The organism is Alteromonas sp. (assembly GCF_984505615.1).
Map to the genome: position 1 here is coordinate 1 of NZ_CFHOXV010000009.1, position 111,344 is coordinate 111,344.

General features: G+C 50.2%; 92 protein-coding genes. 36 read left to right on the forward strand and 56 right to left on the reverse strand.

What is annotated here, in order from left to right; genetic code table 11:
• Positions 1-534, forward strand: a 534-nt coding sequence (locus AC4PME_RS07820; RefSeq protein ID WP_491529548.1) for a glutathione S-transferase family protein, incomplete at its 5' end; no start/stop codon positions are given.
• 65 nt (positions 535-599) lie between these two features.
• Here AC4PME_RS07820 and AC4PME_RS07825 read toward each other — a convergent pair.
• The 8 genes from AC4PME_RS07825 to azu all read right to left on the reverse strand — a co-directional run bounded on the left by AC4PME_RS07825 (position 600) and on the right by azu (position 8,086).
• Positions 600-1,466, reverse strand: coding sequence for an alpha/beta hydrolase (locus AC4PME_RS07825; RefSeq protein WP_491044706.1), 867 nt, complete (start codon positions 1,464-1,466; stop codon positions 600-602).
• 29 nt (positions 1,467-1,495) lie between these two features.
• The gene (locus AC4PME_RS07830) at positions 1,496-2,320 is read right to left on the reverse strand and encodes a fumarylacetoacetate hydrolase family protein (RefSeq protein WP_474843888.1); all 825 of its coding nucleotides are present in this window, start codon (positions 2,318-2,320) and stop codon (positions 1,496-1,498) included.
• A 20-nt stretch (positions 2,321-2,340) separates the two neighbouring features.
• Complete coding sequence (locus AC4PME_RS07835) at positions 2,341-3,228, reverse strand: VOC family protein (RefSeq protein ID WP_491044705.1); 888 nt, start codon at positions 3,226-3,228, stop codon at positions 2,341-2,343.
• Positions 3,225-3,656 carry a GlcG/HbpS family heme-binding protein gene (locus AC4PME_RS07840; protein ID WP_474880872.1) on the reverse strand — a complete coding sequence of 144 codons (432 nt, stop codon included), beginning with the start codon at positions 3,654-3,656 and terminating at the stop codon, positions 3,225-3,227. The genes AC4PME_RS07835 and AC4PME_RS07840 overlap by 4 nt, the downstream gene beginning before the upstream one ends.
• Positions 3,653-5,245 carry a bifunctional 3-(3-hydroxy-phenyl)propionate/3-hydroxycinnamic acid hydroxylase MhpA gene (gene mhpA, locus AC4PME_RS07845; RefSeq protein ID WP_491044704.1) on the reverse strand — a complete coding sequence of 531 codons (1,593 nt, stop codon included), beginning with the start codon at positions 5,243-5,245 and terminating at the stop codon, positions 3,653-3,655. The genes AC4PME_RS07840 and mhpA overlap by 4 nt, the downstream gene beginning before the upstream one ends.
• Positions 5,246-5,266: 21 nt before the next feature.
• Positions 5,267-6,496 (reverse strand): amidohydrolase family protein, encoded by a 1,230-nt coding sequence (locus AC4PME_RS07850; protein WP_491044703.1) that lies wholly within the window; start codon positions 6,494-6,496, stop codon positions 5,267-5,269.
• Between the two features lie 91 nt (positions 6,497-6,587).
• A complete protein-coding gene (locus AC4PME_RS07855) occupies positions 6,588-7,487 on the reverse strand; it encodes a LysR family transcriptional regulator (RefSeq protein ID WP_119499655.1) in 900 nt (299 codons plus the stop codon).
• A gap of 155 nt (positions 7,488-7,642) precedes the next feature.
• Positions 7,643-8,086, reverse strand: coding sequence for an azurin (gene azu / locus AC4PME_RS07860; RefSeq protein ID WP_491044702.1), 444 nt, complete (start codon positions 8,084-8,086; stop codon positions 7,643-7,645).
• A 141-nt stretch (positions 8,087-8,227) separates the two neighbouring features.
• On the opposite strand from azu, the gene AC4PME_RS07865 reads away from it, so the two are divergent.
• Positions 8,228-8,563 (forward strand): hypothetical protein, encoded by a 336-nt coding sequence (locus AC4PME_RS07865; protein WP_491044701.1) that lies wholly within the window; start codon positions 8,228-8,230, stop codon positions 8,561-8,563.
• A gap of 10 nt (positions 8,564-8,573) precedes the next feature.
• Positions 8,574-9,956 (forward strand): class II fumarate hydratase, encoded by a 1,383-nt coding sequence (locus AC4PME_RS07870; protein ID WP_491044700.1) that lies wholly within the window; start codon positions 8,574-8,576, stop codon positions 9,954-9,956.
• Positions 9,957-10,019: 63 nt separating this feature from the next.
• On the opposite strand, the gene AC4PME_RS07875 is transcribed toward AC4PME_RS07870, so the two are convergent.
• The 7 genes from AC4PME_RS07875 to AC4PME_RS07905 all read right to left on the reverse strand — a co-directional run bounded on the left by AC4PME_RS07875 (position 10,020) and on the right by AC4PME_RS07905 (position 15,213).
• The gene (locus AC4PME_RS07875) at positions 10,020-11,957 is read right to left on the reverse strand and encodes a PAS domain-containing hybrid sensor histidine kinase/response regulator (protein ID WP_491044699.1); all 1,938 of its coding nucleotides are present in this window, start codon (positions 11,955-11,957) and stop codon (positions 10,020-10,022) included.
• Positions 11,958-12,061: 104 nt separating this feature from the next.
• On the reverse strand, positions 12,062-12,346 hold the full coding sequence (locus AC4PME_RS07880) for a S26 family signal peptidase (RefSeq protein WP_119499650.1): 285 nt from the start codon (positions 12,344-12,346) through the stop codon (positions 12,062-12,064).
• The gene (sodN, locus tag AC4PME_RS07885) at positions 12,346-12,828 is read right to left on the reverse strand and encodes a superoxide dismutase, Ni (RefSeq protein WP_490709310.1); all 483 of its coding nucleotides are present in this window, start codon (positions 12,826-12,828) and stop codon (positions 12,346-12,348) included. The genes AC4PME_RS07880 and sodN overlap by 1 nt, the downstream gene beginning before the upstream one ends.
• Before the next feature lie 2 nt (positions 12,829-12,830).
• Positions 12,831-13,043: a hypothetical protein gene (locus AC4PME_RS07890; protein WP_490709309.1), complete on the reverse strand. Its 213-nt coding sequence runs from the start codon at positions 13,041-13,043 to the stop codon at positions 12,831-12,833.
• Between the two features lie 18 nt (positions 13,044-13,061).
• Positions 13,062-13,508, reverse strand: coding sequence for a DUF2753 family protein (locus tag AC4PME_RS07895; RefSeq protein WP_491044698.1), 447 nt, complete (start codon positions 13,506-13,508; stop codon positions 13,062-13,064).
• A 10-nt stretch (positions 13,509-13,518) separates the two neighbouring features.
• The gene (locus AC4PME_RS07900) at positions 13,519-13,872 is read right to left on the reverse strand and encodes a hypothetical protein (protein ID WP_119499646.1); all 354 of its coding nucleotides are present in this window, start codon (positions 13,870-13,872) and stop codon (positions 13,519-13,521) included.
• Between the two features lie 138 nt (positions 13,873-14,010).
• Complete coding sequence (locus AC4PME_RS07905; RefSeq protein ID WP_491044697.1) at positions 14,011-15,213, reverse strand: putative manganese transporter; 1,203 nt, start codon at positions 15,211-15,213, stop codon at positions 14,011-14,013.
• A gap of 202 nt (positions 15,214-15,415) precedes the next feature.
• Between AC4PME_RS07905 and AC4PME_RS07910 the strand changes: the two genes are divergently transcribed.
• The 5 genes from AC4PME_RS07910 to AC4PME_RS07930 all read left to right on the forward strand — a co-directional run bounded on the left by AC4PME_RS07910 (position 15,416) and on the right by AC4PME_RS07930 (position 19,802).
• Positions 15,416-15,679 carry a hypothetical protein gene (locus AC4PME_RS07910; protein WP_119499644.1) on the forward strand — a complete coding sequence of 88 codons (264 nt, stop codon included), beginning with the start codon at positions 15,416-15,418 and terminating at the stop codon, positions 15,677-15,679.
• Position 15,680: 1 nt separating this feature from the next.
• Positions 15,681-15,980 (forward strand): hypothetical protein, encoded by a 300-nt coding sequence (locus AC4PME_RS07915; protein WP_119499643.1) that lies wholly within the window; start codon positions 15,681-15,683, stop codon positions 15,978-15,980.
• Positions 15,977-17,590, forward strand: a complete 1,614-nt coding sequence (locus AC4PME_RS07920) for a PepSY-associated TM helix domain-containing protein (RefSeq protein ID WP_491044696.1) — start codon at positions 15,977-15,979, stop codon at positions 17,588-17,590. The genes AC4PME_RS07915 and AC4PME_RS07920 overlap by 4 nt, the downstream gene beginning before the upstream one ends.
• A 172-nt stretch (positions 17,591-17,762) precedes the next feature.
• Positions 17,763-18,749: a DUF1852 domain-containing protein gene (locus AC4PME_RS07925; RefSeq protein WP_491044695.1), complete on the forward strand. Its 987-nt coding sequence runs from the start codon at positions 17,763-17,765 to the stop codon at positions 18,747-18,749.
• A gap of 24 nt (positions 18,750-18,773) precedes the next feature.
• Positions 18,774-19,802 (forward strand): methionine synthase, encoded by a 1,029-nt coding sequence (locus AC4PME_RS07930; RefSeq protein ID WP_119499640.1) that lies wholly within the window; start codon positions 18,774-18,776, stop codon positions 19,800-19,802.
• Between the two features lie 85 nt (positions 19,803-19,887).
• Here the strand turns inward: AC4PME_RS07930 and AC4PME_RS07935 are convergent, their stop codons facing one another.
• The 4 genes from AC4PME_RS07935 to AC4PME_RS07950 are packed head-to-tail and all read right to left on the reverse strand — an operon-like array spanning position 19,888 to position 24,274.
• Positions 19,888-20,898 (reverse strand): ABC transporter ATP-binding protein, encoded by a 1,011-nt coding sequence (locus AC4PME_RS07935; protein WP_491044694.1) that lies wholly within the window; start codon positions 20,896-20,898, stop codon positions 19,888-19,890.
• Entirely contained in the window at positions 20,898-22,418 is a 1,521-nt protein-coding gene (locus AC4PME_RS07940; RefSeq protein ID WP_491044693.1) for an ABC transporter permease, read from the reverse strand. The genes AC4PME_RS07935 and AC4PME_RS07940 overlap by 1 nt, the downstream gene beginning before the upstream one ends.
• Positions 22,415-23,452 carry an extracellular solute-binding protein gene (locus AC4PME_RS07945; RefSeq protein ID WP_491223562.1) on the reverse strand — a complete coding sequence of 346 codons (1,038 nt, stop codon included), beginning with the start codon at positions 23,450-23,452 and terminating at the stop codon, positions 22,415-22,417. The genes AC4PME_RS07940 and AC4PME_RS07945 overlap by 4 nt, the downstream gene beginning before the upstream one ends.
• A 9-nt stretch (positions 23,453-23,461) precedes the next feature.
• The gene (locus AC4PME_RS07950) at positions 23,462-24,274 is read right to left on the reverse strand and encodes a hypothetical protein (RefSeq protein WP_119499636.1); all 813 of its coding nucleotides are present in this window, start codon (positions 24,272-24,274) and stop codon (positions 23,462-23,464) included.
• 117 nt (positions 24,275-24,391) lie between these two features.
• Here AC4PME_RS07950 and AC4PME_RS07955 point away from each other — a divergent pair, with 117 nt between their 5' ends.
• The 6 genes from AC4PME_RS07955 to AC4PME_RS07980 all read left to right on the forward strand — a co-directional run bounded on the left by AC4PME_RS07955 (position 24,392) and on the right by AC4PME_RS07980 (position 30,794).
• Positions 24,392-25,345 carry a cation diffusion facilitator family transporter gene (locus AC4PME_RS07955; RefSeq protein ID WP_491044691.1) on the forward strand — a complete coding sequence of 318 codons (954 nt, stop codon included), beginning with the start codon at positions 24,392-24,394 and terminating at the stop codon, positions 25,343-25,345.
• Positions 25,346-25,497: 152 nt separating this feature from the next.
• The gene (locus tag AC4PME_RS07960; RefSeq protein WP_491044690.1) at positions 25,498-27,000 is read left to right on the forward strand and encodes a PepSY-associated TM helix domain-containing protein; all 1,503 of its coding nucleotides are present in this window, start codon (positions 25,498-25,500) and stop codon (positions 26,998-27,000) included.
• Complete coding sequence (locus AC4PME_RS07965) at positions 26,990-27,268, forward strand: hypothetical protein (RefSeq protein ID WP_491044689.1); 279 nt, start codon at positions 26,990-26,992, stop codon at positions 27,266-27,268. The genes AC4PME_RS07960 and AC4PME_RS07965 overlap by 11 nt, the downstream gene beginning before the upstream one ends.
• Positions 27,265-27,546, forward strand: coding sequence for a DUF3325 family protein (locus tag AC4PME_RS07970; RefSeq protein WP_491044688.1), 282 nt, complete (start codon positions 27,265-27,267; stop codon positions 27,544-27,546). Before AC4PME_RS07965 ends, AC4PME_RS07970 begins: the two co-directional genes overlap by 4 nt.
• A gap of 21 nt (positions 27,547-27,567) precedes the next feature.
• Positions 27,568-29,709, forward strand: a complete 2,142-nt coding sequence (locus AC4PME_RS07975) for a TonB-dependent siderophore receptor (RefSeq protein ID WP_491044687.1) — start codon at positions 27,568-27,570, stop codon at positions 29,707-29,709.
• A 200-nt stretch (positions 29,710-29,909) separates the two neighbouring features.
• Positions 29,910-30,794 (forward strand): dienelactone hydrolase family protein, encoded by an 885-nt coding sequence (locus tag AC4PME_RS07980; RefSeq protein ID WP_491044686.1) that lies wholly within the window; start codon positions 29,910-29,912, stop codon positions 30,792-30,794.
• 86 nt (positions 30,795-30,880) lie between these two features.
• Here the strand turns inward: AC4PME_RS07980 and AC4PME_RS07985 are convergent, their stop codons facing one another.
• Both AC4PME_RS07985 and AC4PME_RS07990 read right to left on the reverse strand, forming a co-directional pair.
• Positions 30,881-33,178 carry a FepA family TonB-dependent siderophore receptor gene (locus AC4PME_RS07985; RefSeq protein WP_491044685.1) on the reverse strand — a complete coding sequence of 766 codons (2,298 nt, stop codon included), beginning with the start codon at positions 33,176-33,178 and terminating at the stop codon, positions 30,881-30,883.
• Between the two features lie 199 nt (positions 33,179-33,377).
• Complete coding sequence (locus tag AC4PME_RS07990; RefSeq protein ID WP_491044684.1) at positions 33,378-33,965, reverse strand: hypothetical protein; 588 nt, start codon at positions 33,963-33,965, stop codon at positions 33,378-33,380.
• 624 nt (positions 33,966-34,589) lie between these two features.
• On the opposite strand from AC4PME_RS07990, the gene AC4PME_RS07995 reads away from it, so the two are divergent.
• Together AC4PME_RS07995 and AC4PME_RS08000 are read left to right on the forward strand one after the other, a co-directional pair.
• Positions 34,590-36,575, forward strand: a complete 1,986-nt coding sequence (locus tag AC4PME_RS07995) for a methyl-accepting chemotaxis protein (RefSeq protein WP_491044683.1) — start codon at positions 34,590-34,592, stop codon at positions 36,573-36,575.
• Positions 36,576-36,654: 79 nt separating this feature from the next.
• Entirely contained in the window at positions 36,655-37,359 is a 705-nt protein-coding gene (locus AC4PME_RS08000; RefSeq protein WP_491044682.1) for a FadR/GntR family transcriptional regulator, read from the forward strand.
• On the opposite strand, the gene AC4PME_RS08005 is transcribed toward AC4PME_RS08000, so the two are convergent.
• The 8 genes from AC4PME_RS08005 to AC4PME_RS08040 all read right to left on the reverse strand — a co-directional run bounded on the left by AC4PME_RS08005 (position 37,356) and on the right by AC4PME_RS08040 (position 45,402).
• Positions 37,356-39,020, reverse strand: a complete 1,665-nt coding sequence (locus AC4PME_RS08005; protein WP_491044681.1) for a sulfatase family protein — start codon at positions 39,018-39,020, stop codon at positions 37,356-37,358. The two genes, AC4PME_RS08000 and AC4PME_RS08005, sit on opposite strands and share 4 nt — an antisense overlap.
• Before the next feature lie 176 nt (positions 39,021-39,196).
• Complete coding sequence (locus AC4PME_RS08010) at positions 39,197-40,120, reverse strand: sugar phosphate isomerase/epimerase family protein (RefSeq protein ID WP_119499623.1); 924 nt, start codon at positions 40,118-40,120, stop codon at positions 39,197-39,199.
• Between the two features lie 3 nt (positions 40,121-40,123).
• Positions 40,124-41,104: a sugar phosphate isomerase/epimerase family protein gene (locus tag AC4PME_RS08015; RefSeq protein WP_491044680.1), complete on the reverse strand. Its 981-nt coding sequence runs from the start codon at positions 41,102-41,104 to the stop codon at positions 40,124-40,126.
• A complete protein-coding gene (locus AC4PME_RS08020) occupies positions 41,101-41,889 on the reverse strand; it encodes a TIM barrel protein (protein ID WP_491044679.1) in 789 nt (262 codons plus the stop codon). Before AC4PME_RS08020 ends, AC4PME_RS08015 begins: the two co-directional genes overlap by 4 nt.
• A gap of 6 nt (positions 41,890-41,895) precedes the next feature.
• Positions 41,896-42,669, reverse strand: a complete 774-nt coding sequence (locus AC4PME_RS08025; protein WP_491044678.1) for a TIM barrel protein — start codon at positions 42,667-42,669, stop codon at positions 41,896-41,898.
• 38 nt (positions 42,670-42,707) lie between these two features.
• Positions 42,708-44,057, reverse strand: coding sequence for an MFS transporter (locus AC4PME_RS08030; RefSeq protein WP_491044677.1), 1,350 nt, complete (start codon positions 44,055-44,057; stop codon positions 42,708-42,710).
• 134 nt (positions 44,058-44,191) lie between these two features.
• Positions 44,192-44,323 carry a hypothetical protein gene (locus tag AC4PME_RS08035; protein ID WP_269748657.1) on the reverse strand — a complete coding sequence of 44 codons (132 nt, stop codon included), beginning with the start codon at positions 44,321-44,323 and terminating at the stop codon, positions 44,192-44,194.
• A gap of 146 nt (positions 44,324-44,469) precedes the next feature.
• Positions 44,470-45,402 carry a LysR family transcriptional regulator gene (locus AC4PME_RS08040; RefSeq protein ID WP_491044676.1) on the reverse strand — a complete coding sequence of 311 codons (933 nt, stop codon included), beginning with the start codon at positions 45,400-45,402 and terminating at the stop codon, positions 44,470-44,472.
• A gap of 94 nt (positions 45,403-45,496) precedes the next feature.
• On the opposite strand from AC4PME_RS08040, the gene AC4PME_RS08045 reads away from it, so the two are divergent.
• The 3 genes from AC4PME_RS08045 to AC4PME_RS08055 all read left to right on the forward strand — a co-directional run bounded on the left by AC4PME_RS08045 (position 45,497) and on the right by AC4PME_RS08055 (position 49,962).
• Positions 45,497-46,801 carry an MFS transporter gene (locus AC4PME_RS08045; RefSeq protein ID WP_491044675.1) on the forward strand — a complete coding sequence of 435 codons (1,305 nt, stop codon included), beginning with the start codon at positions 45,497-45,499 and terminating at the stop codon, positions 46,799-46,801.
• Positions 46,802-46,804: 3 nt separating this feature from the next.
• Positions 46,805-48,061 (forward strand): gallate dioxygenase, encoded by a 1,257-nt coding sequence (locus AC4PME_RS08050; protein WP_491044674.1) that lies wholly within the window; start codon positions 46,805-46,807, stop codon positions 48,059-48,061.
• Positions 48,062-48,129: 68 nt separating this feature from the next.
• Positions 48,130-49,962 carry a tannase/feruloyl esterase family alpha/beta hydrolase gene (locus AC4PME_RS08055; RefSeq protein WP_491044673.1) on the forward strand — a complete coding sequence of 611 codons (1,833 nt, stop codon included), beginning with the start codon at positions 48,130-48,132 and terminating at the stop codon, positions 49,960-49,962.
• A gap of 56 nt (positions 49,963-50,018) precedes the next feature.
• Here the strand turns inward: AC4PME_RS08055 and AC4PME_RS08060 are convergent, their stop codons facing one another.
• Positions 50,019-52,316 carry a TonB-dependent receptor gene (locus AC4PME_RS08060; RefSeq protein ID WP_491044672.1) on the reverse strand — a complete coding sequence of 766 codons (2,298 nt, stop codon included), beginning with the start codon at positions 52,314-52,316 and terminating at the stop codon, positions 50,019-50,021.
• 257 nt (positions 52,317-52,573) lie between these two features.
• Here AC4PME_RS08060 and AC4PME_RS08065 point away from each other — a divergent pair, with 257 nt between their 5' ends.
• Positions 52,574-55,054, forward strand: coding sequence for a TonB-dependent receptor (locus AC4PME_RS08065; RefSeq protein ID WP_491044671.1), 2,481 nt, complete (start codon positions 52,574-52,576; stop codon positions 55,052-55,054).
• Between the two features lie 73 nt (positions 55,055-55,127).
• Here AC4PME_RS08065 and AC4PME_RS08070 read toward each other — a convergent pair whose 3' ends face one another.
• From AC4PME_RS08070 to AC4PME_RS08095, 6 genes are read right to left on the reverse strand one after another with little or no spacing between them, the layout of a single operon-like run.
• A complete protein-coding gene (locus AC4PME_RS08070; RefSeq protein ID WP_491044670.1) occupies positions 55,128-56,258 on the reverse strand; it encodes an FAD-dependent oxidoreductase in 1,131 nt (376 codons plus the stop codon).
• Entirely contained in the window at positions 56,255-56,617 is a 363-nt protein-coding gene (locus AC4PME_RS08075) for a Rieske (2Fe-2S) protein (protein ID WP_119499611.1), read from the reverse strand. The genes AC4PME_RS08070 and AC4PME_RS08075 overlap by 4 nt, the downstream gene beginning before the upstream one ends.
• 5 nt (positions 56,618-56,622) lie before the next feature.
• Positions 56,623-57,552, reverse strand: coding sequence for a VOC family protein (locus tag AC4PME_RS08080; RefSeq protein WP_491044669.1), 930 nt, complete (start codon positions 57,550-57,552; stop codon positions 56,623-56,625).
• 4 nt (positions 57,553-57,556) lie between these two features.
• On the reverse strand, positions 57,557-58,723 hold the full coding sequence (locus AC4PME_RS08085) for an alpha/beta hydrolase family protein (protein ID WP_303573374.1): 1,167 nt from the start codon (positions 58,721-58,723) through the stop codon (positions 57,557-57,559).
• A gap of 11 nt (positions 58,724-58,734) precedes the next feature.
• Positions 58,735-59,535 carry a cyclase family protein gene (locus AC4PME_RS08090; RefSeq protein ID WP_070125966.1) on the reverse strand — a complete coding sequence of 267 codons (801 nt, stop codon included), beginning with the start codon at positions 59,533-59,535 and terminating at the stop codon, positions 58,735-58,737.
• A 1-nt stretch (position 59,536) separates the two neighbouring features.
• Entirely contained in the window at positions 59,537-60,514 is a 978-nt protein-coding gene (locus AC4PME_RS08095) for a fumarylacetoacetate hydrolase family protein (RefSeq protein ID WP_491044668.1), read from the reverse strand.
• Between the two features lie 159 nt (positions 60,515-60,673).
• Here AC4PME_RS08095 and AC4PME_RS08100 point away from each other — a divergent pair, with 159 nt between their 5' ends.
• Complete coding sequence (locus tag AC4PME_RS08100; protein WP_491044667.1) at positions 60,674-61,585, forward strand: LysR substrate-binding domain-containing protein; 912 nt, start codon at positions 60,674-60,676, stop codon at positions 61,583-61,585.
• Positions 61,586-61,616: 31 nt separating this feature from the next.
• On the opposite strand, the gene AC4PME_RS08105 is transcribed toward AC4PME_RS08100, so the two are convergent.
• Positions 61,617-61,931: a DMT family transporter gene (locus AC4PME_RS08105; RefSeq protein ID WP_070125969.1), complete on the reverse strand. Its 315-nt coding sequence runs from the start codon at positions 61,929-61,931 to the stop codon at positions 61,617-61,619.
• 88 nt (positions 61,932-62,019) lie between these two features.
• On the opposite strand from AC4PME_RS08105, the gene AC4PME_RS08110 reads away from it, so the two are divergent.
• The 3 genes from AC4PME_RS08110 (at position 62,020) to AC4PME_RS08120 (ending at position 66,378) form a co-directional block, all read left to right on the forward strand.
• A complete protein-coding gene (locus AC4PME_RS08110; RefSeq protein WP_491044666.1) occupies positions 62,020-62,907 on the forward strand; it encodes a LysR family transcriptional regulator in 888 nt (295 codons plus the stop codon).
• A 188-nt stretch (positions 62,908-63,095) separates the two neighbouring features.
• Entirely contained in the window at positions 63,096-65,390 is a 2,295-nt protein-coding gene (locus tag AC4PME_RS08115) for a TonB-dependent receptor (RefSeq protein WP_491044665.1), read from the forward strand.
• Between the two features lie 16 nt (positions 65,391-65,406).
• Positions 65,407-66,378 carry a ThuA domain-containing protein gene (locus tag AC4PME_RS08120; protein ID WP_491044664.1) on the forward strand — a complete coding sequence of 324 codons (972 nt, stop codon included), beginning with the start codon at positions 65,407-65,409 and terminating at the stop codon, positions 66,376-66,378.
• Between the two features lie 123 nt (positions 66,379-66,501).
• On the opposite strand, the gene AC4PME_RS08125 is transcribed toward AC4PME_RS08120, so the two are convergent.
• The 3 genes from AC4PME_RS08125 to AC4PME_RS08135 form a co-directional block, all read right to left on the reverse strand.
• The gene (locus tag AC4PME_RS08125; protein ID WP_491044663.1) at positions 66,502-68,796 is read right to left on the reverse strand and encodes a glycoside hydrolase family 3 N-terminal domain-containing protein; all 2,295 of its coding nucleotides are present in this window, start codon (positions 68,794-68,796) and stop codon (positions 66,502-66,504) included.
• A gap of 15 nt (positions 68,797-68,811) precedes the next feature.
• On the reverse strand, positions 68,812-72,075 hold the full coding sequence (locus AC4PME_RS08130; RefSeq protein WP_491044662.1) for a glycosyl hydrolase: 3,264 nt from the start codon (positions 72,073-72,075) through the stop codon (positions 68,812-68,814).
• Between the two features lie 184 nt (positions 72,076-72,259).
• Positions 72,260-73,870 (reverse strand): family 43 glycosylhydrolase, encoded by a 1,611-nt coding sequence (locus tag AC4PME_RS08135; protein ID WP_119499602.1) that lies wholly within the window; start codon positions 73,868-73,870, stop codon positions 72,260-72,262.
• A 263-nt stretch (positions 73,871-74,133) separates the two neighbouring features.
• On the opposite strand from AC4PME_RS08135, the gene AC4PME_RS08140 reads away from it, so the two are divergent.
• Positions 74,134-74,781, forward strand: coding sequence for a TetR/AcrR family transcriptional regulator (locus tag AC4PME_RS08140; protein ID WP_119499600.1), 648 nt, complete (start codon positions 74,134-74,136; stop codon positions 74,779-74,781).
• Between the two features lie 68 nt (positions 74,782-74,849).
• Here the strand turns inward: AC4PME_RS08140 and AC4PME_RS08145 are convergent, their stop codons facing one another.
• From AC4PME_RS08145 to AC4PME_RS08170, 6 genes are all read right to left on the reverse strand, one after another.
• Positions 74,850-76,538 carry a GMC oxidoreductase gene (locus AC4PME_RS08145; protein WP_491044661.1) on the reverse strand — a complete coding sequence of 563 codons (1,689 nt, stop codon included), beginning with the start codon at positions 76,536-76,538 and terminating at the stop codon, positions 74,850-74,852.
• A complete protein-coding gene (locus AC4PME_RS08150; protein WP_491044660.1) occupies positions 76,535-77,107 on the reverse strand; it encodes a gluconate 2-dehydrogenase subunit 3 family protein in 573 nt (190 codons plus the stop codon). Before AC4PME_RS08150 ends, AC4PME_RS08145 begins: the two co-directional genes overlap by 4 nt.
• A complete protein-coding gene (locus AC4PME_RS08155; protein ID WP_491044659.1) occupies positions 77,100-78,347 on the reverse strand; it encodes an MFS transporter in 1,248 nt (415 codons plus the stop codon). The genes AC4PME_RS08150 and AC4PME_RS08155 overlap by 8 nt, the downstream gene beginning before the upstream one ends.
• A gap of 72 nt (positions 78,348-78,419) precedes the next feature.
• Complete coding sequence (locus tag AC4PME_RS08160; RefSeq protein ID WP_491044658.1) at positions 78,420-80,765, reverse strand: TonB-dependent receptor; 2,346 nt, start codon at positions 80,763-80,765, stop codon at positions 78,420-78,422.
• Positions 80,766-81,053: 288 nt separating this feature from the next.
• Entirely contained in the window at positions 81,054-82,448 is a 1,395-nt protein-coding gene (locus tag AC4PME_RS08165; RefSeq protein ID WP_491044657.1) for a C-glycoside deglycosidase beta subunit domain-containing protein, read from the reverse strand.
• 19 nt (positions 82,449-82,467) lie between these two features.
• The gene (locus tag AC4PME_RS08170) at positions 82,468-82,629 is read right to left on the reverse strand and encodes a hypothetical protein (protein ID WP_161599063.1); all 162 of its coding nucleotides are present in this window, start codon (positions 82,627-82,629) and stop codon (positions 82,468-82,470) included.
• Between the two features lie 183 nt (positions 82,630-82,812).
• Here AC4PME_RS08170 and AC4PME_RS08175 point away from each other — a divergent pair, with 183 nt between their 5' ends.
• Positions 82,813-84,252 carry an aminotransferase-like domain-containing protein gene (locus AC4PME_RS08175; RefSeq protein WP_491044656.1) on the forward strand — a complete coding sequence of 480 codons (1,440 nt, stop codon included), beginning with the start codon at positions 82,813-82,815 and terminating at the stop codon, positions 84,250-84,252.
• On the opposite strand, the gene AC4PME_RS08180 is transcribed toward AC4PME_RS08175, so the two are convergent.
• The 6 genes from AC4PME_RS08180 to AC4PME_RS08205 all read right to left on the reverse strand — a co-directional run bounded on the left by AC4PME_RS08180 (position 84,246) and on the right by AC4PME_RS08205 (position 94,904).
• Positions 84,246-85,841, reverse strand: coding sequence for a carboxylesterase/lipase family protein (locus tag AC4PME_RS08180; protein WP_491044655.1), 1,596 nt, complete (start codon positions 85,839-85,841; stop codon positions 84,246-84,248). The two genes, AC4PME_RS08175 and AC4PME_RS08180, sit on opposite strands and share 7 nt — an antisense overlap.
• A 71-nt stretch (positions 85,842-85,912) precedes the next feature.
• Positions 85,913-88,237, reverse strand: a complete 2,325-nt coding sequence (locus tag AC4PME_RS08185) for a TonB-dependent receptor (RefSeq protein ID WP_491044654.1) — start codon at positions 88,235-88,237, stop codon at positions 85,913-85,915.
• Between the two features lie 320 nt (positions 88,238-88,557).
• Positions 88,558-89,205 (reverse strand): Qnr family pentapeptide repeat protein, encoded by a 648-nt coding sequence (locus AC4PME_RS08190; RefSeq protein WP_119499575.1) that lies wholly within the window; start codon positions 89,203-89,205, stop codon positions 88,558-88,560.
• Positions 89,206-89,304: 99 nt separating this feature from the next.
• Complete coding sequence (locus AC4PME_RS08195) at positions 89,305-91,638, reverse strand: TonB-dependent receptor (protein ID WP_491044653.1); 2,334 nt, start codon at positions 91,636-91,638, stop codon at positions 89,305-89,307.
• Positions 91,639-91,997: 359 nt separating this feature from the next.
• On the reverse strand, positions 91,998-93,206 hold the full coding sequence (locus AC4PME_RS08200) for an MFS transporter (protein ID WP_491044652.1): 1,209 nt from the start codon (positions 93,204-93,206) through the stop codon (positions 91,998-92,000).
• Positions 93,207-93,215: 9 nt separating this feature from the next.
• Positions 93,216-94,904 carry a GMC oxidoreductase gene (locus tag AC4PME_RS08205; protein WP_491044651.1) on the reverse strand — a complete coding sequence of 563 codons (1,689 nt, stop codon included), beginning with the start codon at positions 94,902-94,904 and terminating at the stop codon, positions 93,216-93,218.
• Positions 94,905-95,121: 217 nt separating this feature from the next.
• On the opposite strand from AC4PME_RS08205, the gene AC4PME_RS08210 reads away from it, so the two are divergent.
• Together AC4PME_RS08210 and AC4PME_RS08215 are read left to right on the forward strand one after the other, a co-directional pair.
• On the forward strand, positions 95,122-95,520 hold the full coding sequence (locus AC4PME_RS08210) for a C-glycoside deglycosidase beta subunit domain-containing protein (RefSeq protein ID WP_491044650.1): 399 nt from the start codon (positions 95,122-95,124) through the stop codon (positions 95,518-95,520).
• Complete coding sequence (locus tag AC4PME_RS08215; protein ID WP_119499570.1) at positions 95,517-96,515, forward strand: sugar phosphate isomerase/epimerase family protein; 999 nt, start codon at positions 95,517-95,519, stop codon at positions 96,513-96,515. Before AC4PME_RS08210 ends, AC4PME_RS08215 begins: the two co-directional genes overlap by 4 nt.
• Before the next feature lie 141 nt (positions 96,516-96,656).
• On the opposite strand, the gene AC4PME_RS08220 is transcribed toward AC4PME_RS08215, so the two are convergent.
• The gene (locus tag AC4PME_RS08220) at positions 96,657-99,722 is read right to left on the reverse strand and encodes a TonB-dependent receptor (RefSeq protein WP_119499569.1); all 3,066 of its coding nucleotides are present in this window, start codon (positions 99,720-99,722) and stop codon (positions 96,657-96,659) included.
• Positions 99,723-100,222: 500 nt separating this feature from the next.
• Between AC4PME_RS08220 and AC4PME_RS08225 the strand changes: the two genes are divergently transcribed.
• The 8 genes from AC4PME_RS08225 to AC4PME_RS08260 all read left to right on the forward strand — a co-directional run bounded on the left by AC4PME_RS08225 (position 100,223) and on the right by AC4PME_RS08260 (position 107,613).
• Positions 100,223-101,374 (forward strand): alpha/beta hydrolase family protein, encoded by a 1,152-nt coding sequence (locus AC4PME_RS08225; RefSeq protein WP_119499568.1) that lies wholly within the window; start codon positions 100,223-100,225, stop codon positions 101,372-101,374.
• Positions 101,375-101,558: 184 nt separating this feature from the next.
• Positions 101,559-102,491 (forward strand): VOC family protein, encoded by a 933-nt coding sequence (locus AC4PME_RS08230; protein ID WP_119499567.1) that lies wholly within the window; start codon positions 101,559-101,561, stop codon positions 102,489-102,491.
• Positions 102,475-102,855, forward strand: coding sequence for a Rieske (2Fe-2S) protein (locus AC4PME_RS08235; RefSeq protein ID WP_119499566.1), 381 nt, complete (start codon positions 102,475-102,477; stop codon positions 102,853-102,855). The genes AC4PME_RS08230 and AC4PME_RS08235 overlap by 17 nt, the downstream gene beginning before the upstream one ends.
• Before the next feature lie 2 nt (positions 102,856-102,857).
• Positions 102,858-103,985: an FAD-dependent oxidoreductase gene (locus AC4PME_RS08240; protein ID WP_161599061.1), complete on the forward strand. Its 1,128-nt coding sequence runs from the start codon at positions 102,858-102,860 to the stop codon at positions 103,983-103,985.
• A 111-nt stretch (positions 103,986-104,096) separates the two neighbouring features.
• Positions 104,097-105,011 (forward strand): LysR family transcriptional regulator, encoded by a 915-nt coding sequence (locus AC4PME_RS08245; RefSeq protein ID WP_119499564.1) that lies wholly within the window; start codon positions 104,097-104,099, stop codon positions 105,009-105,011.
• 121 nt (positions 105,012-105,132) lie between these two features.
• A complete protein-coding gene (locus AC4PME_RS08250) occupies positions 105,133-105,876 on the forward strand; it encodes an SDR family NAD(P)-dependent oxidoreductase (protein ID WP_119499563.1) in 744 nt (247 codons plus the stop codon).
• Positions 105,877-105,886: 10 nt separating this feature from the next.
• Entirely contained in the window at positions 105,887-106,864 is a 978-nt protein-coding gene (locus AC4PME_RS08255) for a fumarylacetoacetate hydrolase family protein (RefSeq protein ID WP_119499562.1), read from the forward strand.
• Positions 106,861-107,613 (forward strand): SDR family NAD(P)-dependent oxidoreductase, encoded by a 753-nt coding sequence (locus AC4PME_RS08260; RefSeq protein WP_119499561.1) that lies wholly within the window; start codon positions 106,861-106,863, stop codon positions 107,611-107,613. The genes AC4PME_RS08255 and AC4PME_RS08260 overlap by 4 nt, the downstream gene beginning before the upstream one ends.
• A gap of 149 nt (positions 107,614-107,762) precedes the next feature.
• On the opposite strand, the gene AC4PME_RS08265 is transcribed toward AC4PME_RS08260, so the two are convergent.
• The 3 genes from AC4PME_RS08265 to AC4PME_RS08275 all read right to left on the reverse strand — a co-directional run.
• Positions 107,763-108,986: an MFS transporter gene (locus AC4PME_RS08265; RefSeq protein ID WP_491044649.1), complete on the reverse strand. Its 1,224-nt coding sequence runs from the start codon at positions 108,984-108,986 to the stop codon at positions 107,763-107,765.
• Positions 108,987-109,029: 43 nt separating this feature from the next.
• Positions 109,030-110,883, reverse strand: coding sequence for a phytoene desaturase family protein (locus AC4PME_RS08270; RefSeq protein WP_119499559.1), 1,854 nt, complete (start codon positions 110,881-110,883; stop codon positions 109,030-109,032).
• A 13-nt stretch (positions 110,884-110,896) separates the two neighbouring features.
• A partial coding sequence (locus AC4PME_RS08275) for a cupin domain-containing protein (protein WP_491529557.1) occupies positions 110,897-111,344 on the reverse strand: 448 nt, incomplete at its 5' end.

Consider the following 111,344-nt stretch of genomic DNA (forward strand, 5'->3'; position numbering starts at 1 on the left):
TTGCGCGCCGTACACCTTGCTAAAGGCGAGCACAAAACGGCGGAATATTTAGCTGTAAATCCTAAGGGAAAAGTACCGGCTCTGCTGACAGTTACAGGCGTGATTACAGAAACCCCGGCCATATTGCTGTTTCTGCACGCACACTATCCGGATGCAGGGATTCTGCCCGCTAACGTCAGCAACGTAGAAGCTGTGAGCGATCTGGCCTGGTTTGCCAGCTTCGTTCACCCGCTGATCACGCGATATTGCAAGCCGGACTTACTGGGCGTAACTACTGATGTTGACGCAGTGAAAGATGTAGCAGCATCGCAGTTAAAATCGGCGTATCAAGCCGCAGAGAAGCGGTTGAAAGCCAGCCCTTACTGGTATGGCGACGATTGGAGTGCTACAGACGCTTATCTGTTCTGGACGGTAAACCGGCTGAAACGTGCAGGCTTTGATTTTTCAGAGTTTGAATACGTTATTCAGCACTATCAGCAAATGCTGGCAAGCCCGGTGATTAAACGGGCACTGCTGAAGGAAAAAGCGCTTTAGCTTAACGTATAGCGCAAATAAAAACGGGACGCCTGATTAGCGTCCCGTTTTCGTTCTATACGATATCAGTAACCTGTCACTGAGGAGACAAACGAACGGATTTCATCCCGTAAACGGGTATCGGACGTACCCAGATGACCGGCCACTGAATAGTGATTATGGCCTGACAGGATCATACTTCTGTCGAGAATATGATTTACCTGCAACCGCTCTTGTAATAAACCGATGCACTCCTTCTGGAAGCGTTCGGGGTCAAGCTCTGTACAGGCAATAAATAAGGGCACAGTCGTTGAAATGAGTGCAGGTAAAGGCTTACGGGAGTCATATCCGGCTGCATCACCATAGTACAGGGTGTCACGCTCATCCAGCGGAGTAATGCCGTACAAACCGGACAATAACACCGCACCGGTGATGTCTGCTTTACCCGGGTTCAGTTGAAGATACGTCGCCACATGACACGCGCCGGCGGAGGTACCGCACAGGATGATGTTATCAGCATCACCGCCATACTGAGCCACATTGGACTTAAGCCAGCTGACCACGCGGGTCACATCTTCACCACCGGCAGGCCAGGTAAAATCAGGGGCAAGGCGATAGTTTATCACTACACCCAGCCAGCCCTGCTCTGCTGCCATACGACCCACGCAGGCGTTATACCAGCGCTCGCTATCGCCCTTATCGCCTTTCAGAAAACCGCCACCGTGAACAAAAACGAATACCGGCTTTGACTCACCGTTTTGGCTGCCGGCGCCATAAATATCCAGCACATGACGCTCGTGGTCGCCATATGCCACATCAACAGCACTGGCGGGCTGTTTGGCCACCAACAGACGTTGCTCGTCACCCAGAATGGCCAGCAAGCCTTCCATCACGGGCGGGCCGAGTTCACGGCCCAGACGGCGGATTTGTTCACTTACCGCGGTGTTTTCCATGGTTTATTTTCCTGCCTGATGCTTAACAACTATTCAGCGGTGATAGTATTCACCAGCTTGCCCATAGGACCAATTTCCACCGACACCGTGTCGCCCGGCTTCATCCACAGTGGCGGATTGCGCTTCGCACCAACACCGCCCGGTGTACCGCTGGCAATCACGTCACCGGGTTTAAGCGGTGTGAAGCTGGAGATATATGCAATCACCGTTGCGATTGGGAAAATCATATCGCCGATAGGCTGTTGTTGCACGATGTCGTCGTTCAGACGCGTAGTGACCTGCACCTCTGAAAGGTCACCGGCTTCGTCCGGCGTTACCATGTAAGGACCGAACGGGCCGGTAGTCGGGAAATTTTTGCCAGGTGTGAACTGGCGGGTGTGCCACTGCCAGTCACGTACGGACGCATCATTGAAACAGGCATAACCGGCAACATGAGACATGGCATCCTGCTCAGAAATATAACGGCCACCTTTGCCGATGATCACAGCCAGTTCACCTTCGAAATCCAGCTGCGTTGACACCTTTGGCATCACAATGGGCTGATTGTGACCAGACAGGGAATCTGCAAAGCGCACGAAAATTGAAGGATGATCCGTGGCAGCGCGGCCTGTTTCCTGTCTGTGAGTCTCGTAGTTATGCCCCACACAGAATACTTTATCAGGATTCGGCACAACCGGACCTAATGTGACATCAGCCAGGCTGAGTGTCGTTTCGCTGTTCAGCGATGACAGGGTGCCTTCAGTAATGGCCGTTTTTAAATCAGCTGCCTGTGCAGATAAATCGGTGATCACATCACCGTCAAGACGGCCAAAGCCCTGTTGACCACTGGCGGTAGTAAAGCTTACGTATTTCATAAAATAAATTCCTGAGTCGTTTAATTCAGCGGCGCGGGTTGCCATGTGCGGTGAAAGCGGAATGTTTCTTCAGCGACTTTCAGCCCGGCGAAATCTTTGTCAGACATGCCCCATTGATCGATGCGGTTTTCCGGCCACGTCCAGTCTTCCGGCGCACCCACTTTGTAATCTTCCGGCACTTTCTCAACGGCGGTAGAAAACTCTACAACTGCACCAAAAGGCGCGATGTAATAGGCAAACACGTTGTCACCCGGTCCGTGACGGCCCGGGCCCCAGGCTGGAGTGCGTTCATCGTCGCGCAACCGGCCGACACCGCGCATCACCGCGTCCATATCCTGCATCTCAAAGGCAATATGGTTCAGAGAGCTGAACCCTGCGCGGGCAAAAGCCGTGCTGTGATGGGAATCGTTGCAGCGTACGAATACCATGCCTTTGGTGCGGTCTGACACGCGGAAGTTAAGCACTTCTTCCACAATATCAGCCGTGCGTTCTGCATCGGTGGCATTGAATACCACATGTGTCAGTTTTACCGGCAAATCGTCATCGTCCAGCGCATCGACTTCTTCTGCATTCACCAGAAAACGTAATAATTCACCTTCAGGCAATTCAACAACAATGCCTTCGCCACCGCCCAAATCGGTACACACTTCAGGCCGGCAAGGGAAACCGGACTGAGTGACTCGTTCTTTCAGGGCAGTCAGTTCATCGTTGTCACACACAAAGGTGACGCTGCGTACATACTTGCTGTCGCCTTCTTCCAGCGCAACCAGATAAGGGAATGTGCCGGAGCCGCGAATGTAATGTGTGTTGTTTTGCACAGCCGCAAGTCTGGTGCCCCACACATTCACAAGGAAATCGGCGGCTTTATCTGCTTCCGGCAACACCATTTCTATACTGCGTAGTTTCATGCTTTACTCTCCAGTTCTCCGGCAACGGCATCTATGCCGGCAAGGGCGCAGTGCTCATCGACTTCACCGGTGTCACCGCTTATTCCCACAGCACCAAGGATGTTGCCCTGACTGTCTTTAATCAGATTGCCGCCCGGTGATAACGCCAGCTCAACCCCGCTGATGGCGGTGACACTGGCAAAAAATACCGGATTATTCTTCGCTTTCTCTGCAATGCCACGGGTATTGAAGCCCATGCCAAGAGCACCTTTTGCTTTCGCCATGGCGATATCGAAGCGATACAAGCTGGCCTTATCTTCCCGCTTGAAAGCGACCGGATGCGCACCGGCATCAAGTACAACAACCGCCAGCGGATTCACGTTATTTTCTCTGGCATAACGCAGGGTGCCATCAATGATCTTATCAGCGAGGGCTAATGTTAATGTCATGCTATGGATTCCTGTTGTGGAGTGGCAGCACAAGCACCATCAAGCTGGTGTCTCAGCTGCTGTAAAAGAGAGGCACAGCATTCACTGGCTGTACCGTAAACGTAGTAGTCAGGGCGCAGCAGTACCGCTCCCACACCGGCATCTTCAAACCAGGCGGTCAGTTGCGGGTCACGCCACTGGCTTAAGTCGACCACTTCGATGTTCAGGTCCGGCAGGGTACTTTTAACCTGAGTTAACGCTTTGCCCGCCACATCCAGTCCCGATACCAGTAGTCGCCAGTCGCCATGGGTTAAATCATCAAACAATTGTTCCGAGCCGTTAATATTCAAACGGGGCTGAATGAAGCGGCGGCCGGCCTGCGAAGTCTCTGCTGCGATAATGCCGTCTGTAACTGGCGGGATCAGGTCGGCGGCCGTGGTGGGCAACTCACCTTTTTTCACCTTTTCCCGTATGTCGATATCGCGCTGCGCGGCCTTCTCCCGGTCCAGCATGCAGATATAACGACCTGCACCGACTGCGGCGGAGATAACAGCCCGCACATGAGGGTCACGCTCAGGCTGATAGGTTTTAAGCAGGGATTCATTTGCCAGGCCTTTAGATACCAGGTCCAGTTTCCACGCCAGATTGGCGACATCACGGAAACCATGGCACATACCTTGTCCGAAAAACGGTGGAGTCTGATGGGCTGCATCACCGGCTAAAAAGACATTACCGCATTTCCATTGTTCCGCCACGAGACCGTGGAAACGGTAGGTCGCAGCCCGCACAATGTTATGCGGAACGCCTTTAAGATAAGGCGCAAGCAACTCTGCGACTTTTTCCGGCTGCATCATTTCCTGATCATCTTCACCGGGCAGCAGCATTAATTCCCAGCGGCGGTGGTTCCCCCTGCCGGGCACAACAGTCGCCGGACGTTCGGGGTCGCACATCATCACAGACAACTGCTGAATATTGGCATCGTCAGGTAAACCGGTCAGCGGCGGGAACTGAATCTCCCCTTCCACTTCGGCATCCACCACCAGCCAGGGCTCTTCAAACTGCAAATCGTCCAGCTTTATTCCCAGCGATTTTCTGACCACGCTGCGGGCACCGTCACAGGCAATGACCCAGCGGGCCTGAACAGTTTCCGCTTTATCGCCGGTGCGGGTTTCCAGCGTTACACTGCGTTTACCGGCGGTATCAGTCTCCTGACTGATGGAAACACATTCCGTGCCCAGACGCAGCGATACGTTGCTGAACCGGGACAGCGCATTTCGCAAGTGATCTTCCAGCTCAGGCTGATAAAAGAAGTAATCATTCGACCAGCCGTAAGGACGGGGCTTGCCCACTGTGCCCATATACCGGATGACACCGTGATCGGCGCCGATATGCAGATGACCGTCGGTGTCGCGCATATCTTTTAAAATGGTGTCGTGTAAGCCGACAGACTGGAATAAACGCACCATCTCATGGTCGAGGTGAACGGCGCGGGGTAACGGATACGGGTTCGCTTCTTTCTCCAGAACGACGACATCAAGCCCCCGTTTTCCCAGAAAATTGGCCGCAAGAGCCCCTACCGGCCCGCAGCCAATAATTGCTACATCATACATTGTAAATTTCCTTATGGCGGGCTAGCTGTCGCGGGCTGGCGTTTTGTACAAACGGCCTTCTTGCATAATCATCGCGATATTTTGCTTGTTCTGCATAATGGTGACGTCTTTGGTGGGGTCGCCGTCAATCAGCAGCAAGTCAGCCAGGTATCCTTCTTTTACCAGACCAAGCTCGTCACCCATACCCATCAGTTGTCCACCTAATTGTGTGGCTGCGTGCAGGGTTTCGGCAGGGGTATATCCGAAGTGCTCAACCCATAATTCCAGGTCGCGGGCATTGCGGCCGTTAGGGTTGAAAGGGAATCCGTAATCGCCGCCGGGCAGAATTCTTACACCTTTCGCTTTCAGTTTCGGTACCAATGCTTTGAGCTTAGACAGCACAATGGCAGCGTCTTCCTTCATATGGGTCATGTCCATATGCGGCGGCGGGTTTGCATCCAGCGTGGCCTGAATAATACCGATAGTAGGCGCAACGAACATTTCATCTTTCTTCGCCACCAGCATATCAATGGCTTCATCATCAGCGTAGGTGCAGTGATACAGAATGCGGAAGCCGGCTTTAATTCCGAATTTCACCGCATCGCAGGCATGAGCATGACCGGTAAGCCACACATTGCTTTCTTTTGCCTGCTCACCGGCTGCCATTAACTCTTCTTCGGTATACAGCAGTTCCAGCGATGCGCCGGGTTTCAGTGCGCTTTCACCGCTAATAAGAAACTTAATGGCTTTCGCACCAATATCCGCACAGTCTTTGACGAACTCTTTGACACCTTCCGGACCACGGGAATGCAGTTCAACATGACCGGGATCGAGATCAGAATCGTTGGGCGGCTCGCGCTCTACAGAGGACGGAATTAAACGGGGACCGGGCAGTCCACCGGTTACCAGGTGTTCATTTAATGAGATTTCCAGGGTTTTGCTTAACGCGCCTGCGGAATAAGCACTGGTAAACCCGTGGTCGAGAAGAATACGGGCATTACGGGCCGCTGTCAGCGCCAGTTCCTCCGGGGGAAGGAACATGCCCGGTACAAATTTTTCCACCGACGTTGGCCAGGTAAGGTGAGCATGGGCTTCAACCATACCGGGCATAAGCGTTTTGCTCTTTGCGTCGATAACAATGTCGCCTTCCTGTGCAGGAATGGCTGCGTCACTGATTTGAACAATACGTTTGTCTTCAATGGCAACAGAGCCGGAAACCAGGTCACTACCGCTGCCGTCGAAGATATTGGCGTTATTAATTATTGTACGCATAAGCGTCACCTATTCTTCTGGATATACGCTTATGTTGGCACTCTCAGATATTTGTTCAAATATTTATTTTTTTGTTAAATATAGGTAAAGACTATACATCCAGGCACTGCACGGTATGGTCGATGAATGCCTGTGCAATTGCCGGTAACTTTCGTTCTGCCAGCCATAACAGACCCACCTTGCGCTGGAAGGCAATACCTTCAATTTTAATGGCCCTTAAAGAGCCGTTTTCCAGCTCAGATTTCACCACTTCATTTGGCAATATGGTGATGTAATCTGACGAGCGCACGATGGATTTTGTAGTAAGCAGTGAGTCACAGGATATCGCGTTGCCGGGCAGCGCCGCATCACTGTTGATAAACAAGGCATCAATTTGCCTGCGGAATCCGCCAACCTTGTCTGGTAACACCCAGCGCGCTGCAGCCAGTTGCTTCAGATTCATCATATCGGGAAGATCTTTATTCGCCTGCCCGACAATAATGGAAAATGGATCGGTCATCACCGGCAGTTCACAGAAATCTTCCGGCGAGTCCGTCATGCCTGAGGTCAGAATGGCCACATCCAGTTCGTAACTTTTCAGCAAACGCTGAGCTTTGGCGTCGTGACACTCAATAATTCGCAGATTAAATTTCGGATATTGCTCGCTGAAACTGTTAATGACCTTTCCCATCACAGACGCCAGTGCGCCGGGTGTTCCGCCAATATTCAGGGGACCGCCGATATCTTCCGCCAGCAGTTTGATTTCTTCCTGCGCAGAGATCAGCAGGCTGTCCACCGCCTGCGCTTTGATCTTCAAGGCTTCCCCTGCCGGGGTTAGCAGAATACCCTGCCGGTTACGTTCAAAAAGCTTGGTAGCAAGAACACGTTCCAGTTGATTAATCGCTACGGAAACGGATGGTTGGGAAAGGTGCTCTGCCCGGGCAGCACCACTGATGGTGCCCTCCCGGCAAACCGCCAGAAAAAGACGCAATGTGCGGGGATCGATACGCATGACTCACTCCTATGCATTAACTGCACTTATACTTTTTTATATTCAGGCAATAAAAAACAATAGATGTAGTGTCGGCGATCACGCTTAAAAAAACAACGGTAATAAAAAAGGCCACGGTGCTGCCACCGTGGCCTTCCTCTCAACAATCAGGGCGATTACTTAACAGTAAGCGTGCCTTTCATTACGCCGATGTGGCCGGGGAACGAGCAGAAGAACGTGTAGTCTTCGCCTGCTGCCAGAGCCTTAACATCAAAAGTAACGGCTGTTTCTTCGCCACCACCGATTACATCGGTCATTGCGATAACACGCTCGTCACCTGCTTTAACGTAGTTGTTTGCCAGACCAGCAGCAACGCCGTCTCCGGCAATTGCCTGGGCATCTGCAGTTTTAGATAAAACCCAGTTGTGGCCCATGACTTCTTTAGGCAATGTACCTGTGTGCTTCAGCGTAACTGTGTAGCTGTCACAAGAAGCAGGTACTGTCATTTCAGATTTATTGAATTGCATCATATCAGTGCTGTCGATAGTGGTCGCACATTCTTCGCCAAAAGCGAAGCCACTAAACAAAACTGAGATCGCAACAATCGTTTTTTTCATCATTTATTTCCCATTGTATTAATCAATTACGTTTTACCAGACATTAACTTTTTTGTATAGATCTGGCATCACAACAAAATGATAATGAAAACAATTATCATTTATGGTTTAATGAAATTGTTTGGTTATGTGTACGGTTTTGTTATGCAAAAAGGTTTACTGGAACTGGAGAGTCATATCCGCAAAGGCGACCAGCCGGACAGCCCCCTGCTTGTCGATACCTACTTGCGCCGCATTGAACATGCATCTTCTTTATTACTTTCCACGTATGAGAAAGTGAGTTTGTACATCCACGCAGCCAGGTTGTTACTCGACACCGTATGCGACTGTTTTGTGGTGACGCACTGGCGGCACCACTGCCTTAACCAGATATACCGGCCGTTGTTAGCAGCACAACGTATGGTGACCTGCGACGACGAAGACCAGATAATCCGTCAGTTCCAGCGGGAACTGAACATCCTGGCTCAATATTTTTTGTGAAGGACACAACATGTCAGAATATCGTATCGAAAAAGACAGTATGGGTGAACTTGAGGTACCTGCAAAAGCACTTTACGGCGCGCAGACTCAACGGGCAGTTAATAATTTTCCGGTGAGCGGCCAGCCAATGCCCCGCCCTTTTATTGAAGCGCTGGTGACCATTAAAAAAGCCGCCGCGAAAGCAAACTTATCATTAGACTGTATAAACGCATCCACCAGCCACAACATCGTTAAAGCCTGTGATACTTTGCTGAGCGATGAGCAGATGATGCAGCATTTCCCGGTGGATGTGTTTCAGACCGGTTCCGGCACCAGCTCTAACATGAACGCCAACGAAGTGATTGCCACTCTGGCGAATAAGGCCGGCAGTGTTAATGTACACCCCAACGACCACGTTAACTATGGTCAGAGCAGCAACGATGTGATCCCTACCTCTATCCACGTCAGCGCAGCAATTCAGGTACACCGCGTATTGCTTCCGGCACTGACACATCTGTCAGAAACTATCGGTGAAAAAGCGCAAACCCTGAAGGATTATTGTAAAACCGGCAGAACTCACTTGATGGATGCCATGCCGGTTCGTATGGATCAGAGCCTGGGTGGCTGGAAAGCGCAGATTGACGCGCAAATTAATGCAATTCAGAACCTGCAGCCTGCCCTGCAAACCCTTGCTCTGGGCGGAACTGCGGTAGGTACCGGTGTGAATGCCCATCCAGATTTTTCTTTTGCATTTAACCGTGAATTGTCTGCTCTTACGGATATCGACTTTCAACCCGGCGACAACTTCTTCGCCCTGATTGGCTCCCAGGATACCGCCGTTTCGCTTTCAGGCCAATTGAAGGCCACCGCCGTGACAATGATGAAAATAGCCAACGATCTGCGCTGGATGAACTCAGGCCCGCTGGCCGGACTGGGTGAAATCGCGTTGCCTGCTCTGCAACCGGGCTCATCTATCATGCCTGGCAAAGTTAACCCGGTTATTCCGGAAGCTGTTGCAATGGCGGCAGCACAAGTCATTGGCAACGATGCGGCAATCACCATTGGTGGCCAATCAGGTAATTTCGAACTGAATGTGATGCTGCCTGTGATTGCGTCCAACCTGCTGAACAGTCTGACACTCATTGCAAACAGCGCCACCATACTGGCTGACAAAGCCATCGCCGGTTTCACGGTAAATCAGGAAACGCTGGAAAAAGCCCTGCACCGCAATCCGATTCTGGTGACCGCTCTGAATCCGGTCATCGGTTACGCCAACGCCGCAGAAATTGCCAAGAAGGCATACAAAGAGCAGCGTCCGGTGGTAGATGTCGCTGAGGAAATGACAGACATTCCCCGCGAGGAACTGATGAAGCTTATGGATCCGATGAAGCTGACAGAAAATACCGGAGAATAAAATGCACAGCGCCCGTTACGGGCGCTGTAATTCGTGAATCCGGTTGTCAGGTTAACAGATGAATTATGACGATAGCCGGGACTTTAATTGCCTGACTTCGTCAACGATGGGTATCAAGTCACCCATGTCCAGAGGTTTCACCAGGTGATGATGAAACCCTGCCTCCTGCGAACGTTTGATGTGAGAAGGCTGACCCCAACCTGTCTGGGCTACAAAAACGGAATGTTCCAGCTCAGGCATCTCACGTAATGCGATACATAAATCATAACCGTTCATACCAGGCATCCCGATGTCCAGCAGGATCAAATCCGGAGAAAAATTTTCGACGGCTTTAAGTGCTGATGGCCCATCTTCGACAACCAGTACATCACAACCTTTGGCCTCAAGGATCCACCCCATGGTAATGGCAGCATCCTGATTATCATCGGCAATCAGAACTGTTAACGGAGAAGAATCCGCCGCGTTATATTCTGGCTTTGATGCCGTCGCCTTCTGAATTTCACGCTTATCAACATCAATACGGGGTAAAGAGACAGTAAACAATGTTCCACTGCTGTCGCTTTGCACGGATACATTACCACCGTGCATTTCCACAAGGCGCTTGACCAGTGTAAGACCAATACCCAACCCACCCTGTGAACGCTCAAGTACGCCTTCGACCTGAGAAAACATAGTGAAGACTTCGTTCAGCTTATCAGAAGGTATGCCTATGCCATTATCCCGTATTTCAACATTAATCAGAGCGCCGGCAGGCTTTACATCGATACTAATCTCACCGCCGGAAGGTGTGTATTTGGCTGCATTATTAATAATGTTAGTAAATATCTGAGCAAGCCGGACAGAATCACCGTCTACCCACACATTTTCTTCAGGAAAGTTGATTGATAATGCATGATGGTTTTCGTCAATAACGGGCTGCGCCGTCTCTAATGCATCATGAATGGCGCTGCAAATATCCAGCGGTGCACGCTCCAGTTTAATCTTTCCTCTGGTGATCCTGGATACGTCCATCAGGTCGTCCACAAGGCGAACCATTTGTGTCACCTGACGCCCCACTAATTCAAATGACTCATTTTTCTTTTGTTGTGAAAACTGATCGGATTGCAGGATTTCCAGAGCGTTCCGGATAGGGGCCAGCGGATTGCGCAATTCATGAGCTAAAGTCGCAAGAAACTCATCTTTTCTTTTGTCTGCATCTCTTGCAATTTTTTCTGCTTCATACCGCTCTGTCACGTCGCGGGTTGAACCTGCAATGGCCTCTACATTCCCATATGCATCAAGTACGGGTACGAAAATGTAGTCATACATACGAAGGCCATGTGCGCCATGATAAGGCACATCCCTCCTGATGGGTTGCTTTGTCGCGATGACCTGCTCAATTTCCTGCATATGCCTGTCAGCATGCCATTTCTCGTAGTTGAGCTCGTACAGCGTTTTGCCCACTGCTTCGTCCCACGTTATTCCCCAGATATCGAGCAATGCATCATTGACGTAAGTAAACCGACCGGAGAGATCGAAGATATAAACCGGATCAGGGCTATTTGATAAAGCAGCTTCGTATAGCCGGCGCTGCTTGTGGAGAGCCTCGTTTTGCTCACTCAAAGGCGGGCTATGAGGATCATCAGTGCTTTGAGGGCCAGCCGGACAAGCCTGCAGCGTGATACAAAGCGTTTCCTCATCAAGGGCGAATATTGTCAGAGAACTTCGCTCAAGATCGGTAATTGTATCGACATCCAGACTGAAAGAACCGCCTTCAGCCACGACATTCCTGAATGCATCGTTGAATAAACCAAGACTTGAGGGAGAGATCACAACAGAAAAAGATTGATGCAGAACTCGTGTGAAATCCTGTGGCAAATACCTTTCCGCAAACCGGTTCAGATAAACCACTTTGCCGTGTACATCAGTCAGGACGATGGCAGAAGGAAAGTTATCGGCGAAGCGTTGTGCATGCTGCCCGAATAAGCTGCTATTGTTTTCTTCCAATATGGATACGTTCAAGAACTACTCAATATAGTCACCATCAATACTGTATCCTAGACCAGAGAATTGAACTATGCGATCAATTTACCGCCAATATGAGCAATTACTTTCCTTTCGGGTTTTCAGCGGCTGCGCCACAGAACTTTGCCGATGATATCAGCTGGTTTTACCCAGCCTATTTGTTCGGAAGTGATTGATTCAGCAATATTGTCGCCACCGAGATAGAGCCCGAGTTCAGGTTCCACAGAAATAACCCTTTTGATAAGCAGGCCACGGGTCTGACAACGAAAAGCGACAATGTCGTTAATGCGGGGGAGTCGCCAGAAAAGATGGCGCACCAGCACAAACGTACCGGCACTCAGTGCCGGCTCCATGCTGCGGCCATCAACGACGAGAAGTTTCAGCATCAGGCAAGTTTAGGATAGACCACTTGCTCTGCAGGCGGATATGGACACGTTGCTGTATAGGTTGCAACATCTTTGGAAGACCAGAAGTATTCCGCAAACTGATTGACCAGATTAAGCAGCTCCACACCTTTGTCGCGACTGGTATGTTGCTTACAGGCAGAACCGGCCATCATGATTTTGTGTGCCAGTTCATGAACATCAGGATATTTTTCAATTTGTGGCGCTTTAAAATAGTCGCCCCAAATCACTCTGATTTCCTGCTTTACCTTTTCCGCATGAATTTCTTTTTCACGTACAAGTCGAACAAGCTGAGCCGGATTTTCACCGTTTAACTCTTCAATCAAATCAGCAAAGCGGATAACACTCAGCGCAGCCAGTTGAGCACTGACGGGATCATAAATTTTGCAGGGAATATCACAGTGGGCACTGGCGCGCTCAAAATTGACCAGAGCATCCACTTTTTCAAGTAACTGGTGGATCATAATTAATCTCCCTGCGTTAACGACTGGCGCTTGACGACTTTGTAAATCGCAAAGGCACATGCTGCGGCCGCTGCGGCAATGGAAGCATAAAACAGAACATGAAGAACTGTACTCGTCCAGTGGGCGTGATCATGGCCGGGGTGTGCCCATAAAAAAGGGCTGAACAGAACCAGCGATAACGCCAGTTGAAGCTTTAAAGACAGGTGTCTTAACATGCGGATGCTCCTTGTTAATTAATGTAGAGACCTTTGGTGCGTACTGATGTCGTCAGGTTTTATGGCGATGAAAGCAGGTCTCTGAAATTCTTCCGCTTCGCCGTGTCGCTTTTTAAACAGGTAGAGTTGTTCTGAGGCAATGCGCTTGCCCCAGACGGGCGCTGTTTCTGCAGGATTCGCCCTTTGAAGATGTTCAACATGCTGAAACACGCTGGTCAGCGCATTCAGTGCAAAGAGCGGATAACCATGCCGCTCGTAAAGATCGGCCAGATTGTGATAGCTCACCAGCAAGGCGCCGATGGTTGGCCGGATGCAGGGTTCGCTTTCGACCATGGCAACGGCTAATTCGACTGCGCGTAAATATTTAAGCCGCGCGCCTTCGAAAACATCCGCGTCAAAATCTCTGTTTCCGTCTTTAATGACACGCTCCCAGATAACGTAATGAGCATGACATTCTTTATTCATAACCTCGCCATCAGGCATGCAGCACCGCCACATTGTAATAAGGCATAGTTGAAAGCAATCCGGCAGCCCGTATTTCAATGGCGCTCTTATAATGAACTAATCCGAGCTTGAAATATGCATCGCTAAGCAAATCACCGAGCGACTCCAGCTTCAGCCGCATGGCGTCATTATCTCCCCCGTCCACTTCCAGCAAGATGGCTGCAATATCAAACGCACACCCAAGATAGGCAATGGCCTCTCTGTACTGGCCGTCGGCATATAACATTGAGCCCTGATATTCATCTCTTGCCAGAAAGTGCACAGCCTGTTCCGGGTGGCTGTACACCCACTCAGTGTGTTTTGGACACAGGAAGGTAATATCCATAATGACATCCTCTACGGTGAACAAGATTAGGTGATTTCCCGTTTTCTTAAGTCTACCTTAGATGCGAATGGATAATAATGCAAATGATAATTGTTACTATTTGATGGTAAATTTTGCACCCCTGCTGATCGCCTGGGATCAGAGCTCAAACAATAAGTAATATCCGAAACCAACCAGGAAGGCCGGTATGCCAGAATAGAGCGTTGCCAGCAGCGCTGCGCGGGGAGAAAGCGCAATAGCCGGAAACAGCGCGTCTCCGTCGTTACTGATTGCGTTACCCAGTTGCGCAGAAAACGGCAGTGCGCCATTGAGGTACAGCGTGGTAACAAGTATTTGCGGACCACAACCGGGTAAGAAGCCGATAAGGATTGCCAGCGCCACAGCGCTTGCCCCCATAGACTGAAATACATCGACCAAATCCACGCCAAAAACCAGCATACTGATCTCAAAAAGCATGAACGCCATGATCACCCATACCAACACGAACTGCGTGTCCAGTGCAGCCTTTCGTTTCCAGTCAGGTGGCTGTGACCCCGGATCTTCACTGGTTAATGAGGAATATCCCGTGCCCACACTTCCCGTAGCCCAGAGCGTAACACTCACAATTGCGAGGACAGCGCCTGTCAGGGTAAGTTGTTGCTCAGAAACAGGTAAATAGTCAGCAGGACTAATTTGCAGCGCCAAAGCCATGGCGATAAGCAGAACAGGAATACTGATCACCAGCCAGAAACGTGTTGCCAGGCCGGTCAGTGCTTTACTTACTCTCATGGACGCAGAAGTGTGACTGTCGTCCTGAGGACTGTTAAACTCATCTTCAATAAGTTCAGGCCGGTAGTTGTGAAAACGGTTCACAATGATTCCGGTAAGTGACCCCACCACCATGCCGACAGCCATCACTGTGAGACCGTCTGCCGGCTGCCGGGCCAACAGTAAAAATGCCGCATCACCCATTGTACTGGTGAGCACCGCCACAACGGAACCGAAGCTCGCTACCCCTCTTGTGTATTGAGTAACAACAATGATTGCGCCACCGCAGCCGGGTAAAGCTCCCAGAAAAGCGGCAATGAAGACTTCATAAAACGGATGGCGGGCAATGAACCGGCTGATGGTCTCTGCGGGCACCCGTAATGTACACAGGTAATACAACGCCAGAGATGCGTAAACAAAAGCCCCCACCTGAAAGAACGCGTCAGCAAGAACCTGCTGAGTCGTTTCACGGCTGAAAGGCCACCATAAAAAAGAAAGCAGAATAACAGGCAGAAACAGACGCTTGTTCACAAGCCAACCGTGTGATTTCAGTGCAATACGCACCGTTTGCATTGTAGAAACAGATTCATTCATTTTGCTTCTCAAAAGCCTGCCCGCAATTTAACCCATTGTTATGGATTACCCCTGAATAGAATCATAGGATCAGCTGAGATAAAACTCAAATAAAAATCATTATCATTAGCATAAATTCAACCTGTACTAGATGAGTGAAAATCATTATCATTACAAGTTAGACTTTAGTTTAATTTGCATAAGATTTCAGGGACCGACAGTCATGCTTTTCTCCTTAGTTGCCTTTCTCACTGCGCTGGCGGGAATGGGCTTACTGTACTTTTCCAATAAAAACCAGCGGTTTGCGTCTTCGCAGGGAGGTCCCGCTTTCAGGTACGCCGGCTATATTTTCCTCGGCGCTTCCCTTGTGATCTGGTTACAAATCATGACTGTCGCCGCAGCCATATTTACCTGGGCTCTTCTGCTGGCGGTGCTGTCCGTCATTGTGCCTGTTATGACGTTATTTAAAGCGGGAAAGGTAACCTGATATGAGCAGGCTTAAGCAAGAACAAAAAATCCGTACCGACTGGTGGAGTAAGAGTATTGCCTGCTGCTTACTTGGCCTGACTTTATCCTTCGCAATTATGGGACTATTCGCCTGGTATGGTCCGGGCGGGATCGGTGCCGTTAATAAGGACCAGTTTACGATGTGGATGGTCCCCTTCATCTGGTTGATTATCGTGGCATTTGGTTTTCTGTTTAAATCTGGCCGCAGTGCCTTTCTTTGGCTCGGAGCAGCAAACCTGGCTTGCTGGGGTCTCTTTGCCTTGCTCAGGAGCGCAGTATGAAAATCCGCAGCGACATTATCCGTATCTATCAATCTGTACACACCTGGACAGGCATAACATCGGGCCTGGTACTCTTTATTGCCTTTTTCGCCGGTGCACTGACCATGTTCAAAGCCCCCATTACAGAATGGGCTATACCCGCTGATACGCATTTACCTCAAGTAGAACTGAACGAATATGATACGTTGATTCAACAGGCCGCCCGGGCGCATGAAAATGTTATCAAAGGTTTTACTGTCAGCCTGGAAGAAAATCAATCTCCGCTTTTCTGGTATGAACAGGGTGGTGGAAGGGGTATCTCACTGAACAGTGTGATTCGCAGTGCCTCGTTAAACGAACATGGTGAAGTGTACTCCAGCGTCAGCGAACAAAATGTGCTGGGAGATCTCATCGATCAACTGCACAGAACCGCAGGCATTCCCGGCAAAGTCGGACATGAAGATCTCGGCGTGGTGATAATGGGCATAGCCTCTGCACTCTACTTTGTTGCGCTGGTATCAGGGGTTATCTTTCTGCTGCCGACACTGGTGAAAAGCTTCTTCTCGCTTCGCCAGAAAAAAGGCACCAGCCGTTTCTGGCTGGACACCCACAATCTGCTCGGCATCACCAGCCTGCCCTTCCACCTGATCATTGCCTGGACGGTGGTTGTATTCGCTTTTCATGACGTCATCTATGACGGACTGGACTATATTTACGGCGATGAGCCCATGTTTCAGCGCGGCGGTCAGTCTTCTGACGTCTACCCGCTTTCTGACTTACCGGCGATTTCCAGTTTCATTCAGAAAGTGAATGAAACCACATCAGGATACCGGGTCAAACAACTCAGCTTTTCAAATCTGGATACAGAAAGAGCATCTGTACGCATCGATGTTGCAGGAGAAGGTGTGCTCCAGCGTACTGCAGATTCTGATGTGATCTTAATGCACCCTTTCACACAACAAGTTACCTACTCCACACTCAGCAGTGATGAAAATGGCGGATACTGGCCGCTGGTAAAAAGCTTATTTGCGCTGCATTTTGGTAACTTTGCAGGTACGTTTGGCCGCTGGGTGTACTTCTTTTTAGGCCTGATGGGTGCAGCATTGTTCTACACAGGAAATTTACTGTGGCTGGAAAAGAGACGAAAGAAGCAGGCAGTGCAATCCACATCTAACGCGGTCATGGCAAACCTCACTGTTGGTGTGTGCGTGGGGTCAATGCTGGGCGTGGCGGCAACATTACTTTCTTCAAAATGGATGTACATATCCGGGCAGCCGGTAAATCAGTCATACCTTTGGGTTTATTTCACTGTGTTTCTGCTGGCGTTGGCCTACAGCTTCCTGAAAGGTGCGGCACGCAGCGCCATTCATTTGCAACTCTTGTTGAGTTTATGTTGTGCTTGTATTCCTGTCACTACGCTTATCAGTCTCGTTTTACCCGCAGTATCGTGGCGGCTCACAGCAAGTAACCTGTGGATTGAAGCGACAGCCTGTGTCTTCGCTTATGTATTTTTTAAAGGTGCTTTGAAGACCCGTGCGCGGGCTTTACGGGGAGAGAAAAATAGCATCTGGTATATAAAAGACACTTCCGTTGATTCACCTTCCGCGTCTGGCAAAGTGGTGCCGGAATGATAGCCATGACTATTGAAAAACAGGGGGCAGTTCGGGTCACGCCCCCAAAACCATGAAAACGGCTCATACAACCATTAATTAATATCAATATTCATCATAGTTAACTCGCCCTACAATCAGCTCAACACATTAAATGTTAGTTTTTGTTTTGAGCATGGGGCACCAGACTATTATGAGTAGCGATTTCACTTATTCCATTAAGACCGTTCGCTTTGATGAGCACTACTCTCCTGCGGACGATACACGTCTTACCACGAACTTTGCAAACCTGGCCCGTGGTGAAGCCCGCCGGGAAAATCTGCGCAAAGCAATTAACATGATCAATAACAACTTCAATAGCCTGGCACACTGGGATAACCCAAAAAAAGACCGGTATTCCGTTGAACTCGATATCGTGCATGTCGACGTTGATGTTGAAGGCAATGGTGAGACCTTCCCTACGATTGAAGTATTGAAAACCAGTGTTGTCGATCATTATACGAATAAACGTATCGAAGGCATTGTGGGTAACAATTTTTCTTCTTATGTGCGCGACTACGATTTCAGTGTGGTGTTACGCAAACACAATGAGGGGAAAGACCATTTCTCTGTACCGGATAACTATGGTGAATTACACGGAAAAATGTTTCAGGACTTCATCAGTTCCGGCGCTTATAAAGAGAACTTCAGTAAACCGCCGGTGATCTGCCTGAGTGTTTCAGACAACAAAACCTATCACCGTACCAGTAATCAGCACCCGGTGTTAGGCACTGAATATAAACCTGATGAAACATCTTTGACAGAGCAGTATTTCAGAACCATGGGCATGAAAGTTCGTTATTTTATGCCTTTTAACAGCTCAGCGCCCTATGCGTTCTTTTTCTTCGGCGATCTGTTGAACGACTACAGCTTACTGGAGCTCATCAGCACGCTGAGCACCATGGAAACCTTCCAGAAGATTTATCGCCCGGAGATTTACAACACGAACTCTGTCGCCGGTGAAGTGTACAAGCCAAGCCTAAGAAATCACGATTATTCAGTTACTCAAGTGGTGTACGACAAGGAAGAGCGCGCCCGCCTTGCCATCGAGCAGGGTAAATGGTGCGAAGAAAACTTCATTCAGAAACATCAAAATACGCTTCAGAAATGGGCCTCTGGCGTTGCTGCGTCAGCAATCTGATTTTAAGGTACAGGTAGTATTACAATGACAAAATTATTCCCGACCTCCACCGCCGGAAGTCTGCCAAAACCATCGTGGCTGGCGCAACCTGAACAGCTTTGGTCTCCATGGAAACTTGAGGGAGAAGCCCTCGCTGCAGGTAAAAACGATGCTCTTAGGGTGACGCTGCAAGAACAGGAAAAATCAGGTATCGATATTGTCAGTGACGGTGAACAGACCCGTCAGCACTTTGTCACAACCTTTATTGAAAACTTGAGCGGCGTGGACTTTGAAAATAAAAAGACAGTCAGAATTCGTAACCGCTACGATGCCAGCGTGCCCGGTATCGTCGGCCCGGTAAGCCGCCAGAAACCCGTGTTTATTGACGATGCTAAGTTCCTGCGGTCACAAACCGACCGCCCTATCAAGTGGGCACTTCCCGGTCCGATGACCATGGTTGATACGCTCTATGATGATTATTATAAAGATCGTAAAACGTTAGCTTTCGAATTCGCAAAAGCGTTGAATGAAGAAGCTAAAGAGCTTGAAGCCGCCGGCGTGAATATTATTCAGTTTGATGAGCCAGCCTTTAACGTGTTCCTCGATGAAGTTAATGAGTGGGGAATCGAAGCGCTGGAAAAAGCCTGTGAAGGCTTAAAATGCGAGACTGCCGTTCACATTTGTTATGGCTACGGCATTAAAGCCAATACAGACTGGAAAAAAACTCTCGGTGCAGAGTGGCGTCATTATGAAAAAACGTTCCCTGCCATTCAGCAATCAAGCATCGACATTATTTCTCTGGAGTGCCACAACGGGCGTGTGCCCTTTGAAGTCCTTGAGTTACTTAAGGGTAAGAAAGTCATGGTTGGCGCCATTGATGTGGCTACCCCGGAAATTGAAACGGCTGAAGAAGTGGCAGCGACTATCCGCGAAGCACTGAAATACGTTGATGCGGACAAGCTTTATCCTTGTACCAACTGCGGCATGGCTCCTCTTTCCCGGGACATTGCGAGGGGTAAGCTTGAGGCCCTGGCAGCTGGCGCAGATATTGTCAGAAAAGAGCTATCTGCTTAATATCTGTTTTCTTGGGTATTGAAGCACATTAACCGTATTAACCGGTAATGTGCTTCCGATATACTTTTTGCCCGGCCAGCGAGACTTATAAATTAAATGCAGACAACGGATGGGCGGATTGCAAGGTGAGTAATACCCGCTGCTCCGGCATTACTTTCAATTCGTGAGATACTCTGGCACTCACAGTTTCACCCGAATCCAGCGCAGCGAACAATAATCTGCTTCCACCTTCAAAGCGACTACGCAACACCGTCGCGTTTGCCTGCTCCGGCTTTTCGGTAATAATCACATCGTCGGGCCTTACCAGCAACTCCACTAATTCTTGCTGATTATCAGCTGAATACACCGGTGCGTTGCCAATGGCGGTTTCTACTTCATTGCCGGAAATACGCCCTTTGAGAAAACTGGCTTCTCCAAGAAAGCGTGCAACAAATTTACTGGCCGGCTTTTCAAAACACTGCTCTGGTGTATCCAGTTGTTCAAGCACACCTTTATTTAAGATTCCCACTCTGTCACCGACCGACAGGGCTTCATCCTGATCGTGAGTTACCCAAATTGCCGGTACACCCGCCTTTTTGAGGGCATCACGAATATCCCATCGCAAGCTATCTTTTAATGCGGCATCCAGATTCGAGAGCGGTTCGTCGAGTAGTACATAAGCAGGCTCATGCGCCAGCGTTCTGGCCAATGCCACCCGCTGCTTTTGTCCACCGGATAACCGCGAAGGCTTAGCGTGCCGGAAGTCACTCAGACCCAGTAATTCCAACCAGTGATCAGCCAACGTATTGTCTTTCAATCTGAACTGAACATTTTGCTCTACGGTGAGATGGGGAAAGAGTGCAAAATCCTGAAACACCATCCCGACGTTGCGTTTTTCCGGTGGCACCTGTTTCTCAGGTGTGGAAACCCATCCACCCTGAGCAATTTTCCCTTCAGTTACGGGGATCAAACCCGCGAGTGCTTGTAAAACTGTCGTTTTTCCACAACCGGTGGGTCCGACTAACATTAAGATCTCGCTTTCGTTAAGCTTGAGATCTAAATTTCGCACTACCCGATTAGATCCATAATCGACTGATAGACCATTAACTTCTAGCATCAGGAATGTTGACTCTCATTAACTGAAAATTCTGCTTTTCGCTCGCCGGTGAGCATCAGGATTAACCCGAGCCCGGAAATAAACACCAGACATAAACCAGGTACGGCGGCACGTCCGAAATAGCCAGCTTCATAAACACGCCACAGGTACGTTGCTAACGTTTCAAAACCTGTAGGCCCGAGCATCAATGTTGCCGGTAATTCACGCATAACTTCAAGGAAAACCAATGCGGCACCGGCAATCATGCCCCGCGCAGTCAGAGGTAAGGTAATACGGAAAAACGCTTCTCTGGGCGTAGCTCCCAATACCCGCGCAGCGTTTACCAGGCCACCATCCTGATTCTCAGTAGTACTGCGAACTGTACTCACAGCCAGCGGCAAAAAGCGCAATACATAGGCAATCACCAGCAAGCCCAGCGTCTGATACAGTACCGGAATTTGTAATCCGAGATAAACCAGCGCTGTGCCCATGACAATGCCGGGGACACCGAATCCAAAATACGTTATTCGCTCAAAGAATCGTCCTACCCGGCCGGCAATAGCGGCATGGGCAACGGGAATCGCCAGAATGACTGCGACAACCGCGGCCATCATGGAGGCGTAGGCGGAATTCCATGCATAGGCAATATCAAAGCCTTCAGCACCCTCCCGGGCCAGCCACAACGCAAAAATACCAAGAGGCAGAACCAGAGACAACAGAATAACCGGTGAGAACAGACTCACAAAACCAAGACTTTTCGCCGGATGAACATGTATTTGAATATGTTTGCCAGGACGTTCTTTGGCACCACGGATTTGAGATTCGATGAAGAGAATAAGCACGACTATCAACATTAACTGCAGCGATAGCATGGCTGCCTGACTGAGACCAAAGGCGTTGTATTCCACGAAAATAACCCGGGTAAACGTGTCCAGCCCCATGATTGCCGGCGTCCCGAAATCCGATAACGCATAAAGCGCCGCCAGCAATGCCCCGGCGGCAATACTGTTTACGACCCGTGGCAAAACGATACGCCAAATACTGGCAGTTAATGATAGTCCTAATGTACGGGCAGCGTTTATCTGACTGGCATCAAGGCTGAGCAGCGCGGAACGGGTGGTCATCATCACAAACGGATAGGTGTACAATGTCATGACCAGCCCTGCCCCCCACAGCCCTTCCAAAGATGGCGTGGTCAAACCGGTAAAGCTCTCGATTTCGCCGCCCCGGCCGAAAGAAAAATAGAGGGCAAATGCGCCAAGGTAACTTGGCATAGCCAGCGGTGCTGCAAATAAAATTAGCCACAGCCGCTTTAAAGGCAAACTGACATATGCTGTGAGTAACGCCAGGGGCACCCCGACCATCACAGCCCCTGCCACCGTGAGCCCCATCAGTGCCAGCGTATTCATTAATACAGTGATATTTCTGGTATCAAAAAACGCGGCATCATCAGAGGCAAGGGAAAATAAAACCCCGACGGGTAAAATTGCAATCACCGCAATGATGATTGCAAAGGGGTACGATTTAGGCAGGTTTTTCACAGAACGCCAACATTCCTCATCAAGTCTAATGTCGGTCTTATATCAGCTAACTTACGAAGATCCAAATCAGGAGGAGAAATACTGCTCAGAGGCGTGAGACCATCAGGCGGAGCTACGCCGCCGACCAGTGGAATTTCATAGGCTTCAGACGCCAGATAAGATTGCACTTCTCTGGTCAGCAGGTAACGGATAAAGTTTACCGGTAAATCACCTTCAGTGAGCGAAATAATGCCGGAGGCATTCACCAGGCACCCCGCATCACCTTTTGTGTAGGCAATATCTACGGTGGCATCCGGCTTGCCGGACTTAAGCCTTAACGTGTAGTAGTGATTGGCAAAACCCAGGTCCACCTCACCACGCTCAACCCCCATCACCACACCGAGTTCACCGGCATATTTCTTCGCCCTGCTATTCACGCCTTTCAGCCAGCTGGCTGTTGCTTTCTCACCTTCGAGAATACGCATCGCTGTGACAAAAGACTGAAAAGAGGCATATGCAGGTGCCCAGCCCAGTTTCAAATCTGTGTCGGCAAGGGCCATCACACTGTCAGGGATCTGGTCTGCACGCACCCGCTCAGTGTTATAAGGTAAAGTGCGGATACGTCCGGTTACCGGCGACCACATAGGGTACTGAAAACCCGGTTTCAGCTGATTGACCACGTCGTCTGGCAGGGGCTTTGCCAGCCCCTGATCAGTAATCATACCTATAGAACCGGTATCTACTGCCCAGAACAAATCCGCCCGTTTCACGCCGGCTTTAGCTTCGGCGACCAGCATATTGGCCAGCTCTGCCGTCGCACCGCGACGAATTTGTAAATTCAATTCCGGGTTCTTTTTCTTGATCGCTTCAAGGACATTCTCGTAAAGTCCGCCCTCACCTCTGCCAAGATAAAGCGTGAGGTCGCCTTTCAATTTTGGCAGTGAATCAACAGATACCGCGGTTGCCGGATTAGCGAAGGACATGCCGGGTAACAGCCCGAGACCGCCAGCTAAACCAGCCAGTCCCAGGCCCCGGACGAATGTTCTGCGTTGCATAGTGATTCCTTAAAACACGCTCTTACGATTTTTCTCTGCTTCTGCCAGCAACGTATAGGCTTTATCTAACTTAACCTGCATGGCGTTGACAACTTCACGCACTGCATCCACGCCTTTGTCTTGCTCGATAGCTTGCGGTAAAGATACGTTAAAATCTTTCTCAAGATCTTCAACCAGTGGCGCATCCAATTCAATCAGCGCACCTTCAATACCTTCAAAACGTTGCAGGTAAGTATCAAATACCAGTGTGGTTGCCACTTCAGACAACTGTTCTGCATACTTTGCTACTACGCGGTCAAGACGTACTTTAATGTCATCAATGACTTCTGTTGGTGTTGTCGGTTCAGCTTCGGTGGTCTGAACCTGGTCGATAAGGCCTTTTTTCTGATATTGAGAGGCCAGTTTTACCGCGCCCAGGCCCTGCCAGAGTGCATGTACCAGTTTTGCCTCTTCAGCACGGACTGCTGCCGTAGCGGCCCCACTATCGATGGCTGTTTTTACACCGTAAATGCCTTGCCAGATGGTCGCATAAACAGGCACATACTGTGTCTCAATGGCTGAATGGAAATCTACTTCTTCCCAGTACTCAATCATGACGTCAGTATCTACTTTTCCTTTGCCCTGCTTTTCGTAGGCATCAACGACGGCACCAAATTTATCTTCCAGCCACTGCACTTCTTCTGAGTATTCGCCCAGGTGCGCGTGAAGGTTATTTACGTGATCACCGATAGCACCATTTGCTGATACCTGAGAAGAAAAACTGCCGATAGAAAGTGCCAGCACTAAGGCAATTTTACAACGGGTTGATCCTGAGAAAGTCATGATTAATCCTTAAATGTTCATTTTTTTGAAAATGATACTTATTATCAATTTGCAAGTAAAGCCATAGACGTTATGTGTTATAACAGTCAAACATACTCTGTCGCAGGAGAAAATCCCATGAATGCAAACACAAATGGATGCCGCAATGAACGCAGCAAATGGGTGAAAGTAGCAACAGGTGCTGCGGTGTGCGTGGCTTCCCTGCTCTGCCTGCTAAAAATCGGCGGCTGGTTTATCACTGGTTCTGCTGCCATTCTCGGCTCACTTGCCGACAGTGGTATCGATTTACTGGTCAGTGTTGCAGCCGCAGGTGTGGCCTCATATGCTGCCCTTCAACCTGATACCAATCACAAATTCGGACACCATAAAGCAGAAGCGTTATTCGCTCTTGGCCAGGTCGCTCTGATAAGCGCTTCGGCATCGCTGGTATTGTGGGAGTCGGTGCATCATCTTGTGGATCCGGAGCCGGTTACCCGACCTGACATTGCGGTTGGCGTACTTCTGTTTTCGCTGATTGCAACCATTCTGCTGGTATCATTCCAGACGCTGGCATTAAAGCGCACCCGTTCATTAATCATTCAGTCTGACCGGGCTCATTACATTGGCGACATCTTTGCTATTACCGGTGCGCTGCTGGCAGTATTTACAGGTAGTTACTACGATATTCCAAGACTGGATGCCGTGGCCGGTTTGACAATGGGATTAGTTCTCACACATTCCGCCTGGCAGGTAACAAAAATCGCCATTCCCCAACTCATGGATGAAGAGTTGCCGGAAGAAGATAAAGAAACCATAAAACAAATTCTCGAAGCCAATCCCAATGTTCTGAGCTATCACGCTTTGCGTACCCGCCGCGCCGGTGATAAGAGCTTTATACAGCTCGACATTCAGCTTGATGCCGGACTGTCTTTCCGCGAAGCCCACGACATCACCGATGAAGTTGAATTGCAGATAGAAAATTCATTTACCGACGCCGATGTAATTATTCATGCTGATCCCGAGGGCGAAGCCCGGCTTGAGCGCCGGGTCATCGAGGACGTAGAAGATTATCCGGCGTCCGGTTCAAAGTGATCAGGAACACATCACGAAAATAAAAACAATTATCATTTGGTTTTAACTTAAGATAGAATTAAGCGCTTTCATACTTGCTGCCCCTAGCGATCCACGGTAGTCACTCTTCTAAAACCAAGTATAAGATTATGTTTTCACGCTTCAGAGACAGTATGACTTGGCTGCACACCTGGACAGGCCTGATATTGGGCTGGTTGCTGTTCGCTGTGTTTGTTACCGGTACGCTGGCTTTCTTCCAGTTTGAAATAACCCGCTGGATGCAACCGGAGTTGACTCACCCGGCCACTCCGGCCAATGCCGTCTCCAATGCTCAGGCCTTTCTGCTGAAAGAAGCCCCCGACTCACCGCGCTGGTCCATCGGCGTGCCGGGTGAACGGGATACGGTGTCCACACTCTTCTGGCGGGCCAGTGACGCCGGTCCCCGTGGCTTTAAAAGAGCGACACTGGATGGCACGGGACAGGAAGTGTCAGTCAGAGAGACCCGTGGCGGCAACTTTCTATACCGCTTCCATTTTGATCTTCATTATATGCCGGTGATCTGGGCACGGTGGCTGGTCAGCATAGCTGCCATGTGCATGTTTATCGCTCTCATCTCCGGCATCATTATTCACAAGAAAATCTTTAAGGACTTTTTCACCTTCAAGTCAGGCATGGGTATGCGAAGCTGGCTGGATGCCCATACGCTGACCTCCGTGCTGGCCATGCCCTTCCATCTTATGATCACCTACACCGGCCTGGTTACCCTCATGCTGATGATTTACGGCTGGGCCATGAACACCACGTTCGGTGACAGGGGCAGTTATTTTGAGGCTGTTGAAGCCAGGCAGGCGCAACCTGCTGCCAGTGGCATCAGGGCGGAACCGGTGAATTTGCAGACGCTGTTCGACGACGCACAGAAACGCCTGGGCGGCGCTGAAATTACGTTTATCGGGGTTGATAACCCCACAGATAAGAACGGTTCCATCGAATTTATGGAAGTACCGACCAATGGGCTGATTTCTCCGTACCGCCGCCTTGTGTATTCAACAGCCACCGGTGAACTGTTGTCGACCCGCGCAGTCCCCTCCGTGGCAGAGCAAACCCGCAGAACCATGATAAATCTGCATGCCGGCCGCTTCGCTGACTGGCCACTGCGCTGGCTGTATTTTATCTCCGGTATCACAGGTTCGGTGATGATTGCTACCGGCCTGGTATTGTGGAGTAAAAAGCGGGAAAAGAAAGCGCCTCACAAAGGTCATCAATGGGTACGGGTTTTAAATGCAGCAACCATTATGGGTCTGCCTTTTGCGGTGGCCAGTTTCTTTCTTGCTAACCGCGTTTTACCGGAAACACTCACTGACCGCGCGCAATCAGAAATTGACGTATTTTTTGCCGGCTGGCTCATTGTGCTGGTGATGTCTTTACTGACCGGCGAACACAGGCGCTGGCGTTACTCATCCATGCTCAATGCTGTGACTTTCATGTTGCTGCCACTGCTCAGCATGATAACTGTGACAAAACATATTGGTACATATCAGCTCCCGGAAGACAGTATTTTACTGGTGATGGATATCTGCCTGCTAGTGACAGGCTGTCTGTTCCTGTTGCAGTGGAAAATACTGAACAGGAAACACCATCAAGCCATCGAAACAGAGGTGGGGCACTATGCAAAATAGCCTGTTTGTCTGGCGCCTGGTGCTGGCCGTGTTCGGGAGCTTTGCACTGGTTTCGTTGCTGTCTGTTGCACTTACCGGACTGCTTTTTCAACTGGCTGAGATTGATAAAGCCGTAACGTTTATCTGGTGCATGTTATTTGGCTTTATTGCCTACAGCGTGCTGGTGATATGGATTATTGCCACCCGTAAACTGCTGCGTACCAGTGCTGTCGTGCTCTTATCAAGCCTGAGTTGCTGGCTGTTTATCAGCATAGGGAGCAACCTGTGACCCTGCTGTCTTTGCTTCTTTGTACTGTGGCATTCTGGTGCCTGGCCGCTGCCATGCCCCGTAACCGCAAATTTTTGATTTCGCCGGCTTCTGTTCCCCTGTCAGACAACACCCTGAAATATGCCGGATTTCTGCTTTTAACCCTCTCACTAATCCTTTCCTGTGAAAGTGAAGGCATTGCTGAGGGCATCGTTTACTGGTGCTACGAAATGACCGTTGGCGCATTACTGGTAGCCCTTTACATATCAAATAATCAGAGGCGCAAAGCCCGGAAATAACTACAACACTTTGGAGACATTATGAAAACACCTGAAAACCGCTTAGCCCCCTTGGCAACGGCTGTAATGCTGTCACTCACTCCCGCTCTGGCGATGGCGCAGGAAGCTGCTCCCGCCGATGACACCCTCGAACACGTTGAAGTGACCGGTAAATATACCGTAACAGAACGAATCGATACGGCCACAGGTCTGGGCCTGACGCTGCAGGAAACGCCGCAATCAGTGAGCGTTATCACTAAGGAGCGTATCCGTGACCAGGCACTGGATACCGTCATTGACGTAGTACAAAACACGACAGGTGTGTCTTTCCGCATGGTGGATAATGTGCGGAACACCCTGCAGTCCCGTGGTTTCGATATCACCACTTACCAGATTGACGGTGTACCGTTACCCTGGAGTCTGGCGGCGGATTCCGGTGAAACTGTCGCAGATGTGGCGATTTTTGAGCGGGTTGAATTTGTACGCGGTTCTACGGGCCTGCTAACCGGTGTGGGCGATCCTTCCGGTTCTATCAACCTGGTGCGCAAGCATGCAGACAGCACAGATTTAGCGGGTGACGTGAGCTTTGCACTGGGCACATGGAACAATTTCGAAGTCATGGCAGACGTATCAACCGGACTGAATGACGAAGGCACTATTCGTGGCCGTGTAGTGGCCAAGTATGAAGACAGTGAATCGTACCTGGACATCTTCACCAATGAATCTACCGTGCTGTACGGTGTTGTTGAAGGTGACATCACCGACAGAACGCTGGTGCGCGTAGGCATGAGCTACCAGAATAACGTACCAAAAGGTAATTTCTGGGGTGGCCTGGTTGGTTTATACAGTGACGGCACGCCGACTGACTGGGACGTATCAACCACCACGTCTGCTGACTGGACCCGCTGGGAAACGAAAAATACCAACATCTTTGCCAACGTAGAGCACACCTTTAACAATGGCTGGGAACTGCGTGTTAACTATAACCGCATGGATTACAAAAAGCCGGATGTCAGATTGCTGTATGTGTACGGTTCTCTGGATAAAGAAACCGGGGCCGGCCTTATTGCATGGCCTTACCGTGCAGAGGGCGAAAGCTCACTGGACAGCCTGGATATTCAGTTAAAGGGTGACTACACGCTGTTTGATACCATGCATGAATTCGTTATTGGCGGTTTGTACAGTGATCAGTCTGCCATCGCTGAAACCTACTCTGTTGTGAGCAGCGACCCTCTTGCCATCTCTGATTTCTACACCTGGGGTAATGAGTGGAGCGAGCCGGTATGGACTGACGCGCCAGACACCGTTGCTCAGGACATGGATACCGAACAGAAAGGCTTTTACGCTGCCACCCGTCTTAACCTGACAGAGCAGTTAAAAGTGATTGCCGGTGGACGGATTGCAAGTTGGGAACGTTCCGGTAACAGCTACGGCACACCTACAGATTTTGGTGAAACAGGTGTATTTATTCCTTACGCCGGCCTGTTGTATGACGTAACAGAGCAGCACCGCGTTTACGCAAGCTACACGGATATTTTCCAGCCTCAGAATGCGGTAAACCGTTACGGTGAATACCTGGATTCCCTGCAGGGCGTTACCTATGAAATGGGTCTGAAAAGCCGTTTCCTTGACGAGCGTTTAAACACCGCTATCTCGGTATTTAAAATTGATCAGGATAACCTGGCTCAGGACGACATCGCTGAAGACGGTACGCCTTATTACGTTCCTGACTCGCCGGCCACCATTGCCCAGCGGGAAGCACAGGGTACTGAAAGTACCGGTTTTGAAGTGGAAGTAGTGGGTCAGCCTGTGGATGGCTGGAACATCAATGTGGGCTGGTCACAGTTTGAAGCCGAAGATGCGGAAGGTAACGACGTTAACCCAAGCTATCCCCGTAAGCAGTTCAAACTGTTCACTACCTACAACTTCATCGACAGTGTGCCGGGCCTCACCATTGGTGGTGGTGTGAACTGGATGGACGAAGTGTCGCAAAGCGGTGTTACCCAGGACGCCGTTGCCATTACAAACCTGATGGCAAAATACAGCTTCAGCGACCGGGTGGACGTTCAGCTTAACGTAAACAATCTGTTTGACGAAGAGTACTACAACTACATCTCAAGCAACGCGCAAATCCAGTATGGTCAGCCGCGTTTCACACAAGTGAGATTTAACTACTCGTTCTGATCTGTGTTGAGTGAGGCGGCTTACTTCCGTTGAAAGGATTTCAACAGGCGGTAAGCCGCTTTTTCATTTCAGGCAACATCGGAGTCTCCGGCCCCCTGTTTATCGTTTTACACTGTCAAATTGTGCATTTTGCGCGCATTATAGAAAAATTGCCGGCAAATTTGCTCTGTTAACCCGGCCATCAGACAAGGATAAAAACAATGTGCGACAACCATACAGAATCCGACATTCACGATTTTAAGAAAAACGGCGGGCAGTTAAACCGTCGTGACTTCAGTAAACTCGTAGGATTAGGCGCTTTGTCTTCCGCCTTTCCTCAATTTGCCATGGCCTCCGGCGAGGTACAAACGCAGCAGGTAATGGTGAACACACCTGATGGCGTGGCCGACTGTTTGTTGGCGAGCCCGAAAAGCGGCAAACATCCTGCGGTGGTAATGTGGCCGGATATTATGGGTCGCCGCGCGTCATACGATTTAATGGGTCAGCGCCTGGCTGCCGCCGGATATGCTGTGCTGGTGGTAAACCCCTTCTACCGGGATGTAAAAGGTGCTGCCCTGCCCGATGGCATCAGTTTTCCGGCACCGGAAGCCCGCGAAATTTTGGGACCCATGCGCGCTAAACTCACGCCGGATAATACCAACTCTGACAATCGCGCCTTTTTCGACTTTTTAAACGAACAGTCTGTGGTGGATGCAAGCGCACCAAAAGGCGTGCTGGGTTATTGCATGAGCGGCACCTTTACTATGTACGCTGCCGCCGCTTTCCCTGAAGAAGTGGGCGCGATTGCTACCTTCCACGGCGGCGGTCTGGCCACGAAAGAAGACGACAGTCCCCATTTCACCGTTGCTGACTCAAAAGCACTGGCATTACACGCCATCGCAGAAAATGACGCCCAACGCAGTCCGGAGATGGAACCCTTACTCGTTGAAGCCTATAAAGAAGCGGATTTGCAGGCAGACATTGCTGTATATCCCGGCACGCTGCACGGCTGGACGCCACCGGATTCAAAGGTGTACAACGAGGAACAGGCCGATGCTGCCTGGAACAGAATGCTGAAGATCCTGGACAAAGGCCTTCACGCCTGAAGAAAAAATACGCCTGCCGGATAAGAGGCAATTAAAAAACAAAGCCGGCTGTTTTGATGAACAGCCGGCTTTTTTACAGCTGATTATCAGAACGTGTAGTTCGCCGACACCAGGTAGCTGCGACCGGGCTCGTTAAAGGTATTTGCACCGGCACTGGAAGCCTGTGTACCTTCACGGCGAACATCTGTATTAATGAAGTTCTTCACTGACAGGTTGAAGCTCAGATTATCATTAAACTGATAGACCGCATTCAAGTTAGCAATGGTATAGGCATCGCGATCTTCACCGGTAATTGCCTGACCTGAATTTTGGCTCAGCTCCGGACTTTCAGTTTTACCATAGTGCTGACCACTCAGTACAAGCTGGATTTGCTCTGTTGCCTGCCAGGTCAGCATGGCATTAACCGTGTAGTCCGGCACGATTGACAGTGGTACACCCGTTTCTTTGTCTTTCGTTTCCAGCATAACCGTCAGGTTTGTCGACCACTGAATACTGTCAGTCAGGTTAAACTGCAGGTTACCTTCCAGACCACGTATTACGGCTTCAGGAATGTTGTACCACTGGAAAACCTGAACATTGGCTTCACCGCCTTCCTCACCGGGCAGCACGTATTCCGGCGCCACGTTACCGGTACCAATGCGGTTCTTATAATCGTTGTGGAAGTAAGTAATACCGGCATTTACACCGTCTTCGTTAGTGTAATTAATACCAATTTCTTTGTTAACGGAGGTTTCGTGTTCAAGGTCAGGGTTACCGATAATGTGACAACCACCGCCAATGCTGGGAAAGTCTAAAGGACAGCCACCACCACGGGTATAATACACATAGTTGGGGTTCAACTGATACAGGTTAGGGGCTTTAAACGCACGGCTGATACCACCCTGTACAACAATATTCTTTGTTGCCTGCCAGGATGCATTCAGACTGGGCGATAAATTCGTGCCGGCTTCGCTGTGATTGTCAAAACGGATACCCGGTGTAACTGTCACTGAATCAGAAAGCAAAATGTTATCTTCCACATACACACCAATCAGTGTGGCATCAGTTTCAGACGGACGGCTATCAGGATCGGCAGTAGCCCCCGGAATTTCGCTTTCATCAGCCACGTTTAGAGTAAGCTGATTACTCACTGCATCATCCAGCGTCTCGCCGCGGAATTCTGCACCGAATGTTGCCGTTTGCGCAAAGCCTCCCAGTTCTAATGGCACGTTCCATTCTGTTTTGGCGGTAATGTTAGACAACTTGATCGTGGTTTTTTCAAGGCTGTTGATAGCACCTTCACCACCACCGGCAGAACCTTCGCCCAAGCGGCTGTTGGTTGTACCTTCGTACTGAATATAGCTGAACGAGTCACCGAAATCGTACTGACCCGTGTGGGTAACACCCAACGTGCGGCGGTACATCACCAGGGTTTCTTCCCCAATCAGTGCCAGCGCATCGATTTCGCCAAGTTCATCTTCCGTAGGGATAATCGGGTTGTCGTTTTCGTCTACGCCGTAACGGATCCCCTGGAAGGCGTTATCGCCGGCATATTCATTGCCCTGGCGGCTGAAAGCACCTTCGAAATCCCAGCGGTGTTCTTTACTTTGCTGGAAACGAACCAGTGTACGGAAATCCATGTTCTCCACACCTTCACGACCTGCACCAACCGCTTTAGCCGAGCCGCCACGACCTGTCGATGTATCAGTAACTTCAAGGTTCAGTTGCGGATCATCGGCTTCCTGTTTGTTGTAGTTAACAATGGTGCGGTGAGAGAAGCGGTCTGACAAAGGCGCGCTGCTCACTACGTTGATACGGTGATTACCGCCTTCATATTCATTTTGCGGAATTTCCGTTTGCAAAGACACGGTGGTTGACGCCACTTCAGGGGATTTTGTGATGATATTAATCACACCACCCGATGCACCTGAGCCATATCGGGCAGCAGCCGGACCACGAATAACTTCTATACTTTCAATAGCTTCCGGCGGCACCCAGTTACTGTCACCACGGGTGTTCCGCTCCCCCGAGCGTCCCATTTTCACTGAGTTACGTGACAACACCGGCTTACCGTCAATCAGGATCAATGTATTCTCAGGCCCCATCCCGCGAATATCAATCTGACGCTTGTTGCCGTACTGACCTGAAGACGAGTTACCGGTCAGGTTAATACCCGGCATGGTACGAACGATTTCTGAAATGTCATTGGTGACCGGACGGCGCTTGAAGTCTTCTTCTGTGATAACCGATACACCCTGCGCCTGCTTCAGTTCCTCTGAAGCGGCTTTTACAACGGTGACATCCAGCGTTTCCGGCTCTTCCTGTGCAATAGCTGAGAGTGAGAAAAGAGAAGAGATAGCAGCGGACACAGCTGTGCACACAAACTTCCGGTTTGTATTAAACATGCGAGATTCCTATTTAAGTATGGCCTTTTTATAAATGATAATGATTATTATTATTTTTATTGAACGCATTATACTTAAGTGGAGCTGTGTTACTACCCCGCAAAATATATTTTGGGGAAATTCGGGTCAAAGTTGAGTGAAATTTTACGAAGAGCAGGTGAAACGCACTCTGCACGAAACAGTCAGCGTTTAAGGAAAGCTAGCTGATAGCGGTTTTTAATGCAGAACGGTAGTTGATTAATGTCGTCCGGCAGGCGTGTGCTACTGCCCCTTCCTCTTTGCCCTTCAGTTTCAACAAATCGACAAGGTCAAACAGCGAATTTTGTTGCTGCCTGCTGTTTTTCTGTAACAGATAGAAGAAGCGCCGGCTTTTACTGATTACGGCGCCGATAAACTTATCCATACGCCGCTGCTCACACTCGTACACATCAGTAATAAGCTGGCTTGCCATTAACCTGCCTATACAGTCGGCGGCAGAACAGTCTTGTTGTTTACATTCCGATACCCAGGGGCAACAGGCGCATAAATCCTGAATATCTGCCCGCAAGCAGTGCATAACAGGTAACTTACGATCTGACTCCAGCCATGCTGACAGCTCTTTGGGTACAGGTGTAGCTGCGAGATCCATTAAAAACTGATAGTGATGAAGCAAAAGCGCACCAACCCGTGATTTGTTGTAGAACACTTTTTCTGTTTTGAGAAATTGCCTGAAGGTGGAAATTTCAACGGCCGATGCACTGCAGATCCGTTGAGATCTTGCATCGTCGTATAATAAAACGAGCGCCATGACTTTCTCCGTTTACCACGTAAAGCGCCGGGATGTTTGACTGGTTTGCGGTGGCTTACTCTGTTTCAGAGCGACCTAAAAAGCGAACCAGTAAACCACATGATGCAGCTGTGCCCGCAGACAACAGCAAAAAGATAATTGCTTCCATCGTTCGACTCCCACTGAATGTAAAGTTTATCCGGCAAAAAACAGGCCCCAGTACCGGGGCAAATGCCTGAAGTGTGATCATTATTATTATGATAGGGACGGTTTTAAGATACACCGCAAAAACCAATAACGCAAATGATAATTATTACCAATTAGAAATTAAAATCATTTTAATTGCTTTATCACATTGATATTTGTCACGAAGTCTCTAATACTAAAGTCGACAATTTGTTCTCAGTAGCATGCCCTGACAAAGACGTTTTACTTTTTTTAGAAGGAGCACTGCGGCTTTGCCCAATGGCGGGCATCAGGCGTGTTTCTGACGATTCCTTTCTTTGTCTGTCAAAAATTTTGTTAATCCGTCACCGGAACTCGCTGTTTTTCGCAGTCTTACTATACTTTGCTTAAAAATCCATCAAGCAAATCGTGTTGTATTGCTCCCCTTTACTTTCTCAATTGAAATGCGAGGAACGCAACTTGAATTGGTTACATCGATTTTCTCTGGTTCAGCTCACGCTGATCAGTGCCGCACTATTGTTTGTCTTTGCTTTTTTCCTGGTTGGTAAAGATGTGAGTTATACCCTCGCACAGCGCTCAGGTGCCGGTGACGATACGGCTCTCATCCAGTTGCTCGACCGGCTGGAAAAAGTGGCCCATCATCATGCCGTTGAACGGGGGCTGACAGCAGGCTTCCTGGGTTCAGGCAGTGATGAAGCAAAAGCGAAAGTAGATGCTCAGCGCATTAAAGCTGACGCTGCAGAACAACAACTTATGGCGCTGTTATCCGGCCAGTGGCCGGAAAGCTTCAATGTGCCGCGAAAAGTCGCTTTGTTGCAGGAAACCTTGAAAGCTAAGCCGGCGATCAGAAAAGAAGTGGATGCCGGCAATGGCAAAAATGCCTTTGGCTTTTACAGCAAGCTGAATAAATCAGCTTTGGATGCAGCCTCAAACCTCACCCTGAATATTCATAGCAGTGAAGCGGCGACAGAGCTTACCTATGCAATTCAATATGCCTGGCTTAAAGAACGGCTTGGACAGGTACGGGGCAAAGTGAATGGTGTGCTCGCTAAACGCGCCATAAACCCTGCCGCCCTTAACGAAATTTCTGCTTACGAGCAGGATATTGGCTATATCACAAAGCAATTAAATAATTTGCTCAGCGGGAATGACCTTTCAGCATTTAAGCAGGTAGCAGACTCTGCAGACGCCGGATTAATGAAAAGCGTGGTGGATGTCTTGCAATCTGACCCCGTTAACTTTTCCATATTGCCTGCTCCGGCTGACTGGTTTCAGGCCTCCACACGGCAAATCGGTCAGGTTAAGCAACAGCTGGACAAGCAATGGGAGCGCATCAACAGTATGGCCATCAGCAACAGTGACATGGCTAACAGCCAGCTCATGTTGATAATCGGTTTTTCGCTGGTTGTCGTGCTGGTCATTGGCCTTCTCTATTTCTTTATGATTTCTCTGTTACGCCAGCAGTTACGCAGCCTTTCAACCAATCTGGATAAAGTATCGGGCAACGGCGATCTGACAGTCAGTATACGATTGCCGGACAATAACGAACTGGGGCAGATTTCCGGCTACATCGATAAGACCATTCACACATTGCGGGATTTACTGCAAAGCGTGAAAGAATCTGTGAGTATTTCAAACCGCATCAGTGACGATTTATATAAGTCGACTTCAGTGGTATTAAAAGATGCCGACGAGACATCCGGTAAGGCCATGACGATTTCTTCTGCAATTGAAGAAATGGCAACCACCAGCGAAGAGATAGCGCGGTCAACAATGAAAACACTGGAAGCCAGTCAGTCGTTAAAAGGCATTTCTGAACGCTCTCTGGCCGCAAACCGGGAAATTAAAGCCGCCATGCAGGCATTAACCATAGACATGGACAGCGTGGCCGCCGAGGCACAAACCATGGGTCAGCAGGTGTCTGAAATCAGTACGATTCTGAATACAATTAACACCTTGTCTGAGCAAACCAACTTACTGGCTTTAAACGCAGCCATCGAAGCCGCACGGGCAGGCGAACACGGGCGCGGTTTTGCCGTGGTCGCCGATGAAGTAAGACAACTCGCCACTGCCAGCCGGGCTTCGACGGATAAAATTTCAGACTTACTGGAAAACCTCACGAATGTGAGTAATACGGTTATCAGTGGGATCAGCAGTAATAATGAGCGGGCCATGGAATCCCTGAATGTCACAGCTCAGGGCGAACAGGCGGCAGAAGAAGTGAAACAGGGGGCCGGTAACGTGGAACAGCTTGCTAACACTATGTCGGCAGCCACCGAAGAGCAGTCGGTTACTGCCCGTCAGATAGCTGAAAATATCCTTGGCGTACAGGATGCCGCTGCTCATGAACATACATTGGCGCAGGAACTGAATAAGCTGGCAGAGAAGCTCAAACAAAACAACGAGGTACTGCAATCGAAAATGCACAAGTTCCGCGTTAATTGATGGATAAAATTGGCTTGACTAATTTACCTGTCTCCCTATGCTTTTACGGTTAAGCAGACAGAAAAATCAGAATCAGGCCATGAAAGTAGAAGCGGTAAAAGTACGCAGACTTTATATCGAAGTCGCCACACAAATAGAAAGTCAGATCCGCAGCGGAAATATCAAACCGGGCGAGCGTTTACCCTCAGAGCGTGACCTGGCAGTACGGTTTGAAGTGAGCCGCCCCACTATTCGTGAAGCGATGATTGCCCTTGAAATTGCCGGCCTGGTGGAAATTCGTACCGGGTCTGGCATTTATGCTTTGCCGCTGAATGAACTGGATGCAGGACAGCTGGATGATGTACCCGGTCCCTTCGAAGTACTGGAGGCACGCCTTCTGGTTGAGCCTGAAGCGGTTAGTCTTGCCGCCGCCAGAATAAACAAAGAACAGCTTGCGGTACTGGAAAACGCCCTTCGCATCATGGAAGACACAAAATCCAGTGAGAAAGCCAAAGAGCAGGCTGATGAACTCTTCCATTGCACCATCGCAGCAGCGACCGACAACAGCGCACTGGAATCTTACGTGAAATGGCTGTGGGGATTGCGCAACCAGTCAGTGCTCAGTTCCACATTCCACCAGCGGGTACGGGATTTAGGCGTTCACCCGTATGTAGATGAACACCGTAAAATCCTCAATGCACTGAAACTACGCGATCCGTCCAGGGCCCGCAATGCCATGCACGCCCATATCTCCAACGCCATCGAACAGGATATGGATGTTTTGCAGCTTGACGGGCGTAGTTAATTTTTTACCTGTGTACTGATAGCACTTTCTGCAAAACCGTATCTTATTGCTTTTGCTGACAAGTGACTCTCATCATCAATAACAAGGTGACCAGTATACAGGTGCCAGTGTTTTTGTTCAGGGTCGGTCGAATAAGTGATCGACGCACCTTCGGTCTGACTGCTCAGAATCACTTTTTTCTTATTTCCGCTAACTTCTTCAAGTTTAATAACCGGAGCTGAAGTTTGTGGTTGATTACCGCCGGGCCACATTGCATTAATTAACATATCTTCCGATTCGTACTTGCCGTCATCAACAACATCCATCCAATTATCCAGTGCAGACTCCAGCTCACTTTGGATCTCCCGGACATCTGGCTGACCAGCGATGTTATTGATTTCATGCGGGTCGTTCAATGTGTCGTACAGTTCAATTTCAGCCCTCGGAGCCGAGAAATAGGACTCCTGAAGAGGTGTCAGCAACCCGGCCTGATGACGTTCATTTAATTCCTGCATAGCCGGAAACCAGTCACGGAAAGGAAGCGGACGGAAATAAGGTTTATCAGCTAAGTAGTTACGGATTAACTTATACCGTTTATTCCTGACAGCCCGGACTTTGTCTTCAACCTGGTCCATCCGGTCTCTTGCTGCAAAGATATAGTCCCTCTGATTACTCAGAAAGTTTCTCCCCTGCATGTAATCGGGTACCTCTACTCCGGCCATGGTCAATACGGCAGGTGCAATATCGACCATTGATACCAACCGGCTGTCGACAGTATTCGGGCTAACGCCGTCAGGAAACCTTAATATCATAGGTAACTTAATACCTGAGTCCAGTACAGCTCTTTTGGCACGCGGGAAACCATCACCGTTGTCGGTGGTCCAGAGTATAATCGTATTTTCCAGCAGACTGTCTTCTTCAAGATTACTTATGATACTGCCCACCTGAGCATCCATGTAGTGGATCAAATCATACATTTGCGTTACAGAGTCACGTACTTTAGGCGTATCTGGCAAATAAGGAGGCACAGTGACATCTTTTGATTGCGTCACCTCCTGTACATTCTGGCTAACCCAGCCCCCCATTGCTTTTAAGAATCCTGCGTGAGGACCTTCAATAGTTTCCTGTGTCTTCCTTGGAGCCAGCCTGCTTTCGTGGGTTGAGAGCAGATTGATCATTGCGAAAAACGGCTTCCCGGAAGGCAGCTTCCTCCAGACCGCTAAATCGGGCTCATCCATGAAACCATTTACGTCCACATCCCAGATACTAAAAGGTTCGCCAAACTGATAGTCACGCTTTGCCACATTTGCTGTCGCATATCCGGCACGTCTGAGCAACTCAGGATATGCTTTAACATGCGGTGGGGGTACAGCCCGGTAGTGTTTATCCTCCGTGCGCATATGTTGCGCGCCGAAAGATATTGGATACATACCTGTAATATGAGCAGCCCGGCTGGGAGCACAAACACCGGCAACGGTGAAGAAATTCGTATAGCGGATACCCCCGGCAGCTAATTTATCTAAGTTGGGAGTCTGCGCGATACTGTCTCCAAAAGCGCCGATCTTGCTACTTACATCATCAGCCATGATGACAACAATATTAGGGTGTTCTGTAGCAGCGGTTGCGGGTTGAAAAATGAGTAGGGTTAAAAGCAACCAGTGTAGAAGTGAAACTCTGTTCATAGCAAATTCTTACGGGAAGATCATAGATTGCCGTTAACATAATATTTACCCTTTATTTTCAGAAGCCTTGTTTATCAATATGAGCTATTGAAAAAATAGATTCCCGCCGGAAAAGTGCCTGACCAAACATCCAGTTTAGTTGGTCAGGCAGCATGACAAGACAGAGTGTCCCCGTTTTAATCGTAAATGGGCTTTAACACCGTGTCGATGTAGTAGCGGGACAACGCCATGGACGCCAGATAATCAGGCGAACCGTCTGTTTCCAGTGTCATCCAGCCTTTGTACTGATGTTTCTTCAGCAGCGCGTACAGCCCTTTAAAATCCAGCACGCCCTCACCCGGCTCCCAGAACCAGCGCTTACCGTCGTCCTGAATTTCAGGATCTTTAGAGAAGCGGACTTCATCCGGCAGGCCCGGATCTGCGGTATCTTTCAAATGGAATCCGCTGATGCGATCAGCATAGGTATCATAGAAATCCAGTAAGTCTTCGCCCATCAATGAAATCTGCGCGGTATCAATGCAGTAGAAAACCGACTCAGGGTTGGTCATTTCAATAAAGCGGCGATGCTCGTTCAGATTAATGCCGCAGAAGAACTCATTGTGCAGCCCTACTTTGACCCCTTTTGAAATAGCATAGTCACCGATGGCGTTGATAGCGCGGGCGCAGTTTGCCAGTTGCTCTTCGTTGAGCGGGCCGATGCCGTGGTAGTTGTCGGTAGGACAGGTATTCATTTGTGTACCGCCAAACTTAACAATAGTGTCTACCGCGTCTTTCCCGGCCTGCACCACTTCGTCGAATTTCTCTTTCACGTGGCAGGCATGTGCACCGTGAAACATACCGGTCACCTCCACACCGCGGGCAGCGGCAAAATCGCGGAATGCTTCCGGTGAGCCGAACAGCGGAGTTAAGTCAGCCAGATCCCAGGGCGCAATTTCAATACCGTCGAAGCCGAGGGCTTTCTGGTATTTCAGCAGTTTGTCCCAGTCGGCGTAATACACGCTGTTGGTGTTGTCTTCGTAGTAAAAATCACGAAAGTTAGGTACCTGCGCGTAGGGCACAACTTTCCAGTGACACATATTGGCATAACGGATATTCGACATAACTCAGGCCTCCACAACGTCAGACAACGGGGTCTGTGAACAATGCTGATTGATCAGCGCGCGGTTCCGTAACATGGCGCGCATTGGGTCGCGGGTATGATGGTTAGAAAAGCACACTTTTTCTGGAGGCAGCGACCCGCTCACCATTTCCAGAATGTCTTTCACCGGCACCCTGCCCTGACCGGCATCACAGAAAACCTGAGTGGCTTGCTGAGGCGGGAACTCGGGGTTCGGTGCCCGGGCAAAAGTACTGCTGTCTTCAAGTTTGGTATCAGAAAGCTGTACGTAGGCAGTGATATCAATATTTGTATTCAGAAAGACAGCAGGATCTGAGCCGCTCAATGCAATGTGTGCGGTATTTACCACCAGCTCCACGTTGTCCTGCTGACGACAAAAATCGACTACGGTACTTACCGGCAAAATGCTCAAGTATTCCGGCCTGAGGCCCAGCTTCACACCTTCGTTTTTCGCTTTTGCAGCTAACTCTGTAAACAGAGTCAGGGTGCGCACAATAAAGTCTCCGGCATCGTCTTTTAAACCCGGATGATAGTGAAACAGCCGGCCAGCATAGGCAGACGGTGACAACACCAGAATGTCTGCGCCCAGATCACGGGCAAACCCAATGGCCTGGGTGGCGAAATGCCCAAACGCGCCAAAATAGAAATCCATATGCGGATTACGTACAAACAGGTTGGGCGTGAAAGTGACCGCACTCACACCGCGTATGCCAGTTGAAGCCAGCAATGCCCGGTAGCTTTCACTATTGCCGTATTTTGTTTCAATACTGTAAGGCGTCATTGGCACACCGCTGCGGCCACCAAACTGCCACACCGGCTCGAAAGGCACTTCAATATGGTCAAACCCGGCGGCAGCAATCAACGGATACAACTCTTCCCAGAACTGACGGGTTTCATAGCGGTTACGGTTAGGTTCCTGGTAGTGCCGGTTTATCATGTCCAGACTCATGGCGTAATGGCTGCTCATACGGCCTCCTTGTGGAACGCTGTAATTTGCTCACGAATAAACTGCAGCGCCTGCGAAGTCGCCACAGACGGATAACACTCAACGCCAATGGCACCGCGATAGCCGCTGTTTTTAATAAGCTCAAGCATGTTGTGCCAGTCCACTGAACCTGCGCCCGGCTCGTGGCGGCCGGGGAAATCGGCAATCTGGATGTGGCCAATATGGTATTTTGCCTGCTCCAGCGTCGCAGCAACATCTTCGCCTTCTGCCAGAGAGTGATAGATATCGTAAAGCACCTTCACACTGTCGCGGTTTAAGGTTTTTGCCACATGCAGGGTGTCGCTGGTATGACTGAAGAACACGCCGGGATGATCAACACGGGTATTTACCGCTTCAAGTAACAGGGTTAGCCCGTGCTTTTCTGCAACGTCTGCCGCACGGCCAATGGCTTTGCATACCACAGCGAGCGATGCCTGACGGTTCAGAAACGGCGCACCGGTACCGGAGCCACACACCAGATGCTGACAGCCCAGCGCTTTAGCCTGCTGTGCTGTTTGCTCAACGGTTTCGATAAACTTGTCATGGGTATCTTCCAGCACCAGCATGATGCGCGGGTCCACCAGCATGGTATGCAGGGTCACATTGTGTTTTTCCAGTGCTCCGGCTACCTGCGCGGTTTGCGCCGGAGGAACAGCAAACACTTCCACTTTGCTAATGCCACATGCCGCGGCCATTTCGATGCGCTGACTTAACGCATCGCCGGCTTCATGGAACATGTATTCAAGATTGGCTGATAAACTGAACATGGCGGTTTACTCCATACCCAGCGCTTTGCGCGTGGAGGCCACGGCCTGCGCCGTTGTCATATCGGTAAGCACGAACTCCATGCCAATCCAGCCTGTGTAACCTTCAGCCTCCAGCATGCTCATGACTGCCTGCCAGTCGATGTCGCCGGTACCCGGTGCGCCACGTCCCGGCATATCCGCTACCTGAATATGCTCAACCCATTGCATGCGGCCTTTCAGAACGGTAGTCATGTCATCGCCCATTACGAGCGAGTGATACGCATCGTAAATCAAACGCAGGTTCGGGCTGTTTACTGCTTCGACCAAATCAAGGGCAACAGACACCGACACCAGATACATGCCCGGGTGATCAACCTTGTCATTGAGTGGCTCAAGTAGCAGTGTTACCTGCTTCTCTTCTGCCAGTGCCGCTGCCTTCTTCAACGTTGCTACAGCCAGCTCGAAATGTTCTTCAGGGGTTTTACCCGGCAACACAAAGCCGGAGGCAATAATCATTTTTGAGCAGCCCAGTGTGTGTGCAGCCCCTGCAGATCCTTCGATAGCGGCAAGCAGTTCTTCCTGCTGGGTTAAGTCAACAATACTGCGACGGGGATCTACGCAAAAGCTGGTCAGCGTCAGGCCGGTTTCATCCAGTGCGGCTTTGATATATTCAACGGGCTTATCACGCCACAGGTGGAACTCCACCCCGTCCAGACCCGCCTTTTTGGCGCAGTGAACGCGGTCGGCGAGGTTGTCGGCTTCATCGGCAAATAACCATTCAATACAAGCGGATAATTTCATTTTGATTCCTGTAATTATTAATAATAAGACTAAGAGGTTCAGGCTGATGCTTGATCAGCCGGATAGAAACGAATGCAAATAAACTGCAAAGCGAAAACAACCAGCGGCAGGCCGTAGTACAACCAGCGCATGGTGGAAATGGCGTTCTCTGGCACGGCCTGCGGGGAGTAGCCGCTGAATGCCAGCGCCCAGGCCACACCGGCGGTGCCCACAGCCATGCCAATTTTTATTGCCAGTGATACCCCTGCAGCCAGCAAGCCTTCCTGACGGGTACCGAATAATGCCTGGTGATAATCCACGGCTTCTGCCGCCATGGCATAGATAGAGGTCATGGTGATGCTGATCACCAGTGACGAGAGCACATACAGGGTGAGGAATATCACCGGCTCTGATTCAAATAAGGGGAGTAATCCGAACAGGATTGCGCCGGCGATCAGTGCCACAGAGTCAGTTTTGATAGTGCCGAAACGGCTGAGAAAAGGTCTGGCAATAAACGCCCCTACCAGCAAAGTGCCGGAGAGCGCAGGTAACAGCACTGAAATCGTCCAGGGCTGTTGCAGCACATTTATCGCAAAAAACGGGGTAAGAGAAAGTAATGCCCCGAAGCGGATAAAATTCAGCAGCGCAAAACCGGAAGCGATGTTCCACGCCCGGTTGCGGACCATGCGGGACACATCAGTTTTGATTTCCAGCTTATTACCGGCAACAGGCTGTACCCGCTCTTTGCACAAAGAGAAACAGGTTAGCAGCATAATGAGCGCTGCCACCGACACAATGGCCGCCATGATGAGATAGCCCTGCTGCGCATCGCCCTCACCGAAGTACTCAACACCGGGCAGGAACAACGCGGTGACGACGATGACGCCCACCGAGGTTGCCACCGAACGTGCGGCACTTAAATCCACCGTGTCTTTGTGATGACTGCTCATCATCGGCAGCATAGCGCTGTAAGGAATGGTGACTACCGACAACAGCAGGCCGAGAAGAAAATAGGTGATGGTGGCATATAGGAAGCGCACGTTTTCAGACGCATCCGGCACGTAAAACGTGGCAATACCCAGCACAGCGAAGGGCACAGCCCCGTAAAGTAAATAAGGCCGGGCTTTTCCCCATCGGGAGGAAGTACGGTCTACCGACAGGCCAATGGCCACATCGAAAAATGCATCAAAAATACGGGTGAAGAAAAACAACGTACCCAAAGCAGCGGCAGGTAACAGCGCCACATCGGTATAAAAGATTAACGCAAATGCACTGACAGCATTCCATACCAGGCTGGCAGCTACATCGCCGGCACCATAAGCCAGCACCTCACGGCGCTTTAAGATACCGCGGGGTGTTTCAGGAGAATCATTGACAGATGAAACGGAAGAAAGTGCCTGTCCGGACATACCAATAGCCTCGTAAAGGCGCTATTTAGTGTCCTGGCGCGTTGTGCAGACAGCAATAAAAAGAAGAAGATGTTACTGACGAAAAATGACTTCGCCCGGGTGTTCAGGCTGTTTCAAAAACAGCCCGTTCAACCTCAGTATCCACCAATCGACACGAAACGGTCAACCATGAGTAAAGCGGCGATACCGGCCATATAACAATAAGGAATAGGATCGCGCACGACCTGCGATGTGTATTCTCTTGCACGACGAAAAGACTGATTCATAACCATCTCCTGCGTAACATTTTTATTATTCTTTGTTCAATTAGTGTATAGGGCGTTCCGGTCCAACCCGAAACTTACACTCAATATACAATTGATTAACACAGTGCGAAAATTAGTCTTTTGGATACAATGTATGGAGAAAATCGTTAGATAGCGTTACAGGTATCTGTGAGGAAATCGATGAATGCCCGGGATTTGTTCGACAACAGTCTGCGCGTCGGGTAAATCACCGACAGTGTTGCTGCGGTCACATCAAAGCTCACTTTAGGAAACACTTCTTTCAGCGTGCCGTCTGCCAGTTGCTTTTTACAATACTGATAGGGCACCAGCCCTGCGCCAAAGCCGCTAATCACTGCATCTCTAACTGAAAGCGGGTCATTCACCCGGAACACCTTTGAATATAAATCGATCTGACTTTTGGTTTGATCGATTCTTATCGGGAAACGACGCATGGCATAACGGGACTCTGCAATACGAACGTGAGACTGCAAGTTAACCATATCGTCATGCAGTCCCTCTGCCTGTATGTATTCCGGAGAAGCAACACAGCACAGCCGGCTGTGATAAAGCGTTTTCACTATTAAATCTGAGTCGTTCAGCGCACCAACCACCACCGCCAGATCAATTTGTTCTTTGATGATATCCAGCGCCTGATTCGTGACGACGATTTCAAGGGCGATATCAGGATACAGCGCGGCAAACTCACTTAATCGCGGCGCCATAATTTCTCTGGAGAAGGCAATAGGCATTGCTACTGTAAGGCGGCCGGAGGGATGACTCACCAGCCCCTGCATGGTGTGAGCAGCTTCATCAACCTGCTCCAGAATACGGATGCTTTCGCGGTAAAATACCTCGCCTTCCGTGGTCAATCGAACGTTTCGCGAATTACGTTCCAGCAGCCTCACGCCGAGGGCCTTTTCCAGCTGACTGATGATTTTACTGACTGAAGATTTAGGCAAATCCAATTGATTAGCTGCGGCAGAGATCCCCAGTGTTTCCGCCACCTGAACAAATACGGGTAAATGTTCAATATTCCACTTTCTTTCCACTGCCAGCACCTGCTTTTCATTGTTTCCCAATTACGAACAATGCGTTTCTTTGGAACCGATTGTTACAACATCTTAACACTAATAACATCCCCCCTACTTCGAAAGCAAGTGATTAGTTGTAGCCATGAATCTGAATCAAATAATAAATACACCACGGCTTACAGGACTCCATCTGCGGGTGCTGGGAATTTGCTTCCTGCTCAATATGTTAGACGGCATGGATGTGCTGGTTATTTCATTCGCCGCGCCGTTTATTTCCGATGCCTGGGACGTGTCACCGGGTGCGCTGGGTATTGTGTTCAGTGCCGCTTTGGTAGGCATGGCGCTGGGTGCCGTGTTCGTTTCCCCCTATTCAGACAAACTGGGCCGCAAGAAAATTATCGTCGGCAGCATTTGCACCATCACCGCAGGCATGTGGCTTACTGCCCTTTCAGGTTCGGTAACCGAACTGGCCTTCTTCCGCTTTGTGGCTGGTCTCGGCATTGGCTCAATGTTGGCCAGCCTCACCTCGATGGTGTCGGAATATGCACCGGATAAATACCGGAATCAGGCGATTCTTATCCTTCACGCCGGCTATCCCATAGGCGCAATTATCGCCGGCTTTATGGCCGCACATATTCTGCCGCAATGGGGATGGCAGCCGCTGTTTGAAGTGACCGCCCTGATATCTCTGTGTGCACTACCTCTGGCCCTGTTTTTATTACCCGAATCGCTGGATTTCTTAATTTCACGGCAACCCGCAAAGGCACTGGATAAAGTAAACCGCATTTTAGTGAGCCTGAAGCAAACCGTTGTATCCGGCCTGCCCCGTGTCGAAGCCGAAGCCACACACTCTGCCGGACTATCCGCCCTGCTCACAAGCAATTTGCGCAGTGCTACGCTGCTGCTCTGGCTGGCCTTCATGATGGCATTCGCCAGTCTTTACTTTCTGTTGAGCTGGGTTGTAAAACTTGCTGTTGATGCCGGACTTCCCGTAAAAGATGCCATGCTGGCAGGCATTTCATTAAATCTGGGCGCATTCTTTGGCTCTGTACTGCTTGGATGGCTGTCTTCAAAAATGGGGCTTATCCGGGTAATTTCAGTGTTCTTCATTTTAGGTGCCATCGCGTCTGTGGTGTATGGCACTGTCGACATGAATGTGGCCGGCGCTATTGTCGCCATCTTCATTCTGATGTTTTTTGTGCAAGGCGGTTTCACCGGTTTATATGCTGTGGCGGCCCGCCTCTATCCCACGTCGATCAGAACCACCGGTGTTGGTTGGGCAATCGGGGCCGGACGGGTTGGTGCCGTCAGTGGCCCTGCACTGGCCGGTGTGCTGATTGGAGCGGGCATTCCCGTGGGATGGATGTTCATTATCTTCAGTATCCCCTTGCTGGTCGCCACAACAACCATTCTGAAAATCAATCATCAACCTGTTAAAAAGGACTGAATCATGGCCAGAATTATCGGCGGCATCGGTGCCTCACACACACCAACCATTGGCTTCGCGAAAGACCGGCACACTAAAGCAGATGCGCAATGGACCGGCACATTTGATATTTTTGAGCCCGTCACTGCCTGGCTGGAAGAAAAGAAACCGGATGTGCTGTTTGTCATTTATAACGACCACATCACCTCTTTCTTTTTCGACCACTATTCTCCTTTTGTACTGGGTGTCGATTCAAAATATGAAACCGCTGATGAGGGAGGCGGTCCCCGCGAATATCCGCCCGTAGCCGGTCACGCTGAACTGGCCCGTCACATCGGGCACTCCATGTTTGCTGACGAATTTGATTTGTCGTTCTATCAGAACAAACCGGTGGATCATGGCATGTTCTCACCGCTGTCGATGATGACTGACCGGGGTAACGCCTGGTCCGGCTCCGTGGTCCCATTACAGGTAGGTGTACTGCAATTTCCGGTACCCACTGCCCGACGCTGTTACAACTTCGGCAAAGCCCTGCGTCGTGCCATTGAAAGTTACCCTGAAGATCTTGATGTCGCCATTGTGGCTACCGGCGGCCTGTCTCATCAGGTACACGGTGAGCGTTGTGGTTTCAACAATGAAGCCTGGGACGAGAAGTTTCTGACCTTGCTGGAACACGATCCTGAAGCACTGACCCACATTACCCATGCCCAATATGCAGAATTCGGCGGGATGGAAGGCGCGGAAGTAATCATGTGGTTAATTATGCGCGGTGCGTTATCTTCCAATGTCACGTGCGTTCATAAAACCACTCACTGCCCGTCGATGACCAATATGGCCACCATCATTTTCGAAAACCAGAGCCAGACCGGTGAGGCAGCCAATGAAGCGCACCGTGCTCACGTGGACCACCAGTTGAAAGGTGTTGACCAGATTGCCGGTACGCACCCGTTCACGCTGGAAGTATCCCACCGGGCTTACCGGATTAATGACTTCCTCCATCGCCTGATTGAACCGGCACACCGCCAGCGTTTTGTTGATGAACCACAGGCATTATTTGAAGAATTCGGCTTATCGGAGCAAGAGTGTGAACTGCTTAATCAACGGAACTGGATTGGCCTTATTCACTATGGCGTGATTTTCTTTAGTCTGGAAAAGATGGCGGCAGTACTGGGTATGACCAATCTGGATGTGTATGCGCAGATGAGCGGCAAAACTCTGGAGGCGTTTTTGGAGACCCGCAAAGTAGCAATGACCTATTCGGTATCAGGCAAAAACAAATAAAGTCGCAGTGTTTTCGTTTTTTCCGTTTTGTTTTTTCTTTTTCCTGTTTTCGTTCAAAAGGAAAGCCTATGTTTCATCGTTACAAAACCTCACTGGTCGTCGCTTGTATTACTGTTTTCAGTATCTTTCTCAGTGCCTGTGGTCAGCAAGCGGCGGACAGTAAGTCAGAAGCCAAAAGCGAATTACCCGCAGGGGATTCCAACGCATCACTGAATGTTGTTACTCCGGTGGCAAGCTGCGAAAGCCTGCTGGAGTTTGACTTAACCGGAATCGGTGGTGCAGGCAGTAAAATCACCTCAGCGGCCGAGCAAACCACCAACGGCAAAACAACCTGCGTGGTTGAAGGCACCATGGCGCCTGCAGTGGGTTTCAATGTGAAGCTGCCAAAAGCTGCCTGGACGCAGCGCTTTATGCAGCTGGGCTGCGGTGGTTTGTGCGGGATGATAAACATGAATATTGGCGCTGCCGACGGATGTACGGCGGTGGAATCTGATGAATTTGTACTTGCCAGCACCGACATGGGGCACTCGGGCATGGGTGGCGAATTCGGCCAGGACCCGCAGAAGCGTATCGATTTTGCCTATCGCGGTGTACACATTACCGCGTTGGCGTCGAAAGCTCTGATAGAAGAATACTACGGGCAGCCCGCAAAGTACGCCTACTTCAACGGCTGCTCAGACGGTGGTCGCGAAGCGCTGGTTGAAGCACAGCGTTATCCCGGTGACTTTGACGGCATCATCGCCGGTGCGCCGGCAATGAACTTTTCTGTGCAGAACAGCTTCTTCCACGGCTGGCAGGCACGCTCGAATACCGGCGCCGACGGAAACGCCATCTTACACGCGGCAGACATGCCGGTACTGTATAACGCAGCAGTAGCGGCTTGTGACGAACTGGACGGCCTCAAAGACGGTATTATTGCACAGCCTTTCCAGTGTGACTTTGATCCGCAGGTTACTCTGTGCAAAGAAGGTGACAGCGAAAACTGCCTGACGCAGGAAAAAATAGATGCCGCGAAAAAGCTGTATGAAGGCCCTAAAGACTCTTCCACCGGTAAAGCTCTGACGTTGGGTGGCCCGCAACCCGGCTCTGAACTCTCCTGGGTCGGTGTCTATGTGCCACGGGCAGGCAGTGAGCAAATCTTCAGTACCATGATTGCTGACGGTGCGATTAATAACCTGATTTATCAGCAAAATCCGTCCTCAGATTACACCCTCGAAGATTTTCAGTTCACCGAAGGCAACTTCAATAACATACGGCCACTGAACGGTTTGTACAGCGGCACAAACCCTGACATCAATGCCTTCCGTGAGCGCGGCGGTAAGCTGATCATATGGCATGGACTGCAGGACCCGCATATTTCTCCGGTAAATACGGTGACCTATTACGAAGCAGCGAAAAAAGTATCATCCGGCGGCAAGGACGTCAGCGATTTCATGCAACTCTATCTGTTCCCGGGCATGTATCACTGCGATGGCGGTCCCGGCCCGCACGATTTTGATTTACTCACCCCGATGATGGCGTGGGTAGAACAAGGCATAAAGCCTGAAGTGATTATTGCCAGTCATGACGGCACGGCAGGTAAGCAACGTCGCCGTCCTGATGATGGTAACCTCCGTAAAGGTAAACCGGCTGACCAGCCGGGCACGATGGGCTCACCGGACGGTCGTAAAGCAGAAGTTGTCGACGTCGCTTATGTGAAACGCACGCTTCCGGTCTTCCCATACCCATCCGTTGCCCGTTATAACGGTCAGGGCGACTGGCACATCGCAGAGAACTACACGCAGACAGAAGGTCCGGTAATGCCCGCTTACACTTGGGCTGGTGAGGCGTTCTTTAACGCTGGTAGTCAGTTGGACTGCACCGCTGCAGACGGCGCGCTGCATTGTGAAAAAATAAACTAATAAACTTAAAAAGCCCCTGCTTATTGCAGGGGCCCGGCCTGTTAATGCGTTAATGGTCAGAACTTATAGTCGAAAGACACACCAATCAATCGCGTGGTAATACCTGCAACCGGCAACGCTCTTACGCCACCATCTGCCGTACCCGCGTAGTCGCCGGCAAGGTAGGCGGCTGGTGCAGCTTCATCTGTCAGATTGCGGGCGAACAACGAAGCGCGCCACTGTCCGTCTATGTCGCGCACACCTAAACTTGCGCCGATATTCCAGTAGCCGTCATAAGCGAATAGCGGATCGGAAGAAGCACGGAGTATGACTTTGCTTTTGTAGGTCGCATTAGCATTCACGAAGGCTTCCATGTTTTCACCAAGCGCTTTGAAATACTCACCGGACACCGTGAACTTGTGCTTAGGCGCAAAGATTAACTGCTCACCGGTAAGGTCTGTACCGTCATCCCCAAGGTAGCCCTCCGGGTACTCCGCTTCGGCATAAATGTAGCCGGCGTTCAGTGAGATGCTGTCGGTAAGCTGACCGAACATATCAATCTCAAACCCTTTTGATTCCACTTCTTCAACATTGGTGGATACCGCCGTCAACTCAGCATCAACATAAATGGTTCGCTGAGACTGGAAGTTATCGATTTTGGTAAAGAACAGATTGGTATCAATGGCAATGTCGCCATCAAGCAGGGTCATTTTGTTACCAATCTCAAAAGAGGTGGCAATTTCCGGTTTCAAAATATTTGGCGCGACACCGGGGTTAGCACTGATTTCCACCAGTGAACCTTTAAAGCCTCGTGAAATGGAAGAATAAATCATGTTGTCGTCGCTGATCCGCCAGCGCACACCAGCGCGGCCGGATACTTCGTTGTCCGTTGTGTCACCGCTGTTATTAAATTCTCCGTCCAGCCCGCTGCGAAATTCACTCTTCTGACGGGTATAACGCAGACCACCGAATAACGTCACATCGGTATTCACATCGTATGTCACGTCAGCAAAAATGGCCTGTGAGGACACATCGATATCTTCCATGACGGCAGCAGCGCCTACCGGACACCAGTATCCGTTAGCAGCAAACGCGGCTTGTAAAAACGGTACCGGAGGTACAGCATCGATAGAGGTTGCGCACACGCTGAAGCCGGTTAGATTCAGCGGGTTACCGTATTCAGGATCCTTCAGTGCGCCGGTATCGTAAGCATAACGGGAGAAGAACACACCGGCGATGTATTGAAAATCACTGTCGGTATCAGAACTTAACCGCAGCTCCTGAGAAATCTGCTCACCGGTGGATTCCAGATTTTCACGCACTGCGGTAGGCGCGCCCACGCGGCTGGTGTAATTACGGTGTATTGTTTCAATTTTCTTTTCTTTGTAAGCCGTTACAGAGGTCAACGTATGATCAGGAATATGCCAGTTTACGATAGCTGACAGACTCATGGTTTCCCGTTTTTCCTGTGACATTTTCTCTGCACAGTACTCCCGCGCGTCAGGTTGAATGTCAGTTAAACCACACGCGGTGTAGTTCCCAATGGACGGAGCAAAGGTGGGGGCAATGGCCGGTGCAAAGAAATTCACACCATCAAAATCCTGCAGATTGTATTCGCCGATAAGATCCACCATCAAATCTTCCCGCGCTTCATTGCGGTAACGGATACGGTAGCTCTGTTCTTCTGTCACGTTGTCCTGGTCAAGCACGATATTACGCTGCAGCCCTTTTTCTTTGGTTACCCGGCCGGAAAAGCGTAGTGCAGAATAGTCTGTTACCGGCACATTCAGCGCACCGCGGATAATCGTACGGTCCACATCATCCCAGGCGTAGTCAGCACCAATTTCACCGGACACTTCCGTGTAATCCGGTGCTTTTGTCGTGACCTGAATCACACCGGCAGAAGCGGTCTGACCGAACAGAGTACCCTGCGGACCTCTTAATACTTCGACTTGCGCCAGGTCGAATAACTGAGGTGAAACCACGTTACCCTGGGGTACCTGATCAACCACGATAGCTACCGAAGCTGCAGCCGTTTCGTTAAATACGTTTGTACCAATGCCCCGCATACGGCCACCGCCGTTAGACTCGCCACCGAAAGACTGACTCACTTCCAGAGCAGGTGTAGTGCGCTGCAAATCAGTGATGCTGTAAATCTGATCCCGTTCCAGTTGTTCAGCCGTGGTAACGGTCATCGCGACCGGAACATCCTGCAGTGACTCAGAGCGCTTCTGCGCTGTCACCATGATTTTTTCAATAGCGTGTTGTTTCTCTTCCTGCTGTTCCTCCTGCGCAAAAGCTTCAGGGGTAGCAGATGACAATGCCATCGCGGTCATACAGGCAAGTTTGGTGAGAGTGAATGTGCTGTTTTCCATGTGTTTCTCTTCGTCTTTTAATTTAAACGAAAAATTAACAGCAATTTCACATTACGAAAAATAGATTATTTAGTGAGCAGCATAGATTTATCCTATACATCTTCAATTGTTTCTGATTGGCGAACAAACTGTTTCACTCTGGCCAATTGTTACACATGGTTAACGGTTTTAACATTTTAGACAAGTCTGGAGATCGCAGTTCCCGCTGCACTGACAGACAAAAACAAAAATACATAAAACCATGAGCAGGTGTAACCATGAATCCTACCCAAACGAAGAAAGCGCGCTCTCCGGGGGCGGCATTATTTTCCCGCAAAGGTCTGGCTGTGGCCGTGACCATTGCTTTACAAAGCGGACTGACAAGTCCCGGTGCGTCGGCACAAACTGATGACACACAAAGTCAGGGCAAATATAAACTGGAAACCATAGAGGTAACCGCCCGTAAAGTGACTGAGAACTTGCAGGAGGTACCTATTTCAGTGACGTCATTCAACGGCGATGCCCTTGAACGCCGCCAGATTTCCGGTACTGACGACATCGGCAAGATTACCCCTAACCTGCAATTTACTAATAATGCGCCTTTAGCAGGTAACAATAATTCTTCGGTTGTGTTTATTCGTGGCGTAGGACAAATCAGCTCAAGGGCCAATACTGACCCGGGCGTCGGGTTATACATTGACGATGTGTACATGGGGCAATCAGTCGGCGGCACCATGGAAATGCGGGATATCGAAAGTGTACAGGTACTGCGCGGCCCGCAAGGCACGCTGTTTGGTCGCAACACCATTGGTGGCGCGGTTATCATCAATACGCAGCAACCCGGCGATGAATTTGGGGGCAAAGTCAAAGCCGGCATTGGCAGTGACAGCTTAATGGAACTCTCCGGTGCAGTGGATATTCCTTTAACAGATGACTTGTTCAGCCGCTTCACCCTTGGTACGAAAAAGCAGGATGGTTATGTTACCCGCGCCTACGATGGTCTGGATTTAGGTGACACTAATAACACCACTGCAACGGCTAAATTCTTATACGAACCCGCCGGTAACTTTACCGCCAAGCTAAATTTTGACTACACCGAAGCGGATGAAAACGGTTCTCCGCTGGTATTTGCCGGTTATAACAACAACAACGACGTGAATGAAACCGGCACGGCGGCCAATGCAGGCTGGTTTGCAGCAAACCAGAGTGTAGCGGCAGGTTGCAGTGACGCCTGGGTTGCACTGCCCGGTCCTCCCGGACGTCCGGTCACGACAGCGGAAGGTTCGGCGCTAGACGTTTCAGGTCTGGTGACAGTTGGCGGCGGCCCCCGTGGTTATGTGGGTGAGAATACCGATTCGGCCTGTGCGAACAATCAGTGGAACAGCGGCCCGTTTACCAGCAATGGCACTGCAGAAGTTGGCAGTGAGCTGAAAAACTGGGGCACATCTCTGCACCTTGAATATGCCATCAACAGTGACTTGCAGCTTAAATCTGTTACGGCATACCGCGACTTAGCCTGGACCGGTAAACGGGATGCTGACAACACACCATTTACTATCCTGCACACCGATTTCGACTCCTCAGGCGACCAGTTCAGCCAGGAACTGCAACTGACTTACACCGGTGATGATCTGTCGGCCATTGCCGGGGCATTTTACTACACTGAAAAAGTGACGGACACTCTGACAGTGCAGGTAGGCGACCGGGGTGACGGCTTTACCTGCGGAGAAAGCACAAACCGTTGCCACCTCGACAGCGACAACAATATCACCGATAACGAAGCCATGGCTTATTTCGCTCAGGCCACTTACGACTTCACCGACAAGCTGGCCGGTACGTTCGGTATTCGTTATACCTCAGAAACCAAAGGCTCGATTCCTGATCAGTTCGATTACGCCGACCCGGACACCAAATACCTGGAAAAGAAGCTGTATGAACATGACTTCTCGGCCACCACGGTGGCGGCGAACTTAAGCTATACGGTATCCAAAGACACCATGGTGTACACCAGCTATTCCGAAGGCTTTAAAGGCGGCGGTTGGAATTCAACCTTTAACTTCGCCCTTGAGCAGTCCGACCTGGACGCCGGACACCTGTTCGATCAGGAAGAAGTGAAAACCTATGAACTGGGCTTTAAGTCTGACATTACCAGCGAATTCCGCTTAAACGGTGCGGTTTTCAGCTCTGACTATTCCAACCTGCAATTCAGTTACCGGGTGTTCATTGCGCCGTGGTTGTTCAATGCAGGAAAGGCTTCCATTGATGGTGCCGAACTGGAGTTCACCTGGATCCCTCACGATAACTGGATTATCGAAGGCGGTTTGGGCTACCTCGATACGTCTATTGATGAAGCGGTTCAAATAGAAGTGCCCGGCCGTCCGGTAAGCGCAGGGCCCGCAGAAGGCAATCAGTTACCTTTTGCGCCTGAATTACAAGGGAATATCGGTATTGGTTACTACGGCGAAATTGACGGCTACGGTATTCAGCCCCGCATTGATATTTCCTACAGCGACCCGGTATATTTTGATGCGGCAAACACTGAAGCCATTGCGCAAAACGATGCCTATACGCTGGTTGATATTTCGGTCGTCATCGAGTCGCCGGATATGGACTGGAAAGTAGCATTGGGCATTAACAACGCCACCGATGAGATTTACCGCGTATCTGGTAACTCGTCTTTAGGTTCAGGCAGTGGCTATGCAGAAGCTGCCTACGCCAGACCAAGAATGGTATTCGCTAATGTGAGTTACGAGTTCTGATAAGCGATGAGTTATCCGCAATGATGAAGGTGCGCTGATACAAAGCGCACCTTTTTTTATCGCTGAATAGTGATTAAAGCGGCTGCGCCATCGCAATAGCAGAATCACGCATGATGCCGGCGTGTTCCATTTTGTCACCGCCCTCAATTTCGATTTCAGCAAGGCGACCTGAGTTTTCGACCACAAGGCGACAACGCTCCCACCGGCGGGTCTGGAATGCGCTTAATGCCTGAGACAATGTCGCTTTGTCATCCAGTTCTTCTGCCAAAACAATGGCATCTTCAAGTCCGATACAGGCACCGGATGCCAGGTGCGGCGTAGTCGCATGCACGGTATCACCGATTAACACTACACGGTTTGAATACCAGGGCGCACGCATCAGCATACTTTCCAGCGGACGATAGTGAATCATCGACTTCTCGTGCAGCATGCCTTTCATTTGCTGTACAACCGGGGCCGGGAAAGACTCCAGCAACGCAATAAAGCGCTCTTTGAAAGTAGCCGGTTCAATAAACTCGTTGTCCGCCCGGTTTTCGGTAATGAACATGTACATTTCGTCTTTCGACATGGGGTTCACACCCACTTTCACGCTCTTACCCATCCACATGTGAATGTTTTCAATTTCAGGAATACGGGGCAAAATTGCACGCCATACGCCCTGCCCGATGTAAGATGGCTTGGGTGCATCAGGGAACAATGTAGTTCTGACCGATGACATCAGGCCGTCTGAACCGACCACCAGGTCGTATTCACCACTGGTTCCGTCGGTAAAGGTCACTTCTACGCTGTCGCCTTTATCGTTGATGTTCTCAAAGGTAATACCTAAGCGCACATTCACATCGTATTCGCGGGTTTTGGCTGCCAAAATTTTTGCCAGTACCGGACGCATAATAGCACCTTCACAGGGTGCTTCATTGCCCACCACCGGCGGCGCCGGAATATGCGCCAGATGGGTACCGTCGGGCGCATGCACATCCAAACCGGCATGGGTAGCACCCTGCGCTTTAAATTCATCCAGTACACCGATTTGACGCAGTGCTCTTATGGTGGCGCCGCCAATACTGATCCCGGCACCGTCGGTACGCCAATTCTTATCAATCTCAACGAGATCAACCTGTATACCGCGCTTACTCATTTCAATAGCGGCAGACATACCTGAGAAGCCACCACCAATAATCAATACTTTATTTACGCATGCGCTCATTGTTCTTTTCCTCGTGATTCACAGAGTAAAACGACATCCTGTTCAGCGGTTACCGTGATGTTCAGGGGCGTTAAAAAATCGCCTCTGCACGGTCCTTTCACACACTCTCCGGTGTCGGGTGTAAATAACGCGCCATGCGCCGCACAAACGATGTAGTCACCACCGGCATCCAGATAAACATCTTTTTTCCAGGGTAAGGCGGTATCGCCATAGTGCGGACAAATATCGCTGTAGCCATACAGCTTGCTGCCACGGCGCACAATAAAAACGGTGTCCTGACCCTGAGCATCAGGCAAAAAACCCCGGGAACTATTGTCGGGTAAATCATCCAACTTACAGAGCAGAACACCTTGGTTCATGACAATCAGCCTTTCGGTGGCGGCGGGCCCATTGGTGCCCACTTTTCGCGGTACTGCAGCAGGAACACCTGCGAGTTATCCGCACCCGGCAAGGCTTCGCGGGCATCCCAGTTGTCGTCATGGAGATCCATGTCGGCATCGAATTCCATGTTGCAGCCAAACGGGCTCTTGAAGTACCAGAACCAGTTAGAACCGAAGATGTGACGGCCCGGCCCCCAGAAGCTCTGGTAACCTTTTTCCACCATACGGTTACCGGCCTGCACCACCGCAGTCGGGCCAGACATGTGGAAGGTAAAGTGCTCAATACCTTTCATGTGTGGCGGCGTGTTCAGGAAGAACAGCGTATGGTGATCGGTAGTGCCTGCAGGACGCATGAAAGGACCTACATGACTGAAGCGGTCGGTGGTGATAAAGCCCAGACGTTCGGCGTAAAACGCTTCCGCTTTTTTATAATCCGGCACGAAGTACACCACGTGAGACAGAGTGCGCGGCTCCGGCGTAAAGTCTTTCGATACACCAATTTCATTTGCCGGACGCTGTGCAGGTGCACCGGGTGCATTAATTTTCTCTGCCGGCATATCCAACGGTTTGCGCATAGTGACCTGAAATCCCAGCACAAAACCCATGTCATCCGCAGCTTCAATACTGCCGTCATCCAGACGTTTTACTTCACGGTCTTTGGACAGCTCGTCGTAAATGGCATCCACGGTTGCGGTGTCCACCACACCGTAAATGGTTTTGCGGATACTTGAACCCGTTTCCAGCGGCGCAGGCAAACTGCTGTCGTCTTTGCTGTAAATCTCAATACCCGTGCCATCAAGGGCAACGAAGCGGTGTTCAGATGCCTGCGTTAAACCGTAATCCAGCGCAAACTGTTTACAGGCTTCCACATCATCAACACCAAAAATCAATAAATCCGGTCCGATAATATTCATGATTTTATCCTTCAATCGATGTGCGGGCGTTGAACGTTTCCGCTACCCAGTCAGCAATGTAGTGACCGGCGTTAATGCTGTTGTCGAAGCTGGAGTGCTGCACACCGCCTTCACGTTCGGTGAACACTTTCAGTTCACGTTTAGGACTGTTTACCAGTTGCTCGTAGGTGCGCTCTGCCCACTTAAGCGGGATTTGTGAGTCTTTCGAACCGTGGGTGACCAGGAAAGGCACTTTGATTTTTTCTACTTCACCGTCCAGACACACGTTTTCAGCAATGGTCATGAACTCGTCGATGTCTTTTGCGCCCCATACCCAGCACACGTGATTCCAGTAGTGCGGCACAGGGAAGTCGCCTTCTTTCTCCAGGCGGCGCTTCTGAACGTCACGCCAGTCATGGTTTGCACCCCAGCACACACCCAGTGCCAGGCGCGGCTCGTTGGCCACCGCGCGCGGGCAGTAATAGCCCCCTAACGACACCCCTTCCATACCAATGCGGCTGTTATCTACTTCAGGATGCTGCTCGAGCCAGTCAACCACCGGTGAAGCCCAGTGCTCGCTGTCGAAACGGGCGTTAATGTTCTGCAGGCGTAATGCTTCGCCGGTACCCGGCTGATCCAGTACCAGAGACGACACGCCGCGGTCAGCCAGCCATTGTGGTAAGCCAACGAGGTACTTCATTTCTTTGGTGGAATCCAGGCCGTTTACCTGAATTAACAGCGGTGCCGGGCCGTCTACGTTTTTCGCTTTCACGTAAAGACCGGACAGATGCTTGCCTTCATAAGGAATTTCAACGCGCTTACAGTTCGCACCTTTCAGCGCCATACCACGTTCGAATAATTCCAGTTCGCGCTTGTAAAGCTCAAGGCGGCCCGGGGCATTGTGGGCCTGCAAACGCTCACAGGTGATAAGGTACGAAGAAGCACGCATGTATTTCTCACCGGCGGAAATCATACGGCCAGCCTGCTCGTCTTCTTCGGCCAGCACACAGAGCTTGTCTGCCATGTTTGCCCAGGTATTGCGGAACGCTTCGGTACCCTCTTTGTCTTTTTTCTTTGCGGCTTCCTGCAGCGGTGCACACATCTCTTCGATTTCACCGATACGGGCGCCCATTTCAATGGCGAGGTCGACTGACAGGTTCCACACATAGTTGGTGGGGAAATACTTAAACATGATAACTCCTCTTAAGAATTCGTCTTTTTAGGCACGAACGCAACGGCACGAACAAAGCCCGCCGATGCCTTTTTAATTTTGTAAGGGAAACAGGAAATCCAGAATCCGGACGCCGGAAGTGACTCAAGGTTTGAAAGCTTTTCCATTTGTCCGTAACCGATATCACGGCCGGCTTTATGGCCTTCCCAGATAATTGACGCATCGCCGGATTCAGCGAAGCGTTCGCGGGTATATTTGAAAGGTGCATCCCAGCTCCAGGCATCGGTGCCCACTACCCGCACGCCTTTTTCAAGGAGGTACATGGTGGCTTCGCGGCCCAGACCCACACCGGCTTCCAGATAACCCGGCTCGCCGAAAATGGCACCGGCGCGGGTATTCACCACCACGATATCCAGCGGTTGCAGTTCGTAGTTGATACGCTTCAGCTCAGCTTCGATGTCTTCTGCGGTCACCACGTAGCCGTCTTCCATGTTGCGGAAATCCAGCTTCACACCCGGGCGCATGCACCAGTCGAGAGGCAATTCATCAATACCAAAAGCGGGCTTGCCGCCGTCGGTGGTCGATGCGTAATGCCATGGTGCGTCCATGTGCGTGCCACTGTGAGTGGTGATTTGCAGGCGTTCGGCTGCCCAGGACTCGTTGCCCGGAAGTTGGTCCAGTGTGAGGCCCGGAAACATAGCCTCCATTTCCGGCCAGCCTTCCTGGTGATCCATATAATCAATCTTCGGCAGCAGCGGCGGCGGATCGGTGTGAGGGTTGTTGTCCAGCGTGACGGACAAATCTACGATGTCAAAATCATTGGGGCTGAACATATTAGCCTCCTTTTACTGTTTGATTGATTTCGCCGAACAGCGGCTGGCCCTGCTTGTCGCGGCACACCATGTGTACCGTTTCACCCTCGCTTAAGAACGGGGTTTGCGGCTTGCCGTGCCTTATCAGTTCTTTAGCGCGCAGCTCGGCAATACAAGCCTGACCGGCTTCCGGGTTTGCATTGGAAACCGTGCCGGAGCCAAATACCGTACCGGCTTTGATAGGACGGGTTGTGGCGGCGTGGGCAATGAGCTCGTGAAAGCCAAAATGCATTTCACTGCCCGAAGGACTGCCAAACCATTCGTCGTTGCGGTTGATATTGAGGGTTAAATGAATTCTGCCGTCTGCCCAGCTGTCGCCAAGCTCATCCGGCGTTACCGCGAACGGCGCAAAAGCGGTTTCACCTTTGGCCTGCACAAAACCAAATCCGGTTTTCATTTCACGGGGCGCGAGACCGCGATAGCTGATGTCATTAAGCTGCACCACCAGTTTGATGGCCTGCATAGCCTCGTCGGGTGTAGCACCCACAGGCACATCCGTGGTCAGAACACCGAACTCGCCTTCGAAATCTACGCCGTGGGCCGGGTTATACAGCGCAATGGTGTCGTTACATCCGGTGAAAGCATCGCCGGCACCCTGATAGATCAGCGGATATTTGTCGGCGTCTTCAATGGGGTCGAGATTAAATGCTTTTTGCATCAAATGGCCGTGGTTCATAAACAATGAACCATCCAGCCACTGATACGTGCGGGGTAAAGGCGCTAAGAAACAGGCACCTGCAACCGGCTCGGCCTGTTCACAGGTGCCGTTATTCAATGTGTTGCTGATGTCCTGAAGTACCGGAAGCACACTCTGCCAGTCAGCCAGACACGCGGCCATGGTGCCGGCAGAACCGTGTACACGACACATTTGCGAAGTATCTTTTGAGATAACAACCAGTTGGCCATCCGGACTACCGTTATCGATTGAGGCTAGTTTCATCGCCGCTCCACAAACCGAACAAAAATTCGATTTTTTATTGTTAAAAATATTTAAATTAATGGAGAAACAATGTTAAATGGGCGCTGACCAAACAAAAAATTGAATGTATAGATGGTTTGCATCAATTTCATAGATACCTAAACAGGCAACGAGGGCGTTATGCGGTTTGAACAGCTGGATCTGAATTTATTGGTAGCATTAGACATACTGCTGGAAGAACAAAATATCACCAGAACAGCCGACAAGCTGCACCTGTCACAGTCGGCCACCAGCAGTATTTTATCGCGGTTGCGGCATTATTTTGATGATGATTTGCTGGTGCAGATAGGTCGTAAAATGCAGCCCACACCTTACGCCCTTGAACTGCAGGAACCGGTAAGAGAAATGCTGAATATTGTGCGCGGCTCGATTACCAATAAACGTAAACTGGAGCCCGCCACCAGCCAGCGACATTTCCGCATTGTTGCGTCAGATTATATTATTCAGGTATTCCTTGCCGGTGTACTGGCGAAAGTGCAAAAGCTGGCGCCAGGCATGACCTTCGAATTTCTTTCACCTTTCACTGTTGAAGTGGAAACCATGGTAAAAAGCGGCATTGATATAGTGATTGCGCCGGAAAGTGAAACCGTCGACGGTTATCCCCACGCCTTTTTCTCCACCGACGAACTGGCCTGCATTGCCTGTAAAGACAACCCGGATACGCAAGGTGGCCTGACGCCGGAAATCTTCTCATCGCTGGGGCACGCTTCCGTGGGTTTTGGCCGGGTGAGTTTATTGAGTATTGAGCAGTGGCTGATTAACGAGCGCAATATTGAACGTAAAGTCGAGGTGATCACCAACGACTTCACCTCACTTTGCACGACGGTGGTCAGCACCGGCAGACTGGCCATTATCCCCCGCCGTTTCGCTGAACTCATGGCCACCTTCATGCCCATCGACATTTTATCCATGCCCTTTGATTTTCCCGATCTGCGGGAAGCCATGATGTGGCATCCAACCGTAGACAGCGATCCTATTCACCGCTGGCTGCGCACACTGATTTTAGAAGAAGCGGCGATGGTGAGTAGTTGATGTCGTGAGGTGATTTATCACCTCACATTTCTCATCCCACTTTCAGCAGTACCACACCAGATATGATCAAAAAGACGCCGATGTAGCGCAGCAGTGATGTAGGGTCGCCAAAAGCAAAAACGCCCACCAGAAATGTACCGGCAGCGCCTATGCCGGTCCATACGGCATACGCGGTGCCCAGAGGAATATCTCTTTGTGCCAGATAGAGTAAAAAGCCGCTGACACCCATAAATGCAATCGCCATGGCGATGCCACCCCATTTGTACTGACCGCTTTGAGATAACTTCAGGCCGAGAGGCCAGCCAATTTCGGTTAACCCTGCCAGCACCAGATAAACCCAACTCATCGTTTTCCTCATTAAATGATGAACTATTGGGCGGCATACTATCTTTATTTATAATGAACACCAGTTAGCAACCATCACTTTTACTGATATGTTAAATCTTGAATATGTCCGCATGTTCGTTATCGCCGCAGAACAAGGCTCGTTTTCTGCCTGTGCCCGCAAGACAGGGAAAGTGCAGTCGGCGGTGAGTCAGGCAATCAATAATCTTGAAATTGACTTAGGCGTGACATTGTTCGACCGCACATCCAGACAACCTGTCCTCACAGAAGCAGGAACACGCCTGTTGAAAATGGCCCAGGGTCTGTTAGTGCAAGCCGATGAGCTGTCGAAAACAGCTGCGGCAATTAGCCAGTCTCAGGAAACGCGGCTGAGTATCGCCATCGACGACGGTATGCTGACACCTGCCATTTATGCGCTCATTGCCAGACTCGAAAGCCGCTTTTCCACACTGGAATTAGACTTCGCTACCCTTCCTTCTCACGATATCGCTCTCGCGGTTGAAAGCGGTAAAATTGACCTGGGTCTCATGTTTTCGGAAATTGAATCCATGAAAACCACAGACTTCTTCTTCGTTGCCAATGTACCTTTTGTCGCGGTGTGCCACCCGTCACACCCCCTCGCAGAGGCCAGCAAGATTTCTTCTACAGCACTGTTGCAGCACAAACAGATAGCCGTTCGCGGCAGCGCAAAACGTGAATCTCAATTCTTAATCAGCATGGCATCTAACGTGTGGTGGTGTTCAGGCTACCAGCACGCGCTGTCATTACTTCTGCAGGGAATTGGCTGGGCATACCTGCCAGCATTTATGGCTAAGGATGCGCTAACAACCGGCAAACTCAAACCAATGGACATGGTTTTTGATCATAAAACCTGGAGCGTACCGGTAGATATCATCACGCCACGGGGCCGCCAGCACGGACCCGTAGTGCAATGGTTTAGCAATGAGTTAAAGAAGACGCTGGCAACTGAGTTTTGATTTCGCTGCAGGAACTGAAAACTTCAGTTGCGGAATAAATCACCAACATTGATTTACAAAATCATAACCCGATTAACAAATTTATAAACAGATAATTTCAACCCTTTAAATAGAATTCAAATTCCATTTAACAATCAGGCAGACAAAAATGCTTTCAATGACTGATTTAGAAATAGAATGAGGATTCAATGAAGGGCAAACGGATATTACTAGCAACAGCGGTTTCAGCTGCATGCCACCAGACAGCATGGAGTCAGGAGCCCGCGACAGTTGAAGAAGATGTAGAGATCATCGAAGTTACCGCACAGAACCGGGTACAGTCGATTGCAGATGTACCTATCTCTATGAATGTACTCAGCGGTGAATGGTTAAAAGACAACGCTATCAGCGATCTGCACGGCATTTCAAAGCTGTCTCCTGATTTTTCCATTACTCAGGACACCATTTCCACCAAGGTATCACTACGCGGTATCACCACAGAAAGTGCCGACGAGACTCAGGATCAGTCACTGGCGGTGAGCATCGACGGCGAATATCTGAACCGTCCAAGGGTGCTTAATGCAGCCCTGTTCGACATCTCCCGAATCGAAGTTTTGCGTGGTCCGCAGGGCACACTATTTGGCAGAAATGCCACCGGCGGCGCACTCAGTATTGTATCGAACAAGCCTGTTTTCGGTGAATGGTCAGGCTCTGCCTCTGCTGATTTCGGCTCGTTTAACGCCAGAGAGCTGAATGCAGTGTTAAATGCGCCGTTAGGCGACAACGCCGCCGTCAGATTTGCCGGCTTCAGCTCAGACAGAGACGGTTATATTTCTCACCCGGATGTGTCGTTTAAGTCTGGCGATAAAGATGTAAAGGCTGCGCGACTATCTTTTGCGGCAGAACCCACGGAGCGGTTGTCGTTGTACCTGGCACTGGAAACCTCGCAACAGGAAAATAATCCGGTATCAGCAGCGTCGTTCAATGATGCGACCGAAGGCCAGTCCGATCTTAACGGGCAATGTAATGAAGCCGCCGGCTGGATTGAAGTTACACAAATTGAAGGTAACGTGCTGTGTTCTCCGCAATTTACCAATAATAAAGATGCTATCGATCCCCGAAACTACCCGGCTGCGACAACCGCAGAAATGGGATCCTATCAGCTTCAGGGTGACGCTGTTCGCGGGCAACTGGACTATGCCGCTGACGCATTCACCGTTTCATATCGCGGGGCTTTCCGCCAGAGCGAACTCCGTGCAGCTGAGACGCTTTTCCCCAGCTATCTGTTCTATCGTAACCACGACATAGACACCATGAGTAACGAACTCAGACTGAGTGGCGGCGAAGGCGATTTCTTCTGGCAGGGCGGCATTTTCCAGTTCAGAGAAGAAATGAATATCTACTCCGGTTTGCTTTCCTATATCGGAGCCTATCCCTTTGGTCCTCAGGGCTACTGGGCAAATACATTTTATCGTCCTGACTACACCTCTGAATCGGTAGCCGCATTCGGACAAGTGGAATATCCACTGGCTGATAATTACACCGTGATTGCCGGATTCCGCTATACCAAAGATGAGAAGACCGGCACGAATACTATTTTGCCCGGCGCCCTCACCTTTGACGAGAATCCCACACTACGTCCAAAGGAAACCGAAGGGGCCACCACTGAATTATTGTCAGCAAAGAACAATGAATTCACCTGGAACCTGGGTCTGAACACGGATATTTCAGACAACACCATGCTCTACGGAAAAGTGAGTAAAGGTTATAAAGCCGGTGGCTTCGACAGTACAGGTTTGGAGTATGCGCCTGAGATCCTTTATGCCTGGGAAATAGGCACCAAGTCCCGTATTTCCACAGTGTCTTTCGATGCTTCCGCTTTCTATTACGACTATAAAGATCTTCAGGTTTCTCTACTACTGGACACAGAAAAAGGTGCGCAAACCTTTAATGCCGGTAAAGCCACAATCTGGGGTGCAGAAGCATCACTGACGACAGAAATCATGGATGCAGGAGTGCTGACCCTGACGGCGAATTACCTGAATGCAGAGTTCGATGATTTCGCTTCTGCTATCAGTGTGCAATGTCTTGGCGGCTGCTCAACCACCACAGTAACAGTGATTGACGGAGAAACAGTCAACCTTGCCGGGAACGAGCCATCAAATTCGCCGGACTGGATTTTCACCGGGTCTTACACCCATTTCTGGGAATTAAGTAACGGCTCACTGGTGGGCAACATATTCATCCGCTGGAAAGACGACTACTACCTGCTGCCTTCAAACCACGAAGACGCCCGCCAGGAAAGCTATTTCCAGACCGATATCAGCCTTAAATACGTTTCCCCTTCAGAGCAGTGGGAAGTTCAGGGCTATGTAAGAAACCTCGAGGACAACTACGTACTCAGCAGCTATGTATTCAATGTTGCTGGTCCTGACGACGTGCAGCAGTGGAGCTGGCAACTGCCCCGCACTGCAGGTGTGAAAGTCACTTATAAATTCTACTAAAACAAGGACAGAAACCATGAAAATTAGAAAGCTACTATGCGCAGTAAGTTTATTGCTGCCACTGATGCATTCTGCATTGGCAGCAGAAGCCGAAAGCACTGTTATACCGGTACCGGATTACCGTCCGCCTGAAACCGTTCAGAAAATTTCGGTGCCAATAGTCCCCGACGCTGAACGCAGCAAGGTATTGATCGTTGCCGGTGAAAACTCTTATGAGCACGACTGGACCGGTGTTAACGCCAGGCTCCGCACCATGATGCTGGACTCGGGCAAATTGGATGTGCGGGTTATTGAAGACTTCTCCGTTGCCACACTGCCCATGCTGAAAAAGTATGACGTGGTATTTCTGAACTACCTGGGCAAATGGAATTACACCGATGAAAATGAAAATCGCTGGAGCGAAACGGCTCAAAAAGCGCTGTTCGACTATGTAGCGCAGGGTGGCGGCCTGGTGATCTACCACAGTTCATTTAATATCGGCTCGCCCTCCTGGCCTGAGTACGAAAAGCTTGCCGGCGGCACCATGCGCCCGTTTCACGGCAGCCGGCGCTCACCGCCAGATGCCTTCCGCGTACATGTGACCGACCGTGATCACCCTGTCACAAAAGGCATGCGCGAGTATTTCTGGACCTTCATGGATGATATGTACACCAACATGTACTGGCATCCTGATGCCAAAGTGCATGTTCTGGCCACCGCCTACGATGATGCTGCCAACTATCAGCAAAAGTATGCGGGCCCGAAATATCCGCCGCATTTGTACACGGATGAAAAGCTGAACAATATGCAGGGCATGAATGCGGAAAATCCACAAGTGTGGACGGTGGATTACGAAAAAGGCCGAGTATTCTGTATTGCTCTGGGCCATGGCCCTGACACCATTGTCTACGACGGTGTGAAGTCACTCATCCTGCGTGGTACAGAGTGGGCTGCTACGGGTGACGTTACCATTGATGTACTTGAGAAAGCGGCTGCGTTTAAAGAGTAATGTCTGCGTAACTCACTTTTACTGAAGCCCGGTATAATTGCCGGGCTTCAGCGTCCGGCGGCTGGCTACCCAGCTACTGCACGTTTATTTAAAAGGGCACAGTGGTCACAGTGCCCATTGCAATCAGCTTAGAATAAAGCTCACCGCCTCGCCGGTTCTTGCCGATGGCGCAATCCACACTCTGAATTCACCACTTTCCAGTTGTTGCGATAAATCGCGGGCAATAAAAGTCATCTGTTGCGGCTTGATGGTAAAAGAAATTGACCGGCTTTCCCCGGCAGCCAGGGTAATTTTATTAAAGTCGATGAGCTTCTGTACCGGTTGCACAACTGAGGCAAACCGGTCCTGAATATAGCACTGCACAACTTCTGTGGCTGCCCGCTTACCGGTATTCGTCACCGTAACCGATGCCGTGACCGCCTCACCCTTTTTCACTTCACTTTTATCCAGTGTCACACCGCTGTAGGTGATTTCCGAATACGTCAGACCATGTCCGAAGGGGTACAGCGCATCATCGGGAATACCAATAAAATGAGACTGGAACATATGGGTTGTACCCGGTGCCGGCGGACGACCGGAGCTTTCCCTTGCATAATAATACGGCTGTTGCCCGCTGGCGATGGGGAAAGTTACCGGCAGACGACCTGAAGGCGACTGATCGCCAAACACCACATCAGCTATAGCATGGCCGCTTTCTGTGCCCAGGAACCAGGTGACCAGAATGGCTGATGCCTCTCGCACCGCCCCTTCCAGCGCCATGGCACGACCATTTCGCAGTAATACCACCAGCGGTTTGCCGGTAGCGGCCAGTGCTTCAGCTAACGCCTGTTGTGCTGCCGGCAGAGTGATTTCTGCCCGCGATGACGCCTCACCAGACATGTTAGTGGCCTCACCAATTGCCAGCACCACCACGTCACACTGTTTAGCAGCCTCTACAGCTCGCTTTATGCCACCTTCAATGGCGGTGTCGATACCGCACCCGTCTTCAGTAAGGAGTTGCGCAGCAGGTATTTTCTCTGCAAATCCGGCTTCAAGGGACACAGACGCTTTTTGCGGTGCAAAAGGCGACCAGGAGCCGTCGATGTTTTTAAGATCCTTCGCGAAGGGGCCAATTAACGCTACTTTTTGTTTTTTACTCAGCGGCAGCACACTGCCGGTGTTTTTCAGTAGCACAACCGACTTGGTTGCAGCTTCCCGGGCCAGTGCAATATGTTCTGCCGGGGCCTGCTGCGGTGCCGCTATTTCGTCGATGCGGTGGAACGGGTCGTCAAACAATCCGGCCTGCTGTTTTACAAACAAAATGCGGTAAACGGCTTTATCCACAATGGCCTCGTCGAGCTCGCCGCTGCGCACCAACTCAGGGACATATTTCGGGAAGATGCCGCTGACCATACCAATATCACATCCCGCAGACAGCGCCAGCTTTGCCGCTGCTTTTTCATCTTTGGCATAACCATGCTTAATCAGTTCCAGTTCACTCTGAAAGTCGGAAATCACCACGCCGCTGAAGTGCATTTCGTCACGCAGTAAGTCACTTAGAATGGCCTTGTTACCGGTAGCGGGCACGCCGTCGATAGTATTGAATGACGCCATGGTAAAAATGGCACCTGCCTCAAAGGCAGCTTTGAAAGGTGGCAAATACACTTCGTGGAGCACCCGGTCAGACACGGACGTGCCCTGATAATCCAACCCGGATTCCGCCGCTCCGTATGCAAGGAAATGTTTAGGACACGCCAGTAATCCCCGTGAGTCGGCAGGGCCGCTCCCCTGGAATCCTTTGACTCTCGCCGCGGCGAATAAACTGCCTAACAGCACATCTTCACCGGCACCTTCCACCACACGGCCCCAGCGCTGATCACGGGCAATGTCCACCATGGGCGCGTAGGTCACATCAATACCCAGATTGGTGGTTGCTTCAACGGCGCAGGCCCGTGCTGTGCGTTCTGCCAGTTCCGGTTCAAAACTGGCCGCTTCCGCCAGCGGTACCGGGAAAATAGTATGGTGGCCATGAATAATATCGGCACCGAAAATTAACGGAATTTTAAGGCGGGTGTCTTTTACCGCTGCGGTTTGTGCGTAAATAACCGAATCGATGTCTTCCGGCGACGTCATCATGCCCATCATACCGCTTTTGATTTGCGCCTGCTGATTCTTCAGTAAGTCTGCCGCCTGCTCCGGTGAGAAGTTAGGCGTGAACGGATTAATCTTCTGGAAATTCGGCTGCACCATACGGGGAGACAACACACCGTCCATATGCAGTTGTCCGGCTTTTTCTTCCAGTGTCATACGGGCAATGAGGCCGGTCAGGTGTGTGTCCTGTTTGCCTTTTACCTGGCTGGCACAGCCGGAGACGGCGGCGATTACGGCAGTGGCGATAGAACCTTTCAGAAAGGTACGTCTGGTAACGTTATTATTCATGTTTGTCCTGTGAGGTTATTGGCATAGAACTGAAAAAGGCCCGCTGAGTCCGGCCATCCGGTAACTGGCATCCTGTGAGTACACGCCCGATGGAAATCCGCTTTTCACTGTGTTGTTTTTTGCCTGCCAGACAAGCTGGTTGGCCCAGTAGTTAGCCACATCAATGCGAATATGATTCTGACCCTGTTTAAACGCTTCGGGCGCAATCACCTGCCAGGGCGGTGAAAACAGTGTGCCGATGTCGTGGCCGTTAAGTGTGAATCTGGCGATATTCCCCGCGTCACCCACCGCTATGCCAACCGGTGTGGTACAACTTTCTGACACAGTAAATCCGGTCTCGTAGTGACTGGTACCACTGAACCCTTGCAGGGTTGTGTTTTCCAGTTCATTGAGTGGGGTGAGCGCATTCAGATTCACTTCCTCAAGCGGCTCGTTAGCGCTATCGAAGGTTAACGACCAGGCAGTTTGAACTTCGTATTTCTGCAGTGGCGGTTGCTGCGCCGGAACTGCGTTTTTCAGCGGTTTATCGGTAATAAAAATAAATACAGAGCCAAATGCAGGAAGCGACAGCGACACGCTACTATCCGACTGCTTAATCTCATTGACGTTTCCGTTTACTGCATCAAACCGGTAAGCAAACTTACCAGTGCGGGCCGGGGTAAAAAGTTTCTGCACTGGCATATCAGCAGCATTCACAATGAAGTAAATGTCGCCGTCATCCGTGCGACGTTGCCTTACCAGCAAATCATTTTGCGACTCTTTAAATTGCCATTGTGGCAACACACTCACCACATCCATGGCAGATTGAATGTTGTTTGTGGCAATTACGTTGGACCGTTGCCACAGGGCAGTTGCCTGGCTATGAAATGCCGCCTGATCATCAGCAAGGGACGGACTGCCAGCAGGCATTTCGCCCACAATGGTTGCGCCCTGCTCTGCCAGTTGCTCCAGTTTCTTCAGGGTTGCCTGTGTCATCAGCGAGGCATCGCCGCCAAGATAGATAAACTGATATTCCGTGCCGCCCCGGGTGAGAAGAGTTTTATTTTTCGTTACTGTTAACCAATCCAGCGCTTGCGCCGACACATAATCAAAGCTGGCTCCCTGGGGAACGTTAGCGGGTTGCTCATCACCAAATAATGATGTGACCGGCGCTTCCTCGCCAATAAAGTAAGCAAAGGTACTTACCGGCGCGCCTTGCTGCATTAAATACTGAGCGCGGGTGAGATAGGTGATCCAGGGCTTTGCCATATCGGCCCAGGTGCTGTTGCGGTTAAAGTAGTGCCCGAGTAACGGCATCATCGGCTTACCGGGTGTACCGTCAATACCTTGCGCCTGATGCACAGAGCTGTGCAACATAAACCGGTTGCCGCCATACACCAGTGCTCTGTCGGCTGCCCGCTTTAACTCCCCGGGACCAATATCCCAGGGCTGACCGAAGGCGGTCATGGCTTCAATTGCCACAATTTTTTCGCCTTTCAGCGTGGCGACAGAAGCAGCCCCTTTCACATCGGCAATGTAGGTTGGCTTAGGATTTTTTCCAGGGTCAAAGTACCAAAACGCTGCCATGGGAATACCCCCCGCCAAACGCATATCGATGTCGTTCCCAAGTTGCGGACGATGGTCTTCAAGTGCTTCGGTGTAATAATCGAGCCCGAGCTTTCCGGCTCTTGCAGAAATTGTTGCGTAGTGCGCGGTATTCAGCGTTTGTGAAAGAAAATGCCGGTAATCCCACAAGAAGCGGTCGGTTTCGGCAGCACTGCTAATCACTTCACCGGTGAGCGCAGGCAACCAGGGCGTTACATCATAGGGCATGGCTGCTGCAAAGGCCTTAAGCAGTCCGGTACCAGCATTCTGCGGCCCCGATTCGATGCTGTCACTGAGCAAACCGGTGATGCCGTCGAACAGTTCACCGTTTTCATTACTGTAAAATTGCAGATATGTATCGAGGTAACGGTTCAGTGCTTCAGCGTTAAATTTATCGGTTTCAAGGCCGGTGGCATTATGCTGTGCCGGACCATTTTCATGGCCGGTTAAGCTATATCCCAACCTGACAATGCGCCACTGTCCTGCCGGCGCCCGCCAGTTTAGTGTGCCGTTTTCGTCCATAAAGTCTGTGATATCCCGTACATCACTCACTGAAACAGCAGCGTCAGGGGCTTTCTGCACACTTAACGGGTAATAGCGGGGCGCAGCGGCAAATCCGGCTTTTTCTTCAAACGCATTTACCACCGGGCGAGCATGAAGCTGCACTTCCGATACCGCATAAGCACTGGCATGGGCAGGGAAAGGCAATTTGTTTGCCCCCTGGGCATAACTTAGCGTGTCGATAAAACCCGGCTCGGTGCTGCGGGTGAGTGAAAGGGCAAAGTAGCGTGCAGTAACGGTTTCAAACGAGGCGGTTCGGGTAAGTGAGCGTGTTGCATCTAGCACTGCCAGCGGTTTACAGCTTGCCTGCGCGTCACTTTCACAAACAAACCAGGTGGCGACCGGCGGATTGGGCGTTCCAAAACCGCGGCTGCCGGGTAAGCCGAGTGTCACGCCCTGCACACTCACGTTTTTACCGGCATCGAACTGTAAGCGCACCACACCATTATCATCAGCATCAATAGCCGTCGCTGGCCAGAAGCGTCCGTCACCCAGTTGCTCTGTCAGTGATGCCTTTCCTGAAACCTGAAGGGTAACAGGCTCATGCGCCATTACCGGGTAGGCCAGCACTTTCACGTCCCGATAAAAATCATCGATATGATGGGATGCGTGACCAATAGCCTCAACGGGAATATCTTGAAACGGTCCGGCAACGGCGGGGGGTAAAGGTAATGACGTGGTGATTTGCTCACCACCTTCTATATCAGTTTCTGACCACACCCATTTTTTCATGGCATCCTGAGGCATTACCCACGGGCCGCCAGTGGCGCTCCAGCCCGGGGATGTGGTGATCACAAAATCTAAACCCAGAGATTTCGCTTTGGCAGCACTTTGCTGAACGGCACTTTTCCAGGCTGCACTACCAAAAGTAAGCGGTGTTTCCGGTGGCGGTCCCATGCCTGCATCGAACAATTGCACGCCACCCACACCGGCAGCATGCAGCCACTCTAAATCGGCAGCGGCTTCATCGGGATTTACATCGCCGTTCATCCAGTGCCACCACGCATGGGGGGCGTAGGTTGATGAAGGCGTGCGGAAGTTGTCACTTAATGACTCTGAAGACTCAGCAAGAACCGGAGTACTAAAAATGAAAGCGAGAACCAGCAGGAAAACGCGGCGCGGGTTGAATATCATTTATCTCTCCATTGAATGTCATAACGTCAAGAAGAGAGGATATCAACCCACATAAACTTGAACCTTTACTCAAGTTTGCATTTCAGCAAATTTTTAACATTTCATACAATGGATTTCTTCAATAGCTGGACTGTGTATTTTCAATAGGTTGCAGGGCCAGGTATAGAGAGTGAGTATCGCGGACTTATTTCAGCCCGCGATAAGTAAACTGACTAAACGTAGCACTGCCTTTCCCGCAGGCAAATAATGCCGGTTTCAGCCCCTGCAGGTCATCAATGGTATTCACGTTATACCCTGAGGTCTCACTGCGCACGGTATGGCGGGTCCAGTTTTTTCCGTCTTCACTGTAGTAGAAGGTAACGATGTGACGGTCGTTACGTATTTTCATGTGAAGCCGTCTGGTTTGCGGTGCCGGCTCCCGCCAGTAGCTGGATTTACCGCCACGGTAGGTCACCATGCCTGATTCACTTTGTCCCATCCCCAGATACAAACGGTTGTTATAAAACAGCAATAAGCCCGCTTCGGTACCCGCTTCCAGATTGACGATAACACTGATTTCATAGGCCTGATCGCCAATAGTCTGCACCAACGGCGCACTGTCGGTTGGGGACGAACCGGCGGCTTTCAGTTTCAAACCATCAGGCGTATAAGTTACCCGCGACTTCTCACTGGCAGCGGCGCCAAAGAAGGTCCAGCGGGTGCCAAGGGAAGACGATGTGAAGTTGTCTGAATGAGTAAACCCATGAGGTAGCGCCTCGCCTTCTGGTTTTGGTAGCGGCAGAGATAAATCACCACCCAATGCGACAGGCCAGTTATCATCATCCCAGCCCATAGGCTCAACCAGGGTTTGTCGTCCCAACGTACGAAAACCATTTTCATAACCGTGATACACCATGTACCACTTGCCCTGCGGCCCTTCCAGCATGGTGGCATGGCCACGGGACCACCACTTTTCGTCCTCACTTTCGGTTCTGACAATGGGGTTATGCGGGCAATTTTCCCAGGGACCGTCGATGGTTTTGGAGCGCGCCACAATCACCATATGGCCGGTTGCAGGACCAGCGGTACCACCCACTGCAGACACAAGATAGAAGTAATCCCCGCGACGGAATAACTTAGGTCCTTCCAGTGCGTAGGCTTCGGTGATCCAGTCATCAGGATACTGCCAGCCATCATACACCTGCTCCAGCTCACCGATGGTCGACAGACCATCATCTGCCAGTCGAATTCGCTTAATGCCTGATGTAAACAGCCAGCGCTGCCCCTTCTCGTCCACGATGTGGCCAGGGTCAATCACACCGCCGAGGTGCAGATCAACAGGTTCGCTCCATGGGCCCTCAATGTTGTCAGCGTGAATCACCATAATATTGGCAAAACTTGCCAGTGGCGGCGACCAGGGCGCTTTCATAAACGGAATATAGATGTAGTACCGGCCGTTGTGTTTGACTAAATCCATGGCAAACACAATCCCCAACGGCTCTTCCAGCGCAGGGCCCACGGGTTGCCAGTTCACCAGATCTTTGGAGTGCCAGATTAAAATGCCCGGCGCAGCATCAAACGACGAATGGGTCATGTAGTAATCGTCACCATCCCGCAGGATTGTGGGGTCAGGATAATCTCCGGCCAGTACCGGATTCAGGTAAGTACCGTCACCCAGGTCAGCCTGACGATGCCCTTCTGCTGAACGTCGCCAAGCAGGCTGGCTTGCTGATGCCACAGACAGTCCCGGTAATAAACTCAGGCCGGTGGCCGCTCCGGTGGATAAGGAAAGAAAATCTCTGCGTGACACTGGCATGGCATTACTCCGTCTGAGGCCCGATTTTGTCGAACCTGACAATTTTTTCTGTAAAAAAAAGAATGTGTGCATTAGCATCAAAACACATAAGGGAAGCATTTTGCGTGCTAATGCACATGATGCCGGAGTGACTCAACTGGAAAAGAAGCACTTCACAGCATGCCAGATCACAACATTTTTTTAACGATTTGAAAAATCAATAACATTGATAAGAACTACCTGAAAATCAGATAGTTAAATTCCATAACAGAAAGAAGAAAAAGATGAACGAACCTGCCCGATTTCGTCAGGCACAGCAGCGCCGGAGCCGTAACGCTCAGGAAAAAATATTTGAGGTGTCTGCAAATTTACTGAAAGAAAAAGGCCCTGATGAATTTACGCTTAAAGAACTCAGTAAACTGACTGGTGTGTCAGTGGGGTCTATTTATTACCGCTTTGAAAGCAAAGAAACCCTGTTGATTGAATTACAGAAAAAAGAGTACCTGCAAGCATCGAAAGATATTGAAGCCCGGTTTCTTAAGCTGTCTGAAACCACAACGTCGTTAAAGGAAGCCATTAAGCAAGCTGGCCGTGAATACGCCGAACATTTACAAATTTTTGCGCCGCTTATCCGCGCCTTCATGAAACTCGCCCTTAGTGACAAAATCGTTTCTGAAGCCGGTACGAAAATTTATAAAAACAGTCAGGCGCTGTATGAATCACTGCTGCTGCAATTCAAAGACGAGATAAAACGGGAGAACCCGGAACGGGTAGCCCATACCTGTTTTAAAATTCTCAACACGTCGCTGGCAAGATACCTGGGATTCGGCAGCCTGGAGCCCATTACAGAAGGGTTGAGCTGGGAAGAATTGCTGGAAGAAGTGACCGAAGTGCAAACCTACTACCTGTGTTCCCCCGATCACAACGCCTGACATGGTAATCTCACCAAAACACATAAAAACGGGCCGGTATAACACGCAAATATACCGGCCCGGTGTGACTACACCCTTCCCGCCCGTAACTGCTCTGCAGCGTATGTTGCTGCTCTGGCAGTCAGTGCCATGTAGGTAAGAGAGGGATTCTGGCAGGCTGACGATGCCATGGCGGCACCGTCTGTCACAAACAAATTGGGGACATCATGGGACTGATTGTACCCGTTCAATATCGACGTTTTAGCATCTCGCCCCATACGTGCGCCGCCCATTTCGTGAATGGCTGAGCCGCCGGGGTTTGGCCGATCTGAGCCGAACAGCACATGACCACCGGCCTTCGCCACCATGGCAGCAGCTTCTTCTTTTGCTGCACTCAGTAAGTCATGTTCGTTTTTACCGAAGGCGAAATTGATGTTCAGTACCGGCAATCCGTCTGCGTCTTTTGACTGCCAGTTCTGGCTAATGGCATTGCTTTCCCTTGGCAGACACTCAGCAAAGGTTGTCAGTACGAATTTCCAGTCTGCCGGTTGCCGCAGGTTTTCCTTAAAAGCATGACCGAGTCCGGGCATGTTTCTGCCCCTGCTCCAGCTTGGCCGGTACGCGCCGCCCTGATACGAGAAGCCCCGTAAAAATTCACGCTGGTCTTCCCCCATGTTCACAAAGCGGGGGATAACAATACCTGTGGGCCTGTTGCCGTAGTAATAGTGATCATTAAATCCCGGGACTATCGAAGCAACGCCCAGAGTGGATGCGTGATCCATAATGTATTTGCCCAGCACACCGCTGTTGTTAGCCAGTCCCTGAGGAAAAGCATCAGACACCGAGCGCTGCAATAAGGCTACGGAGTTAAAGGCACCGGCACATAAAAACACCATGCGGGCAGCGTACTGTGTGCGTTTTTTATCAAGGCGGCTAATCACCGTCACCCCGCGGGCACGCTTGATCTGAGGGTCGTAGTCTACGGTTTCGACTACCGCATCGGTTTTTACCGTCAGGTTGCCTGTGGCCATTGCGGCGGGCAAAGTAGAACTCTGGGTGCTGAAATAAGCGCCGTAGGAACAGCCGCGACCGCAAATATAGCGGCTCTGGCACGCAGCGCGGCTTTCTTCCGGCTTGCTCTCAGTGAGGTTGGCCGTGCGTCCAATTGTGAGCCTGCGATCAGGATAGTGGGCAGCTATGTGTTCGCGCATATGTGTTTCAACCGGCGTTAACGCCATGGGCGGCTGAAACTGACCATCCGGCAACTGGGGCAGATTTTCTTTTGCGCCGGATACACCGATAAAGGCTTCGACTTTGTCGTACCAGCTTTCCAGATCGCTGTAACGCACCGGCCAGTCTGTGCCGTGCCCGTCTTTCACATTGGCTTCAAAGTCGGTATCACTCCAGCGATAACACTGCCGCCCCCACATTATTGAACGACCGCCCAGGTGATAGCCACGATACCAGTTAAACGCCGTATCGTTCTGCGTATGATAAGGATGCTCGGAATCTTTTACCCAGTAGTCCTGTGTCCATTCATCAAGATGAATATTGTGCTGCTGAACGGCCTGGTGTTCGTTTAGAAAAGCCTGGTCGCCCTCGCCCCGGAAAGGCAACTCCCAGGGTGCTTTCATCTCATTTTTATAGCCACTGCGGTGAGGCAGATCCCTGCCCCGCTCCAGCAACAGCACTTTCAGGCCCTGTTCACACAAGGTTTTAGCTGCCCAGCCACCGGTAATGCCGGAGCCCACAACAATGGCATCGTACTGCTCACTCATCCGAATTTTACTCCTGTCCAGTCACTTGAAAATGCGCGGGTAGACGCATCGGCGGGCACATCTGCATCGAACTTGCCGGGAATAAGCACGTAGCGTAGTTCTTCACTGCTGCCGGCTTGCGATGTGTAATAGCCGGTAACAATAAGCGCTTTGATGGCTTTCCATAACGCCAGATCGCCTTGTGGTTTCTCTGCCGGATTGCGGCTGAAGCTGCCATTGTCGATTGGGGTGAGTGCTTCAATTTGCTGCTGGTAACTTAAGGTGTTGAAGCCGGGCACGTCGCTAAGCAGTGCAAATTCAAATCGACTGAGGGCATCCACAGGCGCACCGGACAAGCCATGTTTTACGGCCACCTCAACGAATTCAGGTACTTTTACGTCAACGGCACCTGGAGTATCCGTTTGCGGGATCACAAGATCGCACAGGGTGCTCAGGAACAAATTATCCGGATTAAATGAAGGCTGCTTCTCTGCCGCTGCCCACACTTTTGCAGGTAGCACGGTGAGGCCGGATGCGGCCAGCATGCCAGTAATAAAGTTGCGGCGGGCGTGGTCAAAATGATTATTCATGGCCAGCTCCTGCTGCACTTGTATTTGCCCTTGTTGCAGAATTCGCGTCTGATGCACTCACCATACTGATTGCCAGCGGGCGGGCGAACAGTAACCAGCCACTGATAGCGGCAACAATCACACCGAATGTCAGCATGGTGGCAGCACTGCTGCCGGTTAAAACGTCCAGCGCGGTTAATACCAGCGGCGTGGCGAAATTGGCCAGCGTATACACCAGCCACCAGTAGCCGGAGTAAATACCGCTCTGACCTTTCGGAGCCATGTGCAGTACCAGTGTTAGCGCGACCACCAGCATTAAGCCGCCGCCCGCTTGCTGAATGATCACTGCGGCCATCATCATGGTTTTGGACTCTGCGATACCCAGCATAATAAGCCCTGCAGCCATCAACAACATAGCGCATACCAACCCGTAGCTAAACCGCCAGTGTTTCACCAGCCTGGCCAGCAGTGCGCCTGCGGGAGACCCGAAAATCAATCCCATAGACATGAGCTCCCCCACCACCGCCGGTGAGGTTTCGCCCATTTCACGAAGAATAAAAGACAGCTTTACCGGCACCGCATAGAAAGACAGCGAGCCCGGAATAGCAATAGCCGCCAGCAGCAACATGGTAGTAACGGGAATGCGCACCTTACTTGCCGGTGCATGATGTGTTGATGCTGCCAGCTGCTTTTCAGGCTCGAATAAAACAAAAGCGGCAGCGACAAAAATAATCAGACTGAGGCCATAGAGCCCGAAGGTATTTTGCCAGTTTGTCTGACTTACTATGCCCACTGCGTACAATAATGCTGCGCCAATTAACGGCAGGGCGACGTTTTGCCAGGCAATCCATTTCTGACGATCATCGCCGCTGAAGTAGCTGGCAGTTAATACCATGCCGCCGGTGATAATACCGGCTTCAGCCACACCCAGTAATATGCGGAAAAACAACATACCGTGCAGCGAGCTGACAAACATAGGCGCCGCCCCTACCACACCGTAAAAGGCAAGTGAAAATACCAGTACCTTTTTGCCCCCTATGCGGTTTGCAAGAAACCCTGCCACAGGAGAACATAACGCCAGACAAAGCGCGGGCGCGGTTAACAGCAGAGGAACCAGCACATTGGCATAGGGTTCACCGGCGAATTGCTGAAACAGCGAGCCGATAATGGGCGAAATCAGTACCGGCCCCAGCATGATAAATACCGGCACGAAAAGAAGAACAATGCCCTGGGGGGTATGTCGGGAAGAGGAGTCTGTCACAAATATCGTTCCTGTCGTTGAAAGACAAAAAGGCCGCGTAACTATATACGCAGCCTTATCTGTCAGGTGTTATCAGAAGCCGTAACTCACACGCAATCCAATGTTGCGCACCGAGTTAAAGCCCCAGCTTTGTACCACTGAAGTTGTACCGTATTGAGCACTGTCACCCGCGTCGATACCCGTTGCCACCGGCACTTTCTCGTCAGTACAGTTTTTGCAGAACAATGTGATATCCCAGCCATTGTCCAGACGAACACCAATGTTCAGACCAAACTGGTCTACATTGCCGATGCGGGTTTGCGGCGCATTGGAAATCAGGTAGTTCACCGGATCACGGTGGTAATAGTTCAGCGTTACGAATCCGTAGCCGTCCAGCGGCAACTCGAAATCGTAGGTAGCAGAAGCGGTTGAGGTAAACTTCGCGGCTGTCGGCGGTGTTAAGCCCGCAGCATCAAAGGTACCGTTTTCATCACAGTCCGGTTGTTGCGGGTAACATGCGGCCCCCGGGAAGCTGTCGAACTGGGAATCCATCAAAGTAGCTCCGCCATTCACCGTCAGCGACTCAAACGGCATAGCGGTAATGCTAAGTTCCACACCTGTAGACGACAGGCTGGCTGCATTCTGGATAACCGACTGACTGATAGCGGCATCAAACGCCTGCACCTGATAATCGTCGAACTGCTGATCGAACACACTGGCATTCACGATGAGGTGATTGTCGAGCCACACCGTTTTCGCACCGATCTCGTAGTTGTCGACTACTTCCGGCTGAATAAAGATATCCGTTTGCTCCGGTGATGGCGTATTGGTGTAGCCAGGCCCCTTGTAGCCGCGGGAATAGGAGGCATAAACCATTTTGTCATCGTCGAGTTGATACTGCAGCGATACCTTGCCGGAGACATTATCCGACGAATTTGTTTCTTCTCTTAACGCCGGCGTGCCGATGGTGGTGAAGAAGTTATAGCGCTGGAAGTTCGCCAGATCGATATAGATTTCGTCGTAGGTATAGCGCAAACCTGTGGTAAGAGTGAGGTCGTCTGTGAGCAGGAAATCAAACTGACCGAAAATGGCCGCACTGTCTGTTTCCATATCCATGACCGTATCATTACCGATAAAATGGTCATTACTGACAGAACACATATCACCTTCAACCACTTCGGCACCCACGCAGAACGGGAAGTTAGGCAACAGGAACGCTGGCAACAGGCCATCACCGGCAAGGAAACGGTCTTCTGATTGTGTTGAATGGAAATAATACAAGCCGACCTGACCGCGCATATTGTCGAAATCCATCGATAAGCGGGTTTCGTTACTAAACTGGTCATATTCACTGGTGGTAAAATTGATGTTCAGTTCATTTGAGGCCATGTTGTCGTCTGTGCCCTGCACCAGCTCGAAGTAGCGCCATGCGGTGATATTCGACAATTCATAGTTGTCATTCACAGCCCAGGTGACTTTCGCCATCAGACCACCCATTTCCACATCACGGAAATTGTCAGCATCTGCGCCGTAGTCCAGGTTTTCAGTCCCCGGTATCACACCATCGGCGGCTACGTAATCAACTTTTCCACTACCTTCTCCAAGAGAACGAAAAGTGCGGTCAAAGTTACCGGCAACACCAGATTCTCTGTTGGTATCGGCAATCACATACACGCTAACTTCTTCAGAAATTTCGTTCAGGTATTTAAGCTTTACACCCCAGTCAGTGGTTTCTTCGTCGAGTTTAGGATCGCCCACCACTTTAATGGCACGGGCCACCGGATCTTCAGCTGCATAGTGAGCGTTGATACGCAGGGCAGAGTTGTCGGTGAGTGGGATGTTGTACATGCCACGGGTGATAATGCTTCTGCCGTCCTGCGGAGTGGTGTCGCGCAGTTGGTATTCCACATCAATTTTACCTTCGGTAAAACCTAATTGCGGCTTGATAGACGTAATATTGACCAGACCTGCAGAGGCATTCTTCCCAAACAACAGACCCTGAGGTCCGCTCAGTACTTCAATTTGGGAAATGTCATTAAACACAGCGCCCATCAGATAACGGCGGCCGAGGTTCACCTCATCGAAAGCCACGGCCACACTGGAATCCAGCGACGAAGAAAACGCCAGTGTACCGGCACCACGGATAGACATGGAGTTGTCTTCGCCAATCTGAAAGCTTGGGGCATTCAGTGTCATCTGATACACGTCTGACACATTCTTTCGCTCCAGCTCTGTAGGTGAGATAGCTGTAACACTCACCGGCACTTCCTGCAGATTTTCCACTCTGCGCTGGGACGTCACCTGAATGATTTCCAGACCAGAATCCTCAGTTGCACCAGGGTTTGCAACGTCTGCTTCCTGTGCATGAATCACAGGCGTGGTGAGCAGCGTAGCGATAGCAACTGCCAATTTTCTATAAGGCAAATTCATATTTTTCATATTATCTCTCAGTACTTTACGACAAAAGTCGAACTAGCATTCAAGTTTTATAATCAAGCCAAAAAAAACTGATTGGGTCAATCAGTCAGTCAGCCGGGTCATGTTACACATTAACCTTCAACAAAGTTACATAAAGCATAACTTTTATTAACATCAGCGATCGAATGAAAGATATTTATACATTCCATCCATAAAAGAGATAGCTGACGCAGCAGGTATCAAATTGCTTGATTGTTCAAGCCTTTACAAATATTGAACCCGAGTTCAGGTTTAATATTCACCTCTGATTTATAACAGTTTATTCAGCAAAGCGTGCTGACGACGAACCTGATCACGACCCCGGTATGGCTCTCTGCGGCCTTCGTACTCGCTGGACAACCAACCTTTCCACCCACATGCTTTCAGTGTGGCAACGATGTTGTCCCAGGGAATGTGCAGATCATTGAGGTTATCGTCGATCTCGAAAAACTTGGTCTGAATGAAGTAAACGTGCTCCATAATTTCAGCAAAATCAGCCATGGGTACTGCCAGCGGTTCCAGGAACGGAGGACGCTTGCCACCCTTCACCTCAATACCTTCGTGGCCATCGTCACAAGGCGCTGTCTGGAAGATACCGGTGTCGATCATCAGCTTAAAGTACGTGGTATTGTGCTTTTTGATGAAAGCAATGTAGTCCTGTGTCACTTTATGTTTGATTGGTGTCGGGCTGTGGATTTCCGGACAAATAATCACGTTCAGCTCTTCTGCCAGCGGTAAGGCTCGTAGCACTGCTTCCTGCCAGATGGGGTGCGGGTCCAGTTCAAGGGAGGTAACACCAAATTTTGGCCGGATAGAGGTAAAGCCAAGTTCTGCTGCCAGTTTCAAATCTTGTTCCAGCTGGGCTGCGCCTTCGTCTGCAGTGAGATCACGGCTGTGCCAGCGGGCGGTGTCTATCCATGTGCCCAGATTCGTTGGCGTTAGCTGATACTTTTCCAGCAAAGCAAACCAGCTTGCTTTCCATTCAGCAGACACATCCGGGTAACCGGGCAGATTAGCTTCAGCGAGCATTTCAATACCGGTCGCGCCCATATCCGCAGCATCCGCCATGAAGTCTTCCAGCGTGATGAGCGTGTACATATCACCGGTGTAGCTGTAGGTAGAAACACTCAGCGGCATGTCGGTATTCTTACTTTCACCAATGACCACCGGTTTTGCTTTAGCGCGAAATGGAGACCGGCAGAACGGGCCCGGAATATAAGGGCGTCTGATGTAAACACACACAGACAAATCCTGTACGCCCGCCTCTAACGGTGCATCAACCGGCAAGGTAATGGTAGCCAGTTCATCCAGCGGCCAGCGCAAGGTTTCACTTTCCTGCAACTGCGCAAGCGACAGGGTTTGACCGCCCAGTGTCCAGCTTGCCGCATCGTGGGCATACTGTTTGCCGTTCAGTTCAATATCGATACCATCGATAAGGCTTGCCGGTACACCCCGGTAATTCGGATTCTTAATTTGAAACTGAAAGGCCGGCGTGCCGTCTTCCAGCGTTAAGGCTTTGCTGCCTCTGGCTTGTACGAGTTGTCTTTCCAGCATAGGGGCTCCTGTTAACTGGTTGTAAACAACGCCGATGGTATGCAATGCCTTATCATTGAAGAAATGAATTTTGCAGATATTTGGTATCGATTTTTGAGATACCTTATCCATGTCAGATGCTTTTGTGCGTTCAGCTTTTATCCTTCTCGCCCACTTCCGCCACGACCATCCAGTACAGCACCAGCATGACGACAACAAAAACCACAGTAAAAATCATACCCAGTACTGTGCCTCCACCTGCATGAGCCGGCGCAGCAAGGAATAAAGACAACAAGAGTAAATACAATTTCATGACGACCCCTTTGACATTGTGCGGATTCCGGGCCAGACAAAGACTGGACGAACCCCTTTATTGACAGGGTTAAAAGTAAACCCGCAGAGGAACAATGAACAGGTACAGAAAGTGAGCATTTTTTTATAACAGATCGTTTGTTCGCTTGTTATAATCTGATGAACTTTTTGGCCGGAGTAAGCAATGGCGAAATATGAAATTTTAGCCAGGCAGATAAAAGAGCAGATCGAACGGGGTATCTGGCTAGAAAATGAAAAGCTTCCCTCACTGCGCAAGCAGGCACGGCAAACCGGCTACAGCCTGATGACCGTGCTGCATGCTTATCAGATGCTTGAAAGTCAAGGTCTGATCAGCTCCCATGAGCGCTCCGGTTTTACAGTAACAGCAACTGCCCGCCCGGCTTCTGAGAACAAAGTACAAACAGCGGAAGCGGTCAGCATTAATGACTTTGTTTATGAAGTGCTTCAGGCATCCCGCGACCCGCACATGTTCAGCTTAGGGTTTGCTTATCCCGATCCGGCTCTTTATCCCAGGCACCATCTGAACAAGTCCATCGCCGCAGCGGCACAGCAAATTTCACTGACCAGCGCGATGGATAACCTGCCACCGGGCAACCCTGAACTCAGACAAATTATTGCCAAACGCTATGCGGCGAGGGGTATGAACATTTCTCCGGATGAAATTGTTATCACGGCAGGTGCACTTGAAGCACTCAGTCTGAGTTTGCAATCCTTTACCCGGCCGGGTGACTGGGTAGTGATTGAATCTCCGGTGTTTTATGGCGCCATGCAAGCGCTGGAACGGCTTGGCTTAAAGGCAATTACAGTAACGGTTTCGCCGCAGAACGGGCTGGATATTGATGCGCTGGAGCGGGCTTTTCAGAATCATCCGGTGAAGGCGTGCTGGCTGATGAGCAGCTTTCAGAATCCGGTTGGTTACTCACTTACTGATGACAAAAAGCAGCAGATCGCCAAATTGCTCAAAACCTACGGTGTAACCTTAATCGAAGATGATGTTTATGCTGAATTGTATGCCGGTAAAACACCGCCGTTGCCCATTAAACATTTTGTAGAAGACGGGAACAGCCTGCTTTGTTCGTCGTTTTCCAAGTCACTGGTAGCAGGCTACCGCATAGGCTGGGTGGCAGCAGGTCGTAAGTCACTGGAGATTCAGAAACAACAGCTGATGAGTACGCTGGCTACCAGTGCGCCTGTGCAGTTGTCGCTGGTTCACTACCTGTCCTCCAAAAACTATGAGTTGCACTTAAAGCAACTTCGTAAAAAGCTGGTCACCAGAAAAAAAGCCATGCTGGCCTGCCTTGAGGTACTGTTGCAGGATGTTGCTACGATTCATGCGCAAGAGGGCGGGTATTTTTTATGGATAGAATGTCAGCCCCACGTGAATGCGATGGATATCTATCGTGAAGCGTTACGCCTGCACATTACCATTGCTCCCGGAAAACTGTTCAGCCTGCATGATGAATTTAATCATTGCTTCCGGCTGAACGCCTCGTTTGAACTAAACGAGGCACGTCGCACGTTACTTAAGAAACTGGCGGGCTTTATCATTGATATCACCCAGTCAGAGAGACAGCCCAATCAGAACCAGACGGGACCTCAATGAAACCCCTCTGCCGAAAACATCCCCAACGTCCCACCTGCTGTTAACGCTTTTTCAAACAACTGAATCTTGTCTTCTGTAAGCACCAGCTCAGCGTCTGCATTGCCCTCTTTACCGACAACCAGCAGTTGCCCGGACGCCAGCGCCGGCCAGTCATCACCGGCAGTTACCTTACCTTTTACTGACTTAATAAATGCAAGCCAGCGATTCTGCAATAATTCTGACAGCGCCTTGTCAGCATCAGAGTACTGCCTGTCTCCGGCGTCGAACTGACCAAATACATAGGGGATTTCCGACGAGTGAAAGCTGCCGAAGCCTTCAGGTGGACCGGGCGGCACATAGTCGAACTGATAAGCCAGAATATTTGCGGCATCGTGATACTGCTCTGCCCAGTTAAGCAGGCTCATTAATGCCCTGTCCCGCAGAAATTGCAGCGCCGCATTTTGCGGAGTATCTGCTTCCTGAAGATAGAGTTTCACCATAGCGTCAGTAACGGTGTCATCAACCATATTGGCCTTTATCACGCCCCGGAGATCGTCTTCAGTTTCAACATGCCATTCGGGCAGAAAGTAACTGTTCTCGTTACCGGTGAAACCAGTGATTAGCGGTATTTTTTTGTTCGAACGCTGCTTACTGAAGTTGCCATCGCGAACCGGACGGAACTGCATGATCGCCATTGGCACAGGGATGTTCAGCACATTTTCAAGTATCTCTTTACCCGGCAGTGCACGCATTGCAGCAATATTGTCTGCATTCAATACTTGTTGCAGAGCCAACCCCAGCGATTCTGCTTTTGCTCTGTCCGGGTGAGTAATCCCCATCCCGGAGCCACTTTGCGCAATGGCTTTGGCAAACAACTTTTCTGCTTCAGGATGCGCCATCAATGCATGCACTGAATCTGCGCCGGCAGACTGCCCCGCGACGGTCACGTTATCCGGATCGCCACCGAAAGCCTCAATATTTTTCTGCACCCACTTAATTGCTGCTACCTGGTCGAGCAAGCCATACTGACCTTCGTAATCTGATTCTGTTGCCAGTTCAGGATGGCCGGCGAAGCCAAATACGCCAAGGCGGTAGTTAATGGTAACAACGATAATGCCCTGCTCTGCCAGTTTATCGCCGTGGTAAATGTCGATTCCGCCTGCACCACCAATAAAGGCACCGCCGTGGATCCACACCAACACGGGCACTTTATTGTCCGAACGGGTTGAAGGCATCCAGATATTGAGCGACAGGCAGTCTTCACTCATATCATTGTCCGTAAGAAATTCCGGTCCCCAGGGGGCTTTCATGGACGGAGGCGGCAGTTGCAAACAATCCGGGCCAAAGTGTGTTGCATCACGCACGCCTTGCCAGGCTGCTACAGGTTGCGGCGGGCGCCAGCGATTCTCACCGCCGGTACTGGCAGCATAAGGCACGCCAAGAAAAGCGGTGACGCCGGATTGCAGAGTCCGGCCCTGCAAATCACCGTCAGATACCGTAACCCGTGGTTCGCTGTCAGCTTGCGAATTACTGGCCTTCGTATCAGTACCCGGCGCTCCGTTGCATCCGGCCAACATACAAACCAGCATTGCTCCGTAAAATCTGTTCATGAAAGACATACGTTTAATCACTCCCTGAGCCCGAAAAGCCCCGGTAAACGGGGCTTTGTTCAATCACACAATTAAAAGTCGTAAGATAACTTAACACCATAGGTGCGCGGTGCGCCAAAGTTCCAGGCGTAAATATCGTCAGACGCGGCGCTGGTATATCCCGAGAAGGTTACCGGCCGTTCGTTTTCCAGATTACGGACATAGGCCTGAATCCTGAGGTCGCCATCGGCATTCGCATATTCAAGACTTAAATCCGTTTGCGTAAATGCGTCCTGCTGACCGTCGTTGAAATTGAAGATATTGGTGTAATAGCTGTCTTTGTAGCGGAAATACACACTGCCTGTCAGCGTTGCCCCACCGGATAAATCCCAGATTTGATCATAAGCCGCAGAGACTACCCATTTCGGAGCCTGCGGTGTGTCGTTACCGCCAAGATCAGGCTGCACTACATTGTCCGGGTCAGGGGTTAAATCACCTACACCGTTAAGGTCACACCCTAAGCACTGCACCGGCACACTGGCCAGCAGAGACTTGTACTGGCTGTGCAGATAGTTCGCATTCAGGGTTAACCTACCGCTTTCTGTTACATAGGCTGTAAACTGAGATTCCAGACCATAGATTTCAGCTTTACCGGCATTGAAGGTTTGCGCACCGGTGCTGCTGTCAATCAGGGCAGTTACCTGCAGGTCCTTATAGTCATAATAAAATGCCGACAAATTCAGTGTGTAGCGACCGCTGGCATACCGGTTTTTGCTACCCACTTCATATGCCGTTACGGTTTCCGGCGCATAACTGCCTACACTGTCAAAACCACCTGTTTTAAATCCGGTAGAGACTTTACCGTAATACAGAGAGTCGCTGTTCTGCTGATAATTAAGACCAGCCGTCCAGGTAAATTTTGATGCATCGGCTTCTAAATCCAGTACCGTCGGCGCACCTTCAGTCAAAGGGGCTGAGCCGGAATTAAACTGGAAGCCAAAGTTATCAAACTGCGCATCTTTCTGATCTTTAGTCCAGCGGGCACCAACAATAGCCGTCCACTTATCGCTGAACGGAATTTCCGCCTGACCAAATGCAGCGTACGACTTCGCATCAACAAACGGGCGGTAGAAATAGGTGATGTAGCTGCCGTTTTCACCGGCATAAGGCGTGTACAAACCGCGGGACACGAACTGGGATTCATCAAACAGGAACAGACCGGTTTGCCAGATGATGCCACCTTCGGTTTCGCTGTTCAGACGGATCTCCTGACTCAGAGACTCTGAGTCCAGATTGTTGTTATAGAACATGTAAGCGGGAGCCAGGGGAGTTTGTCCGCTGGATTCAGAATCCCTGTAACCCACGCGATAACTTAATTCCAGGTTATCGAGGTAGTAAGTAACCCGTCCCCGTGCAGCAATCTGGCTGGATTCAAACGTGCCCACACCTGTCGCAGGCGCATCGTAATTATCACGGTCTATTTGCGATAAGTAATCAGTATTTACCGGAATACACTGAATACCGTCCAGTTCCGGTGCAATCTCCTGCCAGCCGCTGCCGGAACAGCCGTCAGCGAAATCAGGGCCGGTTGCATCTGCACGGTTCCCCTCTTCATTTACGTTCACATATGCGCTTACATTGGATGCCTGGTCTACATCCACCAGCTCCACCGCACCATACAGAGACAAATTAGCCGTTGGCATAGAGGTGATAGAAATTCGTCCTGACGTCACATTCTGATCGTTACTGCGCTGATCAATATTAGGATGGTAAGTGTAGCCGTCGTTTTTTGCTCTTAACCCTGCTACGCGGATGGCGGTGGTATCATTGACGGGAATATCTACGCCGGCTTCAAGAGTTTTCTGACCAAAGTTCCCCACCGTCAAAGATGCGTTACCGCCGAATTCATCGCCTGGACGACGGGCATGAATATTAATTGCGCCCCCTGTGGCGTTGCGGCCATAAAGCGTTCCCTGTGGCCCGCGCAGCACTTCAACACGCTCAATATCGAAAAGCGATGCATTCAAACTGATTGGACGGTTAAGATATTCCCCGTCAATAGCGATAGTGAGTGACTGATCCTGCGTTTCATCGTTACTGTTGGTCCCGATACCCCGGATAGCAATACGGGTGAAAACCGTATCGTTGGTGATCTGCACATCGGGGGCAAGACGGGTCAGGCCGTTGAGATCAGTGACCCCTGCCTTTTCAATATCCTTGCTGGTAAGAATGTTCATCGCAATAGGTACTTCCTGCGCACTTTGAGAACGGTTCTGCGCAGTTACCTCTATAACTTCATACTCAGTCTCTGTCGCCTGAGGTTGTCCGGCGTTTTCCTGCTCTTGTGCAACCGCACCGGTAGCAGAAACGCCCATGAAAGCTGACAACAACGCCAGAGTCAGTTTGCTCTTTTCCATTTCGCAATCCAATGTTAATGTGAATTTATTGGAATGCTAATTCTATTTGTGATTAAGATCAACATACCGTTAATTTATTTAACATTAATTTAATTGATATCAGCTTTACGAGAACTGTAATGAAATAACAAAAAATGTTTATTTTCAGATACATGCAAGTATAGATTAGATGATTAGAAAACCATCATTAATTAGAACTTTAATTATAATTTACAAAATATCGTCGTAGGAGTGAATGCAGGGATTATTCGAAGCATGAACGGAGTGTATTACAGGGCCGGCAGGAGGGGAGAAGCCGGCCCGGAAGGAACAGAAAAACGTTAACTCACCACCAACCCGAGAGGACTGAGCAGGGATTCCTGTTGCCAGTCGCAAATTTTCACGCCGTTTAAATCCATTCTGCGGATGTCGAGACCATGTAAATCCACATGACGTAGATCACAGTTTTTCAGGCTGAATGTGCCCCAGCTGTCTGAAGAAAAATCGCCACGGCTGAGATCAGCTCCGTCCATACTGACGCCGCTGAGATTTGCACCGCGCCAGATGTTTTCGGTGAGTTCGCACTTCTCGAATAATTGCCCTTCGAAATCGGCATAACTTAAGTTACAGCCGGTGATGAAAACTGAGCAAAAGTAAGATTTTGTGGTGATGAAGTTAGCAAAAGATGCCTGCCTGAAATCAGCGCCTTTTAAATCACAATCTCTGAATTCAGCGCCAAATCCGTCAGCACCACGGAAACTGGCCAGTGCCAGACGACAATTACGGAAGCTGGTATCGCGAATGTCAGCAAATGAAAAGCTGCAACCTTTGTCGCCGTCTGAAGTGGTGAAGGCACAACCGGAGAATTCTGCGCCTGATAATTTTGCACGGGTAAAGTCACAATCGATAAACCGGCAATTTTCGAATTTTACGGCTTCGAGGTCTTCATCAAAATGTTTTCCCTCAAACTGCTCGCCCTGATAATGCATAGTGGAATTCCTTTATTGCCTGAAAATACTTTTCGCTAAAAATAACTAAGCCGCCCGGCGAGGGGCGGCAAAGATTACACAGTCTCAATTACCGTCGGATCAGTAGAAACGGTATGTCGCAGAAACACCCATAGTACGTGGTGCGCCAAAGCTCCACAACTGCACATCATCCGGTCCTGCCGCTGTGTAAGAATAAAATGTCAGCGGTTGTTCGTCTTCAATGTTTCTGACGTATGCCATCACTTCCCAGTCCTCTGATTCACTGATGTATTTCAGTGATAAATCGGTTTGGGAGAAGCTGTCCTGCTTACCGTCATTATTGTTGAACGCGGTCATGTAATAGTCGCTTTTCCAGCGGGAAAAGACGCTGGCGACCACTGATGCACCGTCAACTTCCCAATAGTGGTCGTAACCTAAAGTGAAGATGAATTCAGGTGCCTGCGACGGAGAATTACCTGCCAGACTGATGAGTTCGCCATCAATACTGCTCACTGCTGTCGTACCGCATCCTCCCAGACACTGTACCGGAATGGCTGCCGCAAACTCGGTATACTCGGCGTTCAGATAGTTAGCTGATGCGGTGAAACGGTCAGAGTCTGTCAGCCAGGTGTTATACGACACCTCACCACCCCAGATCCGTACCTTACCGGCATTGAAGGTTTGTCCGCCTTTCGTGGTGTCCAGCAGCACGGCAACCTGCAAGTCTGAATAGTCGTAGTAGAAAACCGAGCCATTCAGATTGCCTGAGTCCAGCTGACTTTTTACACCCGCTTCATAGGCATAGAGGATTTCCGGGTCGTAAGCATTGTTAGTACTGTCGAAACCACCGGCTTTATAGCCTTTGCTGGCTTTCACATAGTACATGGCATCATCGTCAGGCTCGTAGTTCAGGCCTACCGCCCAGGTAAACTCGTCATTGTTGAAAGCAAGATCCTCAGTTACACCACCGGCAGTGTCGATAGGGCGGATAACAGGCTGCTCTTCAAAAGTCAGTCCGCTGGGTAAGTTAGTTTGCGACGCTGTTTTTCTGTCGTGAGTCCAGCGGCCGCCAACAATGAGTGTAAACTCGTCATTCATTGGTACATCAACCTGACCGAATATGGCCGATGATACGGATTCCACGTCAGGGCGATAGAAAGTGTTTACCCAGTAACCCTGAGGACCGTTAGGATAGGCACCGATATAAGCCAGCAGTGCTGAATGAACGTCCTGAGTCTCATTGAAATAAAACGCACCACCCTGCCAGAAGAATTTGCCTTCGCCACCGCTGACACGCAATTCATGACTCAGTGTTTTAATGTCGGTGTTTCGATAGAAAATGTATCCCGGATTCAGCGCCTCGTCCGCATCTACCGTACTGTCGCGGTAACCCGCCAGATAAGAAATCGTGAAATCATCTGCATTGTAAGTCAGGTTAGCGCGGTATGCGTCGCTGTCTACTTTATGGAAAGCGAACGGCGCAGTGCGTGGCGCATCAAAGTTCTCTTTATCGATGGTAGAAAGGTTATTGGTATTTGACGGTGCACACAGGGTGTTCCCGTCCTGCACGCCTACCAGCGACCAGCCCGCTGATGTATTACAGTTACCGGTGCCGTCATCCGCCTGACCGGAAGCGTTGATGTCGTATGCAGCGAAAAACGGTACCTGCTGATCAAGGGAACTGGTTTCATACGCCAGATAAACCGTAAACTCATCCGTAGGCTCAAACTGGAAACCCACACGGGCTGCCTGAACATCCTGGTCACCGGATTCAGTATTTTGATTGGCATGCTGACGGTATCCGTCATGCTGCGTAGACGTCACAGCAATACGGGTTGCAGCGTTATCGCCAATTGGAATGTTTACCGCACCGTTAATCTTACGGGAATTGAAATTACCCACATCCACTGTGCCTTCGCCGGTAAATTCGCCCAGTTGCGGTTTATTGGCAATAATATTTACCGCACCGCCTGTGGCATTACGGCCATACAGCGTGCCCTGCGGTCCACGCAGTACTTCAACACGTTGCACATCGAACATCGCCGCATTCATCACACGGGGACGGTTTATGTATTCACCGTCAATACTGACTGTCAGCGACTGATCCTGCGCCTCATCAGAACTTTCCGTAGAGATACCACGCAGGGATACCTTAGTGGCTATTGAATCGTTTGTGGTAACGAAGTCCGGCGCAATGCGGTTCAGTGTCTGAATATCAGTCACACCGGCATTTTTTAACTGCTCGCCGCTGACAACGCTCATTGAAATCGGTACATCGTTGACTGACTGAACACGGTTCTGCGCAGTCACTTCAATGATTTCCAGATCACTGCCTTTCGGTTCATTCGTTTGTTCTGAGGTGGTTTCCTGTGCCAGAACGGACGTTGTCAGAAAACCTAAAGCGCAGCAGATAGCAGTATTCAGTGTTGATTTTTTTAGTGTGATGTAAGGCATGTGTCCACCAGTCAGTGTTATGTCATGTTCTGAGCGGTAAGCCTTTTATTGTTGTTGTAAGGCTGTGTCGCTCTCCCAACTCACAAACCAACTAATTGAAATGCGAATTGCTATTCTAAACTAACGGATCGAGACAAATAATGTCAACAAGTTGTTAACATTAAATTAATCAATACTGACTATTTAGATAACGGATAGTGACATTAAAGCAATGATTAAAAACAATATTAATAAAACCATTGGCCACATAACACGAACGAAAAAAGTGCATAATGTCGAAAAAACCGGCTCAGCACACATTTAGAATTAACATTCATTAAACAATGTAAAGAGTGATTATCGCCTGCGCTTTTCGCCGGTCAGACGGTGCGTTTCATGACGATTATCGCCAGTAGGGCCAACAGCGCAGCTAACAAAAATGGGATCCCTGCGAAAACCGGTAACGTATTGTCCGGTGTGGTAAACAAATGAAACAACGGGGGAATCGCCAGCGGTGAGATAATGGCACCCAGACTTCGTGTAGCAGAAAACGCCCCCTGCGCCGCGCCCTGAGACGAGGCATCGGTCATGGCTGACAGCTGACTCATTAAACCGGCATTACTCATGAACCCCATGGCGCTGGGGAAGATAAAGATTAATATGAACCATTGACTGGTAATGAAGGCAAATGCCAGCGAACTGATCACCAGGCCGGACATACCAATTAACGCAACAGCTTTGTCACCGAATCTGGCTGATAATTTACCCACAAGAATGCCCTGAGCAATAATGCTGCATATGCCATAGAAGCCCATAGACAAACCTATCTCTCTGGCGGTCCAATTGAACTGCCAGGTCGTAAAATACGGCCACACAACGGGCACAGTATTCAGTGCAATGTGTAACAACAGCACTACGAGCAACAATTTGGGCACAGCCTTATTCACGCTGACCTGCTTAAATACGCCCCACGGACTGGCACCGGCCAGCCGGAAAGGCTTACGTGCTGATTCAGGCAAGGATTCTTTGAAAACAAACAGCCCCACCACCGCGTTAGTCAGGATCAATCCGGCGGCAACCCAGATAGGGACTCTGTGTCCCCATTCGGCCAGCAGGCCACTGAGTGTAGGACCAAACATAAACCCGAGGCCATAGGCCGCGCCAAGGGTACCAAACCTTTTTGCCCGTTCTCCGGCTTCATATCTGTCAGCTATAAAGGCAGCAGCCACAGCGGGTGTTGCACCAAACAGACCGGCAAAACCCTGAGCCACAAAAAGCCAGGCAAGGGACGGGGAAATTGCCATCAGCATGTAGTTAATGCCGAATGCAAAAATTGATGTGACCAGCACCGGCCTGCGCCCGATGGCATCACTTAAATTGCCGAGCAATGGCGTTGCAAAGAATTGTACTGTGGCAAACAACGCAACAATTGCGCCGCCGTATACAGCAGCTTCAGAGACATTAACGCCTGCCAGCTCGCCGATGAGCGTAGGAATGATCGGCGCAAGCAAGCCGTGTCCCATGGCATCAAGGAACAATGAACAGTAAACAAAGATCATTGCCCCTGATGAGGTATTTTTCACGGTCATACTCGCTGTTTACACCGCTTGGGTGGTCAATGGCTTGCCTTCATAGTTGCCGGCAATGAACTCTGCCGCTCTGGCGGTCAGAGCCATCGACGTCAGCGTTGGCCCACAGGCGCCATTAGTGACGAAACTGCTTGCATCGGTGACAAACAGGTTAGGAATTTGCCAGCACTGATTATGCTTGTTAAGGACCGACGTTTCCGCTGTTGCGCCCATTCTAGCGCCGCCACATTCGTGTATAGCAGAGCCGAGACCCAGACTGCGCTTGTAGGACTGGCGGAACATCATGCGTTCAAACCAGTTCGCCGTTGGCATCAGAGAGTCCGGATTATGGATATCCAGCAAGCTGGCAGCAATTTCCACATTCCAGCCCATCTCTTTTACCATTTCCAGAATAGTCTGCATCTGTTTTGCTGCCATCTTTCTTTCGTTGTCCGACAACTGAATATGAATATTGGCAGCCGGAATACCCCACGCATCTTTTTTGCTCCGGCTTACTGTGATGCAGTTAGACTGACGGGGCAGCATTTCGCCCTGCACCGTTAAACCGAACAGTGTCGGGATGGTATCCGGCACCGGAATACGGCCAATCATGCCCTGAATGTTGAAACCGCGGATGAAATCATAACGTTTGTCATCAGCAGAAAGATTCTGGAAGCGGGGAATGTAAAAACCACCGTGGTTATCGCCGGGATGCTTGCCGTCTACCAGTTCAAAGCCGGTGTGACCAGGAATGCTGCCAAACACCACGCCGTTGGTCTGATCCATAAAATATTGGCCCAGCACACCGGAGCCATTTGCTAATCCATCTGGATTCGCCGCATTGGCAGAGTTCAGCAACAGACGCACACTTTCAATCGTTGACGCACACAGCATAACCACATTGGCTTTTACGGTGTATTTCTGTTTTGACTCGCGGTCAACGAACGTCACACCCGTAGCAAGGCCCGTTGATGAGTCGGTTTCAATCTGGCTGACAACGGCGTTATCACGTAATGTTAGTTTGCCTGTTGCCAGAGCCGCAGCAATTGGCGAGGTAATATGCTTACTGCCGGTATCATCCGGCAAGGTTGCCGATGACTGCACATAGCGCCACGGCGTGAGCTTGCGGTCTTCCCACTTATTCTGAATGGTATTCTTGAATTTTTCTTCAAACGAGCTGAGTCCTGCTTCGCGGATAAATTCGCCGTCCGGCAGATTATCCAACCCTTCTTTGCGGCCAATAACGCCTAGGCTTTTTTCCACAGACTCATAGTAAGGTACAAGATCGTTGTATTCGATTGGCCAGTCTTCGCCGAATCCGTCGTGAGAAGCTGCTTTGAAATCGTAATCAGACATCCGCACCGCAACACGACCCCATGACTGGAAACGTCCGCCAACCTGCCGGCCACGGATCCACAGGAAGTCATCGCCACTGGTGGTATACGGATTCTGAAAATCGTTCACAAACAATTCTTTTTTGTCCGGTGAATACCATGAACACCGCGCCTGATTATGCTGACCTGACACACCGGCTTTCATGCGGTCCCATACATTCACAGGACGCTTCAGCGGCGGGCGGTTGAAAATGGCTTCGTCCAGCGCAGGGCCGGCTTCCAGCAACAAAACTTCCAGACCTTTTTCAGTCAACTCTTTCGCAGCAATACCACCGGTCGCACCGGAGCCCACCACAATGGCATCAAATTCTTTTGTTGTGTTCATGATTGCACCTCACAATTTTTATAGAACTTTAATTCTAAAAAAGAACAATCACAACCTTAAAACTGCCTAAAAAAGATAAAAAAAGATCTTTATTTTTACAAAAATCTCTGAGAAGCCACCTTAAAACCAATTATATGAAACAATTTTGTTAAAAACATGATTGACAATTTGGAATACAAATTCCAATATTGATTGACACATTATCTGGAGATTCATTATGACACTCGAAGCTAACGTGATCCGGGACGATGCCGTTTCACGCACATCAGAGGGTTATGACGTTGCGGTGCATATTGCCTGGTATCGTTCATTACCTTTGTCTTGTATTGAAAGCATTACTATCACACTGGGCGATAAGTCTTTTACCAGTGAGGATGTGAAATTGAAGTGGGAGGGTGAACTGTTACCTTTCAGTGCACTGGCAGACCGTACCGAAGACTGGTGGTTTGTGCAGGATGCACTGACCTTTCAGGTGCCGGATGCATCTCCGGTTAATGCCGGCGAAAAGACGAAACTGGCGGTTTCTCTGGCTACCCGCATTCCATACATCATCATCGGCCCCAACTTCCCGCTGGTACAACGCACAGATGTCGAAAAAGAGGTAACCGTACAATGAGTATTCAGTTAGGCGTGACAATTTATTCGATGACCAATGAATGGTTATCCGGCCAGTACACCCTGCCCTCGCTCATCGACGAAGTGGGTAAGCGCAAATTAGGCCCGGGCCTTGAGATGATTGGTTTTCAGAGCTTGCGCGGCTTTCCCGGCAAGGTCGATAAGAAAGACATCAGCGATTTCTTAAATGCTGTAGAGCGAAACGAACTTCAGCTTACTTCATTAGCGGGTAATGCTGATATTGCTACTCATCCGAAAGCGTGGATGGATACCGATCAAAGCGTAGAGTTTATGCGCCCGCAAATTGAACTTGCCGGCGAAATGGGCTTTCCGGTTATGCGTATTCAGATCGGTCTGACCCCTGAGGTACTGGAAAAGCTGGAACCAATCGCCCGTAAAGCCAACGTAAAACTGGGTATGGAAATTCACGCACCTGAAGGGCCTAACACGCCAAAAGTAATGGCTACCCGTGAGGTGTACGAGCGTATCGATTCTGAATACCTGGGCTTTGTTCCTGACTTCAGTTCAAGTATGCGTGCTATTGCGCCGGGCATGATTGATAAACTTAAAATGGCCGGTCTGTCAGACGCAGGTGTTGCCTCGTTAACAGCGCACTGGAAGGCAGAAGGCACGCCGATTGAACGTTACATGGCATTTGCGGAAACGGCCAAAGCCGCCGGTGAACCAGAATTGCCTGTTGCCCAGGCCCGATTAATCTTCACTATGTTTGGCCGTCAGAAGCCGGAAGACTGGAAAGAACTGCTGGACCGCACAGTACATATTCACGGTAAGTTCTATGAAGTTAACGAAGACAACACTGACTCTCCGTCCATTGATTACGCGGCCATACTGAAAGTGTTTGCACAGGCAGACCGTGAAATTTCCATGTCCAGTGAATGGGAAGGTCATGCATTCTGGGATGCTGATGAAGTCAGCGCATTTGATATGGTCGAAAAACATCACAAGATGTGCCGCCACATCATCAGCCAGTACTGATCCTCATTTCTGAGCACTACTCAGCGTCGTTCTTTTTGCGTGGGGACGGCGCTTTTTTATTTCTGTTTTATTTACGGCAGACATAAAAAACCGCACCTGCTCAACTATCAGGTGCGGTTTCAACGGTTGTTATAACTTCAATCAGAAGCTATAACGGGCACTCAGTACAAAACGTCTGTCCAGTTCCTGAACAAAGAACGTGTTGTTTTGTGTACGGCCATACTGACGCTGACCTTCTTCCAGTAAGTTGATGACATCAAGGCTCATGGTGAAGTCATCAGTGAAGTCATAACTTACGTTCAAATCTAACTGCTTGTATTCATCAATGAACAGCGGGTTACGCTGTGACGATACAGAACGGTTAACTTCTGCCAGGAACGCGTCACGCCAGTTGTAAGCGATACGGGTAGACAGGCCATTCTTCTCGTAAATTAATACGAGGTTAGCACTGTCACTTAAGCCTTCCAGTGCGAACTGCTCAATGGCAGGGCTCGCACCTACATCGTAACCGATATCACCGTCTACGATGGTGAAGTTAGCCTGGTAGCCGAAGCCACTGTCGCCGAAGAAATGCTGCCATGCGAACTCGTAACCGGAGATACGTGCACTCTGGTTGTTCACAGGTTGAGTCACCTCAAACTGCATTTCCGGGTCACCGGCTTGCGGCTCAACGTTGTTTGAAGCAAATACTGCATCTGCGAATGCCTGACCTTCTTCGAACTCATCAGCACCACCCGGGAAGTTATCCGGGTTGGTTAACAGTGCTGTCATGGTAAAGAAGTTACGCTCTGTCACTTCTACACCACGGGCTTCCAGTTCAGCAATCGCTTCAGCAGACACGGTACCGGCTGCACCGGAAGTAGGGTCAAGCAGACCGAACAGACCTTGAGAAACCTGCTGTGTACCTACGAAGTTGTCTACGTCCTTACGGTAGTAACCAATAGACACCATAGACGCATCACCGTAGTAATACTCTAAAGACAGATCGAAGTTATTTGATTCCAGCGGATCCAGCGCGGCGTTACCACGGCTACCGGAACCTTGTCCGCCCAGGTAGGTAGGACGACCAGGCGCACCCACTGTAGTAGCAGTGTACATCTGGTTATAGGCCGGACGGGCCAGCGTCATGCTGTAAGAAGCACGGGCTTTCAAATCGTCAGTCAGGTTAATCGAGAAGTCGATATTCGGCAGGAACGCTTCATAAGAATGTTTCTGCGACAGTGCCTGCGTTTCATCACCCAGAACCATACGGAAGTCGTTGTCTGATACCCAGTTGATTTGCAGCGGAACGGTTTGTAAAGAAATCGACTCTACGTCTGTTTTCTCATAGCGTGCACCGACTACCAGATTAGTCTCGAAACCACCCAGTTCGCCGTCCATTGACGCCATACCGTATAAAGACAGAATGTCTTCTTTCACTGTGTTATCAGCAGAAGAAATCGCATTGAACGTATCCAGAGTGTAACCGTACATAGGCGCGATGGCGTTGACCAGCTCTACCGCATTACCCTTGAATGACACGCTACCTAACGGAATAGTCGTTGAACCGGCCGGAACAGCCATGGCGTCAGCACCAGCTACGCCAGTGATATTGGTATCTTCAAACGCACAGGCAGTACAGGTGATTTCCAGCAGACCTTCCGGAATATTACCTACATCAGCTACACCCCAGCCACCAAGCTGCGCTTCGGTCTCAAAACGGTTCTGGTTCATCTCAGTAGAGATATAACCTACACCGAAGTCGATTTTCACGTCTGCGCCCTGATCCCAGGTACCGTCAAAGCGGACCTGATCAACAGTTTGCTTCTGGTTAGATTCAATGGCACGGGCTACCTGAGGACCTACGTCCGGCATATCGAAGATGCCGTTATTGTTACCCTTAATTGAGTCGTCTACCACGATGCTCACTTGCGGGAAGCCTGAAGACATGTCAACCGTCTGCCAGCCAGCAGTTGCACCGGCAACGTTCATACGTACAACGTTTTTACCGGAAGGACCATCACCACCACTTGTAGCTTCTGATGACGCCACGTCGAAACGCAGGTTCAGTTCGTCTGACACCCACCAGTTCGCATTTAAGCCGAAAGAGTGCATTTCATCTTTCGCGGCCAGCGCCAGGTTCTGGAAGAAGAAGTCTTTACCGCCGTCGATGTCTTCACTGAAACGGATAGGTGTGGCAACAATGGGGTTACCATCGAATTCCATGTCAGTAAACTGACGGGCAAACCAGACACCATCAGTGATAGAGGTGGATTCCATGGTATTGCTTGCATAGGTCGCATCAGCAGTAATGGTCAGAGTATCTGACGGAGCGTATTGCAACGTAACCATACCGTTTAAACGCTCACGGCTGTCTTCGTTCACACCGTAACCTACGTTAGGTGGCATCGCCACCAGCTGACCTTCTTCCGGTGGATTGGTAACAGTTGCCCCGTCCACCAGACCAAAGGTACCCGGTGAAGTAGAATCCCAGTTAAACAGCTGATACTGAGACACGTTCATCACGCGGCTACCGGAATTACGTTCCTGATAAGAACCAAATACTGCTACACCCAGGGTATTGTCGTCGTTAGACCAGTTACCCATACCACTCAGTTCCGGCGTTACGCCGTCACCACTTTCGTCTTTCATTGCCTTAGCACCGAAAGACATGCGGTTTTCACCCTGAGACAGTGGTTTAATGGTGTTAATGTTAATCGTTGCACCGATACCACCTGACGGTACTGCTGCACGGCCGGTTTTGTATACTTCAATACCGCTTACACCTTCAGAGGCAAGGTTAGAGAAGTCGAATGAACGGGTAGAACCGGAAGCACCCTGGTCATCTGAGTTACCGGTAATTGATGCTACGTTTGCAGCCGGCATCTGACGGCCGTTTAACGTGATTAAGTTGAAGTTACCACCAAAACCACGCACGGTAACTTCAGAACCTTCACCGTTTACCCGGTTAATTGATACACCGGTAATCCGTTGAAGTGATTCTGCCAGGTTAGTATCAGGGAATTTACCCATGTCTTCTGCCGAAATGGCGTCAACAACACCAGATGACTGACGTTTCACGTTCATAGACTGAGACAGTGATCCCCTAACACCACGGACTTCAATCTGTTCCATTTCTTCCGGCGCTTGCTGAGCAAAGGCCTGTGACGCAACCACAACGCTTAGAGTACCTGCCACCGCGCATGACAGTTTTGATTTTTTAAACATTATTTGGTTTCCAATTGAGTTTTTGTGACACAAATGAAATGCATGTCCCTTACTGATCGCCCCGTGATATCGATGTCATTATGGTTTCACGCTTTGGCTCTCAGACCCCATCACACATTTCGCGTATCGGGCTATTTCTCTCTTTATCGCCCTTTTTGTTGCATTAAACGCTTAAAAGGTTAATTTAATGTAACAGGTAGGTTATATATTAAACATGCGTTTGATTGCAAGCATTTTGTAAAGGCACTTAACAAATGATATCGATAGTCATTTACATGTAATAAACTACCTGTACCCTTCTGTACTTTTCTCTGACACCGTTACTTCACTCTCTTCACTACACTGCCATTACCTTGAGTATTCGCCGGGGCGATAGGGACATTCCGGATAAACGATGCGGATTTCGTTGAAAGCCTCTTCGATGATGAGCAAAGATGAACGGATAATTTTGTTTTTCGAAAATCAGGGCAGGCTTTGTCTGTCCGTATCAGGAGTCCATTATGTTCGAACCGTTCAAGGGCAATTACGTCTGGAATCTGCAAGTTAATCTGGCGCTCGTATGCGGCGGCAATCACGGCGAAGTGGATGAAGCTTGCCGGCCTATTCTGGAGGCTGCCGCTAATGGCGAGGATGCCGGTACAGAATTGCTTTTTGACAGCTGGATTGCAGTGGCGAAGCAGGTCGAAGAGAACGCCCGCAAAGATGAAGAAGAAGGCTATTTGTTGTCTGCCGGAACAAAGTACGCCCGCGCATCCGGTTACTATCTGTCTGCCGAACGCATGCAATCCAGAGACTATGCTCCCCGCTGGGAAGCCTATGACAAAGGCCTTGCGCTGTACCGTAAACACGTAGAGTGCAGTGGTTTATATGTCGATTTTGTGGATATTCCTTACGAAGGCACGTCTTACCCCGCAATTTTCGTTCACGACGGCAGTGGCATTAAGCGTCCGGCGCTGGTTTCAGTAAATGGTCTGGACTCGATGAAAGAACAGGTGAACATGGCGGGTCATGGTAAATCTAACCTGGACCGGGGCATGTACACTTTGTTTGTGGATCAGCCCGGTACCGGAGAAGCACTGCGTAAACGCGGCCTGACTGCGGTGTACGATACAGAAAAGTGGGCAACACCGGCATTCGACTATCTGGCATCACGTGATGATGTGGACGCCAGTCGCATCGGCATTTTCGGATTATCACTGGGTGGTTATTACGCGCCACGTGCGGCTGCAAATGAACCCCGTTTTGCACTGTGCGCAGTAATGGGTGCTAATCATGTTTGGGGCCAGAGACAAAAAGAGCGCATGGAGCGTGAAGGTGAGAACCCTGTGCCACATTATTGGGATCACGTGCTGTGGGTATGGGGAAAGGAAAACCTTGATGACTTTATGGCTTATATGCCCAATGTGACACTGGACGGTCAAATTGAGAAAATGAAGATGCCGTTTCTGGTTACCCACGGTGAAGGCGACCGCCAGATTCCGGTAAGTAACGCCTATCGTTCATATGAACAGGCAGTAAACAGTGCACACCGCCATATTCGTGTATTCACCAAAAAAGATTTCGAAATTGAACACTGTGGCGCAGATAACGGTACCGGCATGCGGGATTACATTGCCGACTGGTGCGCAGCAGAATTTGAGAAAATGAAGTAACACGTTTTTAAAGCTGACGCCAAAAAACACACCGGAATCCTCTCCGGTGTGCTTGTTTCATCTGCCCACCAATTGTTTCCATCCTGTATCTGAGTTGTAAATAACCTTCATCCAATCAAGCGATTTCAAACCCGCTCCCCATCTCTCTACACTGCTTTTAAGTTAAAGAAATGATGGATTTACCATGAATATAGTTGGTTTAGACGAACTGGTATTCGGTGTTGACGACGTACAGGCTTGTTGTCAGTACCTCACCGATTACGGCCTTGTTCCTGTGGATGTATCTGATGAGGGTGGCCGCTTTGAAGGACAGGATGGCACCGCTGTTATCATCAGGCATAAAGATAATGCAGCACTACCTGCACCGTTACCTACCGCATCAATGCTGAGACAAACCGTGTATGGCGTAGATAACCAGGCCACACTGGATGCCATCAGGGCGGAACTGAGCACTGACCGTGAAGTGGTCACCGGTGAGGACGGTAGCCTGTCTACCGTGGACAACAGCGGTTTTGCGCTGAAGTTTCAAATCACCTGCCGTAGGGCGTTTACCGGTAAAAATGAGCAGATTAATTCTCCCGGTTTCGCACCACAGCGTCCGGTAAATGAACCCGGCGCAGATGACAGCTACGACATCATTCCTGCCAGCTTGTCTCATGTCGTTTATTTCGTTCCGAATATTAAAGAGGCAGAGTCGTTCTACATCGACAGGCTCGGGTTCCGGGTTGCCGATCGTTTCACCCAGTTAGGGCCGTTTCTGCGCCCGCAGGGCACCCTTGACCACCACTCACTGTTTCTCATTGATACCCCGCCGCATATGCAGGGTTGTGAGCATTTTACTTTCCACCTGGCCGGGCCTAACGAGCTGCTACTGGCGGGCAAACGTTTTCAGGATAAAGGCTACGAAACCTTTTGGGGTCCGGGCAGGCATATCTTCGGTTCAAACTACTTCTGGTACTTCAACAGCCCCATGGGTGTGCACGTTGAATACGATGCAGATATGGATCTGCATGATGACAGCTGGACGCCACGGGAAGCCATGGCCAGCGCAGATGCCTCGCAAATTTTCAATTTCACCCTGGTGAAAAAATGGATGCCCGGTGGCGATCCGCACTGATGGCATCACCCTGTGTGCGCTGGACGATATTCCGCTGAATACCAGTAAAGGTTTCAGCACCGGCGCACAGCAGGCAGCGTCTATTTTTGTTGTGAGAACCGGCCATAGCAGTATTGCTGCTTTTCGTAACAGTTGTCCGCACAAGGGCTACGAACATGCGTCCATGGCCTGGAAAAAAGATGCTTTTCTGGACGGGTCTGGCCAGTTCATTAAATGCGGCTCACACGGCGCACTGTTCGAACGCAACACCGGTTTATGTATTTCCGGCCCCTGTAAAGGGACTCACTTAACGCCGGTACAGGTAGAAATAAACAGTCACGGGGATCTGGTCTGGTACCCTGGCTCAGAAACAAAAAGAGCATGAACATGACATCATCAGTAAATAAAGTGCTAATTGTCGGTGGCGGCTTCACCGGAATGTCTACAGCCATTCTGCTAAGTAAACAGGGAATAGAAGTACACCTTGTTGAGCTGGATGAAAAATGGAAAACAGACGGTGCCGGTATCACAGTAAGCGGTCCGTCGCTGCGGGCCATAGAGCAGATTGGCCTGATTGACGAATTCCGCCGCCACGGTGCTATTTGCCAGAACGTCGACATGCTCACTGCAGACGGTACATTCCTGCGTCAAATTGTTACCCCTGCAGTCCCCGGCTCAAGTATTACCGGCGGTGGCGGCATCATGCGCCCGGTACTAGCCGGTATTCTGGCTGAAAAAGTGCAGCAAAGTGGCGTACATGTTCACCTTGGCTGCACCTACGAAACACTGACAGAGCAGGAAGAGGGCATTAAAGCCATTCTGACAGATGGCTCTGAGCATGTGTTTGACATGGTACTCGCGGCAGATGGTGTGTTTTCTAAAACCCGTGAACAGTACTTTGAAGGTGCACCGGTGCCTCAATATACGGGTCAGGTGGTGTGGCGCGCGGTGGTGGAACGTCACGGTCTGGAACGTCCGGCATTGTTTTACGGAAGCAACGGTAAACTTGGTTTTACCCCGGTATCATCCACCCACATGTACCTGAATTACACCGAACAACGGCCACAAAAGTCCCGCATCGCTGATGACGAACTGCTGCCTTACCTGCAGAACCTGATTGCGCCTTTTACTGCACCGGTTATTGAAGCTGTGAAAGCAGAACTCTCTGAGTCATCCAGTATTCTGGCACGCCCGCTGGAAGGGATGATCATGCCCCGTCCCTGGTTTAAAGGCCGGATATTGCTGATGGGGGATGCAGTTCATGCCACAACACCCCATCTGGCGTCGGGTGCAGGTATGGGCCATGAAGATGCTGTGGTGATAGCCGATGAAATTGCATCAGGTGGCACGGTAGAAGAGATCTTCACCCGCTTCGAGAATCGCCGCTGGCCCCGTTGCAGTATGATTGTGAATAACTCCCGCCGACTCGGTGAAATCGAGCAAACCGGCGGTTCAAAAGTAGAGCATATTCAGGTTATGGCGTTGACCATGAGCGCATTAATGGCGCCAATTTAACCCCTGCTTATTAGTAATACGAAAGCCTTAAGTAAAATAATGTTTTCTTTGTTGTAATCATATAGTTAAAAAATGATACTAGTGCTTTAGGGCTTTCATGCAGGTTTTCTCATGCGTTTAAACAGACTCGACCTCAATTTACTGGTAGCACTGGATGCCTTGCTGACCGAACGCAGTATTACGCTGGCAGCTGAACGTATTTGTTTGAGTCAGCCTGCCACCAGCGGTGCTCTGGCGCGGTTGCGGGAATTCTTCAATGACGATCTACTGGTGCGGGTGGGTGCGAAAATGCAGCCTACCCCGCTGGGAGAAAGCTTGGCCGAACCGGTTCACAATATTCTGTTGCAAATTCAGGCAACGGTAGAACGGGGCATTGAATTCGACCCGTTTACCTGTAACCGGAAGTTTAAATTTCTGGCTGGCGATTACAGCAGTACAGTGCTACTCACAGCAGTAGCCAAGCATATCAATACCCTGGCGCCGGAAATCCAGTTTGAATTTTTCATCCCCACCAATAAGCCCGGGGAAATGCTCGACCGTGCAGAAGTGGATTTTATGATCATGCCCACGTCGGTAAAGGTTGATCATCACCCTTCAGTAGAACTGTTTTCAGAGAAATTTGTCAGTATCGCCTGCGCACAGAACGATGCCGTGCACAGTAACATGACCATGGATGAGTTCCTGAACCTGGGACACGTTACAGTAAAATTTGGTACCAGCCGGGTAACCAGCCAGGACCAGGTACTGATGAAAGATCAGTGGCGGGTTGAACCTAATGTGGAAATTATTACTTCGACCTTTAACGCCATTCCCCAGTTTTTGCCCGGCACCGGCAGAATTGCCACGGTTTACCAGCATCTCGCAGAGCACTGGCAAAAACTCATCCCGATAAAAATTGTGCCGCTACCCAAACCACTGCCGGAAATCGCCTGGGCATTGCAATGGCACAAATACCGCGATCATGACCCGGCACTGGTATGGTTACGTGAGCAAATTATTACTACAGCCCGCGAAACCTTCGGCTGACCACAATACAAGCTTCACGGCGACTATCGGTAAAACAGATAGTCGCTGTTTACCAAATCAAATATTCCCTCAAAAGCCCCGCTGTTACACTTTCTTCACAACTCATTGCGGAGAAAAAACTATGCCGGGACATCAAGGCAAAATAGCAGTAATTACCGGCGCAGCCGGTGCATTAGGGCGGGAATTCGCTCTCGCTCTGGCATCACGGGGATGCGATATCGCCATAGCCGACATTCAGGATGCATCCGGCGTGATAGCAGAGATTCGTGCCACCGGTCAGCGGGCTTACAGTGAAATTGTTGATTTGTCAGACGCAGAACAGGTCTCGCAGTTTGCTGATAACGTGCTGAATGAATTCGGTCAGGTAGACATTCTGGTTAATAACGCCGCTTTTATGCCGGTAATACCCCTGGCGGAACTTGATTTAGCCACCTTCCGAAAATTTGAAGCCATTAACGTAGAAGCGGCATTCATTCTGGGCAAAACCTTCGGTATGGGCATGGCTGAACGGGGTTACGGACGCATCGTTCAAATCGCTTCCAGCACCACCGGCACGGCTATGCCCGGGTTTTCGGCGTATGTGACAACCAAGATGGCGGGGATTGGTCTGACACGCGCACTGGCAGCGGAATTCAGTTCTTCAGGTGTCAGAGTCAATGCCCTTTCCCCCGGACTTACCCGTACGCCGGAATCGGCAAAAAACTTACCCCCGCAGTTATTCGACAACGTGAAAAATAACCTGCAACTGATTAAGCAAACCGAAGAGCCTCAGGATTTAACCGGCGCATTATTGTTCCTGACATCGGAAGAATGCGGCTTTGTTACCGGGCAAACCATCAACTGCGACGGCGGCGTTAACTTTTAAGGAGAAGGCTATGAAACTGGCAACACTGAAAAACGGCACCCGCGACGGAACCCTTTTAGTGGTATCCCGTGATTTAACCCGGGCAGCAGACGTTTCCCATATTGCTAAAACCATGCAGCTGGCACTGGAAAACTGGGACGCGGTGCTTGCTGATCTCACCGCCATTTACGACAAGCTTAATGACAATACGGTTTCAGGCGCATTCACGTTTAATCCTCAGGAGGCTATGGCGCCCCTGCCCCGCTGCCACCAGTTCATTGATGCTTCGGCATTTTTAAACCATGGCAACATTATGGAAAAGGCCTTCGACCTGGATGTGAAGAAAGATCCAAACATCCCTATTCTTATTCAGCGTCAGAGCGATGACTTTATGGGGCCCCATGAAGATTATGCATTCCCTTCTGAAGAAGATAATGCCGATTTTGAAGGGGAATTTGCGGTGATTACCGGCGATATTCCAATGGGGGCGTCAGCCTCTGAAGCGCTGGACAAGGTAAGACTGATCACCATTTTAAATGACATGAGCATGCGTAAGCATCTTTTCCGTGAATTACAAATGGGCTTTGGCTTTATACTGGCAAAGCCAGCAACCGTGTTTGCACCGGTAGCGGTTACCCCGGATGAACTGGGGGATGCCTGGAAAGACGGACGTGTGCACCTGAACATGGAAGTGAGCCGGAACGGGGAATGGTTTGGTCACCCTAATGGCGGCGAAATGGACTTTTCTTTCGGGCAAATCCTTCAGCACATCACGTACAACCGAAACATCAAAGCCGGAATGATTTTAGGTTCAGGCACTGTTTCCAGTAAAGACTGGAAAGAAACAGGTTCTGCCTGTCTGGCAGAGCGCCGTGCACTGGACATTCTGGAATACGGTGAAGTGAAAACCGATTTTCTAAAATACGGTGAATCCCTCAGCTTCGACGTGAAAGATCACCTGGGTCAGAGCGTATTCGGCAAAATTGACCACATCATGGTAAAACCATGACCGCTAATGTCGCTTCCTTGTTCAGCGTTGAGAACAAACGCGTAGTGGTGACAGGTGCACTGGGCGGGATTGGCAGTGCCATTGCCCGTCTTTTTCTGGAGGCTGGTGCAAAGCTTATTCTGGCTGACCGTGAGCACAGCTTCCGGGAAACTCCGCCCGGTACAGTGTATATTCCTGCGGATTTCAGTGCTGAAGGCGGTGCTGATGCGCTCATCCAGCATATTCAGAATGCGCCGGTAGACATTGTTATTCACACCGCAGGCATTGAAGGTCATGTGGGAAGCATGGACGACTGCGCTGAGGCCGACTGGTTGCGTACCATGAGAATTAATCTGCTGTCAGCCCAGTTACTGTCTGCTGCCGCAGTTAAAGGCATGCAGCAGCGGGGTGACGGACGGTTAATTTACGTAGGCAGTATTGCGGGCAAACGGGGCACATCGGCCTTGGGGCTGTATTCGGTCACGAAGGCCGGACTGTCTCAGCTTGCCCGCAACTACGCGGTGCAACAAGGCAAATATGGCATTACTGCCAATTGTATTTGCCCCGGTCTTATTGATACGCCATTATCAAAACATCTGCAGGCGGACGCTGCGTTTATGACGAAACGTATGCAACAAACGCCACTTAACCGCCTTGGCTCAACAGATGAAATCGCCGCTACCGCACTTTATCTGGCCAGTGCAGCCGGTGGCTTTACAACAGGTCAGGATATTGTGGTAGACGGGGGAACACTGATCTCAGATTGTTAAGTGTTACCTGCCGGAAATACCGGTGTAGTCGTACCGTCATCATATCCATCGATTCAGAAGCTAATTAAAAAACCCCGCTACAGAAGGTCTGTAGCGGGGTTTTTAGTCTTGTCAATGAGCGGCGCTTTAAAGAGCCACTGACGACTGATTTAAAGCGCCATCGCCGTATTCACAGGGCGTACAGGCTTTATGAGCAACAGTGTCATTACACACATGGCGGCCGCCACTACAGAGAACACCATAAATGCGCCCTGAAAGTTATTACCGCCCACCTGCTGCAACACAAAGGAGAAGCTGACGGTAGACACAAATTGTCCGATAGCAAAGGTTGATTGCCAGATCCCGGTACCCCGGCCACGGAAGCTGAATACCAGAGGAGATACCGCCCAGGTTAGCATGGTAGGCAGCACCATGCCGGCACCGAACTGATTGATAAAGCCGGTGATGATTAGCATTAACGGAGTATCAGCCTGCGACATACCAAAGAAGCCCAGCGCCAGAATCGCAAACTCCAGCAGAATGAGTTTTTGTGTATTGAGCAGTTTGTGAATATAGCGGTAAGCAATCGCACCGGCCGGTACCCCAATACTTGCCACCGCCAGCATCAGACCAGCCTGTCCGGTATCCTGGATATCAAACGTCGCCAGTGCACTGCTTAACTGGAACTGAAGGATGTAGAACATCACACCGCCCACCAGCGTAAAGAAGCACACTTTAACCATGTGTGCCCAGGGGAACTGCGCACCGGGCATATCTGCCTGTGCCGGCGTTGCCGCGACTTCGGTCTCTGCCGCTTCCTGCTTGGTCACATCCCATGTGAATACAATCACGCCGATCATAAACAGGAACGCTAAACCGTAGATGGCAAACGGTCCCTGCCAGCCGTACTGCTGACCCAACCATCCCGCAACAGGAAACAGTAGCATAGCCGTCAGTGACGCCAGTGCCGCCTGACTGCCTAACCATTTGTCCCGCTGTGCTCCGGAAAAGTAATCACCGATAAGCGTTGTACTGCAGGTGATAATGACCGCTTCACACAGGCCAACACCAATGCGAGATAATAACAATGGCGGATAGGTGGTGATAAACAGAGGCAACACACCACATACTGAATATAAGCCAATTGCTCCGATGAGCAGCTTTCTGCGCCCTACTCTGTCTGCCATCCAGCCGGCCAGCGGCGCACCGAGAGCAATACACAAAGCCGGGATGGAGATAAGAATAGGCACCAGGTAATCTGCATGCTCAATATGCCCGAAGGCCTGCATAAGCAATGGCATGATTGGCGCTAACAACACGGCCCCCATCACTGTGAGTGTAATAGGAAGTATCAGAATAATTCCCTGTATCGTACCTGCCTTTCTGGTAACCATGTTGCGTCCTCCCGGAGCCTTTCCGTAGTAGAGTTGTTATTGTTTAATCTTTGCTGAACAGCATTTTTACGATTGTCATGAACTTCGCCGGAGACAGCGCCATCTTCGCGGCTCTGCGTAAGTCTCCGGGCCCCAGACGGGCAGTCAGTGGCATGGTGCCGAAGGTTTTGCCCCGTACCACCAGCTCATCATCTTGTGTATCAATGCTGTCAACTGTCATCAGTTCAGCATCGTTTTCGTCGAACAGTCGCACTGCACCGTCATCCGGCGCCTGTGTTCTGGCCTTCACGGTATTTTTGGATTTGCTTTCGCCGGTCTGGAACGTGCTGTCGAAATCCATGCCCAGATCTTCAAACATCACCATGGCAGCGGCGCGACCCGCCCCCACCACACCACCGGCAGGCGGCATTGACGGACCAACCAGATAAAGTGAATCGATACCCGGCACCTTAAACTGACCGAGATCCGGCGTAGGACGGTGCCCCACACTTTGATAGAAATACGGTGCAACCCCGTGCACATCACCTTCCACCATGGAGTTCGGAGAATTACGCTCCAGGTCCAGTGGCGTATAGAATTTATGAGCGATGATATTGTCGCTGTTGAGGTTCGACACAAACTTGCCCTGTTGCTTCTGGCGTTCTTCACCGTAAGCTTCACGAATGTCATCCCAGCGGCTGCTGCCACCTTCAAGCAGATTGAACGGCGCAAAACCGGTGCTGTGCCACATACCGGCCCCTTTGGGCACACGGGTAGGATCGGTTTTAGATTCATCATTACCGGCAGAGAACATCATGTCGGTGAGTTCACCCCGCTTAAGGGCATCGAAGTCACGCTGCATATCCGCCATGGATTCATGCTGACAAAGGGTAAGCATGATGGCTTTTTCCACGTCTTTTTCTGAAGTCCGGAATTGCACGGGTTCACGAAGATCGTAGTGAGAAACAAACAAACTGAACGCAGCCAGACTGGCATTTTCAGCACGCTTGAGTACAGGTTCAGATACACCATCAACAAACTGGCGGATTTTATGGGGATGCATGGAACCGATAACGGCGTCACGTGCCATGATTTTCTCGCCGGTGGTCAGTTCAACGCCTTTGGCTTTACCGCCTGACACCAGGATGCGCCTGATTTCGCTGTTATAACGAATTTCACCGCCGGTGGCTTCAATGGCACGGACCATAGATTCAGACAGCTTCCCGGAACCGCCCCAGGGTTGCGCCACACCGTAGGTATGCATAAGCGCCGTAAACATCACCGTACCCATGCCAGTGCCGAGCTCATCAGGCAACTGCAGGTTTTCAGACACCGCACGGGCAATGTGCATTTTGATTTTGTCGTGGGTAAACCAGGTGTTAATGATATCCATGCTGCTGCGTTGCATCATGTCCATCATCACACGGCCTTCTTCACTGCTGTCCAGCATAGCCATCAGCGCGCCAAGGGGAGGCTGAGGCTTATACATACCGGGCATGATCATTGGCAGCATGCTCTGGCCGAGTTCCACGAAACGACGGTACGCGTCAGCGTCGCGCTGAGAAATTTTCGCCATGCCTTCGCAGGTTTTATCCAGATCTTTGTAGGTCATCAGTGCAGACTGGTCGGCAAAAATAGTGGCGTGAGGTACGTCTGAATATTTGTAATCCATGCCGTACTTTTTGAACAAATCCAGTTCATCGTTGGTAATAAGCGGATTCGCCTGAATCATGATATGCACGCTGGAGTGCAGATCGTGGTGGTAACCCGGGGTCAGGATTTGCTGTGTGGCTGCACCGCCACCGGCGTAGTCATGGCGCTCCAGCAGCAGTACTTTCTTTCCGGCTTTTGCCAGATATCCGCACGTTGTCAGACTGTTATGGCCTGCGCCCATTGCGATTACATCAAAATCAGCCATTTTTTACTTCCTGTTAAGGGTGAACTTCCGGCAGAGGTTCACCGTTAATTTCTACCGGCGTTGCTTCTGTAAGTACAAAAACAATACGGCATACTTCGTTCTCAGACGGATTCCGCCAAAGATGGATAGTGCCCCGTTGCACTACGATGTCACCGGCATGAAGCAGAGTTTTGTTGCCATCGTCCAGCTCCAGTTCCAGCTGGCCCTGCAGCACAATGCCGTAGTCCAGACTGTTGGTGCGGTGAAAAGGCGACGCCGATTGCGGCAGCATGTCCACCACACGGATCACAGAACCGCCGTTCAATGTGAGTCCGGCATCACGGTAACGACCGTCGGTTTCATCATTGTTTTCCACCGGCAAATCAGGCGCTGTCCAGACAAGTGCAAACTCCGCATCACCGCTGGGAATTAATTTTGTTTCAAAAGCCTGATCGTCTTTGAAAATCGATCTGCCATTCTCA

What these genes read in the sequence shown, in the direction of transcription:
- AC4PME_RS07825 (WP_491044706.1), bottom strand. Translation starts at nt 1,466, where the DNA reads ATGGAAAACACCGCGGTAAGTGAACAAATCCGCCGTCTGGGCCGTGAA.
- sodN (WP_490709310.1), bottom strand. Translation starts at nt 12,828, where the DNA reads ATGATCCACCAGTTACTTGAAAAAGTGGATGCTCTGGTCAATTTTGAG.
- AC4PME_RS08145 (WP_491044661.1), bottom strand. Translation starts at nt 76,538, where the DNA reads ATGAGTGAGCAGTACGATGCCATTGTTGTGGGCTCCGGCATTACCGGT.
- AC4PME_RS08025 (WP_491044678.1), bottom strand. Translation starts at nt 42,669, where the DNA reads ATGAAATTATCCGCTTGTATTGAATGGTTATTTGCCGATGAAGCCGAC.
- AC4PME_RS08205 (WP_491044651.1), bottom strand. Translation starts at nt 94,904, where the DNA reads ATGAACACAACAAAAGAATTTGATGCCATTGTGGTGGGCTCCGGTGCG.
- AC4PME_RS08015 (WP_491044680.1), bottom strand. Translation starts at nt 41,104, where the DNA reads ATGAGCAGCCATTACGCCATGAGTCTGGACATGATAAACCGGCACTAC.
- mhpA (WP_491044704.1), bottom strand. Translation starts at nt 5,245, where the DNA reads ATGTATGATGTAGCAATTATTGGCTGCGGGCCGGTAGGGGCTCTTGCG.
- AC4PME_RS08190 (WP_119499575.1), bottom strand. Translation starts at nt 89,205, where the DNA reads ATGCATTATCAGGGCGAGCAGTTTGAGGGAAAACATTTTGATGAAGAC.
- AC4PME_RS07900 (WP_119499646.1), bottom strand. Translation starts at nt 13,872, where the DNA reads ATGGATATTACCTTCCTGTGTCCAAAACACACTGAGTGGGTGTACAGC.
- AC4PME_RS08055 (WP_491044673.1), top strand. Translation starts at nt 48,130, where the DNA reads ATGTTTCATCGTTACAAAACCTCACTGGTCGTCGCTTGTATTACTGTT.
- AC4PME_RS07975 (WP_491044687.1), top strand. Translation starts at nt 27,568, where the DNA reads ATGAAAACACCTGAAAACCGCTTAGCCCCCTTGGCAACGGCTGTAATG.
- AC4PME_RS08135 (WP_119499602.1), bottom strand. Translation starts at nt 73,870, where the DNA reads ATGCCAGTGTCACGCAGAGATTTTCTTTCCTTATCCACCGGAGCGGCC.
- AC4PME_RS08175 (WP_491044656.1), top strand. Translation starts at nt 82,813, where the DNA reads ATGGCGAAATATGAAATTTTAGCCAGGCAGATAAAAGAGCAGATCGAA.
- AC4PME_RS08170 (WP_161599063.1), bottom strand. Translation starts at nt 82,629, where the DNA reads ATGAAATTGTATTTACTCTTGTTGTCTTTATTCCTTGCTGCGCCGGCT.
- AC4PME_RS08030 (WP_491044677.1), bottom strand. Translation starts at nt 44,057, where the DNA reads ATGTCCGGACAGGCACTTTCTTCCGTTTCATCTGTCAATGATTCTCCT.
- AC4PME_RS07935 (WP_491044694.1), bottom strand. Translation starts at nt 20,898, where the DNA reads ATGCTAGAAGTTAATGGTCTATCAGTCGATTATGGATCTAATCGGGTA.
- AC4PME_RS08045 (WP_491044675.1), top strand. Translation starts at nt 45,497, where the DNA reads ATGAATCTGAATCAAATAATAAATACACCACGGCTTACAGGACTCCAT.
- AC4PME_RS08105 (WP_070125969.1), bottom strand. Translation starts at nt 61,931, where the DNA reads ATGAGTTGGGTTTATCTGGTGCTGGCAGGGTTAACCGAAATTGGCTGG.
- AC4PME_RS08005 (WP_491044681.1), bottom strand. Translation starts at nt 39,020, where the DNA reads ATGAACAGAGTTTCACTTCTACACTGGTTGCTTTTAACCCTACTCATT.
- AC4PME_RS07835 (WP_491044705.1), bottom strand. Translation starts at nt 3,228, where the DNA reads ATGAAACTACGCAGTATAGAAATGGTGTTGCCGGAAGCAGATAAAGCC.
- AC4PME_RS08050 (WP_491044674.1), top strand. Translation starts at nt 46,805, where the DNA reads ATGGCCAGAATTATCGGCGGCATCGGTGCCTCACACACACCAACCATT.
- AC4PME_RS08245 (WP_119499564.1), top strand. Translation starts at nt 104,097, where the DNA reads ATGCGTTTAAACAGACTCGACCTCAATTTACTGGTAGCACTGGATGCC.
- AC4PME_RS07895 (WP_491044698.1), bottom strand. Translation starts at nt 13,508, where the DNA reads ATGAATAAAGAATGTCATGCTCATTACGTTATCTGGGAGCGTGTCATT.
- AC4PME_RS08195 (WP_491044653.1), bottom strand. Translation starts at nt 91,638, where the DNA reads ATGCCTTACATCACACTAAAAAAATCAACACTGAATACTGCTATCTGC.
- AC4PME_RS07955 (WP_491044691.1), top strand. Translation starts at nt 24,392, where the DNA reads ATGAATGCAAACACAAATGGATGCCGCAATGAACGCAGCAAATGGGTG.
- AC4PME_RS08230 (WP_119499567.1), top strand. Translation starts at nt 101,559, where the DNA reads ATGAATATAGTTGGTTTAGACGAACTGGTATTCGGTGTTGACGACGTA.
- AC4PME_RS07950 (WP_119499636.1), bottom strand. Translation starts at nt 24,274, where the DNA reads ATGACTTTCTCAGGATCAACCCGTTGTAAAATTGCCTTAGTGCTGGCA.
- AC4PME_RS08180 (WP_491044655.1), bottom strand. Translation starts at nt 85,841, where the DNA reads ATGAACAGATTTTACGGAGCAATGCTGGTTTGTATGTTGGCCGGATGC.
- AC4PME_RS08110 (WP_491044666.1), top strand. Translation starts at nt 62,020, where the DNA reads ATGTTAAATCTTGAATATGTCCGCATGTTCGTTATCGCCGCAGAACAA.
- AC4PME_RS08035 (WP_269748657.1), bottom strand. Translation starts at nt 44,323, where the DNA reads ATGAATCAGTCTTTTCGTCGTGCAAGAGAATACACATCGCAGGTCGTG.
- AC4PME_RS08115 (WP_491044665.1), top strand. Translation starts at nt 63,096, where the DNA reads ATGAAGGGCAAACGGATATTACTAGCAACAGCGGTTTCAGCTGCATGC.
- AC4PME_RS07915 (WP_119499643.1), top strand. Translation starts at nt 15,681, where the DNA reads ATGAGCAGGCTTAAGCAAGAACAAAAAATCCGTACCGACTGGTGGAGT.
- AC4PME_RS08250 (WP_119499563.1), top strand. Translation starts at nt 105,133, where the DNA reads ATGCCGGGACATCAAGGCAAAATAGCAGTAATTACCGGCGCAGCCGGT.
- AC4PME_RS07945 (WP_491223562.1), bottom strand. Translation starts at nt 23,452, where the DNA reads ATGCAACGCAGAACATTCGTCCGGGGCCTGGGACTGGCTGGTTTAGCT.
- AC4PME_RS07910 (WP_119499644.1), top strand. Translation starts at nt 15,416, where the DNA reads ATGCTTTTCTCCTTAGTTGCCTTTCTCACTGCGCTGGCGGGAATGGGC.
- AC4PME_RS08060 (WP_491044672.1), bottom strand. Translation starts at nt 52,316, where the DNA reads ATGGAAAACAGCACATTCACTCTCACCAAACTTGCCTGTATGACCGCG.
- AC4PME_RS08020 (WP_491044679.1), bottom strand. Translation starts at nt 41,889, where the DNA reads ATGTTCAGTTTATCAGCCAATCTTGAATACATGTTCCATGAAGCCGGC.
- AC4PME_RS07960 (WP_491044690.1), top strand. Translation starts at nt 25,498, where the DNA reads ATGACTTGGCTGCACACCTGGACAGGCCTGATATTGGGCTGGTTGCTG.
- AC4PME_RS08200 (WP_491044652.1), bottom strand. Translation starts at nt 93,206, where the DNA reads ATGACCGTGAAAAATACCTCATCAGGGGCAATGATCTTTGTTTACTGT.
- AC4PME_RS08255 (WP_119499562.1), top strand. Translation starts at nt 105,887, where the DNA reads ATGAAACTGGCAACACTGAAAAACGGCACCCGCGACGGAACCCTTTTA.
- AC4PME_RS07890 (WP_490709309.1), bottom strand. Translation starts at nt 13,043, where the DNA reads ATGTTAAGACACCTGTCTTTAAAGCTTCAACTGGCGTTATCGCTGGTT.
- AC4PME_RS08080 (WP_491044669.1), bottom strand. Translation starts at nt 57,552, where the DNA reads ATGAATATTATCGGACCGGATTTATTGATTTTTGGTGTTGATGATGTG.
- AC4PME_RS08090 (WP_070125966.1), bottom strand. Translation starts at nt 59,535, where the DNA reads ATGTTCAGCCCCAATGATTTTGACATCGTAGATTTGTCCGTCACGCTG.
- AC4PME_RS07840 (WP_474880872.1), bottom strand. Translation starts at nt 3,656, where the DNA reads ATGACATTAACATTAGCCCTCGCTGATAAGATCATTGATGGCACCCTG.
- AC4PME_RS08220 (WP_119499569.1), bottom strand. Translation starts at nt 99,722, where the DNA reads ATGTTTAAAAAATCAAAACTGTCATGCGCGGTGGCAGGTACTCTAAGC.
- AC4PME_RS08225 (WP_119499568.1), top strand. Translation starts at nt 100,223, where the DNA reads ATGTTCGAACCGTTCAAGGGCAATTACGTCTGGAATCTGCAAGTTAAT.
- AC4PME_RS08150 (WP_491044660.1), bottom strand. Translation starts at nt 77,107, where the DNA reads ATGAATAATCATTTTGACCACGCCCGCCGCAACTTTATTACTGGCATG.
- AC4PME_RS08125 (WP_491044663.1), bottom strand. Translation starts at nt 68,796, where the DNA reads ATGAATAATAACGTTACCAGACGTACCTTTCTGAAAGGTTCTATCGCC.
- AC4PME_RS08120 (WP_491044664.1), top strand. Translation starts at nt 65,407, where the DNA reads ATGAAAATTAGAAAGCTACTATGCGCAGTAAGTTTATTGCTGCCACTG.
- AC4PME_RS07870 (WP_491044700.1), top strand. Translation starts at nt 8,574, where the DNA reads ATGTCAGAATATCGTATCGAAAAAGACAGTATGGGTGAACTTGAGGTA.
- AC4PME_RS07830 (WP_474843888.1), bottom strand. Translation starts at nt 2,320, where the DNA reads ATGAAATACGTAAGCTTTACTACCGCCAGTGGTCAACAGGGCTTTGGC.
- AC4PME_RS08100 (WP_491044667.1), top strand. Translation starts at nt 60,674, where the DNA reads ATGCGGTTTGAACAGCTGGATCTGAATTTATTGGTAGCATTAGACATA.
- AC4PME_RS07925 (WP_491044695.1), top strand. Translation starts at nt 17,763, where the DNA reads ATGAGTAGCGATTTCACTTATTCCATTAAGACCGTTCGCTTTGATGAG.
- AC4PME_RS08210 (WP_491044650.1), top strand. Translation starts at nt 95,122, where the DNA reads ATGACACTCGAAGCTAACGTGATCCGGGACGATGCCGTTTCACGCACA.
- AC4PME_RS07965 (WP_491044689.1), top strand. Translation starts at nt 26,990, where the DNA reads ATGCAAAATAGCCTGTTTGTCTGGCGCCTGGTGCTGGCCGTGTTCGGG.
- AC4PME_RS08000 (WP_491044682.1), top strand. Translation starts at nt 36,655, where the DNA reads ATGAAAGTAGAAGCGGTAAAAGTACGCAGACTTTATATCGAAGTCGCC.
- AC4PME_RS08165 (WP_491044657.1), bottom strand. Translation starts at nt 82,448, where the DNA reads ATGGATAAGGTATCTCAAAAATCGATACCAAATATCTGCAAAATTCAT.
- AC4PME_RS08010 (WP_119499623.1), bottom strand. Translation starts at nt 40,120, where the DNA reads ATGTCGAATATCCGTTATGCCAATATGTGTCACTGGAAAGTTGTGCCC.
- AC4PME_RS07880 (WP_119499650.1), bottom strand. Translation starts at nt 12,346, where the DNA reads ATGCTGAAACTTCTCGTCGTTGATGGCCGCAGCATGGAGCCGGCACTG.
- AC4PME_RS07930 (WP_119499640.1), top strand. Translation starts at nt 18,774, where the DNA reads ATGACAAAATTATTCCCGACCTCCACCGCCGGAAGTCTGCCAAAACCA.
- AC4PME_RS08075 (WP_119499611.1), bottom strand. Translation starts at nt 56,617, where the DNA reads ATGAACCAAGGTGTTCTGCTCTGTAAGTTGGATGATTTACCCGACAAT.
- AC4PME_RS07850 (WP_491044703.1), bottom strand. Translation starts at nt 6,496, where the DNA reads ATGCGTACAATAATTAATAACGCCAATATCTTCGACGGCAGCGGTAGT.
- AC4PME_RS07920 (WP_491044696.1), top strand. Translation starts at nt 15,977, where the DNA reads ATGAAAATCCGCAGCGACATTATCCGTATCTATCAATCTGTACACACC.
- AC4PME_RS08140 (WP_119499600.1), top strand. Translation starts at nt 74,134, where the DNA reads ATGAACGAACCTGCCCGATTTCGTCAGGCACAGCAGCGCCGGAGCCGT.
- AC4PME_RS07905 (WP_491044697.1), bottom strand. Translation starts at nt 15,213, where the DNA reads ATGAATGAATCTGTTTCTACAATGCAAACGGTGCGTATTGCACTGAAA.
- AC4PME_RS08085 (WP_303573374.1), bottom strand. Translation starts at nt 58,723, where the DNA reads ATGTTTAAGTATTTCCCCACCAACTATGTGTGGAACCTGTCAGTCGAC.
- AC4PME_RS08160 (WP_491044658.1), bottom strand. Translation starts at nt 80,765, where the DNA reads ATGAAAAATATGAATTTGCCTTATAGAAAATTGGCAGTTGCTATCGCT.
- AC4PME_RS08265 (WP_491044649.1), bottom strand. Translation starts at nt 108,986, where the DNA reads ATGGTTACCAGAAAGGCAGGTACGATACAGGGAATTATTCTGATACTT.
- AC4PME_RS08270 (WP_119499559.1), bottom strand. Translation starts at nt 110,883, where the DNA reads ATGGCTGATTTTGATGTAATCGCAATGGGCGCAGGCCATAACAGTCTG.
- AC4PME_RS08130 (WP_491044662.1), bottom strand. Translation starts at nt 72,075, where the DNA reads ATGATATTCAACCCGCGCCGCGTTTTCCTGCTGGTTCTCGCTTTCATT.
- AC4PME_RS07980 (WP_491044686.1), top strand. Translation starts at nt 29,910, where the DNA reads ATGTGCGACAACCATACAGAATCCGACATTCACGATTTTAAGAAAAAC.
- AC4PME_RS08260 (WP_119499561.1), top strand. Translation starts at nt 106,861, where the DNA reads ATGACCGCTAATGTCGCTTCCTTGTTCAGCGTTGAGAACAAACGCGTA.
- AC4PME_RS07985 (WP_491044685.1), bottom strand. Translation starts at nt 33,178, where the DNA reads ATGTTTAATACAAACCGGAAGTTTGTGTGCACAGCTGTGTCCGCTGCT.
- azu (WP_491044702.1), bottom strand. Translation starts at nt 8,086, where the DNA reads ATGATGAAAAAAACGATTGTTGCGATCTCAGTTTTGTTTAGTGGCTTC.
- AC4PME_RS08240 (WP_161599061.1), top strand. Translation starts at nt 102,858, where the DNA reads ATGACATCATCAGTAAATAAAGTGCTAATTGTCGGTGGCGGCTTCACC.
- AC4PME_RS08215 (WP_119499570.1), top strand. Translation starts at nt 95,517, where the DNA reads ATGAGTATTCAGTTAGGCGTGACAATTTATTCGATGACCAATGAATGG.
- AC4PME_RS08095 (WP_491044668.1), bottom strand. Translation starts at nt 60,514, where the DNA reads ATGAAACTAGCCTCAATCGATAACGGTAGTCCGGATGGCCAACTGGTT.
- AC4PME_RS07855 (WP_119499655.1), bottom strand. Translation starts at nt 7,487, where the DNA reads ATGCGTATCGATCCCCGCACATTGCGTCTTTTTCTGGCGGTTTGCCGG.
- AC4PME_RS08065 (WP_491044671.1), top strand. Translation starts at nt 52,574, where the DNA reads ATGAATCCTACCCAAACGAAGAAAGCGCGCTCTCCGGGGGCGGCATTA.
- AC4PME_RS08070 (WP_491044670.1), bottom strand. Translation starts at nt 56,258, where the DNA reads ATGAGCGCATGCGTAAATAAAGTATTGATTATTGGTGGTGGCTTCTCA.
- AC4PME_RS08185 (WP_491044654.1), bottom strand. Translation starts at nt 88,237, where the DNA reads ATGGAAAAGAGCAAACTGACTCTGGCGTTGTTGTCAGCTTTCATGGGC.
- AC4PME_RS07865 (WP_491044701.1), top strand. Translation starts at nt 8,228, where the DNA reads ATGCAAAAAGGTTTACTGGAACTGGAGAGTCATATCCGCAAAGGCGAC.
- AC4PME_RS07990 (WP_491044684.1), bottom strand. Translation starts at nt 33,965, where the DNA reads ATGGCGCTCGTTTTATTATACGACGATGCAAGATCTCAACGGATCTGC.